This window comes from Ruegeria lacuscaerulensis, from assembly GCF_013033355.1.
Lineage (GTDB): Bacteria > Pseudomonadota > Alphaproteobacteria > Rhodobacterales > Rhodobacteraceae > Ruegeria > Ruegeria lacuscaerulensis_A.
Genome location: NZ_WQDY01000002.1, coordinates 1 through 113,129 on the forward strand (window position 1 = coordinate 1; position 113,129 = coordinate 113,129).

Annotated in this window: 109 protein-coding genes, 5 tRNA genes and 2 pseudogenes (1 of these 116 running past the window's edge); 59 read left to right on the forward strand and 57 right to left on the reverse strand. The window is 56.8% G+C overall.

The window, feature by feature from the left end:
• The first annotated feature begins 390 nt into the window (after positions 1-390).
• The 4 genes from GOW48_RS03360 (at position 391) to GOW48_RS03375 (ending at position 4,314) form a co-directional block, all read left to right on the forward strand.
• Complete coding sequence (locus GOW48_RS03360) at positions 391-1,146, forward strand: 5-oxoprolinase subunit B family protein (protein ID WP_170751402.1); 756 nt, start codon at positions 391-393, stop codon at positions 1,144-1,146.
• Positions 1,143-2,141 (forward strand): 5-oxoprolinase subunit C family protein, encoded by a 999-nt coding sequence (locus GOW48_RS03365; protein WP_170751404.1) that lies wholly within the window; start codon positions 1,143-1,145, stop codon positions 2,139-2,141. Before GOW48_RS03360 ends, GOW48_RS03365 begins: the two co-directional genes overlap by 4 nt.
• A 13-nt stretch (positions 2,142-2,154) precedes the next feature.
• Entirely contained in the window at positions 2,155-2,916 is a 762-nt protein-coding gene (locus tag GOW48_RS03370; protein ID WP_170751406.1) for a LamB/YcsF family protein, read from the forward strand.
• Between the two features lie 150 nt (positions 2,917-3,066).
• Complete coding sequence (locus tag GOW48_RS03375) at positions 3,067-4,314, forward strand: hypothetical protein (protein ID WP_170751408.1); 1,248 nt, start codon at positions 3,067-3,069, stop codon at positions 4,312-4,314.
• Positions 4,315-4,464: 150 nt separating this feature from the next.
• Here GOW48_RS03375 and GOW48_RS03380 read toward each other — a convergent pair whose 3' ends face one another.
• On the reverse strand, positions 4,465-5,841 hold the full coding sequence (locus tag GOW48_RS03380; RefSeq protein ID WP_170751409.1) for a D-alanyl-D-alanine carboxypeptidase family protein: 1,377 nt from the start codon (positions 5,839-5,841) through the stop codon (positions 4,465-4,467).
• Between the two features lie 281 nt (positions 5,842-6,122).
• Positions 6,123-6,824, reverse strand: coding sequence for an HAD family hydrolase (locus GOW48_RS03385; RefSeq protein ID WP_170751412.1), 702 nt, complete (start codon positions 6,822-6,824; stop codon positions 6,123-6,125).
• Between the two features lie 93 nt (positions 6,825-6,917).
• Between GOW48_RS03385 and clpS the strand changes: the two genes are divergently transcribed.
• From clpS to hemF, 4 genes are read left to right on the forward strand one after another with little or no spacing between them, the layout of a single operon-like run.
• Complete coding sequence (clpS, locus tag GOW48_RS03390; protein WP_170356801.1) at positions 6,918-7,259, forward strand: ATP-dependent Clp protease adapter ClpS; 342 nt, start codon at positions 6,918-6,920, stop codon at positions 7,257-7,259.
• A gap of 24 nt (positions 7,260-7,283) precedes the next feature.
• Positions 7,284-8,249 carry a class I SAM-dependent methyltransferase gene (locus GOW48_RS03395; protein ID WP_170751414.1) on the forward strand — a complete coding sequence of 322 codons (966 nt, stop codon included), beginning with the start codon at positions 7,284-7,286 and terminating at the stop codon, positions 8,247-8,249.
• Positions 8,250-8,286: 37 nt separating this feature from the next.
• Entirely contained in the window at positions 8,287-9,084 is a 798-nt protein-coding gene (locus tag GOW48_RS03400; protein ID WP_170356805.1) for an SDR family NAD(P)-dependent oxidoreductase, read from the forward strand.
• A 4-nt stretch (positions 9,085-9,088) separates the two neighbouring features.
• Positions 9,089-9,973, forward strand: a complete 885-nt coding sequence (gene hemF, locus GOW48_RS03405; RefSeq protein ID WP_170751416.1) for an oxygen-dependent coproporphyrinogen oxidase — start codon at positions 9,089-9,091, stop codon at positions 9,971-9,973.
• Here hemF and GOW48_RS03410 read toward each other — a convergent pair whose 3' ends face one another.
• From GOW48_RS03410 to modA, 5 genes are all read right to left on the reverse strand, one after another.
• Positions 9,974-10,387 carry a hypothetical protein gene (locus GOW48_RS03410; protein ID WP_331251862.1) on the reverse strand — a complete coding sequence of 138 codons (414 nt, stop codon included), beginning with the start codon at positions 10,385-10,387 and terminating at the stop codon, positions 9,974-9,976. It abuts the gene before it with no gap.
• Between the two features lie 140 nt (positions 10,388-10,527).
• Positions 10,528-10,935, reverse strand: a complete 408-nt coding sequence (locus tag GOW48_RS03415) for a hypothetical protein (RefSeq protein ID WP_170751418.1) — start codon at positions 10,933-10,935, stop codon at positions 10,528-10,530.
• Positions 10,936-11,019: 84 nt separating this feature from the next.
• Entirely contained in the window at positions 11,020-12,117 is a 1,098-nt protein-coding gene (modC, locus tag GOW48_RS03420; protein WP_170751420.1) for a molybdenum ABC transporter ATP-binding protein, read from the reverse strand.
• Positions 12,114-12,806 (reverse strand): molybdate ABC transporter permease subunit, encoded by a 693-nt coding sequence (modB, locus tag GOW48_RS03425; RefSeq protein ID WP_170751422.1) that lies wholly within the window; start codon positions 12,804-12,806, stop codon positions 12,114-12,116. The genes modC and modB overlap by 4 nt, the downstream gene beginning before the upstream one ends.
• Positions 12,807-12,809: 3 nt before the next feature.
• Positions 12,810-13,589, reverse strand: a complete 780-nt coding sequence (gene modA, locus GOW48_RS03430) for a molybdate ABC transporter substrate-binding protein (RefSeq protein WP_170751424.1) — start codon at positions 13,587-13,589, stop codon at positions 12,810-12,812.
• 225 nt (positions 13,590-13,814) lie between these two features.
• Here modA and GOW48_RS03435 point away from each other — a divergent pair, with 225 nt between their 5' ends.
• The 3 genes from GOW48_RS03435 to GOW48_RS22760 all read left to right on the forward strand — a co-directional run bounded on the left by GOW48_RS03435 (position 13,815) and on the right by GOW48_RS22760 (position 15,475).
• Entirely contained in the window at positions 13,815-15,068 is a 1,254-nt protein-coding gene (locus tag GOW48_RS03435; RefSeq protein ID WP_170751426.1) for an aminotransferase class V-fold PLP-dependent enzyme, read from the forward strand.
• A 62-nt stretch (positions 15,069-15,130) separates the two neighbouring features.
• Positions 15,131-15,206 (forward strand) — tRNA-Val (locus GOW48_RS03440).
• Between the two features lie 62 nt (positions 15,207-15,268).
• Positions 15,269-15,475: a DUF6538 domain-containing protein gene (locus tag GOW48_RS22760; RefSeq protein WP_414478908.1), complete on the forward strand. Its 207-nt coding sequence runs from the start codon at positions 15,269-15,271 to the stop codon at positions 15,473-15,475.
• A gap of 1,162 nt (positions 15,476-16,637) precedes the next feature.
• Here GOW48_RS22760 and GOW48_RS03450 read toward each other — a convergent pair.
• Genes GOW48_RS03450 through GOW48_RS03465 form a run of 4 tightly spaced genes read right to left on the reverse strand, consistent with a single transcriptional unit; the run spans position 16,638 to position 20,562 of the window.
• On the reverse strand, positions 16,638-17,387 hold the full coding sequence (locus GOW48_RS03450; RefSeq protein ID WP_170751430.1) for a proteasome-type protease: 750 nt from the start codon (positions 17,385-17,387) through the stop codon (positions 16,638-16,640).
• An 11-nt stretch (positions 17,388-17,398) separates the two neighbouring features.
• Positions 17,399-18,196, reverse strand: coding sequence for a transglutaminase family protein (locus tag GOW48_RS03455; RefSeq protein WP_170751432.1), 798 nt, complete (start codon positions 18,194-18,196; stop codon positions 17,399-17,401).
• A 3-nt stretch (positions 18,197-18,199) separates the two neighbouring features.
• Positions 18,200-19,141: an alpha-E domain-containing protein gene (locus GOW48_RS03460; protein ID WP_170751434.1), complete on the reverse strand. Its 942-nt coding sequence runs from the start codon at positions 19,139-19,141 to the stop codon at positions 18,200-18,202.
• A gap of 2 nt (positions 19,142-19,143) precedes the next feature.
• Positions 19,144-20,562: a circularly permuted type 2 ATP-grasp protein gene (locus GOW48_RS03465; protein ID WP_170751436.1), complete on the reverse strand. Its 1,419-nt coding sequence runs from the start codon at positions 20,560-20,562 to the stop codon at positions 19,144-19,146.
• Between the two features lie 312 nt (positions 20,563-20,874).
• On the opposite strand from GOW48_RS03465, the pseudogene GOW48_RS03470 reads away from it, so the two are divergent.
• The 3 genes and pseudogenes from GOW48_RS03470 (at position 20,875) to GOW48_RS22380 (ending at position 22,505) form a co-directional block, all read left to right on the forward strand.
• Positions 20,875-21,502 (forward strand): annotated as a pseudogene (locus GOW48_RS03470) (tyrosine-type recombinase/integrase).
• Between the two features lie 316 nt (positions 21,503-21,818).
• A complete protein-coding gene (locus GOW48_RS22765; protein WP_170751438.1) occupies positions 21,819-22,019 on the forward strand; it encodes a YbaY family lipoprotein in 201 nt (66 codons plus the stop codon).
• Positions 22,020-22,052: 33 nt separating this feature from the next.
• The gene (locus GOW48_RS22380; RefSeq protein ID WP_170751440.1) at positions 22,053-22,505 is read left to right on the forward strand and encodes an META domain-containing protein; all 453 of its coding nucleotides are present in this window, start codon (positions 22,053-22,055) and stop codon (positions 22,503-22,505) included.
• Positions 22,506-22,560: 55 nt separating this feature from the next.
• Here GOW48_RS22380 and GOW48_RS03485 read toward each other — a convergent pair whose 3' ends face one another.
• Positions 22,561-24,522 (reverse strand): amidohydrolase, encoded by a 1,962-nt coding sequence (locus tag GOW48_RS03485; protein ID WP_170751441.1) that lies wholly within the window; start codon positions 24,520-24,522, stop codon positions 22,561-22,563.
• Positions 24,523-24,951: 429 nt separating this feature from the next.
• On the opposite strand from GOW48_RS03485, the gene GOW48_RS03490 reads away from it, so the two are divergent.
• Positions 24,952-26,226, forward strand: coding sequence for a serine hydrolase domain-containing protein (locus tag GOW48_RS03490; RefSeq protein WP_170756369.1), 1,275 nt, complete (start codon positions 24,952-24,954; stop codon positions 26,224-26,226).
• 59 nt (positions 26,227-26,285) lie between these two features.
• Here the strand turns inward: GOW48_RS03490 and GOW48_RS03495 are convergent, their stop codons facing one another.
• Complete coding sequence (locus tag GOW48_RS03495) at positions 26,286-27,629, reverse strand: phospholipase D family protein (RefSeq protein ID WP_234899361.1); 1,344 nt, start codon at positions 27,627-27,629, stop codon at positions 26,286-26,288.
• 422 nt (positions 27,630-28,051) lie between these two features.
• On the opposite strand from GOW48_RS03495, the pseudogene GOW48_RS03500 reads away from it, so the two are divergent.
• Positions 28,052-28,248, forward strand: a pseudogene (locus GOW48_RS03500) (integrase); the annotation flags it as partial.
• Between the two features lie 881 nt (positions 28,249-29,129).
• On the opposite strand, the gene GOW48_RS03505 reads toward GOW48_RS03500, so the two are convergent.
• The gene (locus GOW48_RS03505) at positions 29,130-30,461 is read right to left on the reverse strand and encodes a tetratricopeptide repeat protein (protein WP_170751447.1); all 1,332 of its coding nucleotides are present in this window, start codon (positions 30,459-30,461) and stop codon (positions 29,130-29,132) included.
• 168 nt (positions 30,462-30,629) lie between these two features.
• Between GOW48_RS03505 and gntH the strand changes: the two genes are divergently transcribed.
• From gntH to GOW48_RS03525, 4 genes are all read left to right on the forward strand, one after another.
• Positions 30,630-31,961 carry a guanitoxin biosynthesis MBL fold metallo-hydrolase GntH gene (gntH, locus tag GOW48_RS03510; RefSeq protein ID WP_170751449.1) on the forward strand — a complete coding sequence of 444 codons (1,332 nt, stop codon included), beginning with the start codon at positions 30,630-30,632 and terminating at the stop codon, positions 31,959-31,961.
• 64 nt (positions 31,962-32,025) lie between these two features.
• Positions 32,026-32,835, forward strand: coding sequence for a hypothetical protein (locus tag GOW48_RS03515; RefSeq protein WP_170751451.1), 810 nt, complete (start codon positions 32,026-32,028; stop codon positions 32,833-32,835).
• Positions 32,786-34,555, forward strand: coding sequence for a hypothetical protein (locus GOW48_RS03520; protein WP_170756371.1), 1,770 nt, complete (start codon positions 32,786-32,788; stop codon positions 34,553-34,555). Before GOW48_RS03515 ends, GOW48_RS03520 begins: the two co-directional genes overlap by 50 nt.
• Positions 34,556-34,574: 19 nt before the next feature.
• A complete protein-coding gene (locus tag GOW48_RS03525; protein ID WP_170756372.1) occupies positions 34,575-35,819 on the forward strand; it encodes a HupE/UreJ family protein in 1,245 nt (414 codons plus the stop codon).
• 532 nt (positions 35,820-36,351) lie between these two features.
• Here the strand turns inward: GOW48_RS03525 and GOW48_RS03530 are convergent.
• From GOW48_RS03530 to GOW48_RS03555, 6 genes are all read right to left on the reverse strand, one after another.
• A tRNA-Phe gene (locus GOW48_RS03530) sits at positions 36,352-36,426 on the reverse strand.
• A 79-nt stretch (positions 36,427-36,505) separates the two neighbouring features.
• On the reverse strand, positions 36,506-36,688 hold the full coding sequence (locus tag GOW48_RS03535; protein WP_170751457.1) for a DNA gyrase inhibitor YacG: 183 nt from the start codon (positions 36,686-36,688) through the stop codon (positions 36,506-36,508).
• Positions 36,685-37,707, reverse strand: a complete 1,023-nt coding sequence (locus GOW48_RS03540) for a ribonuclease E/G (protein ID WP_170751459.1) — start codon at positions 37,705-37,707, stop codon at positions 36,685-36,687. Before GOW48_RS03540 ends, GOW48_RS03535 begins: the two co-directional genes overlap by 4 nt.
• The gene (locus tag GOW48_RS03545; protein WP_170751460.1) at positions 37,704-38,282 is read right to left on the reverse strand and encodes a Maf family protein; all 579 of its coding nucleotides are present in this window, start codon (positions 38,280-38,282) and stop codon (positions 37,704-37,706) included. The genes GOW48_RS03540 and GOW48_RS03545 overlap by 4 nt, the downstream gene beginning before the upstream one ends.
• Before the next feature lie 11 nt (positions 38,283-38,293).
• Positions 38,294-38,512 carry a translation initiation factor IF-1 gene (gene infA / locus GOW48_RS03550; RefSeq protein ID WP_005978431.1) on the reverse strand — a complete coding sequence of 73 codons (219 nt, stop codon included), beginning with the start codon at positions 38,510-38,512 and terminating at the stop codon, positions 38,294-38,296.
• A gap of 87 nt (positions 38,513-38,599) precedes the next feature.
• Positions 38,600-39,478, reverse strand: a complete 879-nt coding sequence (locus tag GOW48_RS03555) for a carbon-nitrogen hydrolase family protein (RefSeq protein ID WP_170751462.1) — start codon at positions 39,476-39,478, stop codon at positions 38,600-38,602.
• A 127-nt stretch (positions 39,479-39,605) separates the two neighbouring features.
• Here GOW48_RS03555 and GOW48_RS03560 point away from each other — a divergent pair, with 127 nt between their 5' ends.
• Complete coding sequence (locus GOW48_RS03560; RefSeq protein ID WP_170751465.1) at positions 39,606-39,821, forward strand: hypothetical protein; 216 nt, start codon at positions 39,606-39,608, stop codon at positions 39,819-39,821.
• A gap of 15 nt (positions 39,822-39,836) precedes the next feature.
• On the opposite strand, the gene GOW48_RS03565 is transcribed toward GOW48_RS03560, so the two are convergent.
• From GOW48_RS03565 to GOW48_RS03610, 10 genes are all read right to left on the reverse strand, one after another.
• On the reverse strand, positions 39,837-40,436 hold the full coding sequence (locus GOW48_RS03565; RefSeq protein ID WP_170751467.1) for a GNAT family N-acetyltransferase: 600 nt from the start codon (positions 40,434-40,436) through the stop codon (positions 39,837-39,839).
• The gene (locus tag GOW48_RS03570; RefSeq protein ID WP_170751469.1) at positions 40,429-40,827 is read right to left on the reverse strand and encodes a ketosteroid isomerase-related protein; all 399 of its coding nucleotides are present in this window, start codon (positions 40,825-40,827) and stop codon (positions 40,429-40,431) included. Before GOW48_RS03570 ends, GOW48_RS03565 begins: the two co-directional genes overlap by 8 nt.
• Positions 40,828-40,829: 2 nt before the next feature.
• Positions 40,830-41,282, reverse strand: coding sequence for an arsenate-mycothiol transferase ArsC (locus tag GOW48_RS03575; RefSeq protein WP_170353273.1), 453 nt, complete (start codon positions 41,280-41,282; stop codon positions 40,830-40,832).
• Positions 41,283-41,285: 3 nt separating this feature from the next.
• The gene (locus GOW48_RS03580) at positions 41,286-41,765 is read right to left on the reverse strand and encodes a UPF0262 family protein (RefSeq protein ID WP_170353926.1); all 480 of its coding nucleotides are present in this window, start codon (positions 41,763-41,765) and stop codon (positions 41,286-41,288) included.
• An 86-nt stretch (positions 41,766-41,851) separates the two neighbouring features.
• Entirely contained in the window at positions 41,852-42,649 is a 798-nt protein-coding gene (locus GOW48_RS03585; protein ID WP_170756373.1) for a hypothetical protein, read from the reverse strand.
• Positions 42,650-42,769: 120 nt separating this feature from the next.
• Positions 42,770-44,071, reverse strand: a complete 1,302-nt coding sequence (gene hisD, locus GOW48_RS03590) for a histidinol dehydrogenase (RefSeq protein ID WP_170751473.1) — start codon at positions 44,069-44,071, stop codon at positions 42,770-42,772.
• Between the two features lie 23 nt (positions 44,072-44,094).
• A complete protein-coding gene (locus GOW48_RS03595; protein ID WP_234899362.1) occupies positions 44,095-44,598 on the reverse strand; it encodes a GNAT family N-acetyltransferase in 504 nt (167 codons plus the stop codon).
• 46 nt (positions 44,599-44,644) lie between these two features.
• Positions 44,645-45,121: a DUF2948 family protein gene (locus GOW48_RS03600; protein ID WP_170751474.1), complete on the reverse strand. Its 477-nt coding sequence runs from the start codon at positions 45,119-45,121 to the stop codon at positions 44,645-44,647.
• Positions 45,121-46,389, reverse strand: coding sequence for a UDP-N-acetylglucosamine 1-carboxyvinyltransferase (murA, locus tag GOW48_RS03605; RefSeq protein ID WP_170751477.1), 1,269 nt, complete (start codon positions 46,387-46,389; stop codon positions 45,121-45,123). Before murA ends, GOW48_RS03600 begins: the two co-directional genes overlap by 1 nt.
• A gap of 6 nt (positions 46,390-46,395) precedes the next feature.
• The gene (locus tag GOW48_RS03610; protein WP_170751479.1) at positions 46,396-46,551 is read right to left on the reverse strand and encodes a hypothetical protein; all 156 of its coding nucleotides are present in this window, start codon (positions 46,549-46,551) and stop codon (positions 46,396-46,398) included.
• A gap of 83 nt (positions 46,552-46,634) precedes the next feature.
• On the opposite strand from GOW48_RS03610, the gene GOW48_RS03615 reads away from it, so the two are divergent.
• A tRNA-Thr gene (locus GOW48_RS03615) sits at positions 46,635-46,709 on the forward strand.
• Positions 46,710-46,827: 118 nt separating this feature from the next.
• On the opposite strand, the gene GOW48_RS03620 is transcribed toward GOW48_RS03615, so the two are convergent.
• The gene (locus GOW48_RS03620) at positions 46,828-47,334 is read right to left on the reverse strand and encodes a hypothetical protein (protein WP_170751481.1); all 507 of its coding nucleotides are present in this window, start codon (positions 47,332-47,334) and stop codon (positions 46,828-46,830) included.
• A 411-nt stretch (positions 47,335-47,745) separates the two neighbouring features.
• Complete coding sequence (locus GOW48_RS03625; RefSeq protein ID WP_170751483.1) at positions 47,746-48,696, reverse strand: GlxA family transcriptional regulator; 951 nt, start codon at positions 48,694-48,696, stop codon at positions 47,746-47,748.
• 121 nt (positions 48,697-48,817) lie between these two features.
• Between GOW48_RS03625 and GOW48_RS03630 the strand changes: the two genes are divergently transcribed.
• The 4 genes from GOW48_RS03630 to GOW48_RS03645 are packed head-to-tail and all read left to right on the forward strand — an operon-like array spanning position 48,818 to position 53,287.
• Entirely contained in the window at positions 48,818-49,525 is a 708-nt protein-coding gene (locus tag GOW48_RS03630) for a GntR family transcriptional regulator (protein WP_170751485.1), read from the forward strand.
• Between the two features lie 7 nt (positions 49,526-49,532).
• On the forward strand, positions 49,533-50,450 hold the full coding sequence (locus GOW48_RS03635; protein ID WP_170751487.1) for a dihydrodipicolinate synthase family protein: 918 nt from the start codon (positions 49,533-49,535) through the stop codon (positions 50,448-50,450).
• Positions 50,451-50,453: 3 nt separating this feature from the next.
• A complete protein-coding gene (locus tag GOW48_RS03640) occupies positions 50,454-51,950 on the forward strand; it encodes an aldehyde dehydrogenase (RefSeq protein WP_170751489.1) in 1,497 nt (498 codons plus the stop codon).
• The gene (locus tag GOW48_RS03645; RefSeq protein ID WP_170751491.1) at positions 51,947-53,287 is read left to right on the forward strand and encodes an NAD(P)/FAD-dependent oxidoreductase; all 1,341 of its coding nucleotides are present in this window, start codon (positions 51,947-51,949) and stop codon (positions 53,285-53,287) included. The genes GOW48_RS03640 and GOW48_RS03645 overlap by 4 nt, the downstream gene beginning before the upstream one ends.
• Here GOW48_RS03645 and GOW48_RS03650 read toward each other — a convergent pair whose 3' ends face one another.
• The 3 genes from GOW48_RS03650 to GOW48_RS03660 form a co-directional block, all read right to left on the reverse strand.
• Entirely contained in the window at positions 53,288-54,016 is a 729-nt protein-coding gene (locus tag GOW48_RS03650; protein ID WP_170751493.1) for an SDR family NAD(P)-dependent oxidoreductase, read from the reverse strand. It abuts the gene before it with no gap.
• Positions 54,013-54,744 carry an SDR family NAD(P)-dependent oxidoreductase gene (locus GOW48_RS03655; RefSeq protein WP_170751495.1) on the reverse strand — a complete coding sequence of 244 codons (732 nt, stop codon included), beginning with the start codon at positions 54,742-54,744 and terminating at the stop codon, positions 54,013-54,015. Before GOW48_RS03655 ends, GOW48_RS03650 begins: the two co-directional genes overlap by 4 nt.
• A gap of 64 nt (positions 54,745-54,808) precedes the next feature.
• Complete coding sequence (locus tag GOW48_RS03660) at positions 54,809-56,356, reverse strand: trimethylamine methyltransferase family protein (protein WP_170751497.1); 1,548 nt, start codon at positions 56,354-56,356, stop codon at positions 54,809-54,811.
• A gap of 264 nt (positions 56,357-56,620) precedes the next feature.
• Between GOW48_RS03660 and GOW48_RS03665 the strand changes: the two genes are divergently transcribed.
• The 7 genes from GOW48_RS03665 to GOW48_RS03695 all read left to right on the forward strand — a co-directional run bounded on the left by GOW48_RS03665 (position 56,621) and on the right by GOW48_RS03695 (position 64,316).
• Complete coding sequence (locus tag GOW48_RS03665) at positions 56,621-57,526, forward strand: LysR substrate-binding domain-containing protein (RefSeq protein ID WP_170752214.1); 906 nt, start codon at positions 56,621-56,623, stop codon at positions 57,524-57,526.
• Positions 57,527-57,626: 100 nt separating this feature from the next.
• Positions 57,627-58,781: an aromatic ring-hydroxylating oxygenase subunit alpha gene (locus GOW48_RS03670; protein ID WP_170751498.1), complete on the forward strand. Its 1,155-nt coding sequence runs from the start codon at positions 57,627-57,629 to the stop codon at positions 58,779-58,781.
• A 48-nt stretch (positions 58,782-58,829) separates the two neighbouring features.
• Entirely contained in the window at positions 58,830-59,069 is a 240-nt protein-coding gene (locus GOW48_RS03675) for a hypothetical protein (RefSeq protein ID WP_170751500.1), read from the forward strand.
• A gap of 112 nt (positions 59,070-59,181) precedes the next feature.
• Positions 59,182-61,602 (forward strand): GcvT family protein, encoded by a 2,421-nt coding sequence (locus tag GOW48_RS03680; protein WP_170751502.1) that lies wholly within the window; start codon positions 59,182-59,184, stop codon positions 61,600-61,602.
• Between the two features lie 104 nt (positions 61,603-61,706).
• Complete coding sequence (locus GOW48_RS03685; protein WP_170751504.1) at positions 61,707-63,179, forward strand: flavin-containing monooxygenase; 1,473 nt, start codon at positions 61,707-61,709, stop codon at positions 63,177-63,179.
• A gap of 1 nt (position 63,180) precedes the next feature.
• On the forward strand, positions 63,181-64,155 hold the full coding sequence (locus GOW48_RS03690; RefSeq protein WP_170751506.1) for an alpha/beta fold hydrolase: 975 nt from the start codon (positions 63,181-63,183) through the stop codon (positions 64,153-64,155).
• Positions 64,156-64,239: 84 nt separating this feature from the next.
• Positions 64,240-64,316: transfer RNA gene (locus GOW48_RS03695), tRNA-Met, on the forward strand.
• A gap of 16 nt (positions 64,317-64,332) precedes the next feature.
• Here GOW48_RS03695 and GOW48_RS03700 read toward each other — a convergent pair.
• On the reverse strand, positions 64,333-65,346 hold the full coding sequence (locus GOW48_RS03700) for a LacI family DNA-binding transcriptional regulator (protein WP_331251863.1): 1,014 nt from the start codon (positions 65,344-65,346) through the stop codon (positions 64,333-64,335).
• A 218-nt stretch (positions 65,347-65,564) separates the two neighbouring features.
• Here GOW48_RS03700 and GOW48_RS03705 point away from each other — a divergent pair, with 218 nt between their 5' ends.
• From GOW48_RS03705 to GOW48_RS03725, 5 genes are all read left to right on the forward strand, one after another.
• A complete protein-coding gene (locus GOW48_RS03705; RefSeq protein ID WP_170751510.1) occupies positions 65,565-66,869 on the forward strand; it encodes an extracellular solute-binding protein in 1,305 nt (434 codons plus the stop codon).
• Between the two features lie 74 nt (positions 66,870-66,943).
• Positions 66,944-67,825 (forward strand): ABC transporter permease subunit, encoded by an 882-nt coding sequence (locus tag GOW48_RS03710; RefSeq protein WP_170751512.1) that lies wholly within the window; start codon positions 66,944-66,946, stop codon positions 67,823-67,825.
• An 11-nt stretch (positions 67,826-67,836) separates the two neighbouring features.
• A complete protein-coding gene (locus GOW48_RS03715; protein ID WP_170751513.1) occupies positions 67,837-68,730 on the forward strand; it encodes an ABC transporter permease subunit in 894 nt (297 codons plus the stop codon).
• An 11-nt stretch (positions 68,731-68,741) separates the two neighbouring features.
• Positions 68,742-69,788: a sn-glycerol-3-phosphate ABC transporter ATP-binding protein UgpC gene (gene ugpC, locus GOW48_RS03720; protein WP_170751516.1), complete on the forward strand. Its 1,047-nt coding sequence runs from the start codon at positions 68,742-68,744 to the stop codon at positions 69,786-69,788.
• Complete coding sequence (locus GOW48_RS03725) at positions 69,785-70,792, forward strand: endonuclease/exonuclease/phosphatase family protein (RefSeq protein WP_331251763.1); 1,008 nt, start codon at positions 69,785-69,787, stop codon at positions 70,790-70,792. Before ugpC ends, GOW48_RS03725 begins: the two co-directional genes overlap by 4 nt.
• 42 nt (positions 70,793-70,834) lie before the next feature.
• Here GOW48_RS03725 and GOW48_RS03730 read toward each other — a convergent pair whose 3' ends face one another.
• Complete coding sequence (locus GOW48_RS03730) at positions 70,835-71,194, reverse strand: hypothetical protein (RefSeq protein ID WP_170751518.1); 360 nt, start codon at positions 71,192-71,194, stop codon at positions 70,835-70,837.
• A gap of 354 nt (positions 71,195-71,548) precedes the next feature.
• On the opposite strand from GOW48_RS03730, the gene GOW48_RS03735 reads away from it, so the two are divergent.
• From GOW48_RS03735 to speB, 10 genes are all read left to right on the forward strand, one after another.
• Positions 71,549-72,811: an imelysin family protein gene (locus tag GOW48_RS03735; protein ID WP_170751520.1), complete on the forward strand. Its 1,263-nt coding sequence runs from the start codon at positions 71,549-71,551 to the stop codon at positions 72,809-72,811.
• Between the two features lie 124 nt (positions 72,812-72,935).
• Positions 72,936-73,229 (forward strand): (2Fe-2S)-binding protein, encoded by a 294-nt coding sequence (locus GOW48_RS03740; RefSeq protein ID WP_170724151.1) that lies wholly within the window; start codon positions 72,936-72,938, stop codon positions 73,227-73,229.
• A complete protein-coding gene (gene bfr / locus GOW48_RS03745) occupies positions 73,177-73,662 on the forward strand; it encodes a bacterioferritin (protein ID WP_170751522.1) in 486 nt (161 codons plus the stop codon). Before GOW48_RS03740 ends, bfr begins: the two co-directional genes overlap by 53 nt.
• A complete protein-coding gene (locus GOW48_RS03750; protein ID WP_170751524.1) occupies positions 73,622-75,163 on the forward strand; it encodes a di-heme oxidoreductase family protein in 1,542 nt (513 codons plus the stop codon). The genes bfr and GOW48_RS03750 overlap by 41 nt, the downstream gene beginning before the upstream one ends.
• The gene (locus GOW48_RS03755) at positions 75,160-76,173 is read left to right on the forward strand and encodes an imelysin family protein (RefSeq protein WP_331251864.1); all 1,014 of its coding nucleotides are present in this window, start codon (positions 75,160-75,162) and stop codon (positions 76,171-76,173) included. The genes GOW48_RS03750 and GOW48_RS03755 overlap by 4 nt, the downstream gene beginning before the upstream one ends.
• Positions 76,174-76,176: 3 nt before the next feature.
• Positions 76,177-77,259: a DUF1513 domain-containing protein gene (locus tag GOW48_RS03760; protein ID WP_170751528.1), complete on the forward strand. Its 1,083-nt coding sequence runs from the start codon at positions 76,177-76,179 to the stop codon at positions 77,257-77,259.
• Positions 77,260-77,361: 102 nt separating this feature from the next.
• The gene (gene speA / locus GOW48_RS03765) at positions 77,362-79,251 is read left to right on the forward strand and encodes a biosynthetic arginine decarboxylase (RefSeq protein WP_170751530.1); all 1,890 of its coding nucleotides are present in this window, start codon (positions 77,362-77,364) and stop codon (positions 79,249-79,251) included.
• 23 nt (positions 79,252-79,274) lie between these two features.
• A complete protein-coding gene (locus GOW48_RS03770; RefSeq protein ID WP_170751532.1) occupies positions 79,275-80,498 on the forward strand; it encodes a saccharopine dehydrogenase family protein in 1,224 nt (407 codons plus the stop codon).
• Between the two features lie 107 nt (positions 80,499-80,605).
• Positions 80,606-81,775 carry a carboxynorspermidine decarboxylase gene (nspC, locus tag GOW48_RS03775; protein ID WP_170751535.1) on the forward strand — a complete coding sequence of 390 codons (1,170 nt, stop codon included), beginning with the start codon at positions 80,606-80,608 and terminating at the stop codon, positions 81,773-81,775.
• A complete protein-coding gene (gene speB / locus GOW48_RS03780) occupies positions 81,772-82,614 on the forward strand; it encodes an agmatinase (protein ID WP_170751537.1) in 843 nt (280 codons plus the stop codon). The genes nspC and speB overlap by 4 nt, the downstream gene beginning before the upstream one ends.
• Here speB and GOW48_RS03785 read toward each other — a convergent pair.
• A complete protein-coding gene (locus GOW48_RS03785; protein ID WP_170752218.1) occupies positions 82,611-83,201 on the reverse strand; it encodes an HD domain-containing protein in 591 nt (196 codons plus the stop codon). The two genes, speB and GOW48_RS03785, sit on opposite strands and share 4 nt — an antisense overlap.
• A 101-nt stretch (positions 83,202-83,302) precedes the next feature.
• Between GOW48_RS03785 and GOW48_RS03790 the strand changes: the two genes are divergently transcribed.
• The gene (locus GOW48_RS03790; protein ID WP_170751539.1) at positions 83,303-84,133 is read left to right on the forward strand and encodes a LysR family transcriptional regulator; all 831 of its coding nucleotides are present in this window, start codon (positions 83,303-83,305) and stop codon (positions 84,131-84,133) included.
• Here the strand turns inward: GOW48_RS03790 and lptF are convergent.
• From lptF to GOW48_RS03810, 4 genes are all read right to left on the reverse strand, one after another.
• Entirely contained in the window at positions 84,130-85,263 is a 1,134-nt protein-coding gene (gene lptF / locus GOW48_RS03795; RefSeq protein ID WP_170751540.1) for an LPS export ABC transporter permease LptF, read from the reverse strand. The genes GOW48_RS03790 and lptF overlap by 4 nt on opposite strands.
• A 141-nt stretch (positions 85,264-85,404) precedes the next feature.
• Positions 85,405-85,608 carry a hypothetical protein gene (locus GOW48_RS03800; RefSeq protein WP_170353358.1) on the reverse strand — a complete coding sequence of 68 codons (204 nt, stop codon included), beginning with the start codon at positions 85,606-85,608 and terminating at the stop codon, positions 85,405-85,407.
• Between the two features lie 636 nt (positions 85,609-86,244).
• The gene (locus tag GOW48_RS03805) at positions 86,245-87,477 is read right to left on the reverse strand and encodes a tetratricopeptide repeat protein (RefSeq protein WP_170751542.1); all 1,233 of its coding nucleotides are present in this window, start codon (positions 87,475-87,477) and stop codon (positions 86,245-86,247) included.
• A 34-nt stretch (positions 87,478-87,511) separates the two neighbouring features.
• Positions 87,512-88,426: a transferrin-binding protein-like solute binding protein gene (locus tag GOW48_RS03810; RefSeq protein WP_170746500.1), complete on the reverse strand. Its 915-nt coding sequence runs from the start codon at positions 88,424-88,426 to the stop codon at positions 87,512-87,514.
• Positions 88,427-88,828: 402 nt separating this feature from the next.
• Between GOW48_RS03810 and GOW48_RS03815 the strand changes: the two genes are divergently transcribed.
• The 3 genes from GOW48_RS03815 (at position 88,829) to GOW48_RS03825 (ending at position 90,228) form a co-directional block, all read left to right on the forward strand.
• Positions 88,829-89,242 (forward strand): thermonuclease family protein, encoded by a 414-nt coding sequence (locus GOW48_RS03815; protein ID WP_170746501.1) that lies wholly within the window; start codon positions 88,829-88,831, stop codon positions 89,240-89,242.
• A gap of 126 nt (positions 89,243-89,368) precedes the next feature.
• Positions 89,369-89,614 carry a hypothetical protein gene (locus GOW48_RS03820; protein WP_170746502.1) on the forward strand — a complete coding sequence of 82 codons (246 nt, stop codon included), beginning with the start codon at positions 89,369-89,371 and terminating at the stop codon, positions 89,612-89,614.
• Between the two features lie 47 nt (positions 89,615-89,661).
• A complete protein-coding gene (locus tag GOW48_RS03825; protein WP_170746503.1) occupies positions 89,662-90,228 on the forward strand; it encodes a transglutaminase-like cysteine peptidase in 567 nt (188 codons plus the stop codon).
• A 307-nt stretch (positions 90,229-90,535) separates the two neighbouring features.
• Here GOW48_RS03825 and GOW48_RS03830 read toward each other — a convergent pair whose 3' ends face one another.
• The 4 genes from GOW48_RS03830 to GOW48_RS03850 all read right to left on the reverse strand — a co-directional run bounded on the left by GOW48_RS03830 (position 90,536) and on the right by GOW48_RS03850 (position 95,360).
• On the reverse strand, positions 90,536-91,543 hold the full coding sequence (locus tag GOW48_RS03830) for a helix-turn-helix domain-containing protein (RefSeq protein ID WP_170746504.1): 1,008 nt from the start codon (positions 91,541-91,543) through the stop codon (positions 90,536-90,538).
• Positions 91,544-92,406: 863 nt separating this feature from the next.
• Entirely contained in the window at positions 92,407-93,720 is a 1,314-nt protein-coding gene (locus GOW48_RS03835; protein ID WP_170746505.1) for a primase-helicase family protein, read from the reverse strand.
• A gap of 187 nt (positions 93,721-93,907) precedes the next feature.
• Entirely contained in the window at positions 93,908-94,783 is an 876-nt protein-coding gene (locus tag GOW48_RS03840) for a bifunctional DNA primase/polymerase (RefSeq protein WP_170746506.1), read from the reverse strand.
• Between the two features lie 355 nt (positions 94,784-95,138).
• Positions 95,139-95,360, reverse strand: coding sequence for a helix-turn-helix domain-containing protein (locus GOW48_RS03850; protein WP_170746508.1), 222 nt, complete (start codon positions 95,358-95,360; stop codon positions 95,139-95,141).
• Between the two features lie 159 nt (positions 95,361-95,519).
• Here GOW48_RS03850 and GOW48_RS03855 point away from each other — a divergent pair, with 159 nt between their 5' ends.
• From GOW48_RS03855 to GOW48_RS03870, 4 genes are all read left to right on the forward strand, one after another.
• The gene (locus tag GOW48_RS03855) at positions 95,520-96,089 is read left to right on the forward strand and encodes a hypothetical protein (protein WP_170746509.1); all 570 of its coding nucleotides are present in this window, start codon (positions 95,520-95,522) and stop codon (positions 96,087-96,089) included.
• On the forward strand, positions 96,086-96,271 hold the full coding sequence (locus tag GOW48_RS03860; protein WP_170746510.1) for a hypothetical protein: 186 nt from the start codon (positions 96,086-96,088) through the stop codon (positions 96,269-96,271). The genes GOW48_RS03855 and GOW48_RS03860 overlap by 4 nt, the downstream gene beginning before the upstream one ends.
• A gap of 103 nt (positions 96,272-96,374) precedes the next feature.
• Positions 96,375-97,511 carry a tyrosine-type recombinase/integrase gene (locus tag GOW48_RS03865; protein WP_170746511.1) on the forward strand — a complete coding sequence of 379 codons (1,137 nt, stop codon included), beginning with the start codon at positions 96,375-96,377 and terminating at the stop codon, positions 97,509-97,511.
• A 41-nt stretch (positions 97,512-97,552) separates the two neighbouring features.
• Positions 97,553-97,747: a hypothetical protein gene (locus tag GOW48_RS03870; RefSeq protein WP_170746512.1), complete on the forward strand. Its 195-nt coding sequence runs from the start codon at positions 97,553-97,555 to the stop codon at positions 97,745-97,747.
• A 98-nt stretch (positions 97,748-97,845) separates the two neighbouring features.
• Here the strand turns inward: GOW48_RS03870 and GOW48_RS03875 are convergent, their stop codons facing one another.
• Together GOW48_RS03875 and GOW48_RS03880 are read right to left on the reverse strand one after the other, a co-directional pair.
• Complete coding sequence (locus GOW48_RS03875) at positions 97,846-97,998, reverse strand: hypothetical protein (RefSeq protein WP_174821805.1); 153 nt, start codon at positions 97,996-97,998, stop codon at positions 97,846-97,848.
• 198 nt (positions 97,999-98,196) lie between these two features.
• Positions 98,197-98,272 (reverse strand) — tRNA-Trp (locus tag GOW48_RS03880).
• 143 nt (positions 98,273-98,415) lie between these two features.
• Here GOW48_RS03880 and GOW48_RS03885 point away from each other — a divergent pair.
• On the forward strand, positions 98,416-99,120 hold the full coding sequence (locus tag GOW48_RS03885) for a lysophospholipid acyltransferase family protein (protein ID WP_170751546.1): 705 nt from the start codon (positions 98,416-98,418) through the stop codon (positions 99,118-99,120).
• On the opposite strand, the gene GOW48_RS03890 is transcribed toward GOW48_RS03885, so the two are convergent.
• The 5 genes from GOW48_RS03890 to GOW48_RS03910 form a co-directional block, all read right to left on the reverse strand.
• Positions 99,117-99,362: a MoaD/ThiS family protein gene (locus GOW48_RS03890; RefSeq protein WP_170353360.1), complete on the reverse strand. Its 246-nt coding sequence runs from the start codon at positions 99,360-99,362 to the stop codon at positions 99,117-99,119. The genes GOW48_RS03885 and GOW48_RS03890 overlap by 4 nt on opposite strands.
• The gene (locus tag GOW48_RS03895; protein ID WP_170751548.1) at positions 99,355-101,610 is read right to left on the reverse strand and encodes a xanthine dehydrogenase family protein molybdopterin-binding subunit; all 2,256 of its coding nucleotides are present in this window, start codon (positions 101,608-101,610) and stop codon (positions 99,355-99,357) included. Before GOW48_RS03895 ends, GOW48_RS03890 begins: the two co-directional genes overlap by 8 nt.
• Positions 101,610-102,089 carry a (2Fe-2S)-binding protein gene (locus GOW48_RS03900; RefSeq protein ID WP_170353362.1) on the reverse strand — a complete coding sequence of 160 codons (480 nt, stop codon included), beginning with the start codon at positions 102,087-102,089 and terminating at the stop codon, positions 101,610-101,612. The genes GOW48_RS03895 and GOW48_RS03900 overlap by 1 nt, the downstream gene beginning before the upstream one ends.
• On the reverse strand, positions 102,086-102,952 hold the full coding sequence (locus GOW48_RS03905) for an FAD binding domain-containing protein (RefSeq protein ID WP_170724104.1): 867 nt from the start codon (positions 102,950-102,952) through the stop codon (positions 102,086-102,088). Before GOW48_RS03905 ends, GOW48_RS03900 begins: the two co-directional genes overlap by 4 nt.
• 128 nt (positions 102,953-103,080) lie before the next feature.
• Positions 103,081-106,293: a reductive dehalogenase gene (locus GOW48_RS03910; RefSeq protein ID WP_170751550.1), complete on the reverse strand. Its 3,213-nt coding sequence runs from the start codon at positions 106,291-106,293 to the stop codon at positions 103,081-103,083.
• Positions 106,294-106,368: 75 nt separating this feature from the next.
• Between GOW48_RS03910 and GOW48_RS03915 the strand changes: the two genes are divergently transcribed.
• Positions 106,369-107,271, forward strand: a complete 903-nt coding sequence (locus GOW48_RS03915; RefSeq protein ID WP_170751552.1) for a LysR family transcriptional regulator — start codon at positions 106,369-106,371, stop codon at positions 107,269-107,271.
• Here the strand turns inward: GOW48_RS03915 and GOW48_RS03920 are convergent.
• The gene (locus GOW48_RS03920) at positions 107,262-108,113 is read right to left on the reverse strand and encodes a LysR substrate-binding domain-containing protein (protein ID WP_331251764.1); all 852 of its coding nucleotides are present in this window, start codon (positions 108,111-108,113) and stop codon (positions 107,262-107,264) included. The genes GOW48_RS03915 and GOW48_RS03920 overlap by 10 nt on opposite strands.
• A gap of 103 nt (positions 108,114-108,216) precedes the next feature.
• Here GOW48_RS03920 and GOW48_RS03925 point away from each other — a divergent pair, with 103 nt between their 5' ends.
• On the forward strand, positions 108,217-108,918 hold the full coding sequence (locus GOW48_RS03925) for an SDR family oxidoreductase (RefSeq protein WP_170353367.1): 702 nt from the start codon (positions 108,217-108,219) through the stop codon (positions 108,916-108,918).
• A 2-nt stretch (positions 108,919-108,920) separates the two neighbouring features.
• Here the strand turns inward: GOW48_RS03925 and GOW48_RS03930 are convergent, their stop codons facing one another.
• The 3 genes in view from GOW48_RS03930 to GOW48_RS03940 are tightly spaced (at most 39 nt apart) and all read right to left on the reverse strand, a layout consistent with a single transcriptional unit that may run on beyond the window.
• Positions 108,921-110,192, reverse strand: a complete 1,272-nt coding sequence (locus GOW48_RS03930; protein WP_170751557.1) for an NAD(P)/FAD-dependent oxidoreductase — start codon at positions 110,190-110,192, stop codon at positions 108,921-108,923.
• A gap of 39 nt (positions 110,193-110,231) precedes the next feature.
• Positions 110,232-111,266: an ACP S-malonyltransferase gene (locus GOW48_RS03935; protein ID WP_170751559.1), complete on the reverse strand. Its 1,035-nt coding sequence runs from the start codon at positions 111,264-111,266 to the stop codon at positions 110,232-110,234.
• A protein-coding gene (locus tag GOW48_RS03940) for a dehydrogenase E1 component subunit alpha/beta (RefSeq protein WP_170751560.1) crosses the window boundary here: on the reverse strand, positions 111,263-113,129 show its 3' portion. The gene runs 326 nt beyond the window's last position; the window shows 1,867 of its 2,193 coding nt (coding positions 327-2,193); its start codon lies beyond the right edge, outside the window — the gene reads right to left on this strand; it ends in the stop codon at positions 111,263-111,265. The genes GOW48_RS03935 and GOW48_RS03940 overlap by 4 nt, the downstream gene beginning before the upstream one ends.

Consider the following 113,129-nt stretch of genomic DNA (forward strand, 5'->3'; position numbering starts at 1 on the left):
AAGGGGGTTCTAAGGTCTACCCCACAAAGCCGCAAGCAGAAAATTTGAAAAATTCCATTTTTTTTGCATTCTTTTATTTTTTCCCTTTAAAACAACGATCTAATCACCACCCTTCGACGTCATTTCCCTCCAATTCAGCGTCGAACAACAGCCCAAGGTATGGGATTACAACAAGGCGGGTCGAACAACACCCTATATATAGTGAGCAGTAAGCCGACAGACACTAGAAGCTCTCGACTCGTGCGTCTCTTTGCGAGTCGAAACCTGCGGCGCAAAAGCGAGATTCCGGCAGCCACAGCGTGTCAAAAGTGGATCTACGCGCTCAAATGCTTGCGTATCAACTGCGGATGCGGTCAGGTCACGGCAACCAAGCTGAATTGACGAAATTCCATGACCCAAGTGCCCGATCATAAATTCCCGCGCGTGCGCACCGTCGGATACGACGGTTTGCTGGTTTCCTTTGGTGACACAATGGAAGAATCCTCGAACCGGGCAGCCTTGGCGTTTCGCGATCTCATCGACAGCGAAAACTGGGAAGGCGTACTTGAAACCTCGGCCACTTTGGCATCCGCTTATATACGGTTCGATACCAAACGTTTGTCACATGCCGACCTCGATGCCAGGGTACGCGGGGCTTTGGGCCACCAAGACTGGTACTCTGCGCCCATGCCCATGGGACGCAGGTTCTGGCGCGTTCCAACAGTATACGGTGGTGAGCTTGCACCCCAGCTTGGCGACGCGGCAAACGCAGCAGGGTTAAGCGTCGAGGAAGCTATCCGTCGCCTGTCGGAAACTCGCGTCCGCGTCCTGACGATTGGGTTCGCGCCGGGGCAGCCATATCTGGGCCCGCTTAGACCCGAGTTTAACATACCCCGACTTCAGGATTTAACCCCGATGGTGCCCGAGGGCGCGCTGGTTCTGGCAATATCGCAGTTCGTACTTTTTTCAGGACCAACTCCGACGGGATGGAGGCATGTCGGCCAAACCGCGTTCCGATGCTTTCGCCCCGAAGCAGAACACAGCTTTGCCCTGCGCCCCGGCGACGAAATGCAGTTCGTGCCGATTTCCCGAGACGCGTTGGAGGATATCCGCGCAAACAACGCCGACGGCACGGGCGGCGCAACTTGTCAGGAGATCAAGCAGTGACTCTGACCGTTCTGCGCATCGGCCCAGCCTGCACAATTCAGGACCAGGGACGTATTGGATATCTGGATCAAGGTTTGTCCAGATCCGGGGCTGCTGACATCCTTGCCCTGCACGAAGGGGCTGCGTTGTTGGACCAGAGCCCGGAACTTGCAGCGTTGGAAATGGCGGGCATGGGTGGAGAGTTCGAAGCGACCCAAAGCACATATTTTGCCCTCACTGGCGCACCGATGCAGGCCAGTATTGATGGAAGTCCCGTGCCGTGGAATGCCTCTCATCAGATCGAGGCCGGGCAACGATTGGTGATCGGAGCTGCGCTGCGTGGCAGCTATGGCTACCTTCATCTTGGTGGCGGTATAGACGTGCCAGAATTTTTGGGGTCCCGCTCAACGCATCTGACCGCGAAGATTGGGCGAGTTGTTCAGCAAGATGACATGCTGAATAGCCCCAAGGGCGCGGGGCGTGCTGGTTGGAAGTTAAGACCAAAGGACAGGTTCTCGGGCGGACTTTTGCATGTAGTCGCCAGTTTTCAGACATCCCTGTTTGATCAAAGTACTCTGGACCGGTTTGCCGCCACCAGCTTTACGCGCGGTGCAAGGGCCAACCGCATGGGGATGCAATTGGAAAGCCACGGACCCGGATTTGCGGCAAAAGGGCAGCTTAATATCCTATCCGAGATCATCACACCCGGCGACATCCAAATGACCGGCACTGGAAACCCGTTTATCCTGCTGCCGGAATGCCAGACCACTGGGGGTTACCCACGTATCGCCACGGTCTTGCCTTGCGACATCCCTCGGGCGGCACAAACGCCAGCTGGTGCTGAAATTCGGTTCGAATTCGTGACGCTTGAGGAGGCTGCGACGCTACAGGCCCGCCACTCTGCCGACCTGATCCGGCTAAACAGTCAGATCGAACCGCTGGTGCGCAATCCTCATGACATCCCGGACCTGTTGTCCTACCAATTGATCGACGGAATGATCTCTGCCACCGACTAAAGGAGTTTTGCCGATGCCCAGCGTCGATCTGAATGCCGATATGGGGGAAAGCTTTGGCCCCTGGAAGATGGGCGATGACGATAGTCTGCTGAGGATCATCACCTCGGCCAATATCGCTTGTGGCTTTCACGCGGGTGATTGGGATGTGATGGCGCAGACGATGAAACTGGCCGCTGAAAACGGCGTCGGTATCGGCGCACATCCCGGCTTTCCTGATCTGCAGGGCTTCGGCCGCAGAAATATGAAAATCCCCCATGCGTCCCTGCGCAATCTGGTGCGGTATCAATTGGGGGCGGCTTTAGGTATGGCCAAGGCCGTTGGAACGCAGGTCCGGCACCTGAAATTACACGGCGCGTTGGCCAACATGTGCTCGGTCGACGTGGATATGGCACGAGCGTGTTATCTGGGCGCGCTGGACGTGGATCCCGATATCATCATCATGGTGCTGGCCGTCACCAAACAGGAAGAAGCTGTACGCGACCTTGGCTGCAAATGGGTCGGAGAGATCTTTGCCGACCGCGCTTACAATGACGACGGAACGCTGGTGGATCGAAGCCTGCCCGGAGCAGTCATTCACGACCCTGAACTTGCCGGGCCACGCATCCTGAACATGGTGCGCGAAGGGGCCATCATCACCGAATCCGGCAAACGACTGGAAACCTCGATCGACACAATATGTCTGCACGGGGACGGCCCTACGGCGGTGCAAATCGCAGCTTCGGTGCGGGAAAACCTGATTGCAGGCGGGGTCGAGGTGACGAAATTCATCCGCTGATCAGATTGGCTTAAGACAGCACGCGTATACCGCCGATGTTGCCGGGGTGAGGTTCAGCCCCTAGCATGACCACAAGTTCATGTTCTGAGTGCCACAATCCCGGCAACACCCTGCACCACCTGCAATGCGCAGGAGCAAGGAGATAGCTTTATGTCTTTTGATCTGATGTCCTACGAACCCCGCGGCGACAAGAAAAACTCGGACTTCTTCAACGAGTATTTGCCAAAAATCTACGAACGCCGCGCCAGCTCGGGCGTTGCCGATCTGGTCGGGGCGATGAAGGCCATCGTGATACAGGTCGAATCCGATGCGCTGTTTGACACACTGGTCGAGCTTTACGTAATGACGCCCTATCGCCACACAGCCAGCTATCTGGGGCGCACGCATAAATTCTCGGTCCTGCATTCACATTCCGACTACCCTGCCCTGATCGTGATGGCACCGCTCAGCCCAGCTTTCGAAGACTTTATTCCCCGTATCAATCGCATGTATCCGCTGGCCCGAAAGACTCCGCAAACCCGATATGTCGGAGAGGTCTTCGGCGCGTCGGACCTAGCTGCGTTGACCCAAACGCTGGAGGATCAGAATATTCGGTTCGAGTATTCAGGCGACACCGAAAACCCGTTCTATACGCTGCTGGGTTTTCAGTTCACTACACCTTCGGATTTCACCTGCAATCGGGTTGGCTATTCCAATCTGGACTTCAACGACACGGATAGCCTCGGTCTGGGCGACCGTGTTCTATTGAGCGACAGTGAGCAAGCTCGTCTGAATCAGGCTGCCGCGTTTGGGGCTGACAGCAATATCGCACCGCTCATGCTAGGTATTGATCACCTCGCCACGCGTGTTCTTGCCGGAGAACGCGAGGACGCGATCCTCGAGTTCCTGACGATGGTGCCCTACTATTTCTGGGGCGCGTACAACATCTTCGACATGAATTCGTCCACCAATGTGAACCGAAACCCAAACGTAGATGACGACAAGAAATCACCTGCCAAAGTGTTCACCGCCAACAACACGCCGTCCTTCGTGAATTCCTTTGCCAAACTGCCAATGCCGACCGAGGATTTTGTCCGGAATTTCGGCCGTCGCCTACATCACATGGCGGTCGAGATTCAGGATGGCGATCATGGCGCGGGTGAAAAGAATGTGGATTTCGTGGTAAACACCCTCAAAGACAAAGGCGTGCCGTTTCTGGCCCATGTAGTAGGCGAGTGCAAAGACGATCCGAACCTCAAGCAGATATTCTCAAAACACTCAAAAAACACGCTGCTGATCACGGAATACATTGAACGCTGCCACAAATATGATGGCTTTTTCACCAAGGACAATGTCGCCGCGTTAACCGCCGCCGCCGGTCAGGATGAGCAGTACCAGCACGGTCATGTGTTCGACTAAAGCCTGCAAGCATCTCCGAAACGCTCTGGGACACGAATGTCCCGAAAATGGCAAACGCGTCGCGGGATGTTCTCACGTGAGCCAAACTCCGAAAAAAAGGCTGGGAGTTCCTTCGCAACCCCATCCAATCAGGAGAGAGAATGTCGGGTCTTATGACGGCCCAATCATGAAACACGTGACATTTCGGGCCTGCAACCTGCGGCAAGCCAGATCGGCCTGTTCGCGGGTCATGCCCTGGAACGTCGCATCGAAACCTCGTGAGCTTTGATTCACCTTGCGTAAGGTTCCTTCCAGAGTGGTCATTTCGGCCAAAGCGGTTTTCAGCAGCACCTTCTCGGCCTCGTATCGTGTAGTATAGCGACCTACATTGACACCCCAAAGATGCCCGCCCGAGGTAGAAAGACGGGTGACAATTTCCCTTTCCGGCTCTGGCTGAGCAGCTGGGTTGGTCGACGCCAGAACCAGATCATCAGGACGAGGTGCCGGGCGCACCGTTCCGTCATCCGGGGTCTGGATATCAGCCGCTGCGATTGCCGCTGCGATTCCATTCTGAATTCTGCTCTCGTCTTTTGCGGCTGCTGCGGCAACTGTTCCGGCGACTTGAACTGCAGCTGCGCGGCGCAACACGGGCCGCAGGCTGGCCGTTGGCGCAGTGGTTAGGCGCGCGACCTGCGCATTCAGGCCCACATTTCCAGCGTAAGCCGGACGGGCAGGTTTACGGATAGGCGCACGGGATGGAGCGCGACGGAAGCCCATATCCAGCAACTCAGCCACTTTGGCGTTGCGCGATGCACCAGATTTTCCGCCGAAGACGGTCGCGATGATCCGCTCATCCTTACGCTTGGCCGAGGCTACCAGATTGAAGCCCGCCGCTCGTGTGTATCCTGTCTTGATCCCATCGGCACCCTTATAGGCGGCCAAAAGGCGGCGGTTGGTGTTCGGAACCGTTTTGATCCCTGCATGAGTCGATTGACGTGAAAACAGGTTGTAATACTGCGGATAGTCATACAGGAGATGCCGCCCCAGCGTCGTCATGTCCCGCGCGGTCGACAAGTGGCCGGACTCGGTCAATCCATGCGCATTCTTGAAGGTTGTGCGGCTCATACCCATAGCTTTAGCGGTGCGCGTCATACGACGTGCAAACGCGGCCTCGGATCCACTAATGGCAATCCCGATAGCGGTCGCCGCGTCATTGGCGGATTTCACGGCGGCCGCGCGGATCAGGTACCTAAACGCAATCCGCTGACCCGAGCGCAACCCTAGCTTGGACGGAGGCTCTGCCGCAGCTGCTTTGGTGATACGTACCTGCGTATCCAACTCGATCTCACCATTCCGGACAGCCTCGAACGCTATATAGAGCGTCATCATCTTGGTCAGCGAAGCCGGGTGAAGTCGGGTATCCGCGTTGCGCGAATGCAAAACCTCACCCGTGCGCGCGTCAATCACCATCGCCGCATAGGGCGCGGCAACCGATTGCAACGGCGCAAAAGAAAGCAGCCACACGAATGCTAAAAGAAATAAGCCCATTCGGGCCGGAACTGTCCGCCGAACCTGCACGATCTTTGCCTCTGTCTACCTCGGGCCGCCGGGTTTTCCCGGTCAGCAATTAATTTATTTTATTACCCGTAAGGCTAACACAGAGAACGTCCGAAATAAACCGAAAGCTGGTAAATTCGATCTTTCTTTCGGCGCGCAGTCACCCACAACATATGGTCGACCTGCGCACCTCAACCACCAAATCGTCCTCCGATCTGGTGCCGCCGCACATAGCCTATTCAATTTTTTGTAACTGGGACCATTCGGCAACATCATGCAAGCGTGCGAACAAGGCTCGCCAACTCACCCAGATCCCGCAATTCCTTGTACCGGTTCGAACAGGTGGGGACTTCGGCTTTTTCGATCTCCCAGACCAGCCCATGGGGGACGTAGACCCCCCAGCAGCCAGCCTCGATCGGAGCCACGACGTCGGATCGCATCGAATTGCCAACCATCATCGCTTGGGTAGGGCCGGTTCCATGGCGCGCAAATATTTCATGATAGGTTTCAGCCGTTTTCTCCGAAACGATCTCGACCTCGTCAAAAAGCTCGCCCAAACCAGATTGCGCCAGCTTCCTTTCTTGATCAATCAGGTCGCCTTTGGTGATCAGCACAACCTTGTGAGTCGCCCCGACTGCTTCGACCGCTTCGCGGGCATGGGGCAGCAGTTCGATCGGATGGGCTAACATGTCTTGCCCCGCGTCGATCAACTGACGAATGACCGAAGCCGGTACACGATCTTCGGTGACCTCGATCGCGGTTTCGATCATCGACAGAATGAAGCCTTTGATTCCATACCCATAGTGTCGGATGTTGCGTCTTTCTGCAGCAAGCAGACGATCCATCAGATGATCCCGATCGGCATGGTCCGCCAGCAGATCGGCGAAATAGGCCTGCGTCAGTTGAAAGAACCGTTCGTTGTGCCACAACGTGTCATCAGCATCAAACCCAACGATGGTCAGCTTGTCTTCCATTGCGATTACGTCCTGCTGGCTCTTTTCTCTGGCCCCTAGGACGTTATATAACCGCTCAGATAAACCGAAGCCTGAATCGGACTTTTGCGCGCAATGTTTGAAAACCCTTGGATGATGTCTGACAATTCGGACGACGACGGCGACTCGTCCGTCCTAATTCAAACGCGCCCTAAAACCAAGCGCCCGCCGCTCTACAAGGTGCTGCTGCTGAATGACGACTACACCCCGATGGAGTTCGTTGTGCACGTGCTGGAGCGCTTTTTCGGCATGACCCACGCCGAAGCGTTCGAGATCATGCTGACCGTGCACAAGAAAGGCGTCGCCGTGGTTGGCGTATTCAGCCACGAGATCGCCGAGACCAAAGTGGGTCAGGTGATGGACTTTGCTCGCCGACACCAGCACCCCCTGCAATGCACAATGGAACGCGAAGAGTAGCGTCTGCTCTTCCAACGAACGCGTATGTCCCCTCGCCTTGATCTTGCCCTGAACAGCGGCCTTTCGCTGTCACAGCCGCTGACGGTGATCGGGCCGACACCAGCCCATGACCTGTCCCAACTGCCTCGCGATACGCAGGTGGTACAGCCCTTCAAACCGTTCCATGATCATTTCGCGGCACAAGGTTTTGACGTTATCCCCGAGACCCGTGATCCATGCCAGGATGCGGTGATATTCCTGCCCCGCGCAAAAGCTTTGGCCCGCAGCCTTGTTCAACAAGCCTGCCTGCGCGCCAAGGGTACGGTTGTGGTGGACGGGGCCAAAACCGATGGGGTGGACAGCCTGCTGAAGGACATCCGAAAGCGTGTGCCGGTCGAAGGGCCAATTTCCAAAGCGCATGGCAAAATCTTCTGGTTTGCCTCTGATCCAGAGGCTTTCGCCGACTGGGCCGCGCCCCATGGGCAAATGGTGGACGGGTTTACGACCGCGCCCGGTGTGTTTTCGGCGGACGGAGTGGACCCGGCCTCGGCCCTGTTGCTGGGCGTCCTGCCCGCAAAATTGGGCGCACGGGTGGCGGATCTGGGTGCGGGCTGGGGGTATCTGTCTGCCAACGTGTTGCAAAAACAGGGGTTACGCGCCCTATACTTGGTTGAGGCCGACCACATCGCCCTGACTTGTGCCAAGACCAATATCACCGATGACCGGGCGACTTTTCACTGGGCCGACGCGGTAACGTGGCGCGCACCCGAGGGGCTGGACGCGGTCGTTATGAACCCACCCTTTCACACTTCGCGCAGCGCAGACCCCGCGCTGGGTCAGGGCTTTATTCGATCCGCCGCACGTAACTTGGCAAAACATGGTGAGCTGTGGATGGTGGCCAACCGCCACCTGCCTTACGAAACCACGCTGAACGAAGCTTTCTCGCGCGTCGACGAAGTCACTGGCGACAACCGGTTCAAGGTGTTCCATGCCTCTCGCCCTCGGCGGTGATCCCGGTTAATCTGCGCGCAACTCAGGGAGACAACGCATGTCCTTTTCCATAGCAGGCAAGACCGCCATCGTCACCGGTGGCGCCAATGGCGTCGGGTTGGCCATTGGGCGGCACTTCGCGGATGCGGGTGCCAATGTGATGTTTGCCGACATGGATGAAAAGCGGCTGACCGACGAGTTGGGCGAGCAAGCCGACGACAGCAATATCCGCTTTTTCGCCGGCGATTTACGGGAAAAGCTAACCATCGCAAACCTGCTTTCCGCCACGATAGACGCCTTTGATCAGGTGGATATCCTGATCAACGGGTCGCGGCAGGTTATCCCGTCCGATCCGTTGGATACAGATGACGACTCGGTCAAGACCCTGCTGAATCAGAATTTGATGCCAGCCCTGCGTCTCAGCCAGGCTGTCGCCAAACGCATGATCAAACAATCCGGAGAAGGAGACGGCCCTGCCGGATCGATTATCAACCTGTCTTCGATAGCCGCACGTCGAACACATCCGGATCTGATGGCCTATTCCGTCTCGACCGCTGCGCTGGATCAGATGACGCGGTCACTGGCCGTGGCTTTCGCCCCGCACCGCATCCGCGTGAACTCGATCGCGCTGGGTTCGGTCATGAGCGCCTCGTTGCAGTCAACGCTCAAGGAAAACCGCGATTTCCGAGACGATATCGAAAAGCACACCCCGTTGGCCCGCATTGCCGCCCCCACCGAACTGACCGAGACGGCGCAGTTTCTGGCCTCGGACGCGGCAGGTTTCATCACCGGGCAAATCCTGACCATTGACGGAGGTCGCACCCTGCTGGACCCCGTCGCAGCACCGGCGCACTGACCCCATGTTTGACACCGAAAAATCCACCGCCTCCGCGTGGTTCCGCACCCTGCGCGACCAGATCGTAACTGCGTTCGAAGCCCTGGAAGACAGCCACGACACTGGGCCGTTTTCCGACGCCACCCCCGGCCGCTTCGAAGTGAAGGAAACCACCCGCCAATCAGACGACGGATCAGATGCGGGCGGCGGTTTGATGTCGGTGATGCGCGGCGGGCGCGTGTTTGAGAAAGTGGGCGTCAATATCTCGACCGTTTACGGCACGCTGGGCGATCGCGCGCAGCAGGCTATGGCTGCGCGCAAAGGCATTCCGGGCATGACCGAAGACCCGCGCTTCTGGGCCTCGGGCATTTCGCTTGTGGCGCATATGCAGAACCCGCACGTACCAGCGGTGCATATGAATACCCGTATGTTCTGGACGCCCCACGCCTGGTGGTTCGGCGGCGGGTCTGACCTGAACCCGTGTATCGAATATGACGACGACACCGCCCATTTCCACGCCACGCAAAAGGCGCATTTGGACCCGCATGGGCCGGCGCATTACCCGCGCCTCAAGGACTGGGCGGATGAGTATTTCTACATCCCGCACCGCAAACGCGCGCGCGGTGTGGGCGGCATCTTCATGGATGACTACTGTACCGGCGACTGGAGCGCCGATTTCGCACTGACGCAGGATATCGGCCGCGCCTTTTTGCCCGCCTTCCTGCCCTTGGTCGAAAAGCGCCGGGTGCATGGGTTTGATGATCCAGACAAAAACACTCAACTGGTGCATCGTGGTCTGTATGCCGAGTACAACCTTGTCTACGACCGAGGCACCAAGTTCGGACTGGAAACCGGCCACGACCCAGATGCCGTTTTGATGAGCCTGCCTCCACTGGCGAAATGGGTGTGATTACTTCTTCATCCTGATATCCAGAACAGCGTCGTAACAATAGCTTTCAGCCTTGGATGCCGAGTAATTTTCGCCCACATACTTCACGGTGATCGAATGTTTGGATGTCGTGTCGGGCTCAACTTGCGGGTCCAGGGAAAACTCTACGGTTCGAATACCGGGCTCATATGGCTTTGAAAGATAGATACGCCGGGTCGACTCAGTTCCCAGTGTCCTGATCGCATAGTCCCCAATCCCGCACCAATACGCCAACGCAACTGATGACCCGACCACATTAACTTCAAAATTGCCCGTTTGTAATGGCGTCACGTGAACTTGAAAGGTGGGGAATATACCAATACCCGGCTGATCCGCCTGAGCTTCCGCACAGAGAAGCAGCGCAAAAGCTAAAGGCATACATTTAAAGAGTTTCACGGTCGATTACCTCTGCGCAAGTCACAGCAGCCCTCATTGGCCGCATCCCTTGACTACGCAGCGTTGTTGAACCGCAAAGCGCTGGCAAAACACAAAAGCGTCATTCAGTCGTGATGAATCCCAGCAAAGCCTTTAGGGCCTCAGAATCCGAAATCGAGGAAATTGTCATAGCAATAGGTCTGCGCGGATCCCGCCGACAGGTTCTCGCCCACACGTTTGACCGTGACCGAGTATCCCGGAGTGGTATCGACCCCTTCTGGTGGGGTCAGTGAAAACTGAACCGTCCGGGTTTGTTTTTCATAGGCACGCGTGATGTAAATCCGCTGGGTCGCCTTGGTTCTGAGTGTTCGGATCGCATAATCCCCAATACCGCACCAATACGCGACCGGCGCCGTGGTCCCTCGGGTTGATACCTCGTAGATGCCATTGCCTTTGTCCGCCACTTCAACCCGAACCGCAGGATTAAGATTCACTCCGAAACCGATCGCCTGAGCAACCCCTGGCAACAATACAATCGCCGCAATGGCAGGCATTTTCCGAAACCGCATAATCCCTTACCCTTTCACACTAAACACCGCAGAACAAAGCATAGACAACATCACAGTCTAGTAAAGTTCCCGCACCACAACGTGCTATTCGCTAATCACACGCCCGCCCACATTCTGTGGTGCCAGCGCAACCGTCTTGATTACCGCATAGCAAAGCTGGCCCGGTTGCAGGCCCAGCGCGTCGACCGAACGGCGAGTGATGCGAGCAAGAACAGATCCCGCCGGAGTTTTCACTGAAACGATCGCCCCCGGACCTTCGCCTGCGCGAATGGTGTCAACCGTACCTTCCAGCATATTCAGCGCCGACAAACCCTCGGGCCGTTTGTTGGACAAGATGACCTCTTGGGCGGGGATACGGATTCGAAGGTCATCGCCAATCTGATGCGGAATACGCGGCAGGAACAGGCTTGTCCCGCCCGCGTTCAACTCGGTCAGACCATCGGAATGGTGCTTGGCAACCCGCACTTGCAGCACCGCCCCGACCGCGCGAATACCCGCAGGCGCAACCGATGGGTCGGCCAGCACTTCTGAGGCTGGCCCGTGTCGTACTGCTTTTCCGTCTTGTAACGCCACAACCGACGTCGCAAGGCGCGCCACCTCGGCGGCAGAGTGTGTGACGTACAGAATGGGCACCGAAACCTCATCCCTGAGGCGTTCGAAATAGGGCAGGATCTCGGCCTTGCGCGCATCGTCCAGCGCCGCCAGCGGCTCGTCTGCCAAAATCAGGCGCGAGCTGGCCAGTAAGGCCCGGCCAATCGCCACGCGCTGTTTCTCGCCCCCGGAAAGGCCAGCAGGACGGCGGTCCAGCAGATGGCCGATCCCCAACATCTCGATCACCTTGTCGGGGTTCTCGCGCGGCGCGCCCTTGGGCGCGAACCAACGGCCGTATGACAGGTTTTGGCGCACCGTCAGGTGGGGGAACAGCCGCCCCTCTTGAAAGACATAACCCAAACGCCGCTTATGCGGCGGAAGCCACAGATGTTTCTCGGTGTCGAACAGCTCCCATCCATCAACCGCGACACGGCCCGAAGTCGGTTTGAGCAATCCAGCGACGGCATTGACAACCGTCGTCTTGCCCGAGCCCGAGCGTCCGAACAAAACAGTCACGCCGGACGGTGCATCAAAATTGAGATCCAGTTTGATGTTGGGCAGATCATGCCGCAATCGGACAGAAAGGCTCATGACCCGGCCACCCTTGCTGCGACACGGCGGGCTATGAACTCTGACGCCAAAAGCGCGCTTAGAGCGATAACAACCGATATAACAACCAACCGCGTGGCGGCCGCTTCACCGCCGGGAACCTGAAGAAAGGCGTAGACCGCCGACGGCAGCGTTTGGGTCTGCCCGGGGATATTGGACACGAAGGTAATGGTGGCGCCGAATTCGCCCATCGCCTTGGCAAAGGCCAGAATAGCCCCGGCGATAACGCCCGGCAGGATCATCGGCAGAGTGACGGTCGCAAACACCATAATGCGCGAAGCCCCCAATGTAGCCCCAGCCTGCTCTAGCTTGGGGTCCACCGCTTCGATCGACAGCCGGATCGCGCGCACCATTAAAGGGAATGCCATGATCCCCGCCGCTAGCGCTGCACCGGTCCAACGGAATGCGAACACAATTCCGACTTCGGACAGGGCGCGACCCAACGGCCCCTGAATGCCAAAGGTCAGCAAGAGGAGGTAGCCAGTGACTACCGGCGGCAGGATCAACGGTAAGTGCACGAGCCCGTTCAAGACCTGTCGTCCCGGAAATCGCCAGCGGGCCAATGCATAAGCAGTGAAAACTCCAAAGGGCAAAGTTACCAGCGTGGCCCAAAAGGATACGCGCAATGACAGCCTCAGGGCCTCAAGCTCTTCGGGACCCAACCATCCCATCGCTTATTGCTCCGGCAGGGAAAAGCCCTGCCTTTCAAAGATTTCTTGCGCTTCGGGCGATTGCAGATGCTCCAAAAAAGCAAGTGCCTCTGGTCGGGCAGACGTTGTCACACCAGCCGGATAGATGATCGCAGGGTGCAAATCAGACGAAAACTCAGCGAGTACGCGAACGCGGTCTTCGACCACGGCGTCCGATCGGTATACAATGCCCAAGGGGGCTGCTCCTGCCGCAACCAGAGCAAGCGCTGCACGCACATTGTCGGTTTGCGCCACTTGCCCCTGAACACTATCCCACAGGTCCAGACTGCGCAGCGCCGCCTTGCCATAGATCCCAGCGGGTACAGCATCGACCAATGCCATGGCCAGATGCCCACCGGCCAAAGCCCCCGCCAGATCGGTTTCTGGGGTCACCTCGTGCATGTCGGGGGCCGAGGTGCCGCCAATGAGAACCAGCCCATTGCCCAACAGATCGACCCGCTTATTTGCTTCGATCAGGCCCTTGCCCTGCAGGACATCCATCCATTCGACATTCGCCGAAATGAATACATCCGCCGGTGCGCCCAGCTGAATCTGACGCGCCAGAACCGAGGAAGCCGCATAGGAAACCGTGATCTCTTGTCCGGTCTGTGCCTCAAACGCCGGAGCGATCTCGTCCAGAGCATTCTTCAGACTGGCTGCTGCAAAAACCAATATGCCGTCTGCCCCCGCGCGCAGCGGAGCCAGTGTAAACATAGCCAGAACGATGGCCGCAAGAAATACACGAAGCAGACGTGACAGGATCATCTCATTCCCGCCCCTCGGGGTTAAGGTCCTCTTGGGGATATCTGAGGCACCGGGGGGCGTGCAAGCGCCGATGCGCCTCAGGTTCACCCAAAGGGCAGAGATTGCTGGAAAATCCTTGCCCCAAGCCATTTTCGTCAACAGACTCAGCGACAATGTCGCAAACGATCTTGATCCTGATACGTGTCACGGGGATGCTGCGCGCGAGTCAGGAACAGGAAAGCCGACATGTTGCACACTATCCCAGGTTTGATCGACGCCGTACGCGCGCGTTTTGCCCATGTCGAAAGCTGTCCCTTTCAAGGGCCCCGGATTTTCTTTGAAAACGCAGGTGGGGCCCTGACGTTGAATTCCGTGGTCGAGACGTCGGCCAAGTTCGCCGCTATCCCTGACAACCAGGGGCGCGACAACGTCGCTAGCCATGCGCTTGTCGACACCATCAACACCGCCAAGGCTGATTTAGCTGTGTTCATGAATGCGCCTTCAGGTCAGTTTTTTGTCGGTGAAAGCGGGACCGAACTGCTGTTTCGTATGATCCGCACCGCCTGCGTGAACGCGCCCAAAGGCGGCAAGGTCATCGGCAGTTCCATCGAACATCCCGCCAGTCGTAGCGCCGCCCACCGCTGGGCTGCCGTTGCTGGGCTGGACTATGTGAACGTCCAGCACGACAACGATACAGGTCTCGTCACCGCCGAGGCATTCCGGGCTGCGATGACTCCGGATGTCTGTGTCGCCACGATCGTTCACGCCTCGCCGGTCACAGGTATGGGGATGGATGTGGCAGCCATCGCGCGGGCCATTCGTGAGGTCTCGCCCGAGTGTTTCATCATTGTGGACGGTATTCAGCACGCGGCTCACGGGCAGTTGGATATCAACAGCTACAATGTCGATGGTTATGCAATCTCACCCTACAAAGTGTTCTCGCGCCACGGGTATGGCATTGCATGGATATCGGACCGGCTGACCGCCCTTCCCCACGACCAATTGATCGACGCCCCGTCAGAAGGGTGGGAATTCGGAACCCGCGACACCGGTTCTTACGCGACCATGTCCGACGTGGTGGCTTATTTCGAGTGGCTGGGCGACCGGGTCTCGGACCACACGGACCGCCGCGCCCGGATCGAGGCTGCTGGCCGCGCCATCCATGCCTACGAATCGCATCTGACAGATGCAATGATCAACGGCATCGGCAATCTGCCAGGCCTGCGCGATATGGAGCACGTTTCAATTCTTGGCGGCGCAAACAACCCTGCCCGCGAAGGGTTGGTTTCAATTGTCGTGCGGGATATCCCCTCTGCCGATGTTGTGACACGCCTGAATGACCAGGGCATCCGTACCCACATCCGCAAAGCCGATCACTACAGCGGCAACGTTCTGACCCCGTTGGGGCTGAACGACTGCATCCGCATATCGCTTTGTCACTATAACACCGAACAAGAAGTCGCCCAATTGCTAGCCGCAGTGAACGAGATGACAGCTTGATCAAATAAATTCTTCCAGACCCTCTTGCACCCGGGCGCTGGCTTGGCTAAATGCACCGTCACGGGTGATTAGCTCAGTTGGTAGAGCGCTTCGTTTACACCGAAGATGTCGGGAGTTCGAGTCTCTCATCACCCACCATTCCCTTCATTTTCAATGGTTTACTCAGGGTCTTGTAACGAGAACTTGGAGACTATTTGAGGATGAATGTACGGGAATCGAAACCTCAACACCGTGTTGGACTACCCAGAGGATTGTTCCTCAGAGGCAAAGGGTACGCTCTCAGGGTGGCTGTACCGACTGAGTACCAAGACATTGATGGCAAACGAGAGATCGTCCGAGGGTTAGGAACTCAGGACCTAGCCGAAGCATTGAAGCGCCGTCCAAGAGTCTTTGAAGGAATCATTTAAGCGATCACCGAAGGACAAACAGCGTCTCAAGTTGTTGGCCCTAATAAACCGAAGCAGGGGAATACTGTGGGAGATACCGCCGACAGGTGGATGGCTGAAGCGGACGGGATAAGTAACAGCACGAGGGTCAGATACCGCCAAAATCTTAGGACATTTGAGGCGTACTCTGGAAACACACAGGTCACGGAAATAAACCGCTCTCTGGCACTGAGCTTCATTGAGAACCTTAAGGCCACTCCCTCAAAGCGAACTGGGCTAGCACTCTCAGGTCGCTCTCTTCGAACATGCCAATCATGCTTGGCTTCTTATTGGCGTGTGCTGAATCACGGGGGTTTGGTTGATCCCGATATGCGGAACCTATTTGGCTCTCTCATGAGGCGTGTGGCAGGAAAAAGAAAGAAGAAACACTTACGTGTTAAGAAACTGAGGCCTGTCACTAGAGATGAAACTCAAAAACTGCAGTACATCGCTGGCAACAATGGCCTCAAATATCAGTTCGGGATGTACGCCACAGTAAGACTGTTATAGGTCACTGGATGCAGGCTCAATGAAATCTGCTCGAGGTACATGAAGGACATTAAAGACAGAGGGGATCACATCAAAATCAGCATCCCTCAGAGCAAGACAGAAGCCGGAATAAGAGATGTAATGATCGTTGGCGCACAGGATTGTCAGCTACTCCGGGAAGCTACCAAAAGGGCAACGATTGTAGAGCCAAGTTGTCCAGAGAATATCGGTAGGTTGTTTCCTCGTATTGCTTTGGGTGGCTACGATAGACACCCCAATCATTATCTCGGGAAGGCGCTTGAGAAAGCCCGGAAGAACCTTGATGGCGATAATTCCAATTGGGATATGCATTCGTTCAGGAGAACGGCTGGATTTCTCGCCGCCCTGCAAAATCCAATTTGGAGCGTGTGCAGAAATATCTTTGCTGCAAGCGTGCGCAGCGAGAAAGTCAAATTCACAAGATGGGCTCAAAACAGACATCGGAGGTGGTGCAGGATAACGTGTGGGAGGCGATCTTCGGACCCCCACTCACGACCCATTGCCGACATTAAACCCATTGGCTGGATGCCGCAGTCGCAACCCGCACTGCTGCTATTCGTTGCACTTGCTCGGTTTTAGTTATCGCAGACGTCTGGACCGCGGACAAAGCGGACGCTCAATCGTTTGATCTTCGCCCCGATCTGTATTCTGGAAGTTTGGCCAAGGCCGATTTTAACGCGTCACCCCATCCATCGGAAACACTGCGAAAGTACTGATCGTCAGCTTCGAATCTTGACCGCGTACCGCCATCAAGGCTGTCTTCATCGTAGAGAAGCAGGTCGAGCGGCGCCCCGACAGACAGATTGGCCTTAATTGTGGAGTCAAAACTGACAAGCAAGAGTTTCACGGTTTCTGGAAAACTCATTTCCGGATCGTAGGCTCGCACCAGAATAGGACGGCCATATTTTGTCTCACCGATCTGAAAGAACGGGGTGTCGTCGCCGGCCTCGATAAAATTGCCTTCAGGGTAGATCAAAAACAGGCGAGACGGACCGCCCTTGATCTGGCCTCCAACAATGAGCGTCGCGTGAAAAGCGCTGTCAGCTTGCTGACCGGACCGGGCATGCTCCTCGATGACGTCGTTCAGCGTAGCCGCGACCAGTTGCGCAACTTGAAACATTGTCGGTGCTTCTAAGATCGATGGTGAACGATCTGCCGGCGCTTTTGTTCTTTCTTCTAGGAGACTTATCGTTGCCTGAGTAGTGGCCAGGTTTCCGGCCGTTAGGATTATGATCGACCGGTCACCTTCGACTGTCCAGTTGAACATCTTGTTGAAGGTTGAAACATTGTCGACGCCGGCATTCGTGCGCGTATCGGACATAAATACCAACCCGCGGTTCAACCGCATGCCGACAGCATAGGTCATTCATGTCTCCGTTATTGCTGTGCGACTTGCAACTGCACTGTCAATTGCTCGCCCGCTGTCCCAATTCTGTTCCCTATTACCGGGGCGGCTTGGGCATAGTCCAGACCGGTTGCGACGCGTACGTATCGATCATCTGGCGAAATCCCGTTTGAGACGTCAAATCCGACCCACCCAAGCCCGTCCAAATGAACTTCGGCCCAGGCATGGGTCGCGTCCTGCAGCTCCGTTTCGTTCATCATCAAGTAGCCCGAGACGTAGCGTGCTGGCACTCCGAGCTGTCGGGCGCAGGTAATGAAGATGTGCGCATGGTCCTGACACACGCCGCGCTCGGCTTTGAGGGCATCTTCTGCGCTCCAGCCCGGGTGTGAACTTCCAATTTCGTACGAGACCGTAGCTCGAATTCTTTCGGACAGTGTATGCATCTGCTCCAGCGGTTCGCCGTTGGGCAATGCGCTTATCAGCTCTGCAACTCTTTTCCCCGGCGATGTCTGCGGAGTGCTTCTTTTGAATAACCACAAGGGCGTCGACCCTTCGTGACGCCCCAGAACGCCGTGCGTGTCTTTCACTTCAACAATGCCTTCGGAGATCAACGAGATGCTTTGGGTGTTTGTTTCGAAACTGATCAATTCCACCGTGTTGCGGTGGTAGTCTTCAAATGTCAGCTCTTTATGCCCACCGGTGATCTGGGTGCTCCAACTCACAATGCTCTGGTTTCGAAATGACTTTGGTGTTTTCCGCAGCTGTTGCAGACCGAAGGGAACCGGCGCGTCGAAATCGTATCGTGTCTCGTGTCGAATGTGCAGTTTCATTGGCTACTCGTAGAACCTGTAATCAATCTCGATCTGACGGCTCAAATTGCCGAGATCGGTCAGAAAATCCTGAATGTACTCATGCAGACCGAATTCAAAAATATCGGAAATTTTCTGATCCAGGTATTTCTTGTAGAGAGCATTTGATGCCTCGCACGAAGGCCCAGCAAAGCCGTAGTCTTTCTTCAGGTAGGACAAGTTTTCCTGAATCTTTCTGCAGCAGAAGTGCAAACTGCGAGGCATCCGCTGATCCAGTATCAAAAACTGAGCAATATCAGACGGCCGAGTTTTCTCACCATGGGTCATCCGATACCCTCCACCAGCGCCGACGGAACGGAGAATGCTTTCCCATTGGATGTTGTCCAGTGATGAGCCGACCGAGAAGGCTGTGGGCAGAAGAACATAGTACTTCACGTCCAAAATGCGCCCAGTATTGTCCGCCCGTTCGACAAAAGTCCCGATGCGGGTGAAATCGAAAATGTCGTTACGCAGCATGGTCCCCAAAGTGGCACCACGGACCAGAGCCGCCTGTTGTCGAATGAGTTCCAACGTTGCAGGTAAGTCCCGCTCATTCACGCGTCGTTTCATCACCTCGTCGATCTGCATCCAGGTGGAGTTCACTGCGCTCCAGACATCATGGGTGAGCGCTGTCCGAACAAGGCGCGCGTTGTCTCGGGCTTGCTTGATAACCGACTTGATCGAGGATGGGTTATCAGCGTCACGCAGCACCCAATCGACCGCATTGTCCTTTGAAATCTCGTCATACTTAGCGTGGTACCCATCCAGAACACCGGCCGTTTTTAGAACCGAACCCCATTCCTCGGCAGAGTTTTTGGTACGGGTCAACGCCATTCTCTGACCTGTTTCAAGCAGCCTCGCCGTATTTTCCGCTCGCTCAAGATACCGGGACATCCAGAACAACCCACCAGCAGTTTTTCCCAGCATGGTCAGTCCTCCAGAACCCAGGTGTCTTTGGTCCCGCCACCCTGGCTTGAATTCACGACCAGCGACCCTTTCTTAAGAGCCACGCGGGTCAGGCCGCCGGGGGTGATCTTGACCCCTTCGGGTGAAACCAAAACGAAAGGACGCAGATCGACATGTCTGGGGGCCAGCCCAGAACGCGCGAAGATCGGCACCGTCGAAAGCGACAATGTCGGCTGAGCAATATAGTTCGCTGGCCTCGATATGAGCTTGTCGCGGAAAGCTGAAATCTCTTTCTTGTTGGCAGTCGGGCCGATCAGCATCCCGTAGCCGCCAGACCCGTGCACTTCTTTCACTACAAGCTCGGAAAGATTGTCCAGTACATAAGACAAAGAGTCGGGGTCGCTACACCGCCAGGTAGGAACATTCTGAAGCAGAGGCTTCTCGCCCGTGTAGAACTCAACGATCTCGGGCATGTAGGAATAAATAGCCTTGTCATCGGCTATGCCTGTTCCCGGCGCGTTGGCGATCGTGATGCCGCCAGCGCGGTATACGTCCAAAATGCCTGGCACGCCCAATGCGCTATCAGGGTTGAAGTTCAGCGGATCCAGGAAGTCGTCATCAACCCGGCGATAAAGCACGTCGATGGGTGTATAGCCTCTGGTGGTGCGCATGCAGACACGTCCGTCGACAACCCGCAGATCGTGACCTTCGACCAATTCCACGGCCATCTGATCTGCGAGGAACGCATGTTCGTAGTAAGCCGAGTTATAGATGCCCGGGGTTAATACCGCGACAGTGGGTTCCCCGTCTGCACAAGCCGGTGCACAGGCTGCCAGCGACCGTCTTAGATTGCGGGGGTAGTCAGAAACATTCCGAACGTTGGTCGCGCTAAAAAGCTCAGGGAACATCTTTAGCATCGTCTCCCGGTTCTCCAGCATATAGCTGACCCCGGATGGCGTTCGGGCGTTGTCTTCCAGAACGAAAAACTCGTCTGGGCCGGTTCGCACCAGATCGACGCCGACAATGTGCGTATAAACCTGACCGGGCGGTGAGACGCCAAGCATCTGCGGCAGGAACGCTTCGTTTCCGGCAATCATCTCAGCCGGCACACGCCCGGCCCGGACTATTTCCTGACGGTGATAAATGTCGTGGAGAAATGCGTTGATTGCCCGCACCCGCTGTTCGATACCGCGTTCCAGCCGCTGCCATTCGCGCGCTGAAATGACTCGTGGCACGATATCAAACGGTATAAGGCGTTCCTCAGCCTCGGCTTTGCCGTAGACGTTAAAAGTTATGCCCGTCAGCCTGAAAACCTCTTCGGCTTCGCGCTGTTTCGCCCTCAGTCGTGATACGTCTTCCGCGTTGAACCAGCGGCCGATCTCTTCGTATGGACCTCTGAGTGACCCATCGCCGTTGAACATTTCATCAAAATACACACTCATGCTTTGAGTTTTACGCATAGATCAGATTTTTCAAGTCATTCAGGCTTGGTTGGAAGCTGCCTTTAGAAGGAGCGTCTAATTTTCAGGCTAACTGGATAGTTTCGTGAACTTAACAACGTGGCGTTCTTCGTGTTTCCACTTGAAGTCACATACAGTGTTTTGAGTTCAACAGTATCTGGTTTTGTACTGCATCCGAACGTCCACATTGGGCTTATTCCAGACTTCGGAGGCAGCGCAGCATCATGTGATATGTTGGCGTGGTCAACGTCGGGTTGTCGTTGTGGGAAGGCATGGCGGATCGGAGAATCATTCATGCAAACGCCAAACTTACCAGCCATTCGCACCCTTTCGCCCTGCATGGAACAAAGGCCGCATCGTGGGTCAGAAACGACCGTTGAAACCAAAGCATCTTTGGGCGATCCGTGTTCGATTTGAATTGGCCGAGAATCACCGTGATCTCGCACTTTTCAATATGGCCATCGACGGCAAACTGGGCGGAAGTGACCTGGTGAAGATGAAAGTCGTGGACGTCATGGCGTCTGGTCAGATCAAAGAACGGGCTTCGGTTTTGCAAAGCAAAACGCAGAAACCGGTGCACTTCGAGATTTCTGAAGGCACACGTATGTCGGTTGAGAAATGGATGGAAGATAAACTCATGGTCGGCTCGAAATACCTGTGACCGGGTAGGTTCCATGAGTGCCTGTACATCTCGACCCGACAGTATGCACGGATTGTTCGTGACTGGGTTACGTCAATCAGGCTCAAGGCGAGTGCCCATGGCACCCATTCGATGCGCCGAACCAAGGTCACCCAGATATACAAGAAGACTGGCAACCTTCGAGCAGTTCAGCTTCTTCTCGGTCACCCCAAGGGGGACAGCACCGTCCGGTACTTGGGTGTTGAACTGGAGGATGCTTTGGCCATCGCGGAAGCCATTTAAATCTAGCGTATTTGGGTCGCCTTCATTGGCGGCCCAAAGGAGACATCCAGTGCATCCCTCGAATGCTGCGGCTGCTGCCCGTATTCCTGCCGTTCACCGCGCAAGTGAATTCCGGGGTTTAGTGATCTCACGGCAAGCGGACAAAGCGGGCACAAAGAGACATGTCCAAGAGTCTGTTCTTGCGTTTCTTAGATCCGCGTAGTCTGTTGGTTTCTGAACATTTTTCGGAGAACCTTTCTCAATGCTTAAACACATTCTGACTGCGATATTTTCAGCTGTCCTATTCTCAATCGCTTCGTCTGGAGGCGCCGAGACAATGCATGTGAAAACCACAGTGACCTACCAGGAACGCATCGCGCTGCCGCCTGACGCCGTTTTAGAAGTCGAACTACTCGACACTTCGCGTGCTGATGCCCCTTCGGTTAGCCTGTCTTCCCAGAGGTTCAAACTTGCGGGTGTCCCCAGAACAGTTGAAATTGCCTACGACACAGATCTCATCGATGAGCGCCATACCTAGACAGTGGCTGCCAGGATCATTTCAGACGGTCACGTGAAGTTTCGTTCTACGACGGCGACACCTGTGCTCACCCGTGGCGCACCAAATTCTGCTGAACTCGTTTTAGAGATGATGCCAAGGAGAGCGGGCGGCAACGACCCAGACCAATCGATCTACGATATCAATTGGGAAGTCTATGAGATCGCAGGGCGTATGCTGATAGTTGATAACCCTCCTTCCTTGACAGTTGAACAAGACGGCCAGTTTGGCCTTTACGGTGGGTGTAACCGGTTTACGGGAACCCTTGACGCAGCCAACGGTGAGTTCAGCATGCCGGGCAACTTCGCAGGAACGAAGATGGCGTGCCCGGAGGATCAAGAAAAGCTTGAACAAGATACGATCCAAGCCTTGTCCGAGGCAGTGGCCTACGTGATAAACGGAACAAACCTGGCGCTCAGGAATGCAGCGGGAGCGACGGTTCTGCGTCTGCGTAAATTGCCAGAATAGGTACCGCGCCTATTGGAGCGATCTGGGACAATCAGCCGACTTGTTCAAGCCAATATCAGCGGGAATCAAAGGTCGAAATCCCGAGCGGATCATAGACGTTGGACGGCTTTGATTGCGAGTGATCGTGATAGTGGGCCTTACTGCGTGCGTGGCGTAGTGACGCCATCAACACTCGTTCCGGATTATCGATCAACTGGCCTGCATCGGCTTCGTCATTGTCTTCTCCCGCTGCAGGAGGAGCGGGCTGTAGACGGCCTTCAAGTACAGTTCCCCACACATTGATATCGGCCAGCGTCAAAGGATCCACAGTTAGCGGATTTTCTTCAAGGATTGTGAAGTTGGCCAGTTTGCCGGGCTCGATGGAACCGATCTCATCCTCCAATTGCAGTGAATAGGCTGCGCCAATGGTGATACCTTCCAAAGCATCTTCAGCACTGATGCGCTGGTCCGGACCAACGACGCGACCACTCGTGGATATCCGATTGACAGCAGCCCACATGTACTTCAGCGGCTCCGCAGGAGCCATCGGCATGTCCGAGTGCATCGAAAAGGGGATACCTGCCCGAACGGCATCGCCTAAAGGCACCATGCGCTCTGTGCGATCACTACCAACGCTGCCTGCGGCGTACCGATCTGCGAGCGTCGGCGTATAAACGGAATTGCCGCTGACGATCGCGCCAAGACGTTTAATACGTGCGATCTGATCTGGTTGGGCGTAGCCAAAGTGTACAACGACAGTGCGATGGTCATATCGCGGGTTGCGCTGCATGGCGGCTTCAAGGGCATCAAGAAGGATGTCCAGACCGCCGTCTCCTAGAGTGTGAACATGGACCTGAAAACCTGCGTCCCAATAAAGGTCGAAAACCTGCTTGAAGAAATCGGGCGTCATGATCCACTGACCTTCATGCCCGTCCAGATAGCCGTCGCGCATTATCATTAGTTCACTGAAGATCGCACCATCCAAAAGCAGCTTGACTTGCTTAGGTAGGAACTGGGTTCGGCCTTCGCTCCACGCCAGCACAGCTTCGGTCTCGGCCAGTACTTTTTCGGGGCCCACTGTGTTCAGAAACATACTCCCAAGCGTTCGACCGTCGGGAATAAAATAAAAGTTGAATGGTGTGTCGTCTGGACCGAACGCTTCCGCCACCAGAGCTTGGGCGTTTTGATCCACAGGGCCAGCAGGCTCTGCAAGGGTCGTGATCCCGCTGCGGTGATAATAGTCCTCTGTGAACTCCAGCGCCTCCATGACCCTGTCGATAGACGCATAGGCCGGAGCAAACTTCTCAAAGAACACATGCTCCCAGAATGCAGCTTCAAGGAAGAGGCCTTTTTCAAGGTTGGCTTGAGACCGGGCCAACTCGCTTGACCAGCTGGCAATGTATTCTTCGGTGATATCCAGTTGTTCGAGGGCCACCGAGTTGAAGTACATCTCGTGGGTAGAGCGCTGCCATACAGCCAGCGGAATGTCGGGGGCCAGTTCGTCTAAAATCGTACGGCTCATGTCCCCGTGCCACGACGCGTGATACCCCCAGACCATCAACGGCCGCCCGCTGCTTGGATCATATGTGTTGATGACCTCGGACAGGCGTGCGCGAAACTCCTCCTCGCTATTGGCAAGAGGCGCAAATCCGGCCGGCGATTGCCAGTCCTCGATGGAAATGATGGCATCCGACATCATCGCAAGTGCGCCCAGAAGCGGGTGCAAATGCTGTTCAATAAACCCGGGCACCATGACCTTGTCTTCAAAGCTGCGGTCAATTGCATAGCTACCTTCGGGTAGGCGACCCTCGATTTCCTCCAGGGTGCCAACGTCAGTAATTCGACCGTTCCTGACCGCCACCGCTTCAGCCACCGGGGCGTCCGGATTCATGGTGAGAACTTTTCCACCGACGTAGACCGTTGTGCCGGGAAACTCAGGGAAACGCTCGAAGGCGTCTTGCAATGAGGGGGACTGTGCAGCGCTATGAAGCGGCAGGAAAGCGAAAGCGAATACTGTGAGAGACTTAAAGAACTTCATTGATGCCTCCGAATGGGATTACGGACGTAAATAAATTGCTTCGATCAGAGCAGGCTGATCTGCCATGTGTCAACCTAAGCCCTCAGTCACTCAATACTGACTGAGCAACCCAAACTTGAAAGCCACTTTTGTTGCCCGCTGTGGGCTCACAGCAGTAATTCGCCCAAATTCGCAGAATGACTGCATTGGAAACAACGTTGGAATTTCACCAGGCAGCGTAGAACGGCAGTAATTCTCGAATACCCGAGAAAACGGACTATGCTTTGCCTCGTAAAACTACGTTGTTCAGTTCTTTGAAAACCAGATTTTCACCAGCCGACTGCGGCCGTACTTCAGCTACAACTCATTTGGAGCGATACTGCGATGCCAAACACTTCGTTACTTTCAAAGTCCAATTTTCCAGTTTTTGCGCTTATTGGAGGTTTGATTATGCAAAACCTTGGAACTTCTCCTGTCCATGCTGAAGACGACCCATACGCGACGCCGCGAGAAGACTTTTCCATCCGCGACTTGAGGAATGGTTACACAGCCAAGCAAGCCTACGACCTGAGCTCTGAATGGAATTTGCAGAAGTTCCTCGACATTACCGAAGCCGGGGCGTTTTCGTACATGAACCTCGCCGAGTTCCTGCCAAGTTCGGTTATTCGCCGCGACGGGGCCGTTGCGATGCTTGCGACAAACCTTAACGATGCCATAGGCGCCACGAGCGTCCCGGGCGCTGATGGCAATGCTGTCTCGCTCGACGAGATGATTAATGCCGATAATTCCACGGTGCAGGGCGTTATGGTTCTTCACAACGGCGAAATCGCTTACGAGGTTTACCCGGGAATGCGTCGGACGGACAACCACGTCTGGATGTCCAATGCAAAGATCCTTTCGAGCTTGCTGATTGGTCAATTGGAAGATGAGGGTAAGATCGACGTTCAGAAAACGGTTGGCGACTATGTCGAGGGCACCAAGGGAACAGCCTGGGAGAGCATAAAAGTCATCGACGTCCTGAACATGCAGTCTGGTTTGGATCTGGAAGAGAACCCCCTCTCGCGCAAAGGCGATACGCCATATGGGCGTTTTGTCAGAGCTGAGGTTGGTGTTCCGAACGAAGCAGGCCTCCTGCAAACGCATAACGAAGCCCTGTTTGCCATACCCAAGCTGCGGGAACCGGCTGAGGCCTTCGAGTACTCCTCTGCAAATACACAAATGCTTGGCCTCGTCATCGAAGCCGTTACCAACCAGCGACTTGGTGAAGCGATCACGGAGCGGGTTTGGAGCAAAGCGGGAATGACTGGCGACGCCACCCTTGCGCTGTCACCTCAAGGAAACGGTATCATACACGGTCTGATCAGCAGCCGCTTGATCGACATGGCAAAGATTGGTCTGCTCTACACGCCAAGCTGGGACAAGACAGCGGCGGACCGCATTGTATCTGAAAAGATGATCGACACGATCCAAAAAGCGGGTATCGTCGAAAACTACATCAAGGGAACACTCGGCCCACACCTTTCCGAAGCATTCCGTGAACAACCGATGGCAAACGCATACCAATGGGATGCCGTTTTTGCCGATGGCGATTTCTACAAAAGTGGGATGAATGGCCAAGGCATCTATGTCTCGCCAGGAAAAGACGCAGTCGTCGTTTGGTACGCAACCGGAGGTGCGAGTATCGACATGGAAGCTTACGCCAGGGCCATTGTGAATTCCCTGTAGGTCAGATCACGCACTGGCGTCTCTGGCCGCAGGCCAATGTATAGTCGGTCGTTTGGTGACTAGAGCATCCATTCGACCGGCAGCCACCTGACCACGGCCGTCAGGGCACGCTGTAAACCAGTGGTTTCCGGGTCTGCGGTATGAATGGTGACTGTCCCATCCTGCTCTTCTTGCAGCCATATCATCTCGCCGCTGTCGTTAAGTTCGACTCGATAAGAAAACTCACGCCGGTTCATTTGCTCCGCGAGCGATGCAGCAATCTTTGGGCTTTCGATCATAAGGCCCATTTCTGTATTCAGCCGCGCGGATCTGGGGTCGAGGTTGTAAGAGCCTATGAAGATCCGTTCTCCATCCGATCCAAAGACTTTTGCGTGTAGACCGGAGGCCGATCCGGCCAGCATCTCGGGCAAGCTGCGCTCACGATGTTCACGCCGCAAAGCTCGAAGCTCTAGCAACTCTACACCGCTGTTCAACAAGTCTTCCCTGTAACGCATATAGGCCGCGTGAACGGGCATAACATCCGTGGCATCCAATGAGTTGGTCAGAATGCGGACCTTCACTCCGGACTCTGCCAACCCCTCCAAAACCTCCGCGCCTCTTTCGCCCGGAATGAAATAGGCTGAGACAAGGTCTAGCGAGGTCTCAGAGGTTTTGGCGAATTCGATAAGTTGCTCGACAATCAGATCTTCACTCTCGACTTCGCCCAGCCCTTTTGACGGATCGTCGACGAAAAGAGTGACTTCGCTCCATTCGAATTTCAGATCGCGCGCCGATATCCGGTCGGCCAGTTCATTTTCCTGAATAGCCCTTTGATAACCTGCGCCAACCGCAGTCTGGCGCGCGGCGTCTGCCTTCGTTTTCAGACTTTTTCCCGACGGAGGCTCCAAAAATAACTCCGCGTCGTACGCGGAAGCACTGTTCCAATATGCGTCGAATGATTGCGACACCTCATCTACAATCGGGCCAATAGCTATCGCGTCCACATCAAGATAATGCGTTCCTGCACCGTAGTCGAAATAGATGTCACCAATGTTGCGCCCTCCAACAATCGTGGCGACTCCGTCCACAGTCATTGATTTATTGTGCATCCGCCGGTTCAGGCGCCCAAAGTCAAATGCATAGGACAGAAGTTTTGGGTTTCTCAAAGTGAACGGATTGAAAATGCGAACATTTGCATTTGGCAGAGCGTTCAGTTCGGCGAGCAATTCATCCAATCCGGGAATGCCGTTGTCATCGACCAATAATCTGACACGGACACCGCGCTCTGCTGCTGCCCTAAGCTCTTCCAGAAGCATGAGGCCGGTCACGTCATCTTGCCAGATATAGTACTGAGCATCGATTGAGGATGTCGCTTCTCTTGCAAGGATCGCCCGGGCCGCAAAGGCTGCGCGTCCATTTCCCAACGGCCTTACACCGTCTAGCCCGGGATTGCGTTCAAGTGCATTTTTTATTGTTGCACCTAATGGTCCGTCCCAATCGGCATCTTGCTTAAACGTTGGCTCAGAAAAGTTTTCCTCAGGAAGCGGAAATGTCAGTCGTAACCCCATAATGATCACTGCGATCACCGCTACCAAAATCAAACATGTTCTGATCAGCCGCATTCAGGGTTCCACAAATGGCAAGTTGGATTTGCCTTATAGTTGAGATTGACCTATCGACAGACAGTTTTTCAAGAGTTTAGGTCCAAACAACAGACAGAGAACTGAGCTTTGTCCACTTTGGGCTCGGAGCTGACCTCGGAGGCAGCGCAGCATGACGTGATAGGCTGGACCGGTCAACGTCGTGTTGTCGTTGTGGGAGGGCATGGCTGATCGGAGGATCAGTCATGGAAACACCAAACCTACCAGCCATTCGCGCTCTGCGCCCTGCATGGAGCAAGGGCCGCATCGTCGGTCAAAAACGACCGCTGATACCAAAGCACGTCTGGGCCGACTTGAGCTGGCTGAGAACCATCGCGATCTCGCTCTGCTCAACTTAGCGATCGACAGCAAACTGCTTGGATGTGACTTGGCAAAAAGCAAGGACGTCGAGAGCGTGCGAGGTTTCATTGATCATCGTATTCCCACCCTCGCAATGGAAGATCGAAGCGGCAAACTTATCTGGTTTTTGTTCATGGCGCTTGCGCTCAACATTCGTATCACCGGAGGGGTGCTCACCCCTCTCTTTCATGTTGAAGATCCGATGTGTGCCCTCCTCATAAGTCAGGCCGCCGATCGAGGTTTGGTACGTGGTCCCATCGATCAAGCCGTTTGGAACCAATCAATAAGCGGCGCCGGTTTAGAAAGTACGGCGTGGCCCTATGCAGGTCCGCGACTGGGCATCATCCCAGGGGCTACGCTTGATCATATCGAGAACCATCCGTATTTCTCAATTCTTCACCAGCGCAATATCAGATTTTTCTCATTGGATGCGAGTATCGAAGCTATCGACAGCGCAATGTCGCGACGGCGCGTGGACAGTCTCCATGCGATGAGACTTCGCGCAGAATTTGCGGAGTTCGGCGACCCACCGGCTATCGACGATAGGGATGTCGGTGATGAAGATGAGCATTTCGAAGAATTTGATGATGAGGCGATTTACTGACTGGCAGCTTGGGAACTAGGTGAAGCCTTATCTGTTCGAAATTCGAGCTGGTGACAGGGCTGGCCATCTTGTCTTTGTTGGTGCAGCTCAAAAAACTTCGGCGACTTATTGCATTTTGCGATCTCAAATGTCCGCTTCGACAAGAACGCCTTTCAAACGCTGTTCTGCGGCGAAAGTCAGGTTCCCAAGCAAAGGCCCCTTTTCTGGCTTTCCGATATCGATCCCGACACCGCGCTGGTGAGACTATTTTTGACTGGAGTACCGGCGCCGGTGAAGATTGTTTCGACCTTCGCCTTGTACCTCTTTGTTGTACACAATTCCTATTGGACAGGGCTTACCCAGCCTTGTTTACGTAACTCGCGCAGTACGGCTTCTGCATGCTCGACATCTTTGTGGATACTTTTGAGCATCGCGCCGATTGGTGCGTCCGGCCAAGCACGCTCAAGTTCAGCTAGTTTGGCTTTAGCCGCATGGTCTTGCCCCATAGCTGACAGCGCCGCCGTTACATATGCAAGTGAAGGTGCGCTGAGTGGATCGCCAAGTTGCTTTGCCTCTTCAAAGCGTTCTACCGTTGTTTGATATTCACCCAGATGAAAATGCGTCGCGCCGGAAATGTTTCGATTTGCAAACCTTTGGTTTCTGGAATCTAGCAGAGAAAGCCTGTCGGCCGTTTCAATAGCTTCGCCAAACTCGCCAGTAAACATCGCCACGGCACCGAGAAAGTCGAGAACGGCGCCATCGTTAGGATCAAGTTTTGAGGCCCGCCTACCGAGTTGCAGCGCGGCGTCATAATCGCGATTGGCGAAACTGGCCCAGCTTTTTGCGGACTGGCTCCAGGCTTGGTCTGGGGCAAGGCTAACCGCTTGGCTCGCCATCTTCATGGCGGCATCCGCATAGTCGTTCTTGGTGTCTGACGGCGGAGTTATCACCGCAAGGGACGCGAGGGCCTGCGCTGCACCGGCATATCCGCCGAAATATTCTGGATCGATCTCGATCACGCCTTCGAAAACGGACAGAACCAGCAACTGGCGCTGTCGGTCGAAGACCGGAAATATCATTGTCCGTGCTTGTTGCGCCAAATTGAATGCTTGTAATGCAGCAGGGGATTTTTCGTAAATTGCTGCGCGCTGCAAGTGCGTGTTGGGATCAGTTGCAGATAAACCAATCACTTCGGCAGCAACAGTTTCTTGTCCATCTTGGGCAAGACCAACTGCAACCAACGCACCGACGACGGCCCCAATGGTGAACGCCCCTACGGGCAGTCCAAAGCGTAGGGCCTTTTTTGAGATTGATACAGCGGTTGTTTCTGAAACACTTTCGAACCGCGGCCGATATCCACCGCTATCGATACACAGCCGTACCGGATCATCTTTTCCGATGCCCTCGTAATGCAGTTCCAAGAACTGGCGAAGTCGCCGCGCGTCGACTCGAACGATGTTTTCCGGATCGGTCCCCTCCGAGGTATCGCGGTCATAGACATCTTGAGCGATAGTCTTGCTGCGAATTTGGTCTCCTCGACCAGCAAGTTCTTCTTCGACGATGTACGTCAGGAACGCCTGAAGTCTATCGGATCCATCCAGATGAGCGTCAACAAGCAACCTGCCAAGGGCGGCGCGCTTTTCACGGTCCGAAATGTCTTTGGAATACCTCATCACATTCTTATTTTTGCAATTAATGACGCGTGAGTCACGCCGATATTCACCGTGAGTCACTTACGTGAATGTTTCCTAAGCCTCAGACTTGTAACCAAAACAGCGAGCCGGAGCGCGAAAATCCGCATTCCCAGCATGCCAATCTACTAAGCGACGGGAGGATTACACATGACACAACGTATGAATTACGAGAGGCTTAGCAAGCACTTCGCAATCGGCGTGATATTTGGCGCTTGGGCTATTTCTCCACAATCGGTCACTGAAGCAGTCATCGATTTAATTGCCCCTTCGGCAGCATACGCGCAGGAAACAGAAGAAGTTTCTCCTACGATGGTGCGTGATCGCCCTCGCGATGTGTACTACCCCAATACTGAAGATCTCGCCGAAGACGAGATGCGGGTCATCGCGTGTGGAACCGGAATGCCTACTACGCGGGCTGCTCAGGCTGCAGCGTGTTTCCTTGTGGAACTGGGCAACGGAGACAAGTTCTTGTTCGACATTGGCTCGGGATCGGCCGAGCGAATTTCTTCCCTGCAAATCCCGTACAATTATTTGAACAAGGTCTTCATCGGCCATCTTCATACTGACCATTTCGGCGCGTTGCATGACTTGTTCATCGGTGGCGCATTGATGGGGCGGAATATTCCGTTGCGGGTTTGGGGACCAAGCGGTCCCGTGGAAGAGTTAGGGACAGCCTATGCGCTTGAAAACATGCGACGGATGTTGACCTGGGACCTCGCCGCGCGTGCTGGCAATACTGATTTTCGCGGATACAGCTTGGAAATCAACGAATTCGACTACAAAGGTGAAAACCAGGTGGTCTACGAGAACAATGGCGTAACGATCCGCTCCTTCCCAGCAATCCACGCGATTGATGGTTCGGTTAGCTATGCTTTGGAGTGGAATGGGCTGAAGTTTGTCTTCAGCTCGGACACCTATCCGAACAAATGGTTCAAGGAATACGCAAAGAACGCAGATCTCGCGATTCACGAGTGTTTCATCGCCGTACCTGAACTGGTCACCAAGATGAAGTTTACACCTGAGTCGGCACTGCTGGTTGGAACCCAAGTCCACACAGCGCCTGAAGCCTTTGGAAAGGTGATGAGTGACATCCAACCACGAATGGCTGTTGCGTATCACTTCTTCAACGATTTCGACACGGTCAACTCGGTCTACCAGCGTATTCGGTCAACTTACGACGGCCCGCTCAGTCTCGCAGACGATTTTATGGTTTGGAACGTCACCAAGGACGACATAACCATCCGCATGGCCGCAACTGAAGAAAGAACTTGGGCACCGCCATTGGCTGCTCCGGCGCAGGCACCCGACATGCGGGATCGGGTTAATTTTTCTGAAAAAGCTGGTGTGCCGCAAGATGTTCTCACGTTCTCAGAGTTCACACTCGGGGGTGTTGACGATGTAGATGACGTCTTGCGTCCGATCTACGAGGAGGCGTCAGAAGTGTTGGGCCAAGAGTTCCCGTATCCGGGCGATGAATAAAGTTTAATTTGACCGGCGCGTCTTCATAACGCGCCGGTTCCTTCAATTCTGATCGGAACTCTCTATGCGACATACCTCATTGATTTTTCGCTATTTGGTCTGCGTTGGATGGCTGCTTGCCGCCATATCCCACGCAGCAAACGCCCAGTCACTTGCACGTTCTGAAGAGGATGAAGGCGGTTGGCGACACTCAATCACGCCCTATTTGTTCCTTCCGCTCCGCACGACGGGCACGTCAACTATAGATGGAACAAGCGTCGATTTCGACTTGAACCTCAGCGAGGTGCTGGACGTGCTGCAAGGCGCTGCTTCAGTACGTTACGAGGGCTGGAACGGCGACTTCGGGATCATTTCTGAAGTTTACTACGTAAAGCTTGGCGGAGATGGAACTCTACCCGGTGGAAGGGTGGACGTTGATGTTGATGTCCGGCAGACCTTCGCCAACGTGCAGGGCGCTTACCGGTTTGCGAACGGAGTAAATGCCTCGGGCCAACGCTATGCAGCGGATGCCGCAATTGGGGTTCAGTGGAACCGGATCAAACAGGAAATCGACTTTGCGGGCCCCGGCCCAGGTATGACGTTGGGTGGGACAGAAGAATGGCTCGAACCAATGATCGCACTTCGATATATCACGGAAATCAACGACAAATGGAGTTTCGCCAGCCGGGCTGAACTGAGTGGTTTCGGTGTGAATGGTGATGACCTGCAATACCTGGTTCTGGCTGGGTTTGATTGGAAAGGCTGGGAAAACACGTCCCTGCGGTTTGGCTATCAGTTCTATGGAATCGACTTTTCCACCGACCGTTCGGATGGGGAGTTTGCCTATGATGTGGACCAGAATGGTATCTATGCTGCCGTCGCGTTTCATTTCTAAGATTGGCGAATACAGTAAAACATGGGTTCGGTTGGGCTCAGTACTTGCGAGTCTTGCGTTTGGGGCAAGCCAATCGATTGCGGACCTCGTGTCCCCCTACGGCGGAGAAACCGCGCCGAACTTTGTTGAGCTTTCGGTGCAGCCTGATCATGTGCGGGTTCTCCTTGAGGTCGATTTGAACGACTATCCCCTATTCGTCATTCCAGATGATGGTTCGGGAACGTCACTGGCTGGGCGTACGGGGCAAAACCTTCAGATCTGGGCAGACGAAGAGAAACTGATCAGCACAACGAATACGATTGATGTGCGCCCCAGAATTTCCCGGCAAACAGCAGCGAGCACTCTGTATCGACCGCGACCGCGTAGCGAAAATGTCGTCTACGTGGACATGGAGTTTCCGTTCAATGGCAAGCCGGAACAGATCACGTTCATTCCCCCCCTAAGTCCACACGGGATTCCCTTGGCTTCACTTGGCGTTGTGGCCGAGCATATGGGCGTTCCAGTAACAGATTATCGCTATTTGTCGCAGGCTGAAACAATGCTGCCGGACTGGGAAGACCCTTGGTTTAGCAAGTTTGAGAATCCAAACCTCACTCGCCACCACAAATCTCCGATGATGTCTTTTCTTGCGATGGAACCGCGTGTCGTCCGGCACGAGGTCATACTGCGTTTGAAAGACCTTGAGACTTGGGTGAACTTGGGCTTTGGCGATGCTGACCGACTGACCACAGATGATGTCGCCCGGATCAAGTCTAGCGTGTCGGACTTTTTTGAGACGAGAAACCCTCTCGCCGTCGACGGCAAGCCGATGAAACCGGAAACGGTGCAGGTCTCGCGTATCAAAGTTGGTGCCGAAGGTTTGCGTGTTCTTCCGGATCAAGCCGAGGCAAACCGAAAGACGATGTTACTGGGCGTCGTCCTTTCTTATCCGGTTTCGACTTTGCCGAACCGAGTTGATCTGGCATGGGAGCTTTTCCCAGTTGGTTTGGATGTTGTTCCGATCACCCTTTCAGATCCGGCAGGGGCGGTCCCCTCGCAGATTTATGCATCCGATCCTGTTGTAAGTTGGAACAATCACCTGACAACTTGGACCAACCCAAAGACCAGCCCGGTTATCGTCAACGTCGCTGGCGTAACTCAGGTTCCATCGTTTGCGCTCGCCTTAGTGTTCTTATGTTTGATATGCGCATATTTTTCGTGGCATCGTGCAAACGGTCAGCGTCTGGTCTTGCTTGGCCTGACCGGGGCATTCGGTGCCGCTGCGATTGTCACGTATTTCCTAGGCAACCCGTCGACGGCGCCCAAGCCGGATGAAATCGCGACGCGTCAAATCGTGGAAGGGCTGTTAACCAACATCGGGACCACGATGCTTGAGACGCAAGATGATAATTCCGTGGCGGCGATGGAGCCTTATGTCGAAGCAATCAATCGCGACAAGGTTCAAGCAGAAATGCGTCGTGGTTTATCAGTTACCTTGCCCTCCGGCGCCATGGCTCGCGTCGAAGCAATTTCCGAACTGAGTGTCGAAAGTTTCACGCCCGGCGAAGAAAGAAACCAGCATCAGGCCCTCGCCAGTTGGACAGCCCGCGTAAGCGGAGGCCATTGGGGGCACCTGCATAGGCAAGCGGTTTCTTATCGTGGCTTGCTCGACGTTTCGCGGCATGGCGACCATTGGATGCTTGATGACCTGACGATTATCAGCGCCAAGACAGGAGGGTAATTCTGTGGTTGCGGTAAGGTTGTTTTTTGCCACGTTCTTGTTTGCCACGATCCTTTTGTGCGCAGGCAGAGCAGAGTCCCATTTCAATCTCAACCAAAATGTACGTATTCATCATGTGGCTCACTCAGAAGATGGGTTAGATATCTATTTACGCCTTCCGATGCCCTATTTGGTCGCGGAACTGGTCGGTCCCGAAGGTTCGGACGGTTTGCCCGATCCCGCTCCGTACACATACAATCAGATCGAAGATGGTGTGCTCATGCACTACCTGGATCAGGCCGCATTTCACAAAGACCCGTCCGGTTTGGCTCGTATTGCTGAAAACGGCTTTTCGCTATCTATCGGCGGTCGCCGACAAATAGCAGAAATAGTTTCGATAATACTACGCCCGTTGGGGCAAGAATCTGGATTTGCCACGCTTAGTGAGGCCCGTTCGGCACTTGCGCAAAGAGACAATTTCCCAACGCCTGAAGAAATTTATGTAGGCGAGGTGATGGTGGACGTACATCTGCGCTTTCCTACGGGAGAGGTAGGTGCCTACAGTATGTCTTACACTTCTGATCCGGGGCTTCCTGGACAAGAAGAAACGGCAAACCTGATCCTCGACTACAATGGGCAAGATGTTCGGACGTTTCGCGCACGGGGTCTAATGCATTCCCCGGTTGATGTCTCCGGATCAGCGACCGCAGCCGCTTCGACCTTTTTTGTTGAGGGAATTCGGCATATTTTGGAAGGTCCCGATCACGTTCTTTTTGTGCTTTGCATGATCATCGGTGCCTTGAATTTGCACAGCCTTCTCGCCCGCGTCACAGGCTTTACCTTGGGCCACACGGTGACTCTGATTTTGGGATTTTTTGGCTTCGCGCCGAGCGGAGCATGGTTCATCCCAACTGTCGAATTGGCAATAGCACTTTCGATAATCTACGCCGCTGCAATGGCTGTTTGGCCGCCAGAGAAAGGACATGGCGATCTGAAGGCATTTGCCATCACGTCGGGCATTGGGTTGCTACACGGGTTTGGGTTCTCTTTCATGTTGCACCAAATTCTACGTGTTGATGCGCCGAACGTTTGGCACAGCTTGTTGGCCTTCAACGTTGGAGTAGAGGCGGGACAAGTCATGATCGTTCTATTGGTCTGGCCATTGGTGCTGTTGTTGCGCAAACAACCAGGCCGTATCTGGGTCGGATCTCGCGCGATAGTTGCCGCATGTGCAAGTCTGGTAGCTATGGTTTGGGTAGTGGAGCGGGCAGAGTTTTTTCTCTGATACTTGTTAGGTTAATCTTGCGCTGATTTGTACAGTAAGCAAATCTTCAATTAGACTTGTTGAACGTCAACTTTATCCGCAGAGTGGTTGTTCGACGTGAGCCAAGCGAATGTCCACTTTGTTAAGCTAAGCAATATCAAAACTCACAATTCAGAAATTCCTTTCGGTGCCTACGGACAACCTCATAAAGAGGCTTGGCTCAGGTCGAACGACTGCCATGCGGACTTTGCGGGCATCCGCATCATTACTCCGAAGGACCGCAATAAGCCTTAAGCGGACATTCACAACTAGACTTTGCAGGTTCTGGAAGAAACCCGAGCGCAATCTGCCCGCATCTTCACGCTGGAAGAAAAAGGAATTTGCGCTCCAGCACGCGGCGACGAAGCGCGTGCTGCAGTCCATCAATGTCCGCTTACAAGAAAATCAGGTGCAAAACGCGTCAGCTGTCACCCAAATTGTCACCCAAACGCAAAAACGCGCTTCGCGTTGAACGCGTGAAATACGATAAGCATCTGTTTTTTTGTAATTTAAGTGGTGCCCGGGGGCGGAATCGAACCACCGACACGAGGATTTTCAATCCACTGCTCTACCCCTGAGCTACCCGGGCACGGGAACGGCTGCTGCCGTTGGGTGGAGGCGTTCTATGACTTGCCACTGGCAGTGTCCAGAGCCTTTTTTACATTTTTTCAATGCGGACGCGAATGAGCGGTTTCTTCGCCCTCAACATCGGCCTCAACGTCTTCCTCCCTCTGAGACGGGACCGCATATGAACCGTTCAACCACTTGGCAAGGTCCAGATCGGCACAACGTTTTGAGCAAAACGGGCGGTACGCCTGAACAGTGTCTTCAGCACAAATCGGACAGGTCATTTCAGCACCTCGCTCAGCGGCAACCGAGCCCGTCTGCGCTGCAATTCAAAATGCCCTAGCGGCGTCCAGCCTGCCAGTGTGGTTTCGATCGGGTCGGTCTTGAAGGCCGAGCGTAGCGCGGATTCGAATCCTCTGCGGTCCTTCTTGGGCATCGGCGCCAGGTCAAGCGTGATCTGCCCTCCTAAACCCCGCACACGCAAGGCGCGGGCAAGCGCTTTGGCGCAGGCAAAGTTGGCCTTCGTACCCGCCGCCAGAGATGTATCGGCACCAGTGTTAACATCGACGGCGACCAATGCGCGTGTAGGCTGAATGTAGAGGCGCCCTCCGCCAGACAAAGGCTCAGAGATACCGCGGGCCGTGTCCAATGCCTCCAGCACGCCATGGGTGCCGAAACTACCTGCGCGGGTTTCGACCTCGGCCGGGTCGGTCCAGTCACGCCAGGCCAGAACATGAGGCCCGTCGCCTTCAAGCAGCAGTTCCGGCTCGGTTCCGGGGTCATTCACGACAGCGTCCGCGTGGGCCAGCATGGTGCTGATATCTTCAGCAATCTCACCCGCATCCTCACCCGCGCAGCACGAGCGCAGGATCAGGCCGTAATCGCTGCCTTCCATCACCTCGTGCGCGACCTCAAGCAGGCGGTCACGCTCATCCTCATCGCGGATCGAGCGCGAGATGTTCAGGCCCGGCGCGTCGGGGGTGACAATCGCATAACGGCTTTTGAACAGGACACGATCGGTCACGGGCAGGGCTTTGCCCGGCTCGGCATAGCCAGTCACCTGCACCAGCAGCAGCGCACCGGGGGCAAGCCCCTTGACCTGCCGCAGAAACGCGGGGCCGTCGGGCGTGGACAGGAACATGCCGCCCTGCCCTTTTACGGGCCGATCTGCGCGAGCACGGTAGATTGTGCCCGGTGCAGGCGCATCGGCGGCGATCAGGAAATCATCCAACTTGCCGTCGACCATCAACGCGGCCGCCTCGCGATCGTTGATGTGATCCAGAACGATAGTGCGACCCTTCATGAGACCTCACGATATAGGGGATAGCCGATGCCTTGCAAAAGGGCGGCGGTTTCAGACAGGGGCAGACCCACGATACCGGTGAACGAGCCCGAAATCCACGGGATGAACGCGCCAGCGGGGCCTTGGATAGCGTATGCGCCCGCCTTTCCTTGCCAGTCTCCTGTCGCCAGATAGGCGTTGATCTCAACATCCGATAGACGTTTGACCTTGACCTGTGAGACCACGTCGCGTTGCAGCACCCGATCCCCGCGTCGCACCGCGACCGAGGTAATTACCCGGTGGCGACGCCCGGACAGGGCGTGCAGAAACTCGGCCGCTTGGCCTGCATTTTCGGGCTTGCCCAGAATACGACGACCCAGCGCCACGGTGGTATCCGCACACAGCGTGATATCGTCGCCATCCGCTTGCACCGCCTGCACTTTTTCGCGCGTGATGCGGCTGCAATATGGAACCGGAAGTTCGCCCTTCAGGGGCGTTTCGTCGATGTCAGGGGGGCGGATCGCATCGGGCTGCACGCCAAGCTGGGCCAACAGGTCCAGCCGCCTAGGGCTGCCCGATCCGAGGATAAACGCCATGAGAAAAGGCGTTACTTGAAACGGTAGTTGATCCGACCCTTGGTCAGATCATAGGGGGTCATCTCGACCTGAACTTTGTCGCCAGCCAGAACACGGATGCGGTTCTTGCGCATCTTGCCTGCCGTATGTGCGATGATCTCATGGCCGTTTTCCAGCTCGACCCGAAACGTCGCATTAGGCAGGAGTTCCTTCACGACACCGGGAAATTCGAGCGTATCTTCCTTGGCCATGTTGTCTCCACATTTACGTTGCACTCGCAGAATCTGCGAGGATGTGCGCTTAAATGAGCCTATTTCGGGCTTATTTCAAGGCCGGAATCACGAAAGAGCAGAGATTGTGACCGATTCGACTCGGGGCGTTTGCTCATCCCAATGGGTTCGGTTCAGCACATGGCCATCAGCGCGGACCTCGGCAATAGCCGACAGGTCGATATCGGCGTAGGTCCAGCCGGGTTGGTTCAACTGTCCTTCGGCCAATACGCCGGTGCCGGGAAACCCTTTATCGGGCGGGCAGAAGATGCCGCCAGTGCCAGTGTTCATATCCACGGCCTCGGACCACCCGTTGCTGCCGACCAGCGACGCCATAACCGTCACGCATTGGTTTTCCAGCGCGCGCGCCATCGCGCCGATCCGCACCCGCCAATAGCCCGAGAGTGCCTCGGTGCATGAAGGTACAAGGATCAGGTCCGCGTCACTCAGCGCGCGACCCAGCAAGGGGAATTCGCTGTCATAGCAGATCAGAACACCGATCTTGCCCAGCTTGGTGTCGAACAGTTTCAACGGGCCGCCGGGGGCGATATCCCAAGCCTCACGCTCGAACCGGGTCATGATTTGCTTGTCTTGGTGATCCTGCTGGCCATCGGGCGCATAAAGCGCCGCTCGGTTCACCGGGCGGCCCTGCCCATCCACAACCGGAGCGGACGCGCCCAGGATACAAGTGCCATATTCCCGCGCCAGCCGTTGATGTAGGGCCTGCGCATCGACCATCCGATCCGACACGGCGCGGATCGAACGTTCCAGATCGCCTGCCACATCGGTCCCTTCCAACGTCGACAGCTCCATCGCGCCATATTCGGGAAAGACCAGCAACTCGGCCCCCTGCCCGGCGGCCTCGGCCACCCAGCGGTTCAGCTTGTCCTCATACTGCGCCCAACTGTCGAGCCAGTCGAGGTCATAGGCGGCGGTTGCGACTTTCATGGGCTGCGTCCTTCAGCATTGGATTGGCGTGACCCTAGGACAGGATCGCGCGATATGTATAGACCAGACGGGAAAGTGAATTGGCTTACCGATCCAGACTTGGTTCAATAGGGTCAGGAGGATCACCATGCAAAACCCCGAAAGCTTCGAAAAGTTCTATTTCGCCAAGGTCGGTATGGGCGAGGCCTGCGGCTGCGCCGAGCGTGTAATTGACGTGTTCGAATTCAATCGCAAAGGCGGGGCACAGACAAAATCCGAGGTTAGACTGGAAAAACCCAAACGCCGGTCCTTTCGCGGATGGGCGGTGAAGTACGGCCTTCTCAGCCGCAAAAAGACACACTGACACCGAAAGGCGCAGCTACGCGTTCAGATCCCTGATCCAGAACTGCAACGGTTTCTGCGTCTCACCGTCTTCTCCGATATCCTTCCACGAAAACTGTGCCACGACACCGGGTAAGGGTTCATACCCGCGTGCCCGCCAGAACGCATCCAAAGGCCTATAGCTTTCTGGTCGCATCGGATGGTCGACAGGGCGCTGCACACTGCAAAAGGCGCATTTCGTAAAGCCCAAAGCGCGCGCATGGGCTTCGCGTTGATCGAAGAATTTATGACCAACACCCTGCCCCCGGTAGTCCGGCAGCAGAACAGATTCGGCGCAATAGAAAACATCCGACAAACCCACACCTGACCCGTCAAAGGCCGCAGCAAAATCTTCGGCATGATCGGCCAGCGGCGCGCCGGTCGAGGCCCCGATCAGACGGTCGCCGTCAAAGGCCCCTACCACGATGGATCGGGCACTGTCGCGGTAGGCTTGCAGGTATTTCCGCTCATAGCCCAGATCCCCATCATAGAGATAGGGCCAAGCGTGAAACACCTTGATGCGCAACCGGGCCACATCGTCCAGCGCGGCCTCAAGCGCCGCTCCGGTCAGGGGGTGGACCGCTGAGACCTTAGCCATTCGAGACCTGCTTGGTCCAGTCAGCCAGATTGTAGAAGGTAGTGACCCGGGTGATTTTCCCGTCCTTCAGGTCAAAGAACGACCCGGCGGGCAGACGGTAGGTTTGACCATGCGCCTCGGGCAGGCCTTCGTCTGTTTCAAGATAGGTGCCGTTCACGATGAACTCGGCCGCAGCACGGGTTCCACCTTCGGCGTCGAACACCACGATATCGGTCAGGTTCTCGCGGTAGCAGCGGTTCATATGGGCGCAGAAGGCGGAAAATTTCTCTTTGCCCACACGAATCTGCCCTTCATTCACGTGATGGGCAATGTCATCGGACAGGCAGGCCAACATGCCATCGACATCGCCTGCATTGAAGGCATCGAAATAGGTTTTCACGGTCTGGTTCATGGTCACTCCGTCGGTTCGCCCCAGCGGTCCTTCAGATGTTTGATGATCTGATCGCGGGTCTGTCGGTAGTGAGTTAGCTTGTCTTCGCGACTTTCGCCCAGCCCAGTAGGGTCCATTATTGGCCAATAATCGACATCCAGATGAAAAATACGGGTCAAATCCAACGCTCGCCTTTGGCTGGCGGGTGACAACGCGACGATCAGGTCGAACGAGCTGAGGTCATCGCCCCATTCCTGCATCTCGTCGAAGGAACGCGACCTGTGTCGCGAAAGCTCAACGCCGATTTCCTGGCAGACGGCGACGCAGAAACCGTCGATCTCCAGATCGTTATGGACACCGGCAGATTGCACATAGGTACCGGTGCCGTAGAACTTTTTCATGATGCCTTCGGCCATCGGGGACCGAACCGAGTTGTGGTCGCAACAGAACAGAATGGACTGCGGCAGAGACGTCACCCGTCAGCCCCCAAAGTGCAATACGCAAATCAGCGTGAACAGGCGGCGGGCTGTATCGGTGTCCACTTCGGCCTTGCCATCAAGCCTTTCCTGCAGGACCCGGCTGCCTTCGTTATGTATGCCGCGCCGCGCCATGTCGATGGTTTCGATCTGACTGGGCGGCAACGACTTCACCGCATCAAAATAGCTTTCGCAAATCTGGAAATAGTCTTTGACCACTTGCTTGAAGGGCCCCAGCGAAAGGTGAAACTCGGCCGCCTTTTCTTCGGCCTCAGTGGCAACGTCAAAAACCAACCGTTTGTCGCGGATCGACAACTGCAGGTGGTAGGGGCCATCAGGCACGACACGGTCATCGCGTTTGGGCAGCGCGAAGCTGTTGTCCTCAAGCAGATCATAGATCGCGACCTTGCGCTCCTGTTCGATCTCAGGCGTCGGCGGAGGCAGGTTTCGGTCGTCCAGTTCGATATGCGAAATACGGGTCATGGGTGTCTGGTCCATAAGGGTTGAGACAGCCATATCGTAAGAAAAGTGAATGGGCAACGCGCAGAAAATCGGTCTATGCCAATTCGTCACAAAGGATGTTTGGCGGGGTCAATCCCGTGCTTTGACAGGAGGGTATCGACCAAAGACCCCCGGTTGATCTCCATTTCACGAAACATCTTTCGGAACCACGAACCAAAGAAATGGATCGACATTTTGTTTTGCCACTCCAAAAAATCGAGCTTTGACATATCCGGTTCATTCCACAACCTGCGATGCCTTAAAGGCACGGCGTACAGCTCGGTTCGGGCCGAATTCATCTCGTGTTCTGGCGAGCCATAAAGGCAATGGAAAAAAAGTGGTGGTCCCAGGGTCGACAATGGGAGGCTCCAATATGAGGAACGGCCGTAGAGTTCGCGATACACCCTCTGATGATCCTCCGACCACCAGAATGGAACAAGATCGCTTTCAAAGGCAAACCGACACATCTTTTGCAGCGCAGAACTGTCGCGTGGCAACGCGACAACGCCGTTCATCATGCGCTGCCGCGCCAAATTCGCTTTTGGAAAAAGATATCCTGTGTTGGTTTCGAATGGCCGAAGGGCATAGGCATCCGCATCGACCCAGATATAGTCGGTCTGTTGCATGAGCTTTAGACGAAAAAGATCGGCATGAACGGCAACTGATCGCGTGATCGGGTCACGGTAGATTTCAGAAACATCAAAGATTTCCCGCGCATCACGCGCTTCGACGTAGTCTGGAATGTCTTCAAGCTCGCCATAGTGGTAAACAATGGGCGTCTGGTCGACATCCGCAAAGGACTTCAGGCAAAGGTGCTCCAGATAGCTGAACCGCTTGCCTATCCACAGTGTTGCTACACGTTCCAAACTTACTTCTTCCGACGTTGTCACGTCAGCAAGACGCCTCCGTTCCGCGAGTAAGATCAAGACCTTTTGTTTAATGAATGGGAATGGCGCAGGGCGTTGTGACCCTCAAACCATAGCCACTTAGTCGTTCAAACGTTTCAATCTTGCAGCGACCGACAAGCCATGTGCCTCAAGGCTTTCCGATTTCGCAAGTTGTTCGGCCGCAGGGCCTATGGCCCGCAGCGCAGCAGGTGTCATCTGGCTGAGTGTCGTGCGTTTCAGAAAGTCCATCACGCTCAGCCCCGAAGAAAACCGCGCCGAGCGCGCCGTGGGCAGAACATGGTTGGGACCCCCTACATAATCGCCGATGGCCTCAGGAGTGTATTGACCCAGAAAAATTGCGCCCGCGTGAACGGTTTTCTTGCTAAGCGCCACAGGGTCGCCCACGCAAAGCTCAAGATGTTCCGGAGCGATCCGGTTGGACAGGGCTGCTGCCTCGTCCAGATCACGCACAGTGATCACCGCACCAAAATCACGCCAGCTGGGGCCGGCTATTGCGCGGCGTTGTAATGTCTCAAGCCGCTTGTCCACGGCCTCGGCCACCGCCTGCCCGAACGCCGCATCGTCGGTGATCAGGATCGACTGTGCACTTTCGTCATGTTCGGCCTGACTCAGCAAATCCAGCGCGATCCAGTCTGGGTCGTTGTCCTTGTCGGCGATGACCAGAATCTCGGACGGGCCCGCAATCATGTCGATGCCCACCTTGCCGAACACCCGCCGCTTTGCCGCCGCGACAAAGGCGTTGCCGGGACCTGTAATCTTGTCCACCGGCGCGACGGAATCAGTACCGTAAGCCAGCGCTGCAATCGCCTGAGCACCACCGATACGATAGATCGTATCCACACCTGAAAGCTGCGCCGCCAGCAGGACAAGCGGGTTCACCACCCCGTCGGGCGTCGGCACCGTGATGGCTAGGCTTTCGACCCCTGCCACCTTGGCCGGAATCGCATTCATCAAAACCGAGGACGGGTAAGACGCCAGCCCGCCGGGCACATAAAGCCCCGCAGCAGACACCGCCGACCAGCGCCAGCCCAAAGTCGCCCCGGCTTCATCCGTCCATTCGTGATCCTCGGGCAACTGCTTTTCGTGATAGGCGCGGATACGCGCGGCGGCCAGCTCCAGCGCGGCGCGATCCTCATCCGAGACCTTCGCCACCGCAGCTGCGACTTCTTCGGCAGAAAAGGCCAGAGTGTCAGGCGTCAACTCAAGCCGGTCGAATTTCGCGGTCAGCTCGATCACCGCAGCATCACCCCGATTGCGAACATCTTCGATGATCTCAGCCACAATCACGTCTACATCCGGGCTGTCCTCGCGTTTTGCTGACAACAACGCCTGAAAGGCGAGCTCGAACTCGGGCGAGGTCGTATCAAGGAAAACGGGCATGAGCAGGCACTCCGAACGGGATTTTACCGGGACATATCGCCCGCAGCAGATGGTCTCAACCCTTCGTCGGGTGGGTGCAACGATTTGCGCATAGGATAATGTCGCATTCCGCACCAATGTTCGGGCGCAGCCGCATCCTGCCAACCATATCGGCGATAGAATGCACGCGCTGTTGCGGTGGCGTTCAGATGCGCAATTGTGCAGCCTTGCTGCGCAAGCTCGTGCTCCATTCGAACCAGCAGGGCCAACCCGACACCGCGCCGAACATAGGCCGGATCGACATACAACGACGCGATTTCCGACCCGAAGCGCAGAGCCCCGACGCCCGAGACTTGGCCGTCCATTTCGGCCAACCAAAGTTCGGTTCCCGATTGCAACCAGCGTCGGATCGTCTGGGGGTCTTTGTTTGCACTCCACGCCGCCAGCAGATCGGGATCTTTCCGATGATCTGCTGCACCAAGGTACGTAATCGACCGGATCAAAACCTGACTGATCTGAAAAACGTCGAACACGGTCGCCGGACGCAAAACCAGACCCGTTGAGGGTCCGGCAAAGGCTTGTGCTATGCCCCGTTTATTCCGGATGATGCGGAGCCTGACCAGAAGGCGCCTGATAGGGCCGGGTCACATCCTTGAGGGTGACGTCCAGAGCCTCGACCGTCAAACGGATCGCTCCGTCCCCGGCCAGCGTCAAAACAATATGACCGGCGCCTTCTTCGCCGGGCTCGAAATCAACCGACAGCAGGGACATAACCATATCCTTGTCGCTGCGGTCCACCCCCTGGCTGGCAACCGACAGGACGGAATCGAAAACAAGCAGCGCTTGGACCCGTTCAAACGGACGGTCGCGTTGGCTCGCAGCATCTTTGTCTTCCCAGCGGAACCGGTTCAGCAAAAGACCAAATCGACGCTCCGACGGACGCCATGTCATCTCGGTGATGGGGAACACCGCGTCCTGCGTCAGGGTCGAAATCACCTGAAGGTCATCCGCATCCTCTGCCCCCAGGTTCAGCGGGGCCTCACGACCGTCGTGGAAACTTGCATCTGTCATTACTGGCCCTTGATCCGTTCAATCTTTGCACCCACGCCTTCCAGCTTGCGCACCACATGTTCATATCCCCGGTCCAAATGATAGACCCGGCTTACAGTCGTCTCACCTTCGGCCGCCAAACCGGCCAGAATCAACGAGACCGAGGCGCGAAGATCCGTCGCCATCACCGGTGCACCTTTCAGACGCCCGACACCCGTAACCGTAGCGGTACCGCCATGGACCTCGATATTGGCCCCCATACGTACCAGTTCAGGAGCGTGCATAAACCGATTCTCGAAAATCCGCTCTTCAAGAACGGACACGCCTTCGGCAGTGCACATCAGCGCCATCATCTGCGCCTGCAAATCGGTCGGAAATCCGGGGAAGGGTTCGGTGACAACATCGACAGACCGTACGCGTCCGTTCTTGCGCGCAACTTTCAGCCCGTTTGCGGTTTCAGTGACCTCAATGCCTGCGGCATTCAGCTTAGCGGCGAAAGAGTCGACAAGAGACATCCGGCCGCCCAGTAGTTCAACCTCGCCGCCACAGATCGCCGGTGCCAACATATAAGTGCCCAGTTCGATCCGATCCGTTACAACCTGATGGGTCGCACCGTGCAACCGGTCGACGCCTTGAATTTCGATTGTCGAAGTCCCTTCGCCCGAGATCTGCGCACCCATCTTCCGCAGGCACTCTACCAGATCGACGATCTCGGGCTCACGCGCGGCGTTTTTCAGCACGGTGGTGCCTTTGGCCAGCGTGGCAGCCATGACGATGTTCTCGGTCGCGCCGACAGAGGCAAACCGCATCTCATGCACGGCCCCTTTCAACCCACCCGACGTTTTGGCGTGCAGATACCCGTCCTTCAACTCGATCTCAGCGCCCAGCGCCTCAAGTCCCTCGACATGCAGATCCATAGGTCGCGCACCAATCGCGCAGCCGCCGGGCAACGAGACCACGGCCTCACCAAAGCGCGCCAGCAGCGGACCAAGCACCAGATTCGAGGCGCGCATCTTGCGCACTATCTCGTAATCAGCGGTATGGCTGGTCAGGTTGTGGCTGGACATGGCCAGCACTTGTCCGTCCTGCAGCGCCGACACTTCGGCCCCCAGCGATTGCAGCAAAGCAGTCATCGTCTTGATGTCGCTCAGCCGGGGTGCGTTTGTCAGCGTCAGCGGCTCTTCGCTTAGCAGCGTCGCTGGCATAAGCGTCAGACATGCGTTCTTGGCCCCCGCAATCGGTATCTGACCGTTCAACGGACCATTGCCCGTAACCAGAATCGAATCCATGTGCTCTTATCCCTCGTCCTTGTCGGTCTTCTCTCCGGATATCGCCCGCGCCTTGGCTTGCGCCTTACGTCGCGCCATGTTCGCCTTAAGCGCAGCCTTCAGTCGCTCCTCGCGCGGATCGCCGGATTTGCCGTGTTTTTTTGGTGTATCTTTGTCTGCCATGATCTTTCTCTACAGGAGGCGAAAAAAACCGTCCAGACACCCTTGCGCCGCGTTTCGTTTGAGTCTAATCACCCGCCCACAGCGCTGCTGTAGCTCAGAGGTAGAGCACTCCCTTGGTAAGGGAGAGGTCGAGAGTTCAATTCTCTCCAGCAGCACCACCTTACAGTACAATATGTAGATGTGCGGATACTAAGCCTAATGTCTCTGCGCCGACAAAGCGTTATTGCGCAGCATCACCGCCATTTGCCGCGCAATTGAACACCTCAGAGCTATGAATTAGTTCAGACGGCGGGATGCTGCCAACGCCCCTGCCAGAGCATTTTCAATCTCGCCCGGAAAGCTCCGGCCTTTTTCGTGCAGCCCAGCGGCGACCCATCCCACAGTATGTCCGCGCGCACCGATGTCGTTGGCCCTGACCACCATCGGAGAAGTCTTTTCAACCCGAACCAGCGCCATCGACTCTTCCACATCGCTTTCGGACAGGATCATTTTGACCGCGCTGCATATATCCATAGATACCTGCAGGGTCTGATGCTCAAGCCGATGGACGGATTCGGACAACAACCGGGTGCAGAAGGCAGACAAGAAATACCACCGAAAAATTTTGAAAACCCGCTTCTGGAAATCACCACTCGCCTCCATGTTGCAGGATGCGCTTTGGGAAATCTGTTCGAATGCTGTTTGGGCTGACCGTGCCGCTTCACAAATCTGCGCCTCGCGCTGTTCGACAGGCAAGCCGTGCAAACCCGAGAAAATTGCAGTTTCTTGAGTTTCTAAATTCATTTCGGTCCTCCAGCTTTAACTCCTGAGAAGGACATGGGAAACTTCAAGGCCATTCGAATGTGATTTTCTGCCATAAATTAACAAGTCAGTCTGATTTCTGACTTTACAAAAGTGCCACAACCTCGCACTTAAGGCAAACATGCCTAAGATTAACTTATCTTTAAGGGCCAAACTGTGGCCCATAAGAGGCATTTGAAATGAGGCAGGATGATCGTTTCCGCGCCAAAAAACAGCGCGGAGTTGACATGTTCTGGCAATAGTTACGCCCATATTACGGTTTAAACACAGTCAATCTCGCGGAATTGTTGACCAGTTGGATTTTAACGAGGGGGTACAAGCGGGAACACGGGGGTGAGCGCATGTCCAGCCCACCTCGCCAATTGACAGAGCGGCTCCCCCCGTCACCACAAATCAATCGATCTTGCTTTTCTGCGCATGAGGCGTGACCCCGAAACTTGAGCGATACACCCGCGAAAAATGACCGGGGCTTTCGAAACCACATGCCATGGCAACTTCTGTGACCGAGGCTTCGGTCTGCAGCAACAGCCTTTGCGCCTTTTCCAGCCGCAGTTCCATGAAATACTTCTTAGGTGAGGTGTTTAGGTATTTGCCGAACAAACGCTCCAACTGTCGGGTTGAAATGCCTAGCCCATCGGCGATCTGCGAAGGAGAAATCGGAGACTCGATACAATCGCGCATTATGTGGATCGCCTTGGCCAGATGGGCATTGCGCATCCCGTTGCGCGATTGCAGCGATACGCGTTGTTTAGCGGTCGCATTTCGCACGGCGTTGTAAACCATCTGGTCGGCCACAGCGACAGCCAGCTCTTCGCCGTGATCCCGCTCAATCAGGTGCAGCATCAGGTCCGCAGTCGCTGTGCCTCCGGATGCGGTTATGTGCTTTTCATCCGCCACAAAGACACTACGAACAAGATTCACCTCGGGGAATGCTTCCATAAAGGCGTCATGGTACTCCCAATGGATCGCGGCCTGCATTCCGTCTAGAAACCCCGCCTCGGCCAGCAGCCACGCGCCGGAACACAAGGCACCAATGGCGGTTCCCCTCGCCCGTTCCCGGCGAAGAGTAGCCAAAAGCGAACGGGTGACGTGGTTGCGCATATGAATGCCGGACAAAACGAACAACTGATCCGTCTTTGGCAGATCGCCCAAACCACCATGCACCAGCGTCACAAGTTCGTTCGAGCAAACAGCCCTCTCTCCATCTTCTGAAATTAACGTCCAATCATAAAGCGTCTGCTCACTCACCAGGTTGGCGATCCGCAAGGGTTCGACCGCGCAGGAGAATGCGAGGTGCGAGAATTCCTCGATCAAGATGAAGGTGAGGTGCCGCGTTTTGCGCATGAACAGATCCGGTTTCTATGGGGCGCTATGCTGCACGATTCTTTTCTGTATACAACTTGTATTTTTATAGAATACAGAATGAAAGACCAGACACGAATCGATCAAGAATGGGGCGGACCAGGTGAAAGACGACAGCAAATCCCGCAAAGCGGACCTGACCGAACATCTGAAGGTCGGTATTTTGACCCTGCGCCTGCAGCCTGGAACCGATTTGGATGAGGCACATCTGTCTGATGCGTTCGGCCTGTCCCGCACGCCCCTGCGCGAGGTGTTCCGGCAACTGGCCGGTGAGGGTTATCTGGACCTGCGCACCAACCGATCCGCGCGCGTGTCCGAGATGTCATATACCACCCTACGCGATTTCTTTCTGGCCGCACCGATGGTTTACGGCGCCATCCTGCGGCTGGCTGCGCAGAACGCCACAGGAACGCAGATCGACGCCCTGAAGGATGCGCAGCAGGCGTTCAAGGCGGCTTTGCGTGCTGGGTCCGCCGAAGATCGCGCGCTGGCCAACAACCGGTTCCATGACGTGACCGGCGAGATGTCGGGCAATGTCTACTTGTTGCCCTCGTTCAATCGGCTTTTGATTGACCACGCCCGTATCGGGATGACGTTTTACCGGCCTCAAACAGCCAAAATGACCGAGAACCTGTCCCAGGCCAGCAACCAGCACGACGCCATCATCGCCGCCATCGAGGCGGGCGATGAGGCGGCTGCTGCGCAGCTGGCCGAGGACCACTGGAACCTGTCACGCGATCAGATTGAGCTGTTCGTGATGCCTGACGCGCTGGATGTGCCCATGGGCGCGCCCCTGTCGAAACCTGCATGAGGACGCAATGAACCCGATTTTCAAGTTTGAGGGGATCTATACCCCCGTAGTCACGCCCTACCACGCCGATGGGTCCGTGAATTGGGATGCTCTGGCGCAGGTGATCGAGTTTCTGATCAACCATGGCGTGCATGGGCTGATCTCGGGCGGATCAACGGGTGAGAACTATGCCCAAACGGTCGAAGAACGGCTGGAGCTGGCACGTTTCACGCATCAGCAGTTGAAGGGCCGTCTGCCCTTGGTGGTCGGCACCGGTGCGATGTTGACGGCGGATTCGATTGCGTTGGCCTCGGGCGCGCGAGAGATCGGCGCGGACGCGATCCTGCTGGCCAGCCCACCCTATGCGGTGCCCACCGACCGGGAAAACGCGCTGAACGCGCTGGCCATAGACAAAGCCGCCGACCTGCCCGTCATGCTGTATAACTATCCACACCGCACCGGTACGATGATGGGAGAGGAGTTCCTTGATCGCGTTGGACGCAGCCGCAATTTCTGCGGCATCAAGGAAAGCTCGGGCGATATCAACCGGGTTCATCTGCTGGCGCGCGACTACCCTCATATCCAGCTGGGCTGCGGCATGGATGACCAGGCACTGGAATTCTTCGCCTGGGGTGCGCCCTTCTGGGTCTGCGGCGGATCGAATTTTCTGCCTGCCGAGCATGTGGCTCTGTATCAAGCCTGCGTGGTCGAAGGCGATTTCGCCAAAGGTCGCCGGATAATGTCAGCGATGATGCCCCTGATGCGGGTGCTGGAACAGGGCGGCAAGTTCATCCAGACAATCAAGCACGGCGTCACAATGAACGGGATTGATGCGGGGGGGATGCGGCCTCCGCTGAAAGGTTTGAACAAGGATGACAAGCGCGCGCTGGAACAGGTGACGCGCGTTTTGAAAAAGACAATCGCTGACATTGTGGCGGAGGGATAAAGCATGGAACTGCTGACACAGGACGAATACACATCCATCGCCGCAGGGCTGGACCTGCCCACCGGTGCGTTCATCGACGGCAGCTATCGCCCCGCGATCTCGGGCCAGACGTTTGAGACGGTGAACCCCGCGACCGGCGCGAAACTGACAGATATCGCCGCCTGTGGTCCGGCGGATGTGGACTTTGCCGTCGAAAAGGCGCGTGAGGCGTTTGACGATGGCCGTTGGTCGAAACTCCACCCGTCCGAACGCAAGGACGTGCTGATCCGCCTGTGCAAGCTGATGACCCGAAATGCCCGCGAGCTGGCGGTGATGGAGAGCATCGACAGCGGTAAGACCATCTATGACTGCGAAACCGTGGACTTGCCCGAGACGATCCACTGCCTGAAATGGCACGCCGAAGCAATCGACAAGATTTACGATCAGGTCTCACCCGCCAGCGACGATCACATCGCCATGGTGGTGCGTGAACCGATTGGCGTCGTGGGTCTGGTGCTGCCGTGGAACTTCCCCTTGCTGATGCTGGCGTGGAAGATCGGGCCTGCCTTGGCGGCGGGTTGTTCAGTGGTGGTGAAACCGGCGGCTGAAACAACGCTGACCGCCCTGCGTCTGGCCGAACTTGCGATGGAGGCCGGTCTGCCGCGCGGTGTGCTGAACATCGTTCCGGGTGGCGGCGCGGAAGTGGGAGAGCCCATCGGGCGGCATATGGATATCGACATGGTGTCTTTCACCGGCTCCACCGTTACTGGCAAGCGGTTCCTGACCTATTCGGCGGAAAGCAACGCCAAAGAAGTCGTGCTTGAGATGGGCGGCAAGAACCCCGCCATCGTGATGGATGATGCCGAGAATCTCGACCGTGTGGCCGCGCATATCGTCAATGGCGCGTTCTGGAATATGGGCGAGAATTGCTCGGCCTCGTCCCGCCTGATCGTGCATAAGGACGTGAAAGCCGAGTTGCTGGAACGGATCGCCCATCACGCGAAACAGTGGAATATCGGCGACCCTCTTAACCCGGAGACCCGCATGGGCGCGCTGGTCAGCGAGGCGCATTTCACCAAGGTCTGCGGTTATCTGGAACAGGCCGAGAATATCGTGATCGGCGGAACCGCCAAAGACGGGTTTGTTGAGGCCACGGTGGTCGAGGTTCCCGGCAACGACGCGGTGCTGGCGCGCGAAGAGATCTTCGGCCCGATTCTATCCGTGATCGAGGTGTCCAGTTTCGATGAGGCCATCAAGATCGCCAATGACACCGAGTATGGTCTGTGCGCCTCGATCTTTACGGCCAATGTCAAACGCGCCATTCGCGGCGCACGGGCCATCCGGGCCGGTACGGTCACGGTGAACAGCTTTGGCGAGGGCGACATCACCACGCCTTTCGGCGGCCACAAGCAATCGGGCTTTGGCGGGCGCGACAATTCCGTTCACGCGCATGATCAATACACCCAGCTGAAAACCATATGGATTGATCTGGCAGACGACGCGGATGAGGCGGTGGATTGAGCAGCTACACCGCCCGCACCCTGCCCCGGCACCGTGGGCCTGCGGCGTGGAGCGTCCTTCTGGGCGATCCTCCACCCGCGCGGGAACTGGACACCCAAATTACCGCCGATTTCACCATCATCGGCGCCGGGTTTGCCGGGTTGTCAGCGGCGCGGCGGCTGACCCAATTGCAGCCCGACGCCAAGATCGTGGTGCTGGAAGCCGGGCGTGTCGCCGAGGGGGCTGCGGGGCGGAACTCGGGCTTTATGATCGACCTGCCGCATGATCTGGCCTCGGATGATTATGCGGGCGCGGGCGATGACCGGACGATGATCGCGCTGAACCGGCAGGCCATCGGTTTTGCGCGTGAGGCCGTCGCGCAATACCAAATCGACCCGAACTATTTCGACCCGGCGGGCAAGGTAAACGGCGCGGTCAGCGCAGCTGGTAACGCGCACAATGAAAGCTACGCGCAGCATCTGGCCTCACTAGGCGAGACCAGTGAAATGCTGGACCCACAGCAGATGCATGAGTTGACCGGGTCTCGCCACTATCGCTCGGGGCTGTACACGCCGGGGACGGCGATGCTGCAACCGGCGGGCTATGTGCGCGGCTTGGCGGCGGGGCTGGTCGGAGATGGGGTCGCGGTGTTTGAAAACTCAGCCGTCACCGGGTTCGCGAAGCAGGGCAGCGCGTGGCAGGTGCAAACGGCCCGCGGGTCGGTCAGCACGGGCACGGTGATCCTGACGGTGAACGGGCATCTGGAAAGCTTCGGGATCGAGACCGACCGGCTGATGCAACTGTTCCTGTTTGCCGCCATGACGCCCGAGTTGGACGCCGAGCAGATGGCCCATATCGGCGGGCAGTCACGCTGGGGTGTAACACCGTCCGACCCGATGGGAACGACGATGCGTAGGATTGATAGCGGTCAGGGCGGCAACCGGATCGTTACCCGCACCTGCGCCGCGCTGCGCCCCGGTATGGCGGTGAAAGCGCGCGATCTTAACCGGGCCGCCCGCGTCATGCAACGCAAGTTCGATCAGCGCTTTCCGCAGTTGGCGGGTCTGCAAATGCAATACCAATGGGCGGGCCATCTGTGCTTGAGCCTGAACGGCGTCTCGGTCGCGCGGCAGATCGAACCCGGTGTCTTCTCGGGCTGCGTTCAGAACGGGCTGGGCACCGCGCGCGGCACGTTGACGGGTATCGCTGCGGCGGAACGTGCTTGCGGACATCAATCCGACATCACCCGCCATTTTGAGGAGGAACAACCGCCAAAACGCCTGCCTCCACAGCCTTTTCGCGAGCTTGGAGCGAATGTGGTACTGCGCTGGAAGGAGTGGCGGGCGCGGGATGAATAATCAGGGCAAGCTGAGCTTGGCCATACGCCCGCCGTCAACCGTATAGACCTGCCCGGTGATGAAACTGGCCTCGTCCGACGCCAGAAACGCGACCAAAGCCGCCACCTCGGCGGGTTGGCCGGTACGGGCGACGGGATGGATGCGTTTGATATCCTCGGAAAACCCCTCGGGGTCCGGCATCGAGGCGATGAATTCCACGTTCAGTTCTGTGTCGATCCAACCGGGTGCAACTGCATTACAGCGAATGCCCTCGGCCCCGTGATCCACGGCAACGGCGCGGGTCAAACCATGCAGCCCGGCCTTGGAGGCGCCATAGGCGGCGTGGCCAGGATTGCTGCCCAAACCCTCGATCGAGCCGATATTGACGATGCTGCCCCCTTCCTTTCGCAAATGCGGCAGCGCGGCTTTGATCAGCAGAAACGGCGCGGTCAGATTGACGGTCAGAGTGCGCTGCCAATCCTCAAGGCTCATTTCGTCAACGCGGGCCTCCTGCATCATGCCTGCATTGTTGATCAGGATATCCAGCCGCCCCGCCCTGTCGACGACCTGATCGACCACGGCTTTCGGGCCGTTGGGATCGCTGAAATCGACCTCGATCCCATTGGCATCCGCACCGCGCTGCGCGGTGAACACCTGCGCGCCCTCATCCCGCAAACGCTGAGCAATGGCACGCCCGATCCCGCTGCGCCCGCCTGTCACCAAGGCGGTTTTTCCTTCAAATCGGGTCATGCGACGGGTTTGCCTCCGTTCACTTCCAACAAGGCCCCGCAGATATACCGCGCCGCGTCCGAGACCAGAAACATCACCACATCCGCAATGTCCTCGGGTTCGGCAATTCGACCGAGCGGGACGGTCTGGCCCAACTCGGCAACTGCGCTGTCGGGATCGAATCCGCGTTTTTCAAAGCCCGAGCGCAACATAGGCGTGTTCACCTCATTCGGACAAACTGCGTTGATACGTATACCCTGATGGGCGTGATCCATCCCCATACATTGCGTCAGCGAGGCAATGGCGGCCTTGGTCATGCAATAAACGGCATGTTTCGGGCCGGGGCGCAGGCCCCAGCAAGACGCAGTGTTTACGATGGCCCCGCCCCCCGCTGCAGCCATGATCGGAATGGCAGCACGGCAGATGCGGAACGGGGCCTCGACATTCACGCCCAGCGACAGCACCCAGTCCGGGTCCGTCGTCTCGGTCACGGCCCCGCGCGTGATGACACCTGCGTTATTGATCACGATGTCCAACCCGCCCAGCGCATCCGAGGCGGCGTGCGGCAGCGTGTCGGCATAAGATTCGTCAAGCAGGTCTCCGGGCAAGTGGGCGTCGGCAGCGATCCCGGCCACGTCGCGGTCAGCCACGGCAACCTGTGCCCCGGCGGCGCGCAAGCGTTGCACGATGGCGGCTCCGATCCCGCCTGCGGCCCCGGTCACAAGGGCGGTTTTTCCTGTCAGGTCCATAGTACCTCTGGTTTGAAAAAGCCCGCCCGAGGGGACGGGCGGGCAAGTTTCGGGAGAGATGATTTCAGTAGCTTTGATTCAACTCGTCAGCGGCCGGGATTTCGCGTTCGCGCCGGGCGATATAGTCCAACAGGGCCTCATCCTTCGCCTCGTCCAGTTTCGGTTCCTGATATTCGTCCAGCAGAGTTTTGGCGCGATTCAGGGCGCGTTCCGTAACCTCGATGCTGCCTTCGGCCTGCCACTGCTCGATCGAGTTGTTGTCGAACAGTTCGGGCATGAAAAAGGCGCTTTGAAAATTGTCCTGCGTGTGCGGGTGGCCGAGGTAATGCCCGCCGGGGCCAACATCCGGCACAGCCGCCAAAGCCTGATCGAAATCACCCCATTTCGGCCCCTCGGCCATACGATAGGCCATGGCGCATTGTTCGGCATCGACGATGAACTTGGCCACGGAACAGTGCATCCCGGCCTCATTCCAGCCCGCCGAATGCCAGATATAGTTGGCCCCCGCATGGATCACCGCCTGCAAGGTAGTGGCGGATTCGTATCCGGCCTGCGCGTCAAAGGTCTTGGCCCCGCCCAGTGTGTTCGAGGTCCGCCACGGCACCCCGTAATGCCGCGCCATCTGGCCGATCATGAAATTCATCAGGCTGATCTCGGGTGTGCCCGCCATCGGCGCGCCGGATTTCATCGAAACGGTTGACAGGTAATGCCCGTAGATCGCGGGTGCGCCCTTGCGAATGACCTGCGTATAAGCCAGCGCGCTTAACGCCTCGGCGTTCAACTGCGCCACAGTGGCGGGAACGCTGGCAGGCGTGTTTGCGCCGCCCAAGACGAAGGGCGAACACAGAACCGGCTGATTGCGACGGCAAAACGCCCGCATCGCGCCCAGCATCGTCTCATCCCAGACCAGTGGCGAGTTGCCGTTGCAATTACCGGTCGTGACGGGGTGATCCTCTAGGTAGTCTTCGCCGAACAGAATGGCGCACATCTCCATCACGTCCTCGGCGTTTTTGGGGCTGGTGGTCATGCCCATGAAAGTCTTGTCGGAATGTTTCATCGACGAATAGGTGATCCGCAGATGGCGCTGGCTGATCGGGTGGTCATAGGGTTCGACGATGTGGTGCGCGCTGGAATGCAACGCAGGCAGCATATGCGACAACTTGTGAAACATCGCCAGATCATCCAGCGTCGGATTGCGGCGCACATCATCGAGATCGCGCAAAAACGGCGCCCCGGTCATTGGCACAAAGATCGAATGCGGTCCGCCCAAGCGCACATTCTTTTGCGGATCGCGCGCGTGATAGGTGAAATCGCTTGGGATCGAGGAAATCAGTTGACGCACCAACCCGCGGTCCAGATAGACCAGCTCTCCTTCGACCTTGGCCCCAACCCGTTTCCAATCCTCTAACGCGATAGGGTCTCGAAACTGAACACCCACATTTTCCAGAATGTCCATCGAGGCCGCATCGATACGGTCTACTTGCGCACCATCCATAACTTCGCACAAAGGAATGCCTCGGGTCAGGCCAGGCAGCATGTCAAAGTTCGGCGCGGTGCGCAGGGCGCGGCGGGCCTGACGGCCTCCGGCGCGGGTTGCGGTGCGAATGTTCATTGGGCAGTCCTCCGATCTTGTGGTCCAGATTGAGGGATTCGGAGGCGTCCTACGTCACTGATTGCGAAACCTGTTTGCAGGAAACGACACAGATGCCTGCTTTGAATACCGTCACCCCGGGCGTCCGTGCGGGGCCGCAAGCCGGTTGATCTCTTTGTCCAATCGCTTTCAAAAAACCTGAGAACACTGGTTTTCTTGCACGGATACCCCGATATTGACATGAACCAAACTCATGCGAATGCATCACCCAAGGTCCCTGCGATTATGTCCAGACGTCACTACAACCTACCCCCGCTGACAACGCTTGCCGCATTCGAAGCCGCCGCGCGGCATCTGAGTTTCAAGAATGCGGCCGAAGAGTTATCGGTGACGCCCGGTGCTGTCAGTCACCAGATCAAGGCGTTGGAAGGCGATTTGGAAACGGCCCTTTTCCAACGCAAGCATCGCGGGGTTGAACTGACAGAAGACGGAAAAGCCTTGTTCGAGGCACTGTCATCTTCATTTTCCAACATCTCAAAGACTCTGGCCACAATTCGTGGTCGCGTGTCGGTGGGTAAGGTCACTGTCGGATCCACGACCGCCGTAGCAGCCCTGTGGCTGTCGCCGGCTGTGATCCGATTCTGGCGCGAGATGCCCGAGGTCAACGTAGATCAAATTGCGCAGGACAGACCATTCCGTGACCGGCCGGATATCGACTTTTTCATACGCTATGGTCGCGATAGTGACCCGAGCCTATCGCATACACCATTGTTTCGCGACCACTTGACCCCCGTGGCAAGCCCTGAACTGGCCCGGCAACTGATCGGCGCCGATCTGCAACAGCTTGCTGCGCAGCGCCTGATTCATCTTGAATCGGATGACCGCAGTTGGACCACGTGGCCCGAATGGTTCCAGCAGCTTGGCTACCCCGGTAAGATCCCGATCGTATCCCGCGTGAACAGCTATTCGGTCGCGTTGCAGCTGGCGCGCAAAGGGGCGGGCCTGGTGCTTGGTTGGCAGCGCCTTATTCAACCCATGCTGCAATCGGGAAAACTGGTGACCCTTGGGCCGCATCAACTGACCGCGCCTAACCAATTCTACCTTGTAGGGCGGCCGGATGACGAACTGTCTGAAAGCGCGCGCGCGTTGAAAAACTGGATCCTTCAAGAGGTACGGGATGGTTCGGTTTAGGTGAAGTCACCCAGTGATGAGGTTTTCTGGTATTGAGAAAAGGCAGCCCCTTCCGCCAAAACGGATGAAACGCATCCAGCAATACCCTCAGGAGAGCCCGATGAATAAATATAGCCCGCTGTCCTCGGTTCTGGCCGATGTGAATGTGGCCAACGGTCTGCCGAACGAGCATTACATCGACCCGGTCGTCTTTGCCGAGGAACGTAAGTCCGTCTTATATGCGAACTGGTCAGGGATCGGGTTCGGCAAGGACGTTCCCGAGGAAGGCGATGCCAAACCGGTCGATTTTCTGGGCATGCCCCTGTTAATCGTGCGCGACCGGGATGGTGAAATCGGTGTATTCCAGAACACATGTCGCCACAGGGGCATGATACTGGTCGACACCCCCCGCAAGATCGGCGGCGCGATCCGCTGCCCCTACCACAGCTGGTGCTACAGCCTGAAAGGTGAGCTACGCGCGACCCCTCATGTGGGCGGCCCCGGCCACAACACACACAAGGATGTTGACCGCAAAGATCTGGGTCTTGTCCGGGTCCGCTCGTATGTCTGGCGCGACGTGATTTTTGTAAACGTGGACGGCAACGCCCCCGCATTCGAGGACGCCCACGCCGCGCTAATGGACCGTTGGAAAGAGTTCGACAAACCGGTGCATCACGGTGGCGAGACCTCTTCGTTCAAGCTTGAGGTCAAGACCAACTGGAAGCTGGCAGTCGAAAACTATTGCGAAAGCTATCACCTGCCTTGGGTCCACCCCGGCCTGAATAGCTATTCCCGATTGGAAGACCATTACAGTATCGAAGAGCGCGGGCATTACTCGGGTCAGGGCACATTGGTCTATCGACAGCTGACCGACCAAGACGGCGCTACCTTTGATGATTTTGACGGCCTGAGCGACAAATGGAATGAGGGCGCGGAATATGTGGCGCTGTACCCGAATGTCCTGCTGGGCGTGCAGCGAGACCACGCCTTCGCAATTGTGCTGGAGCCGGTTGACCAGGAAAACACGGTCGAACACATCGAGCTTTACTATGCGAAAAGCATCGACGAGACACCGCAGCACGACGGCTTGCGCGCCTCGAATGCGCAGCTGTGGAAGACCGTATTCGAAGAAGACGTCTTTGTAGTCGAAGGGATGCAGAAAGGCCGCCACGGAGTGTTGTTCGACGGCGGTCGTTTTTCGCCCGCGATGGACGGCCCGACCCATAACTTCCACCATTGGGTTGCCTCGCAGATCGAAAATGGTCGCGCAGAGTAAGATAGCGGGCTGGTCGGCTTTTTGCTGATCGGCCCTGACGGAGACCCGATGGACAAGACCGATCTGGATCGCCTGCTGCTTGAGGCCCATGATCACAACGATCATGGCGCCCTCATTCGCTATTACACGATGGCCGCAGACGAACGCGAAGCGGTGCAGGATATCGACGCGGCCTGTTTCTATCTGACCCATGCCTTTGTGTTCGCTCTGGAATCCGGCGCGCCTGAGGCAGAGCCCTTGAACGCACGACTGGCCGCCTACGGGCGCGCTCATCGGTTGGAATTCTGAGATTAGCGTCAGGTTAAACTCGCTCAACTCAACTTGAAATTTATGTCCGTTGTCCGCGCAACACCCTTGGTGACACAAAGCGCGAAGAACCCAACTTGGATATGGCAGGCTCATGAAAACGAATGCACAGGCGGTGGTAATTGGCGGCGGGGTGATCGGGTGTTCTATCCTGTATCATCTGACCAAATTGGGGTGGTCAGATGTGGTGCTGCTGGAACGGGACGAGTTGACCTCGGGCTCAACCTGGCACGCGGCGGCGAATATCCACGGGCTGCATGACAGCACCAATATCAGCCGCATTCAGCACTATACCATGACCCTGTACAAAGAGCTTGAGGCCGAAACAGGCCAGAGCTGCGGCGTGTTCCAGCCCGGCTCGCTCTATCTGGCGCAGACCCAAGAGCGCGAGCATCAGCTTCGCCTGCAGGCGGCCAAGGCCAAGCTCTATGGCATGAATTTCTATGAGATAAGTATTGAAGAGGCCCAACGCCTGAACCCTCTGGTCAACTATGACGGCATCCGCTGCGTGATGTTCGAACCCGATGGCGGCAATGTGGACCCGTCGGGCGTGACCAATGCCTATGCGGTGGGCGCGCGCCAGCGCGGGGCCGAGATTCATCGTTTCACTCCGGTTACGGCAACCGATCAGCAAGAGGATGGCAGCTGGATCGTGCGCACCCCCAAGGGTGACATCAAAACGCCCTGGGTGGTGAATGCCGCCGGTCTGTGGGGCCGCGAAGTGGCGCGGCTGGCGGGAATCGAGCTGCCTCTGCAGCCCACCGAACACCAGTATTTTGTGACCGAGGCAATGGCAGATGTGCAGGCGCATGGCACCCGCCTGCCCTCGGTCAGTGACCGGGACGGCGAATATTACCTGCGGCAAGAGGGCAACGGCCTGTTGGTCGGGGCCTATGAGAAAGACATGAAGTTCTGGGCCGAGGACGGCACGCCGCTGGATTTTGCCCATGACCTGTTCCCCGACGATCTTGAGCGGATCGAAGAGAACATGATGAACGCCATCGAGCGCCTACCTGCCGTAGGTGAGGCCGGGATCAAGCGTGTCATCAACGGCCCGATGATCTGGTCGCCGGATTCGAATGTCTTGATGGGGCCGGCGCCCGAGGTGGACGGTTATTTCTGCTGCAACGGCATCATCCCCGGCTTTTCTCAATCCGGTGGCATGGGCTTGATGGCGGCACAGTGGATCATCGAAGGCGAAACCCAATACGACATGTTCGCCTGGGATATGGCCCGCTTTGACACCTGGGCCACAAAGGAATTCACCAAAGCCAAGGTGCAGGACCAATACGCCCACCGCTTTGCGATTCACTTCCCGAACGAGGAGCGCGGCGCTGGCCGCCCTGCCCGCGTGCGCCCGATCTATGAGACCCAAAAAGCCATGGGTGCGGTCTTTGGCCTGAACGTCGGCTGGGAGCATCCGCTGTGGTTCGCGGATGAGTCGGGCACGGTGGATACCAACGGCTTTACCCGCCAGAACTGGTGGGCCCCTGTGGGCGAAGAATGCAAGATGTTACGCGACCGAGCAGGCATTATCGACATCTCGAACTTTGCCAAATACGTCTGCAAAGGGCCGGGTGCCGAGGACTGGTTGAATGCGGTCTTCGCCAACACCATGCCCAAGGCGGTTGGCCGGTCTTGCTTGACGCCGCTGATCTCGAAACGCGGCGGCATTGCCGGGGACTTTACTATCACCCGCGTGGCCGAGGATGAATTCTGGATCATCGGCTCGGGCATGGCCGAGCGGTATCACAAACGCTTCTTCAAGCAGGTTCCGCTGCCCGAAGGCACCACATTCGAAAGCCACACCGAAGCCATGTGCGGCTTCAACGTCGCCGGTCCGAAATCGCGTGAGATCCTGCAACGCCTGACCAACACGTCGCTGGCAACCGAGGACTTCCCGTTCATGCGGTCCGCGATGATCGAGCTTGCAGGCGTCGAAGTTCTGGCCCTCCGCGTGTCCTTCACCGGCGATCTGGGGTGGGAGTTGCATTGCAAGACCGAAGATCAGGCGCAGCTATATGAGGCACTGCTGGAAGCTGGCAAAGAATTCGGTGCAGGCCCCGTGGGCAGTCGCGCACTGATGTCGCTGCGGGTCGAAAAAGGCTATGGGTCATGGAGCCGCGAATACAGCCCCGAATACTGGCCGCACGAAGTTGGGCTGGATCGTTTGTGCAAGTTCGACAAAGACTTCCTGAACAAAGAGGCCGCGCAAAAGGTTCTTGAAAACCCTGCCCGAGAGCAGCTGGTCCTGCTGCATCTGGGTGAGGCCGAAGTGACCGCGTCCAACGCCGACGCGACCGGCGGTGAGCCGATCTTCAAAGACGGTGAAGGCATCGGTCGTGTAACGTCGGGCACCTATGGGTACACGGTCGGCATGTCACTGGCGCTTGGGTATGTCAAAAACGCTCAACCCGGTGATGAGGTCGAAGTGATGGTGCTGGGCCACCCGCACAAGGCCACCATCCTGCAAGAACCTCCGTTCGATGCAAAAGGTGAAAAACTGCGCGCCTGATCGAACCGTGATCTACCTCTGACCCTACGAGACCCTATCCACGCGCCCTGCCCTGCCTATATCCTTCACATACCATCTGGATCGTTTTGGGAGGGGCGGGGCGCGTGGAACACAAGACCGACATGCTGATTATTGGTGCCGGGTTCTCGGGGCTGATCATGGCGATTGAGGCCCGTAAGCGTGGGATTACCGATATCGCGATCCTTGAAAAAGCGGGCGATATCGGCGGCACGTGGCGTGAAAACACCTATCCCGGCGTTGCCTGCGATGTGCCTTCGCATCTTTATTCAATGGCCACTCATCTGAACCCCGACTGGAGCCGCGCGTATGCAGGCGGGGCGGAAATCCAGGCTTATCTGCGTAAAGTCGCACAAGACGAAAGCTTGTACGATCTGTGCCATTTTCATCAACAGCTTAAGTCCGCGCGGTGGGACGGAGCCCAATGGCAGGTTGAAACCGAAGACGGGCAGCATTGGTCGTCGCGGATACTGGTTTCCGCCATAGGCGCACTGCACGTGCCCAGCATTCCAGGCATCCCCGGCGCGGACAGTTTTACCGGGCCAAGTTTCCACTCTGCCCAGTGGAATCACGACGTCTCTTTGTCGGGTAAACGTATCGCGGTGATCGGCACCGGAGCCTCCGCAGTCCAATTCGTCCCCGAGATCGCGAAAATGGCGGGGCATGTCACAATCTACCAACGCAGCGCCCCATATGTTCTGCCGCGCCCGGATGGCCCAATCGCGCCGTGGGTCCGCAGGCTGTACCAGCGTGTTCCCATGTTACCGAAATTGCGCCGAAAGCTGATCTACATGGTATTCGAATACCGCCACCGGGTTTTTCGCGGAGAAAAAGGCGCTGTGAACTTTGCCATGAAGATGTGGCGCTCTGCCATGGAAAAGGCGATCAGTGACCCGGACGAGCGCGCCAAGCTTACGCCCGATTACCAAATTGGCTGCAAGCGTATCCTCAGCTCGAACGACTGGTATCCAACTCTTGCGCGTTCCAACGTGTCTGTTGTGCCGCAGGGCGTGACCTCAATCGAGGGCGATCAGATCACAGCTGCGGATGGGTCCCAATCACAGGCCGATATACTGATCTGGGGCACCGGATTTCACGTCACCGATATGATCGAGTACCTGAATATCTCGGGCGACGACGGTGTAAGCCTACGCGACGCATGGGCTGACGGAATGAAAGCCAATCTGGGTACTGCGATTGCAGGCTTCCCGAACTTCTTCATTCTGCTTGGGCCCCATACGGGATTGGGGCACAATTCTGTGGTGCTGATGATAGAAGCGCAGGTTCGCCATATCGGCCGTGTTTTGGACGAAATGCAGCGCGACGGTCTGCAGGTTGTAACGCCCGACCCCAAAAAACAGGCGGCCTTCACCCAAGAAATGCATGACCGGCACACGGACAGCGTTTGGCAGGCTGGCGGATGTACGTCATGGTATCAGGACGCCCAAGGCCGCAACACCACGCTATGGCCCGGCACTGTATCCGAATTTGAAAAGCGTATGGCGCGCTCGGGGTTAGAACATTACCAACCCCTTCCTTCCCAACACGCGGAGAATTGAGATGAACGTAATTCTGATCCTTGTCCTTCTGATCGCCGTATTTTTCGTGGTCATGAATGTCTGGACCCGAAAACTGACCCGCGACGGGCTTGTCCGTGTTCCTCAACTGGGTCAGATCACTCCTGTGCGTGGGGGCAATATCCACTATGTCGAAAAAGGCGACCCCTCCAAACAGACGCTTGTGCTGATTCATGGCCTCGGTGGGCAGCTGCAACACTATACCTATGCGATGGTCGACCTGCTGGCCGATGATTACCACGTCCTCGCTGTGGACCGCCCCGGCTGCGGCTACTCGACCCGCGATACTGCTGAACTGGGCCGGCTACCAGAACAGGGCCGCATGATACAGGAGTTTCTGGACACCAAAGGCGTGTCTGATGCAATCCTTGTCGGGCATTCGCTCGGGGGGGCGGTCTCATTGGCCATGGCATTGGACTATCCTGAAAAAACAAAAGCATTGGCCCTGCTGGCCCCGCTGACACAGGTGATGCCCGGGCCGCCCGCCGTGTTTAAACCGCTAGAGATCCGCACCCAATGGCTGCGCACCTTTATCGGCAACACCATTGCCGTTCCAATTGCCGCAAAAACTGCCCCACATACACTTAGCGCGGTGTTTGATCCCGAACCGGCGCCCAGTGATTTTCTCGACCGCGCTGGTGGGGCTTTGGGCCTGCGCGCTTCGGCATTCATAACCGCCTCGCAGGACATTGTCGGCATTGACGAAAGCCTTGAGGGACAAGTGGCCCGCTACGGTGACCTCAAAACCCCCGGAGGCATCCTGTATGGCGCACAGGACGCGATCCTTTCACCCGAGGCACATGGCGCCCCGATGGCTCAATTCGGCCTGTCCGAAGAGCGGCTTGAGGGGCTGGGTCACATGATCCCGATAACCGCACCCGACACCTGCGCCGACTTCATTCGTCGCATCGCCAAAAGCACAGTAGAGGTTGATAACTCCGATACCGGAACGACGTGAGACTGGGTTAAAAAAGAATCTCGCACCGGGGCCATTTCCCTCTTGACCCTCTTGGGCCCCTCGCTTAAATCGCCTCTCACCCATGGCGGAGTAGCTCAGTTGGTTAGAGCAGCGGAATCATAATCCGCGTGTCGGGGGTTCAAGTCCCTCCTCCGCTACCATTTCTTCCCACACGTTTCAGTGTGTCCCGCGCGGAACGAAGAAGGGGTCAATCAACACTGTCTCACTTTCTTTTGCCGGGTCGGCGAGACGCCGCTCTAGCAGCCAGATGACCTGCTCGACAGCCTCGTCAATTGGATTGTTTACTGTGCTGAGGTTAAACATAGGCCAGCCCGCCATTTCAATGTCATCGAAGCCTACAATCGATAAAGATCCCGGAACATCCAAGCCAAGTTCTCGCGCCGCTGTCAGGGCACCGATGGCGCTTGCGTCATTGGCACAAATCAACGTGTCCAGCTGGTGGGCTTCAAGCATCCTCATCGCTGAACGGTATCCTGCTTCAACTGTGAACTCCCCGACCTCTTCTGCCACCAAAGAAAGACCGGCATCCCCTAGCGCTTGCATCACGCCAGCTTTGCGGTCAGCGGAGGACCCAAACCCTGTTGCGCCCGCTATATAGCCAAATCGTTGACGACCGCGATCAACCAAAACCCGAGTCGCTATCTGCATACCTCGCGCGTTTCTGCAGCATACATTGTCTACGCCCAATGCATCTACGATGCGCCCTGATGAGATCATTGGGACGCCGAATTTACTGCATTGCGTCACTACCGACTCAGGCATACTGCCGCCGCGCAGAATCAAAGCGTCCAGCGGGTAGCGGAGCACCTGGTCGATGGCGGAGCCGGCCCGATCATCTTCGCCATCAATCAGGACCGGCCACTTGTTCAAAGCATTCAATCGACCGACCAAGCGATGCACGAATTCCGAGTCATACGCGCTGCGCATATTGCCAATAAACACCGCCACAAGATGCGAGCGTCCGCCCTTCAACCCTGCGGCCAACGCATTTGGTTGATACCCCATATGTGTCGCAATTTCTTGAATTTTCCGCCGCTTACCCGCATCAAGATACGCGCCCGGAGTAAACGCGCGCGACACGGCAGACCGCGAAACCCCGGCAGCGTCAGCGACGGTTTGCGCCGTTACACGGCGGGGCCTTTCGGCAGGTTTACTGTTGTCGTCAGCCACCCCCAAGCTGTCCTCCGTTTCCATATAATTTGTCAATATTGCAATAAATCTTTCACCGAACTGTCACAGGAACTGCGTATGTGACCACGTGTGCACACACTGTGCATTCGCAAGCGGACCGTGTCCGTTTGCTCTGCTTTTTTATGCTGCAAGGGGCACCAGCCCCGCGAACTGGTGTGTTGGCCGCAAGCGCGGGAACCACCAAACCGGAGAGAGACATGACCAACCTGACATTCTGCGCAACCGCTGCGGCTGTCGCGTTTTCCGCGACCGCGGCCTTTGCCGAAACCGAGATCACATGGTGGCACGCCATGGGCGGCCAGCTGGGCGAAACCGTCAATAAACTGGCCGAGGATTTCAACGCCTCGCAAGACGAATACAAGATCACTCCGGTCTATAAAGGCAGCTACGAAGAAACCCTGACTACAGGTATCGCCGCCTTCCGCGCGGGCGAACAGCCCAACGTCATGCAGGTTTTTGACGCCGGTGCCGCGACCGTAATCGGAGCCAAGGGCGCAACCATCCCGGTTCAGGACCTTCTGGCCAACAATGGCGTCGACTTCGACATCAACGACTATATCGCCGGTGTGCGTTATTTCTATGCCGACAGCGACGGCAAGATGATCGGGATGCCCTTCAACTCTTCCACGCCGATCCTGTACTACAACGTGGACGCGCTGGAAGCGGCAGGCGTTACCCCGCCGAAAACCTGGGAAGAGTTCCAGGCGACAACCGCCCCCGCGCTGAAAGACGCAGGCTACATCGCGCTAAGCCAGTCGCACCTGCCCTGGATCTTCACCGAAAACTTCATGTCGCGCCACAACCTGCCGTTTGCGACCAATAACAACGGCTATGACGGCACCGACACGCAGATTTTGGTGAACAATGACGCGATCAAAGCGCATTTCACCGCTGTGTCCGAGTGGAAAGACGACGGTCTGTTCGAATGGTACGGCACCGGCTGGGGCGACAACGCCAAGCCGTTCGAGGAAGGCAAAGTCGCCATGTGGCTGGGTTCTTCGGGCTCGTTCGGCGGCCTGCTGCAGAAAGATCTGCCGTTCGAATTCAGCGCGACCGAGTTGCCCTATTGGGAAGCAGTGACCGCCGAGCCCACACAGACCTTCATCGGTGGTGCCGCTCTGTTTGCCATGTCCGGCCAATCGGACGAGGAGAACAAAGCCACGGCCGAATTCTTCCGCTTCCTGACCGCGCCTGAAACCCAGTATTTCTGGCATCAGGAAACCGGCTATGTGCCGATCACCGAGGCCGCTTATGAAGTTGCCAAGAAAGACGGCCACTATGACCGTTACCCGGCTGCCGAAGTTGGCGTCAACCAGCTGCAAGACAAGGCCGGCGACAACACCAAGGGTTACCGCATGGGCTTTTACGTTCAGATCCGCGACATCATGAACCGCGAATATGGCCGTATCCTGACAGGTGAGACTGACGTGGAAACCGCGTTCAAAACCATCGAAGAGGAAGCCAACGAACTGCTGGCCCGCTTCGCCAAGACCCAGGGCTAAGCACGCGTATCACCCCCCGGGATGGTCGCGCTGTCACGGCGCGGCCATCGCTCTTTTTCTTACTGGACCACTCAATGAAACGTGCGGGCTTCGACAATATCTGGCTGCCTGTGGCGCTACTGCTGCCACAGCTGATGATCATCGCCATCTTTTTTTACTGGCCTGCGGGCTGGGCACTGCAATCCTCATTCTATCTGCAGGACCCTTTCGGGTTTGGCTCGACCTTTGTGGGTGGCGAGAACTACACGTCGCTTGTGGGCAACGACCAGTACAAGCGTGTCGCCGGATTTACGATCATCTACTCGGTTCTGGTGACGTTCTTCTCATTGGCCATTGCGCTGCTGCTGGCGGTCAAGGCCGACAAGGTAATCCGAGGCGCCAAAACATATCGCACGCTGCTGATGTGGGTTTATGCCATCGCGCCGCCGGTCGCCGGCTTCATGGGTATCCTGTTCTTTGATCAAAGCACCGGACCGCTGACCAAGTTCTTTCAGATGTTCGGGTGGGATTTCAAACTGGGCGTGGACTACAACGCAACTGCAACCGCCATGGTCATCGTGGCCGTGTGGAAGCAGATCCCGGTGAACTTCATCTTCTTCCTCTCGGGCCTGCAATCCATCCCCCGATCGGTGCGCGAGGCCACGATGATCGACAACCGATCCGCCACCGGACGGTTCTGGCAGGTGACCTTCCCGCTGCTGGCCCCAACCGCATTTTTCTTGCTGATCATCAACATCACCTACGCCCTGTTCGACACGTTCGGCATCATCGATGCATTGATGAAGGGCGAGCCGGGCAACAACCCGATGACGCTGGTCTACAAGGTTTATCTGGACGGCTTTCGAGGCAACGACCTGGGCGGATCATCGGCGCAATCGGTCATCCTGATGGTGCTGGTTCTTTTGCTGACCGTGTTTCAGTTCCGCCTGGTGGAACGCCGGATACACTATACGTAAGGGCTTTGGACATGGCTGAGACAACACTCGAAACTCCCGTTGAAACCCATCGTCCCCGCCGCATCAAATGGGGCGCGATCGGCGATCACACCGTCCTGATCCTAGGCGCTTTGCTGATGATGATACCACCGCTGCTGGCGCTGACCACGGCCAGCCATGACGCGGTGACGATCCACCGCGAGGGGTTGCAGCTGACGCTGGGCGACAATCTGGGCAAGAACTTCCATGCCGCCATGTTCGAAAAGGGTGGGTTCACCCAGACGGTGGATGGCACGCTGATGCTGATGAATTCCTTCATCCTTGGTATCGGCTTTGCGATGGGCAAGATTATCATCTCGATGATGGCGGCCTATGCCATCGTCTATTTTCGCCTGCGCTTTGCCACGCTGGCCTTCTGGGTGATCTTCACCACCCTGTTACTGCCGCTGGAGGTGCGCATCCTGCCCTCATACGAGGCGATCCAGAAACTGGGCCTGACAAACACCTATACCGGTCTGATCGTACCGCTGATCGCATCCGCAACCGGCACGTTCTTTTTCCGTCAGTTCTTCATGTCCGTCCCTGAGGAGCTGGCCGAGGCCGCCCGGATTGACGGCGCAGGCCCATGGAAGTTCTTTGTCGATATCCTTGTACCGCTTAGCCGGACGATGATCGCTGCGATCTTCATCATCATGTTTGTCTTTGGCTGGAACCAATATCTGTGGCCGACACTGATCACGACGGATGAGAGCTTTTTCACCCTGGTCCGGGGCATCAAACAGATCGTGCTGTCCTACACAGATAGTCAGATCCCAGAACACGGGCAGGCATTGGCACTAGCCATTGTCGCGATGATCCCACCCGTGGCGATCGTCGTCTTTTTCCAAAACTGGTTCGTTAAGGGCCTCACAGAATCCGACAAATAAGGAATACGCGCATGGCTCAGGTTTCATTAGAGGGCATCCGCAAGGTCTATCCCAACGGCTTTCAGGCGGTTCAGACCACAAGCTTCACCATTCAGGACGGCGAGTTTGTCGTGCTGGTCGGCCCCTCGGGTTGTGGCAAATCCACCCTGCTGCGGATGATTGCGGGGTTGGAGGAGATCACCGAAGGTGAACTGAAGATCGGCGACCGGGTGGTCAATGACGTGGATCCGGCGGACCGGGACATCGCGATGGTGTTCCAGAACTATGCGCTATATCCGCATATGACGGTGCGCAAGAATATCGGCTATGGCCTCAAGAATCGCGGCACCCCGGCCTCCGAGATCGCGGCCAAGGTCGAAGACGCAGCCCGGATGCTGAACCTGACCGAGTATCTGGACCGCAAACCAGCGCAGCTGTCGGGCGGTCAGCGTCAGCGCGTCGCCATGGGCCGTGCCGTAGTGCGTGACCCGGCGCTGTTCTTGTTTGATGAACCGTTGTCGAACCTCGACGCTAAGCTGCGCAACCAGATGCGGATCGAGATTAAGGCCCTGCAACGCCGCCTTGGCACCACAGCCGTCTACGTGACCCATGATCAGGTCGAGGCGATGACGATGGCCGACCGGATCATCGTCCTGAACGCGGGCCGGATCGAACAGATCGGCACGCCGTCGGAAATCTACCACAACCCCGCCTCGACCTTCGTGGCCTCGTTCATGGGGGCACCACCGATGAACCTGATCCGGGCTGAAGTCGATCAGAAACAGGTCAAAATAAATGGGTATGACGCGTTAATGGTCGCCTCTGAGGCGTTTAGCGGCCCGATCACAATGGGAATACGCCCCGAAGATGTAGAGCTAGACGCCCAAGGCCAGGTGAAGTTTCACGTCGATATCCTTGAGGAATTGGGCGCTCATCGCCTGCTGCACGGGCGGATCGATGACCAGCCGTTCTCGGTCATGATTGGTAAAGAAGATACAGCCCATACAGGTGAAACACGGATCAAGTTGAAGCCCGAAGCACTGCGCCTGTTCGACAAGGATACGGGGCTGCGACTGTGATTACTCAAACCCTTGCGACGCTACCTGCGGTTTCACCGAACCAGCGGGCCGCAATCCTGTCGGCAGATCGCACGGCGCAAACACACCGTCATTTGCTTGGTGATCTTCCGGCATTGAATGCTGTCCAGGTGGGTGGAACACCTAAGGCAGACCAGTTGCCGTCAGAATTCACGGCCGCCGCCTGGAACGTTGAGCGCTGTTTGTTTCCGGAAGAGACGGCCGCGCATCTGCAAAGTGTCTCTCCTGATGTCGTTCTGTTGTCCGAAGTAGACCACGGCATGGCCCGCACGGCGCAACGGCACACGACCGAGGCAATGGCGAGCGCACTTGGCATGACCTATGCTTTCGGGGTCGAGTTTCACGAGCTTGGTTTGGGCGGAGCAACCGAACGCGCCTATTGCACGGACGCTACCAATTCTCTCGGTTGGCATGGCAACGCGATCTTGTCCTCGGTTCCGTTCGAACGTACGGCGCTTATCCGGCTGGACGATCACGGACACTGGTTCTGCACCGATTCCGGTGCCGCTGACCCAGAGCAGCCAAGAATCGGAGGTCGCATGGCGATCGCTGCGGTGGTTCCATACGGCCGCGGGCTTGTATGCCTGGTGTCCACACATCTGGAAAGCAATGCTGATGCTGCGCATCGTTTCGGTCAATTCCAGAAGCTGTTGCGAGCTATAGACGAATTCGCGCCCGGTCTGCCCGTTCTGATCGGAGGAGACCTGAACACCGGCAATCATATACCCCCCGCCTTTGATTGGAGGGACGAAACCCTGTTCGGATTGGCCGAATCTCAGGGCTATGATTGGGGTTTCACCGCGCCAGGTTTCACCACACGCCCCAGCCTTATCACGCCGCATCCCGAACGTCAGATGAAACTGGACTGGCTGGCTGGTCGGAAACTGACCCCGTTAGAGACAGGTATCGTGACGTCCATATCAAAAGATGGAAAGCCACTCTCGGATCATGACTGCGTCTGGAGTCGCATTACCTTTAAAAACTGAGCCGGGCGAAGTAATTCCTGACGCCCAGCTTGGCCCCGCACTTCAGGAGCTTTGCAAGGATAGACCCGCATCTGCCATATGGATGCTGAAACCTTTAGCGTTGGCAAAAGGGGTAAGAGTTTCCCCAAGGCGCTTCAACACAGCTGCATCCTGACACGCAACTTCATATTTCGCTTCGAACTTCAAATCCAAAACATCACCGGCCACCAAGGTCCCGCGACCTAGCCCGTGACCCGAAAGAACCACACGCGCAGACGTTACTGAACACTCGGCCTCGACCGGAAGGCCCAAAAATCCATGAGGGTCTGACAAATCCGAGATCGCCCGAGCGATCAGCGCGTTGTCGTCTGCAACCCCACTGGCGGAGACGTCCCCTAGCACATCAAAAGTGGCGACTGTCATGGATATCAGAAGGCGGGAACCAGAGTGAACTGCTTCACCACTCGGCTCTCTATCGCGCCACGCTGTTGCCGGACCAGCCTGGCTGAAAAATAAAAACGACAGTGCCGCTAAAACAGTCGAAAAACAAATCCTACGCACAAAAAAACCAATCAACTAACTTTAACTTAAACTGGTAGTACCTCCTACAGGGGCGGCCTTGAAGGTGGAAGCCCACTATATTTGGGGAAGTCTCCACACCCAAATACCTGACAGTAAAACTCAGGTTGACATAGTCGACTAATTCACTCAGTTATCAGGCAGCCGACGCTTTCGTGGCGCCGGATCTGAATTTCTGAGATGAAAGACCTGCCCCCAATGACCAGATTGATTGCAACCACAAGCGCCCTGACACTTTGCGCCGTTTCTGCGGTCGCTGCCCCGGCGAAAACTGATGTTCTGACCACTTACGCCAATATTGCCGAAGCCAAGTATCAAGACAGCCTGATTGCAGCCCAGACGTTGCAATCTGCAGTGAACGCGCTGATTGCCAACCCGTCAGATGCAACCCTGAACACTGCCCGCGCGGTATGGATCGCCGCCCGTGTTCCCTATCAACAGACCGAGGTCTACCGCTTTGGCAACGCGATTGTTGATGACTGGGAAGGCAAGGTGAACGCGTGGCCTCTGGACGAAGGTCTGATCGACTATGTCGATGCCGCCTACGGCGGGCCGTCGGATGAAAACGAGCTTGCAGCACTGAACGTCATCGCCAATCCAAGCTTTACGCTGTCGGGCGAAACAATCGACGCATCGGAAATCACACCTGAATTGCTGGCAGAAACCCTGCACGAAGCAGACGGGATCGAGGCAAACGTGGCCACTGGCTACCACGCGATCGAGTTTCTTTTGTGGGGTCAGGACCTGAACGGCCATGATGCTGGCGCAGGTGACCGTCCGTGGACCGATTATGCCCAAGGTGACGACTGCACCGGCGGACATTGCGACCGACGCGGTCAATACCTAAGCGCAGCCACCGACCTGTTGGTCAGCGATCTGGAGTGGATGGCAACCCAGTGGGCCGAAGGTGGTGATGCGCGCGTTGCTTTGACCGAAAACGAAGCTGCAGGTGTCGGCGCAATTCTAACTGGTATGGGTTCGCTGTCTTATGGCGAACAGGCGGGCGAGCGGATGCGTCTTGGCCTGATGCTGAATGACCCGGAAGAAGAGCATGATTGTTTTTCTGACAACACCCATAACAGCCACTATTACGACGGCTTGGGCATCCAGAACGTTTATCTGGGCAGCTACACCCGGATCGATGGAACTCCGATTTCAGGGGCATCACTGTCCGATCTGGTCACCGCGACCGACCCGGCGCTGGACGCTGAGATGAAGGTTAAGCTGGCCAACACCATGCAGGCATTGGGCCTAATCAAATCGACTGCTGAAGCCGGTTTTGCATATGACCAGATGCTGGAACGCGGCAACGAAGGTGGCGAAGCCTTGATCATGGGCGGCGTGAACGGTCTGGTCGACCAGACCAAAACGATCGAACGGATCGTTACGACGCTGGAGCTGGATCAGATCAGCATCGAAGGTTCGGACAGTCTGGATAACCCGAACGCAGTATTTCAGTGACCTTGGCCGAGAGGCGGCTCACCGCCGCCTCTCGGGCTTTTGAGAGCTGAATGACAGTATGACGCAGGACTTCCGTCAATTAACCTACCATTATAGTCAGATTAGCAGCCTAAGGCATCTTGCCATGATCGTTTGCCATTGCACGAACATCTCGGACACCGAAATCCATGCCGCGATCGACTGGATGCGCGCGTCGGACCCCCATGCAGTGATCACCCCGGGCAAAATCTATCATGCCCTTGGAAAATCAGCGGATTGTGGCGGATGCATGCCACTTTTCCTAGACACGATGCGTTCCAGCGATAAGCTGGAAGTCCCCATGCAACTTCGCGCGTTGCGCAGCGAAGTATCACAGGAGAGTGCAGATGAAGGGCGACCCCAAAGTAATCGAATACCTCAACAAATCCCTGCGGCATGAGCTGACAGCGGTCAGCCAGTATTGGTTGCACTACCGTTTGCAGGAAGATTGGGGTCTTGGCCATATGGCCAAGAAAAGCCGCGAGGAAAGCATCGAAGAGATGGGCCACGCAGACAAGCTGATCGAACGGATCATCTTTCTGGAAGGCCACCCCAACCTACAAAAGCTGGACCCTCTCCGGATCGGACAAACGCCCAAAGAAACGCTGGAATGCGATCTGGCCGCCGAACACGACGCGCGCGCTTTGTATGTTGAGGCCCGCGAATACTGCCGCGAAGCCGGGGACTACGTAACCATGTCCCTGTTTGAAGAATTGATCAGCGACGAAGAGGGTCACATCGACTTCCTCGAAACGCAGCTTGATCTGTATGAAAGGATTGGCGAAGCCAATTATGCGCATCTCAACGCATCGAAAATGGACGAAGGCGAGTAAACTTTCGATCTTGGCGGTGGCGGCTTTGGCGGCCACCCCCTCACTGTCCGGCGAATTGCAGGACCTTCACCTCAACTTTCTGCCGAGAACCGACGACGAGGCCGCGCGGATCGCCAAAGTGACCGCCCCGCCTGAAGATTTCAGCGCACCGCAACAGTTCGAAGAGTTGCCCGCAGGGGCGGCGACTGTTCGTTTGCGCACGGATGCGGACGCGTTTTCGCAACCGTCAGGCAATCTGGAGTTCGAACAGGAGCTGGACTTCAAGGTCGGCAATGGGCTTTTTAAAAAGCTCTGGGTCTCTTCTCCGTCATCGACATTGGCGTCAGATGGGCTGGGCCCGCTCTATAATGCGCGGTCGTGCCAGCGATGCCACATCAAAGACGGGCGCGGTCATACGCCAAATGGGCTGAATGACAGTGCCGTGTCGATGTTCCTGCGCATATCGATCCCCGGCGGGGCCAACCCTACCGAGATCGAAGATTACATCGCCACGCAACCTGAACCAAACTATGGCGGGCAGATGCAGGATCTGGCACTGCCCGGCCATCCGGCAGAATACCGGCTGGACATCACCTATGAGGACGTCCCCGTTACGCTTGCAGATGGCGAAACTGTCACGCTGCGCAAGCCGACATATGTCGCCGCAGATTTGGGTTACGGGCCGTTACACCCTCAGGCCATGCTTAGCCCGCGGGTCGCGCCACAAATGATCGGCTTGGGATTGCTGGAAGCGATTCCGGTCGAAGACCTACTGGCCAAGGCCGATCCCGACGACGCAGACGGAGACGGCATTTCCGGACGACCCAATATCGTTTGGGCCATAGAATATGCAAAGCCCATGATGGGCCGCTTTGGCCACAAAGCCGGAATGCCCACGATCATGGAGCAATCGGCAGCGGCCTTCGCCGGAGATATCGGAATTTCAAGCCCGCTTTATCCTGCTGGCCACGGCGATTGCACTGAATTGCAGGTGAATTGCGTGAAGGCGCCGCATGGCGATGGCTACGACCGCACTTTCGAGATCGACCAGCAAGGCATGGACCTGATCACCTTTTACAGCAGGAATCTGGGGGTGCCCGAGCGTCGCAACTTGGGCGATCCACAAGTTCTCCGCGGAAAACAGGAGTTCCACGAAACGGGATGCACGTTGTGCCACACCCCGTCATATGTGACTCACCGCTTGGAGGACCGCCCCGAGCACAGTTTCCAATTGATCTGGCCCTACACCGATCTGTTGCTGCACGATATGGGCGAAGGTTTGGCCGACAACCGCCCCGAAGCGCGGGCCACAGGCCGGGAATGGCGCACTGCTCCTCTGTGGGGAGTGGGCCTGACACAACAGGTTTCGGGTCATACCCAGTTTCTGCATGACGGGCGCGCCCGCTCGCTGCTCGAAGCGATTTTGTGGCACGGAGGGGAAGCACAGACCGCTCGTGACACAGTTGTTGCCATGCCAAAACCCGATCGCGACGCCCTGATCCGCTTTCTAGAGAGTCTATGATGCGTAAATTCGCTTTGGCCCTATCAATATGTCTGCCTGCAGTGGTGTCGGCACAGGATCGTGGGCAAGTTCTTGCGGATGTGACTGAAGAACACATACTGCCCAGATTTTCTGAATTGTCAGAGGCGACCTTTGTGCTCTCCGCAACAGCAAAGGCCGATTGTACACCTGAATCGTCTGAACTGCGCGCCGCTTATCACGCTGCTTTCGACAAATGGATTTCCGCCAGCCACCTTAGGTTTGGTCCATCCGAAGTGGACGATCGTGCGTTTGCTCAGGCTTTCTGGCCCGACACCAAGGGGTTCACAGCCAAAGCGTTGTCCGGGTTGATTGCTTCGGAGGACACCGCTGTCGAAACCCCTGAACTCTTCGCTGAAACCTCGATCGCCGGTCGCGGATTTTTTGCTTTGGAACAGATGATGTTCGAACCTCAGTTTTCGGACCAGGGTACCGAGGTTTATCGTTGCGCGCTCATTCGTGCCATCACGACTGACATCAACAGCAATGCCAACGCCATGTCGGAAGAATGGAAAGTCTATGCGCCATCGTTGTCCCAGCCAGGTGCCGACAGCCCTTACCGCTCGGATGACGAAGCCCTGCAAGAGTTATATAAATCGCTGGTCACAGGGCTGGAATTCACCGCCCAAACACGTTTGGGGCGTCCGATGGGGACTTTCGATCGACCCCGTCCCAAGCGCGCCGAGGCACGTCGCTCTGGCCGCTCGCTGAGGCACGTAGAGCTATCTTTGATCGCACTGAGAGACCTGGCAACACATCTATCCGCAAACCACCCCGAAATTTCGGCCGATCTCAATCGTGCATTGGAAAAAGCAATCCTCCGCGCACAATCCTTGGATGATCCGACACTTGACGGAGTGTCGTCACCGCAAGGACGGCTTCGTATCGAGGCTCTGCAGCAGTCAGTCGAAGATGCCCGTCAGATTGCCGCAACTCGGCTAGGCCCGACTTTGGGTATCAGCGCCGGGTTCAACTCATTGGACGGGGATTGACGGATGACCAACCGACGTCATTTTCTGGCCGGCCTGGTGGCTACAGGTCTCGTCCCGATGCGCGGTTGGGCAGCGGTCGGCGCGCCTGATTTTCTAGCCGCTGCGCTCTTTCCAGACGACTCCTACCGGCTTGTCGGGCTAGCAGTAGACGGTGACATTCAGTTTTCCCTTCCGCTGCCAGCTCGTGGCCATGCTGCAGCTGCCCACCCATCCCGCGCGCAGGCCGTCGCGTTTGCCCGACGACCAGGTACTTTCGCTGTGGTCATCGACTGCGCGGCAGGTGCTGAGATGGCTCGGCTGAAAGCACCCGAAGATCGCCATTTCTATGGCCACGGCGTGTTTTCAGCGGATGGCTCGCAACTCTTCACCACCGAAAACGACTATGAGGCGGGCACGGGTGTGATCGGCGTCTGGGACACGGCGACATATTCCCGACAAGGCGAGTTTCCCTCGGGCGGGGTTGGTCCGCATGACGTGCGTCTGATGCCTGATGGCAAGACGCTGGTCGTGGCAAATGGCGGGATCGAAACCCACCCCGAGACGGGGCGCAGCAAGCTGAACTTACCCGTGATGCAGCCAAGCCTGGCCTATCTGGACTTGGCGGGCACGGTGCTAGAGCAGGTCACGCTGCCAAGAGCGCTGCACAAGAATTCGATCCGCCATCTGGCGGTGCGGTCTGACGGGCTGGTGGCGTTTGCGATGCAATGGCAGGGGGACAGCACGCAGCATCCTCCGCTACTGGGTCTGCACCAGCGCGGCGAGCCCCCCCGCTTGTTGGCCGCCTCAGAAGCCGACCAGAACACGCTTCAGGGCTACGCCGGCAGCATCGCCTTTACTAAAGACGGCCAAAGCGTCGCCATCACATGCCCGCGCGGCAATGCGTTGCATCAATTCGACGTCACTACCGGCGCGCTGACCGCCGCTCTCACTCTCGAGGATGTCTGCGGCATCGGCCCCGGCCCCACGGGATTTGTCTTTACCACCGGAACCGGGCAGATCGGAGCCTTCACCTCGTCAGTCCGCATCTCAGCCCACCCAGACTGCCAGTGGGACAATCACTTGATCCCGGTCGGCACTTGCGCGTAACTTCGTCAGTTCCCGTCACATAGATTACACTTGGACGAATCAAACTGCTGCCGTATGGGCAAGCGCAAAACCGCACCCCCACGGATCAAAGGACTGACTTGATTGAAACAGACGCCCGACGCACCGCATTCCATCTACGGGGTTGAGAAATGGGGCAAGGGCCTTGTCGAGGTGACAGAGCAGGGCGAAATCGGCCTGCGCAATCCGCTGGCCCCTGACGCGGCGGCGATCAGCCTGCCCGGCATTCTGGCCGATCTGAATGACCGGGGGATCAAGGCGCCGATGGTGTTGCGGGTCAGTTCCTATCTGGAACATGAGATCGCGCATCTGAACGAGAGCTTTGCCGACGCCATCGCGCGGGTGGGCTACAAAGGCCCCTATCGCGGCGTGTTTCCGATCAAGGTCAACCAGCAGGCACAGGTGGTCGACCGCATCGTCGAGTTCGGCAAGAAATACAACTATGGCCTTGAGGCCGGATCGAAACCCGAACTGGTCGTGGCGCTGGCCCATCGTCTGGCCCCCGAGGCGCTGATCGTCTGCAACGGCGTCAAGGATGCCGAGTTCATCCAATTGGCCATCCTCTCCCGCAAGATCGGTTTCAACACCGTCATCGTTCTGGAAAGCCCGAAAGAGGCGGACACGGTGATCGAGGTCTATAACGAGCTGGGCATCGAACCCCTGATCGGCGTGCGGGTGAAACTGACCAACCAGATCAGCGGCAAATGGGAAGAAAGCTCCGGCGATCGCTCGGCCTTTGGCATGAACACCGACCAACTGGTCGCCACCGTGGACAAGCTGAAGGCGGCAGGGCTGCTGCACTGCCTGAAGCTACAGCACTCGCATCTGGGATCGCAGGTGCAGGACGTCAACGACGTGCGCCGCGCCGTGGGCGAGGCGTGCCGGTATTACACCGAACTCACGCGCGAGGGCGTACCGCTGACCCACCTGGACCTCGGCGGTGGTATGGGCGTGGACTATACCGGTGAGAAAAAGGCCGCCGAAAATTCGATCAACTACACGGTTGAGGAATACTGCGCCAACGTGGTCGAAACCGTTGCCTATGCCATGGATGAGGCCGAAATTGCGCACCCTACGCTGGTCACCGAAAGCGGGCGCGCCGTGGTGGCGACCTCGTCTATGCTGGTCTTCAACGTGCTTGAGAGCACCCTCTACGATGCACCGACCGGCCCCGAAGTTGAACCCGACGATCACCATTTGGTCGCCGACCTTGCCGCCGTTCACGGGTACCTCAGCCAAGACCGTCTGCAGGAATGCTGGAACGACGCCACCTTTTACCGCAACGAATTGCGCGCCCTGTTCCGCCGGGGCTATGTCGACCTGCGCCAGATGGCCCGCGCCGAGCGTATCTACCTGTCGCTGATGGCCCGCCTCAAGGCGCTGGCGGCCAGTGAGGAACTGGACACGGATGTGGACGACCAGCTTGAGAAAGTGGCTGATATCTACCACTGCAACTTCTCGCTGTTCCAATCCCTGCCCGATGTCTGGGCCATCGACCAGCTTCACCCAATCGTCCCGCTGCAAGGGCTGAACGAAACGCCGGACCGCCGCGCGGTGCTGAGCGACATCACCTGCGACAGTGACGGCAAGATCGACCGGTTCATTCTGGCCGACGGCGTCTCGCCCAGCCTGCCGGTGCATTCCCTGCCCGAGGACGGTGAGTACTTCATGGGCGTCTTCTTCGTCGGTGCCTATCAGGAAACGCTGGGCGATCTGCACAACCTGTTTGGCGACACCAACGTCGTCACAATCGACTTGCGCGCCGATGGTGGCTTCGACCTGCTGCATGAACAAGAGGGCGATACGATCAGTCAGGTCCTGTCCTATGTCGAGTTCGACCCCCAAGACTGTGTCGCCGCCTTCCGCAAAATGGTGGACGAGGCGATCTCGACCGGTACTCTGATGGCCAAAGACCGCAAAACCCTGATGAGCGCGTATCGCGACTCCATCAACGGCTACACCTATTACGAATAACCCCCTGAGAGGAGACGACCCCCATGGGAACTTTGAGTGGCAAAACACTGGTTGTCGGCGCAGGCGGCGTATCCCACGCCGCCGTGCACAAGATGGCGATGAACTCGGACATCTTCACCGAGATCACTCTCGCCAGCCGCACGAAATCGAAATGCGATGCCATCGCCGCAGCCGTGAAAGAACGCGTTGGGGTCGAGATCAAGACCGCCAAACTGGACGCCTACAAGGTCGAAGACACGGTCAAACTGATCAAGGAAACCGGGGCCGAGATCCTTGTAAACCTCGCCCTGCCCTATCAGGATCTGGTGCTGATGGATGCCTGCCTTGAGGCCGGTATCCACTACATCGACACCGCGAACTATGAGCCAGAGGACGAGGCCAAGTTCGAATACCACTGGCAATGGGCCTATCAGGAGCGCTTCAAAGCGGCCGGCCTGACCGCCATTCTCGGGTCTGGCTTCGATCCGGGTGTGACCAGCGTATTCGCCAAATGGCTGAAGAAACACAAGCTCGACACGATCCGCCAGATCGACGTTCTGGACGCCAATGGCGGCAGCAACGATCAGGAATTCGCCACCAACTTCAACCCGGAAATCAACCTGCGCGAAGTGCTGGCCGAAGTCCGCCACTGGGAAGGTGGTGAGTGGAAACACTCCCCCGCCATGACCCATAAGGTCGAGTTCGACTTCCCCGCCATCGGCCCAAAGAACATGTACCTGATGTATCACGAGGAACTGGAGAGCCTCAGCACCCACTTCCCCGAGATCGAGCGCGCCCGATTCTGGATGACGTTCGGCGACGCCTACATCATGCACGCCAAAGTGCTGGAAAACGTCGGCATGACTCGCATCGATCCGGTGATGCATGACGGCAAGGAAATCATCCCGATCCAGTTCCTGAAAACCTTGCTGCCCGATCCCGGCGATCTGGGCGCGGAAACCAAGGGCAAAGCCTGCATCGGCGACATCGCCACAGGTCAGGCCAAGGATGGCTCAGGCGAAAAGACCTTCTACATCTACAACATCTGCGACCACGAGGAGTGCTACGCCGAGGTCGGCAGCCAGGCCGTTAGCTACACCACCGGCGTTCCAGCAATGATCGGCGCGGCCCAGGTGCTGAAAGGCAACTGGACCGAGCCCGGCGTCTGGAACATGGAACAGCTCGATCCCGATGACTTCATGGACATGCTGAACACCCACGGCTTGCCGTGGCAGGTCCACGAACTCGACGGCCCGGTCACCTTCTGATCCGCGCGGGCGGCCCCCACGGCCGCCCTGCTTCATCTGGCTAAAAATACCTCGGGGGGGACCGGGGGGCTGGCCCCCCGGCCTCTCCACAATCGGAGACGCCTGACATGTCCGACATGATGACCACCCAAGCCGGCGACGCCGGTGCCTTTCGCAATTTCGACCTCAGCCGCGTCCCCACTCCCTGCTTCGTGGTCGACGAAAAGGCGATCGAGCGAAACCTGCGCATCCTCTCCGATATCGGCACACAATCTGGCGCGCATGTCCTGAGCGCGCTCAAGGCCTTCTCCATGTTCTCGCTCGCCCCGCTGGTGCGCCAGCACCTCGGCGGCACCTGCGCCAGTGGCATCCACGAGGCCCGCCTCGGCCGCGAGGAATATGGCGGTGAAGTCGCTACCTTCTGCGCTGGTTACAAAGACGCAGATATAGAAGAAATCCTGTCGCTGTCGGACCACATCATCTTCAATTCGCCCGCGCAAAAGGACCGGTTTCTCACGAAAGCCCAAGCCGCAAACGTTCAGGTCGGACTGCGCATCAACCCGGAGCATTCCGAAGGCGAGATCCCCAAATACGACCCCTGCGCGCCCTGCTCGCGCCTAGGAACGCCCGTCAGCCAGCTGACCGAAGATACGTTGACCGGTGTAGACGGGCTGCACATGCACACGCTCTGCGAACAGGGATTCGAGCCGCTTCAACGCACATGGAAAGCCGTAGAACCGAAACTCAAACCCTTCCTCGGCCAACTCAAATGGCTAAATTTCGGCGGCGGACATCACATCACCCGCGATGACTACGACCGCCAAGGGCTGATCGCATTCATCAAGACCATCCGCGAAACGTACAACGTCGATATCTACCTCGAACCCGGCGAAGCCGTCGCTTTGGACGCGGGCATTCTGATCGGTGAAATCCTCGACCTGCCCATCAATGGCATGAATCTCGCCATCACCGATATCTCGGCCACCTGCCACATGCCCGACGTGATCGAGGCCCCCTATCGCCCTGCCCTGATGGACGAGGCAGATGCAGGCCATACCTACCGCCTCGGCGGCCCCTCCTGTCTGGCAGGCGACGTTATCGGCGACTACACATGGGACAAACCGCTGGAGATAGGTCAGCGCTTTGCCTTCCTAGATCAGGCGCATTATTCGATGGTCAAGACCAACACGTTCAATGGGGTGCCCCTGCCGACCATCGCCCTGTGGAACAGCGAAACGGACACGCTTAAGATCATCAAAGAGTTCGGCTATGACGACTTTAAGGACCGCCTCTCATGAGCATTTTCCTCGACAGTGAACTGACCACGTCCGAGCGCACCGAAGACGCGCGGTTCCGCGTGATCCCGGTGCCGCTGGAGCGCACCGTATCCTACGGTTCGGGCACCGCCAAAGGCCCCGAAGCCATCATCGAAGCCAGCAACGAACTGGAGCGTATCACCGGCCATACCGAGCCCTGCGTCGAGGGCATTTTCACCGAAAACCCGCTGGATTGCGAAGGCGCCCTCCCTGACGTCATGGAACGCCTTGCCCAACGCACCGAGGCTGCCATTCGTGCAGGCAAAGTGCCAGTAACGCTGGGCGGAGAGCATTCCCTCAGCTACGGCGCAGTGATGGGCGTGGCACGTGCGCTGAACCAACCCGTCGGCATCGTCCAGATCGACGCCCATGCGGATCTGCGCAATGCCTATCAGGGCGAGAAGCATTCGCACGCGTCAGTTATGCATCTGCTGGCTGAAGAAGGCATCAAACTGGCCCAATTCGGCGTCCGCGCGTTTTCCACCGAAGAGGCGCAAAGCCGTCTGAAAAACCACGTGTTCCACGTCGACGCCGAGGAACTGGTCACCGGCAACATCCACGCCGTCGACCTGCCCGAGGACTTCCCCGAGCTGGTCTATGTCAGCTTTGACGTGGACGGTCTAGACCCCTCGCTGATGCCCGCCACCGGAACTCCCGTACCGGGCGGTTTGGGATACTATCAGGCGCTGCGGCTGGTCGAACACGCCCTCAAAGGCCGTAAATGCGTGGGCTTTGACGTGGTCGAACTGGCCCCAGACGGCAATGCCGCCTGGGACTTCACTGCAGCTCAGATCGTCTATCGCCTGATGGCGGCCTGCTAGCTTTCCGAGGTTTCGTTCAATTCCATGTGCCCCTCGCCCTTGTTCAATACGCGGCGCAACATGGGCTCGAAGAACTCCAACGGTTTGGTCGGGTAGTCCGGGTCGAACGCCTTCTGATCGTATTCATGGCAGAAATAGCGGCAGTCCTCCCAATAAGGACTGTCGCGGTACTTGTCGCGGGCGTTGCGATCGCCGCCAAGGTGGTGGTTATAGTAGTAGCCCTGAAACACACAGTGATGTTTCAAAATCCAATAGGTCTTCTCGCTGACATAGGGCTTCATCATCGCCGCTGACAGCTCACCGTGATTGTAGGGCGACAGGATATCGCCGGTGTCATGGATCAGAGCAGCGACCACCAGTTCCTCATCAGCCCCATCTTCGTAAGCGCGGGTCGCGGCCTGCAAACTATGCTGATAGCGGTTGACCGGGTATGGCGTCCACTCCTCGTCCAGCGACCGGATCGCGTCCAGAATACGGTCGGGCAAAGCGGCATTGTACGCCTCTTCATACTCCATGACCGCATCCCAATCGGCTTTCGTCGCCTCTTCGAAACTAGTCCAGGTGGGTTTGTGGCTTTTGTCCAGCATGACACGGTCCTTATGCACATCGTTCACCACAGAGTAGCGCGGAACCATGACTCCAAAAAAATGATTTGATTTTATCAATTTGATGAAAAAATACTTTCAACATGCAAATCACAGCGCTCGAGACTTTCCTATGCGTGGCCGAAACCGGAGGGTTCCACGCCGCCGCCCGCAAGCTGAACGTGACACAGACCGCAGTCAGTGCCCGTATCCGGTCGATCGAGGAATCGACCGGAAAATCACTGTTTAACCGCGGTGCAGGTGGCACCACCCTGACTGATTTTGGTCGACAATTCCGCCCCTATGCCGAGCAGATGCTGTCTCTGTGGTCTTTTGCTTCGCGGGACTTGCCTGCCCAATCGACAAACCGGATAGCTCTGCGTCTTGGAGCGCAACTCAGCATCTGGGATCCATTGCTTGTCGATCTTGCTGTTCGATTTGAGCAGAAACTGGGCCAGTTGCTACTGACCCTTAACTACGACCACGATCTGGACATGATCGACGCGGTCGCCACACATGTATTGGACGCGGCCCTTACCTACGAAAAACCGTCAAACACACGGATCATTTCTGACGAACTAGCCCCAGAGCGCTTGCGGCTCGTCAAATCCGCAGGCTCGGGCGGCGACCCGGTGTTCGTCAACCTGGAACTGGGTGAGGTCTATCAGGACCATGTTCGCTCAACCGCGCGCAGTGCATCGGGACAAACAGTGTTTCTGGGCAATTGCATGATGGCGCTTCGCTATATCCTGCGGCGGGGCGGGATCGGCTATTTTCCAGACTACGTTGTCGCCGACCATCTGGCATCTGGCGAATTGACGGCTGTGCCCGACGCGCGCGATCTGATGTTGCCACTCTATCTGGTCACGCGCCGTTCCGGCCCCGCGTTTGACAACATTCGGGATTGCCTGACTGATCTGAGAAAACCTGTCTAAGCCGCAGACGCCTGCCGCAGTCTGGACCGTCCTCTTACCAACGGCCTCCCTGCGATTAGCAGGAACAGACATGATATCAGGATACCGATAATTGCTGGCAAATACAGCACGATCCACAACCCCGGATCGGCAACGACAATGGGCGAAACAAAACCGCGCACACCCTCTAAAAGCACCAAAATCGTAAAGGCACCGAAAATCTGCGGCCATAGGCCAAATCGCGAAAAACTACCCAGCATCAGGGTTGCGTATCCGGCCATTGAAACGGCGACGCAAATGGCAATCCACGAGAACCTCTGATGCAGCTCCTCGATCAATTCACCCTCAGTGAACCCTTCCGCCGCTGCTATTTCCGCCCGGTTTTGAAAAAGCTCATTGGTCGGGATCGCCTCGAGGCTTCGTTCTGTCATCCGATTGGTGTTCGTTAACCCTGAGATGTCGTACGAGGCGTCCTCGAACAGTGTCGAAGAAAGCGTTTTGCCCTCTTGATCCAGGCGCAAAGCAACACCGTCCACCATAACCAGATGGATACCCGAACCGCCATTGACCAGATAGGCCGTTTTACTGGAGTAGCTCACGGGAGTTGCCTCATCCCTGCGGTCGGACACAAAGACCTCGCGCAAAGTCCCATCCAGGTCAATCCGACCGATATATACCGTGACGCCAGTGGTCGGGTGCAGAAACTCACCTTCGTTCAACAGTTGAGCGGTCACGTCGCCTGCGACTTCGGCCTGACGCAGTTCCAGCTGTTCGACCGAGGCAGGGCGCAGGAAAATACTGATCGACGCCATCATGGCGCCAGACACAAGACCAAACAGGAAAACCGCGCGCGCAAGGCGCCACGGGCTGGACCCGGTCGCCAGCATTACGGTCAATTCACTTTCACGACTCAGCCGGTTGGTTGCGTAGACGGCCGCAGCAAATACAGCCATTGGCATCACGGTTCGGATTAGCGTAGGCAGAGTCAGAGCGGTAAATTCCAGAAACACAAGCGCCGACTGCCCGCCACTGATTACCCGGTCAAACAGGCTGACCGAGCGAGTGATCCAGAAGACCCCCACCAGAATTAGAGTGAAAAAGCCGAACAGAATCAGCAATTGTCGCAGGAAATATCCATCGAAACGCGACATGTATCCTCATCCGGCCCTTGGGTGTTTCACCGGACAATATGCCAATCGCTGGGCCGAGGAAACCAGAATGCGAAGGAATAGCCCAAATTGACCGTCCGTCGTCAGGGATTTTGGAGCAAATTACATTATCTTCGCGTACGGTCAGGCCGTCGGTCGCCCTGGTGCGTCACCCAATGCAAGCAACAACAGGATCGCCAATAAGGGTGATGCGACAAGACCTATCAGAAACCAGATGAGACCGGATCGGTTGCGGCGCCCCGCCATCGTGATTGGCAGAATGTAGAGCCAGATCACGAAAATCAATAACAAGAGCAAAAGAACAAGTTGGATAATAGGTGCGTCCATATCTGAGCCTCGTAATTTTATTACGAACCTGCCCGTTCTACGCGCAGTGTCAACACCGGCCGTTAGTTGTGTATTGACACAAAAAGCCCCGGATCCCGTGATCCGATCTCTCGACATACTGATACAAAGTGTAATTTGGCAGGGGCAGCAGGGTTCGAACCCGCGACCTACGGTTTTGGAGTGCGCCATTCATAATGGATACAGTGTCTATAGTGCATTATGTACGCTAAATTCGGCGCTAAAGGACGGTTTGTATGTCCTGTTTTTAGCACATGTGTTGACCGGATTGTTGACACACAACCGGTCCATAGCGAAAAAAGCCCCGCTCAGAGGCGGGGCTGGCACTCGTTACCCCCTCTCACTAAGCCCCCCCAAAAAAACCGCGCTGTTCGGAGGTAAACCAATTGAACAACGCGGGTAGCAGTTTGGGGTAAACTAGTTACGAGACTGATCACAGGTTGGATCAAACTTCCCCGCGCTGCCCAATTCTGGGATGACAGGCAACGCGGGGATTTAGTCTGACCATGGGATTGCCCAGACTAAATGGGGCAAGATAGGTAAATTGACTGGACAGCGGTGGAGTACCTGGCAACTAGGGAGCGAGCGTCGAGTCTGCACAATGGGATTGAAGCCGCATCAGAAAGCATTTGTGAAGCCAACGTTGAACAGTGTTTCGTTGTAGCTAAAGGCGTCAATTCCGCTGTTCACTCGATTGTATTCCAGCTCTGCAAATGGAACGAAGCCATTCCCAACAATGTAATTTCGTTTTTCGACCCTTAGCATTGCACCGTATTGATCTTCGTCGGGGTTACCAACAAACAGGGGGTTAATGTCTTGGAATACCTTCTTGGCCAAATACACCCTCGGCTCAACTACGTATCCCCGCCCCACATCAAACGATCCAAATGCCTCCAAGCCAGCGATGGTATAAGTATCAATATCTCGTTCAGTGGATTTAGTTTCGCCGTACAGGGCGACCCCGATTGTGCTTTTGCCGCCGAACGAGCGACGCATGCCCAAACGAGCAATCGCCGAATTGCCGCTAAAAGTTTCGTCGAGTTTATTGTCCACTCTATATCCCGAGATTGACCCAAAAATCGAGTAAGCATTGAGGTTTCGTCTCTCGAACGCGACTTCCATTCCCAATCTGTCTTCAAAACTCTCATCAGCCAAGTATCGCGTTGTCAAAACTGGGCTAATGACAGCGGTACTTTCGGGAAAAACAAACCTCGCGCCCCCACGAACGCCAATAGTAACATCGCGATATGTTTTCTCTTCGGATAGATCGCCAAATGAGAAGACTTCACCGAACGCTACAACGAGTCGTTCTTTGCTCGAGATGCTGTCTAAACTCGTTCGCCATAGAGCCGAACCAGAGTATCCAATGCCATAAGAACTTTCATCGGAGCGATCCAAAGTCGCCGGCAACGTTATGCCAGAAAAATCAAGATCGATTTCGTCGGTGTCATAATTGCGAGTTGAACCGAGTCTCTTAACGCCGATTTCAAAGTCCCATTCGAACCCTCGCCTCGCGTCGATTGCTCGAATAAAACCAAGCACTTTTTGCCTTACTGGCTCAGGTATATCCCCTGAGAGAACCTTGAAAAACTCTGACCTGGATCGGTTCCATTGCTCATCCAGAAAGTAAGCCCGCGCTAACTCCAGCCTAACCCGCGTAAGACTTGGGTCACTTGCTAGAATGCTTTGAAAAATGGCGATCGCACTTCTGTAATCGCCACTAGACACAGCGGTTAATCCTGAAAGAAACTGGCTCTCTGTGGCCTGCATATTGTCTGTTGACGCAGAAACTGCGCCAATTTGGGAAAACACCGCCAACGCACAAGTTACCACCAGTCGAGCCAACTTCATCGTCCCGCCTTTCACAGATTTTTGGTTTTAGCCTTTAGCGTTTGGCACCAAAAGCAGCACCGTACTTAAACTCGGCACCATCAAGAGAACCTGAGGTTCCCCATTCGCCTCCAACCTCCTCGGCATTCGGCCCATAGAACGCAACTGATGCAGTTCCGGATTGGGTAGGTGTCGAAATTGTCCCTACGCCAAATCCATCTTCTACGTCGTTTATTGTTGTCGAGAAGTCCAAGCCAGCCGCAGAATTTGAAACTCCAGTTGCCGCATCCGTGATGAAGGTGTCACTGCTAGACAATGTGGCTGATTTAAAGTCTGTAGAGACGGTTACATTACTATCAGTCAGCCCGGAGGCTCCAGTTTCAGTTGCGAAAATCCCAACTGAGTTTCCTGAATAGGTCGCTGATGTACCGGTTGGTACATTTGACGCCGCCGTACGCTGACCAAACGAACCGGCATTTGCCCAACCTGATCGGCCATCTGGGGTATTCAACCAAGCACCATAGGTTTGGTACTCATGATTGATTTGGTCCGGGTCCGCAATTACCGCTAAACCGGTTCCGTCCGGCTTTGTTACCAATAAGGAGCCGTTATAGAAGGAAAAAGTAGCGTCGTTCGGCCCGAAAGAAATGTCAGGCTGCCCCTCTTGCTTAAAGACAATTGTACGGTCGCCGTTACTTTGTGGTGTCAAGTCTGCCGAGGTGACAGCAAATTGCGTCCCTTCGAAACTTAGTGTTCCATCCGCATTTTGGGAAAATGGGATTACTCGGACACCACCGCCCGATGTTAAACGCGTCGTTTTACCGTTTTGCAGTTTCGAGAAACCGTCAAAGGGCAAAGGATTGGATGGAGTGCCTGGTGCCGGTGCAGATTCTGAAGACCCGCCTCCACCGCCTCCGCACGCTGCTAGCGATAGTGCTAAAGTCGTTGCTACAGTTGCTCTTAAGATCATTTCGTTCCCCTTCATCAACTCAACACTCGAGTGATTCACTTTTTCGTGAGCCTTGCCGGGGACTTATGATTTGAAAAAAGCAATGACTTGTTATCTTCAGCCAAAGTGTTGTTGCTTAGTGCCAAATTTGCATTCAGGTCTTTACTCTTGTTTAGCTTACATGCGCCTTCAGAGCCGTCTAGCAAACAGTCAAGAAACCGAGAAACCGTTTTGCCCAATTTTGAGAACCCCGCCCTCATACTTGCGGCTGTCATCGGTCTTATTCTGGTCATTTCCCTGATCGGCTCCACAAGGCACTATTTTTCTGGCCACCGTTACAAAGGCAACGTCATTCCATTTCGTCGCAGACCGCGCCTTAATTTGCCGCGTCCAGTAACACCGAGACGGTCGGTAATAGTATGGATGGCCGCTCTAATCGGTTTCGCGGTCTTTCTGACTAACTTCGGTCCAAACCAAACCGACCGGCGCACTGTGGAAGGTATCGCCAGAGTCCGAGACGTGGACACCATCGTCGTTCAGGGCGTTCCAGTGAGGTTGAACGGTGTAGATGGACCGGAATTGGCTACAAAACCGGGGATGGCCGCAAAGCACTGGATGACTGGTCGCCTGCGCGGCAAGACCGTCATCTGCAAACTGAACGGAGAACGCACTTACGACCGCTGGGTGGGCGTTTGCTACCTAGATGGGGAGGACATAGGCGCGGCCTCAATCGCTGCCGGACATGCGCTGGACTGCCACCGGTACTCAGGTGGCCGGTACCGCCGCTTGGAAACGCCAGAAGCCAGGGCGAGGATAGTGCGGGCCGGGTATTGTTAGGTTCTGGATTCGCATCTCTAAAATGCGAGTTGCGCAGATAAAGTCTGGAGCACTGGACCGAGGCTCGCCTTGTACCAGATACGCATTCATGGCAACGCTAGGCTAAAACCAGAACCGGAGACTTTAATGCTTAGGATAATGGCCTTACTTGCCCTGTTTCTGCTTGCCGCTTGTTCTAGTAGAACCGAACGTTTGACACGGGAATATCAGGTCGGAGAGGAGCTGATGATTGACTGTCAAGAAAATGGCAAACGCTGCTCTGAGTATATTGATTTCAAAAACCGCTTTGAAGCAAATTATGGAAACATAACGACGTTTGAGCAAAGCCTTGCAACCCACAAAGCACGGGTGGCGAGAGGCGGCGCTATTTGATGGCCGGACATAATCTGGTTTGGATAATCTGAGGATGATTTGTCAAAATGACTTTGAGGTTAGGTTTTTTAATTGGTCTTTGTGGTATCCTTTGCACCCTGGCACCTGCATCTAATGCGGACACCATCATGCACTTGGGCCGGGAATGGCCAGCGCCCAAGGGTTTTGAAGGTGTCTGCCAGAGTTATCCGCCAATTTGTCAAAAATCACCGCACCCTCATCAGATTACCGATGCTGACTGGAAGAAGATTAAAAAGGTTAATCAAAGCGTTAACCAAAAAACTCCAGAGGTTACCGACGAGAGCCAATATCACGTTCTTGAAAAGTGGGCGCTGCCCTCGCACCTAGGCGGAGATTGCGAAGACATCGCGATGCTCAAGAAAGTTGAACTTCAAAAAATGGGTATCTCTCCGGATCACTTGCTTCTCGTAACAGTGCTGGACCTTCACCACGAAGGGCATGCTGTGTTAGTCGTTAGGACATCGAAGGGAGATTACGTGTTGGACAACCTGACCAACCGGGTGCTTCCTTGGAACAAAACCCACTACGCATTCATCGAGGCACAAGACCCCAACAACCCAGCGCGATGGGATATTGTCCTGCAGGATCGATGACCTGCAGACTGCGGTGTGTCAAAGCTATCGGCTCAAAGAATTCGCAATGAGTTTCAGGCTTCAGACACAATACAGAAACGAGAGACATGATCCGTGTTCTTACACGCGCTATCAATGCGGGCATTCCAGCGCGTCAGGGACAAATAAATTCTGCCGACCACGACGCCAAGCCGTATCGCAAACGCCATCGTGTCGGAAACCTGTTTGCCCGGCCAAAAGACTGGCGGCGCACAACGACCCATTATGGCCGATGCGATGAACTGCCCTCGTCGGCAAAATTTGCATCGCCGCTACCGTCATCTTTTGGTTATGAGTCCTGACCATTAATAGATGCTGAGGGTGGTGAACCAGACCACCTTTTGAAAGCTGTCGAGAACGCCGCTTGGTCAGCGTAACCTATTGAAAAAGCTACTTCAGTCATGCTCATACCGTCTTTGATAAGAGTTTTCGCTAGGTCGTACCGCAAGTCGTCAACAATTGTTCTGTAACGGAGGCCACTTTCTGTCAGTCGTCTTCCAAAAGTGCGAGTACTCAACCCCAAATTTCCTGCAACCTCCTCTGCAGAAGGCACTTTGCCAGGAAGCACCGCGATAATTTGACTTTCAATTATTGCGCGGAGGTTTTGTGTGGGTTTGTCGACTTCTGATAGAAGCCTATTTCCATAAGCAATTAGGTGATCCCGCAGCTTCGGATCGAAGGACGGAATTGGAAGTTCGAGCGTTGTGTGGCCCAAAACAATTTCTGGTTTTTCCGCCTCAAAAACAACTGGGAATCCTCCGATTTTGGAAAATGAACTAGCGGACTTCCCGGCTTGGTGATCAAAGCGGATTTCCAAAGGATAGAAACCTGTCTTGGCCAAGTGACGCATCCGAGATAGAGCGAGGAAAAGCAAGTACTCGGTGTGGCGGTGAAACTTCCCGAAACTGGCGTCTTTCCAACTGATTTCGATCGAGGCTACATTGCTTGATACTCGTAAGTTAAAGGCAAGGGCCGGATCGATAAGATCATGAAAACGGGCTGTATTCTCAATAGCGTCGCCCAAATTTCGAGAGTATTTGCCGATGTATCCAGTAATGGTCGTACTTTCACGGAAAGAGAGTGCTGACGCAGCAGCAAACGTCACATCGTCGACGGCATCGCAAGCCGCGCGAACCAATTCCGCCTCTTCCAGGTAAGTGATTTTCTCCGGGACGGGCCAGACAGATTTTTTTGGAATTCCGCAGCGCGTCAAGATGCCAGTGACGTCATGTTCACTTAATCCTTGCTCTTGAAGGCATTTGACTAAGTGTGCAGCTCTCGAAGCGTCAATATCCATTGGTACCTCACAGTCCTTCCCAGTTTTCCTTTATGACAGAAAGTAACAAGCAAGAAACGGTTAGAAACCGGAAACCTCTGCCTCGGCAACTCATTGAGTTCTGCCCAAGTGTTTCTGCGCTTTTTGTGCTCAGGTGAGCGGGAAGGTCAAAATGAACCTGTTGCAAGCGAACCCCTTAAACTCCACTTTAACGCTTTGATGCGAACCGCCGGTTCGGCAACGGATAGTTTTTCAGCTCACGTAGCGAACGAGAACGTTAGACTACGGTTTGACCAGCTTTTTAATTTCTCTTGTAGGTAAAGTCCGAAGGTTCGCAGCCATAGACCGGCACGACCAAGGACACGCGCCGGGCCGCGTGCGCAAGACCCATTATAGCTAAAATTTATGAGAAATCTATAATTTTGAAATAAAATACTATCATAAGTAGATGAACCATTGAGTCAGATACTTGAGCGATTTTTAGTCGTTTCTGTTTTTACGATCACCCCTGCGCGGTGACGGCCCCCGAGCAAATCTTTTTGACTCATCCCCCCACCTTTCTAAGCAGCCCACCGGACCAACGCGGACCGCAAAAGACGCAACGGCCAACGTGTTTCGTGTGAGTGTCAACGTGAGCAAACGTGTTGTGTGTGCTGGGTGGTGGTGCTGACCGTCTGTCACGCAACGGCTTAAATTATTCTATCATTTATCATAGCATAACACACGCCACACTCGGTCCACTCTACGTTGGTGACGGTATCCAAGGTAACCAGCTTTAGGCACCCACTTCTTTTAATACGAAACGCACATACTTTTTTTAAAACAGTATACAAATCTCACGTATATATTCTTAGGGGGTTACTTTGGATACCTTGGATACCGGGTTAATATTCAGTCAACCAACGCTCAAAAGCACCCTGTAACATCTCCCAATGTGGGTCAGTGCCGTTGGCGGGTAACGTCACCACGCGTAATTGTTCGCCACGTTGGCCGGGTCTGGCTTGCTCAACGACACCGTTGGTCATTGCGTAGAAGTCTTTCCAGAACTGAGCGACACCAACAGCACGTGACGCTTTGTGTTCGTGCTGCCTATGCCAGTGCTTATACGCAGCGTAGAGAACCTTTTTTTCTACCTCAAAGTAGTGACTGGGTACTTGCATAGGCGGGCTACCTGCGTACACATCGCTAGGTGCTGGGTGAAGCATGTCCAATGCGTCATATCCAAACGTCTCGTTCTGGATGGTTTCGTGCCACCAATGATGCACTTCACGCAGGCTGGCTTTACGACTGTCCATATAGATCGGCGTCAGTGGTCGGTCATCGACCGGATGCCAGCCCGTCAGGTCGCGGCTCATCAGGTAATTTTGAACAAAGAACTTCCCACCTTGCTCTAACCATCTGTGCAGATCGTCCCAATAAGCACGGGCCTGTTTTTGGTCCAAGACTTCAAACATCGCATAGCGACGATCCGAATATTCCACCTGTGCCGCAAACCGGTGATTGGTCGCCATCAGGATCGAAAGGCGATTATCCATTTGAATCGCATCGACCCCTTTTGGTTCGATGAAAAGGTACGGCTCGGTCACAATCGATTTCAGCGCGTCAGCGGCGCGTAAATCACCCGCGAACAATGCCTCGTCTGCAAAGACAAACAGAGCGTCGGCAAGGTGTTTATTGAAGTCACCCACCAGACCTTTCGCCTTGTAGATGGCGCGACCGTGCTGTCCGAATATTGTTAATAAAAGGTTACCAAGGGTGCCTTTACCTGTCCCTTGCCGTGGGCTGATGAGACAAAGCGCGACGTTTATCCGTTTACCGGGATTCTGAACCACCCAAGCCAGCCAGTTTAGGATGTACTCGGCCCATGCGGTCTGACCGCACGCAAGGATGATTTGGACATAATCGACAAACGGCTGTGCGTCACCGGGAATAGGGGCAATACCAAAACCCGTCCACAGGTTAAGTTTTCCGTCCACCACAGAAGGTTTTTCCGGGTCTGTCGTGAGGCCGTCATACATTCGCCGTTGTGGATTTTTCAGCCACAATTCTGCCTCTGGCTTGTGTTCGTTCCATGCCAGAAAATCGGCCCGCGTCATCATGTGCAAAACACGCCTGCCGTGACCGTTGACCTGTTCGTATGAGAAGTAGCAGAACCGGACCTTGCCCCCCATGTTGACCACAAAGTAGGTATCCAGCATTGCGTCAGCGGCTGACTCTACAAGTTCCTGCATCGGTGCATTTACCAGGTGGCTTACAAGTTCTCTGAGTTTCGGTTTGCGTTGCGCGTACCCTTCGGCCTTGCACCTGTCCCAAAGGTCTGCAATGGCCGGTTCGCGTTCAATCTCGGGCATTGCCGCGATTGTCTGTACTTCGGTCGCCAGTTGTTCAGCGTCCATGGAAAACCTCCAACATCTTGGCGGTCATCAACCGCTTCGCCTCGGTCGCTCTTGCGGCCTCACGTTTGATTTGTCTGACTGTGATCCGGTTCAACCCATCACGTGCCACGACGCCGTGCGGGTACTGCGTGGCAAGCAACCAATAGACTTCGCTGTAATTGAAACCGGCGATACCCAGCAGCTTGGCCGCGCTCATATCGAAACCGGACCGGGACGTGTCGAGTAGGCCGGTCGGATCGCCGTACCATCGTCGCCTGAGTTTGACAGGTCCGACCGTCAGGGCCACGTGCAACCGTCTCAGCACTGCATCGGCATCCACTGGCGCAACGGGCTGTAATTTGACGTCTTGCGCCGCTGTCGCCTTTGTCAGTTCTAGACAGACCGCATCCGGCAAGACGGTAGGCCACGCATTGACCGCTACGCTGTACCCTTCACCAAATGCGATCCAACCTCCTGCGCCTCGTGTGTCCAGCCCCGGCACCACGTTTTGCCGGGTTTGCAAGTTGGTCCATTCACCCAAGGTACGATAAATCAGATGCAACCCACCTGAGACGGTCCGGTGTGTCCGCGTCTGGGTCGGCACCTGCCACTGTGTCAACCATTGGGCCGCCGCACAGCCTTGCTTGTACTCGTCCAGATCAAGCGCATACCAACCGCTACCCATGGCGATACCGTAGCCGTTCGCACCACGCCAATTGTGTCCGCGCACGTCATAGCTTGCGTTGAGATGTCCATTGCGGGTGAGCGGGTACTTTTCCCATTTGCCTTTGCGCGTGTTCCACTCAATTCGGATCGGGAAAACAGGTGCTTGAGCCTGCGCAGCGGCAACTTGCCAGTTGGACTCTGTCGGGATACTACCTGTCACAAGCCGTTCCTTTATTGGCGTATTGGCGCGGGTTCACTTTCTCATGATTCAACCGGTCTGCATCGCACGTGCAGCCGGGATTATTTTTATTCAGCGCATATGCGCACACGACATCCAGCACGCCATGTGTTATGGCAGCGACGTATGCCGGGTGATTGCCTTCCCGGAACGCACCTCTGGTCTCATACTCAGAAGCAGCGGCCCTCAGACGCTCAGGGGGCAGAGGATTGATCCATTGGATACTGTCGGTCATTTTTGGGCTTACCTTTACGCAGACCGCACGTCCCGGTATGGTCCCACTGTCAGTCAGGAGATACCAAGCCATGCAGGGCGGTCTCAGGACCGCTCTGTTTCGTTAGGCGGCACTCTGCGGCACGTGCGCACCGTCGAGCGTGCCATTTGCCACCCGCAACACATCCTCACCTTTGATGCGAAACGTGCGCTGACCGGGCTGCTTGAAGCCCGGCAGGATACCGGCCCGGATCATCCGACGGATGGACCAGACCGGTTCGCCCGTTGCCTCGGATGCTTGATTGACGCTGTAGGTTTTGGCCGGGTCGACGTCGCTCAGTTTCATATCTTTCCCTCCTGATGCTGTCTGTTCGTCTAGGCTGTGTTGAACACATTGTTACCGTCAATATAATTTTTTACCGTAACATTTCTCTACCTACGGTCTTGTGACTCACCTAACCGTTCTATACGTTGTATACGTACAGTACGAGCCATGGGGGACGACATGGACCATTTGGAAACATGGCTGGACGACCGGATACCCGGTCTGTTCGCCCGAATCGCAACAATACGAGACGCCAGTGACACCACAGACGACGTCGTGTCTGACGCCTTGACCGCAGTGTGGAACCTACCAGGTAGCAACCGGATCGATCCGTCCGCGACGCCACCACACATACCCGGCTTCAACACATGGGATGAGGTTGTCGGCATATGCAGGCGGGTGGCTATCTCGTGGCCCGATCTGGCCGCGTCTGGTGGTGTGAGCGATGCAAAGACCGTGCGGACCTATCATGCAGCAGCAGAACGCCTGCTGCCCGATCTGGTTGATAGCGTCATAGCAGCCGGTGAATTACGCATCTCGGTCGATGCGTCCGACCTTCTATTCAGAGCCGATGCGCTGACCGTTCGCGCCCATTTGGCCAATGAAATGCTGGCGGCGCTGCGTGACGGCTGGCGTTGGATGCAATGCAGCTACTGCGGAGGATGGCACCGGATTCAGCGTGCCAGAGACACCAGCTATTGCAGCAACCGGTGCAAGACCGCCGCGCACCGGGAAAGGCAGACGGTATGACTGTCAGCTACACACGCAAGGTCGGTGCCAATAACAATCGGGCCAGACTTTGGCTTGAGGGTCGGCATTTGGACGCGGCTGGACTGTCACACGGTATCACGTGGTCACTGCTGCGGACCGAGACGGGCCTGATCATCCAAGCGGAGCCTGACGGTAAGCGCAGGATCGCGGGCAACCCATAACGCCCAATTATCGACGTCGCCGGTCAATCGGTCCCTTGGGAATCCGGCACTATCGTCATCGTTAACTACACGCCCGTTTCGGGCCGTATGGAGATTAACTGACATGGCTACAGTAACCCAACGAAAGCCGGGTGTGTATAAGGCTCAGTACCGCGCTCCGGACCCATCCAAAGCGGGTAAGCTGGTCCAACGATCCTTTACGATCCATGCGTCCACCAAACGTGAGGCTCAGGCGTTAGCAGATGAGCGGGAATTGGATGAACGCCGGGTTCATGTCGCGCCGGACCAATACGCCACGGTTGGTGACTATCTCGTCCACTGGTCCGACAATCGTCCTGACACCAGCAAGGGGCGTCCACCAGCACCCAAAACGGTCGCGCGGGACAAGCAGTACGTCAACGTCATCAAACGCCATGTCGGCAGCGTCCGTATGCGGGATGCCGGTAAAGGCACCTTTGATACGCTGGTTGCTGGATTGCGTGCTGATGGCTACTCGGACCGAACGGTTAAAAACACATGGTCCTGTCTCAAGAAGGCACTGCGGGAAGCATGGCGCAATGACCTGATAAGGGACGATCCAAGCGCTAAGGCCCGTGCGCCCCATGTCGCCAAGACTGAGGCGGCATACGCCACCCTTGAGGACGTGACCGAGTGCGCCGGGTACCTGACCGGGCATATGGGCCGTCCCGACTTGGCGGTATTTGTCCGGCTTCTATTCACGACCGGTTGTCGTCCGGCGGAACTGCTTGCGATTACGTGGTCCGACATCGACTATGACGCAAACACGATCCAGATCGACAAGACGGTTACTGAGGCTGGTGGGTTTCAAGTCCGCCGGGAAACAAAGACAGACGACAGCACTGGCACCGTTGACTATGCACCCAGCATCGATGCGGCGTTGGACGACCTACACACGACCCACCTACGGACCAAAGCAGATCGCGGGCTTCACTGGAACCCGGAAGGGTATGTGTGGCCGGGTGTCGATGGTCTATTGCCCGTGCGCCCGACCAGCCTCGGACGCCGGGTGCGCGATGCTCTGCGAGCCATTGGCGCGGATCACCTGACCCTCTACAGTTTCCGGCACGGATCGGCCACGTACATGCTTGAGGCAGGCGCATCGGTCAAAGAGGTGCAGGACCATCTGCGGCACTCAACGGCCCAACTGACCGCCGATACCTATCTGCACGTCACGGAACGGCTGCGTGAGCGTAAGCGGTCCGTGTTCGATGGCGTGTGAGCGCCATTGACAGCCATAAGAACAAAATTAGAACATGCGGTATGACCAAATGGCCGCGAACGATCCCATACGATTTACGATGCAAGCTGGAAGGGTTGCGGGAATACCGTAGCGCACCGTCGTTGCAGGACGATTGGGGCGCGATCTTTGAGTGGCTGCACAAGCACGACATCCAGCCACCAGACCACGACTTACCGACTGAGCCGGAAATAGGCGGTCCGGTCGGGCTTAGTTAGGCGTCACTTCTTAGGGCGTAAAAGCGCTCGAAAGACTAAAACGACGATGGCTAACACTGCCACTATTATGGCTAACGTGAGAGTTTTGATGATCATAGCTAGGCCGTCGGTTGCTCTGGTGCGTCACCCAAAGCGAGCAACAATAGGATGGCCAGCAAGGGTGACCCAACAAGCCCGATCAGAAACCAAATCAGGCCGGATCGGTTGCGCCGTCCCGCCATAGTGATCGGCAGGATGTAGAGCCAGATCACGAACACCGCTAAGACAAGTAAACGACAAGTTGAATGATTGGCGCATTCATAATTGACCCTCACGTTTTTTGACGAATCTGCCCGTCCTGCTTGCTCTGTCAACACCGTACACAGTGTACGTGTTGACCGATGTGTTGACCTTTGCCGGACAGAACGCACGACCCAAACGCCTAACTTCTTACGATATATGAGAGATTTTGGCAGGGGCAGCAGGGTTCGAACCCGCGACCTACGGTTTTGGAGACCGTCGCTCTACCAACTGAGCTATACCCCTAAGGTGCGCATCAGATATGCCAGCCGCGCGGCGGACTCAAGAGGCTTTTTCAGATTCTGTTGCTCTAAACCTATGCGACAAACAAGTTGCGCATGGCGTTGAGTTCTATAAGACACAATTTGCTTGGCAGAAGGACCCCGCCCGTGAGTATCCGCAAGAAGATCGCTGATAGTGAAGCCCTGTTGAACTGGGCCGCGCGGCGCATTGCGTGGTATATCCGACTGGTCCATCGCAACACCGAATGGCAGCGTATTGGCTATGAGGAACTGGACCAGTTGGCCGAACAGGGCGAACCGGTCATCGTGGTGCTGTGGCACCAAAGGCTGGCGCAATCGCCCTATTTCTATCCGCTAGACAAGGGGCCCATCTGCTCCATCACCTCGTCTGCGCGCGCGGGCAGCATGGTTGGTCGAGTGCAGAAATTGTTCGGCATGGACACGATCGCCATGACCAGCAAGAAATCGAACAACATTGCTGTGTCGCGCGAAGTGATCGGCAAAATGAAGCAAGGCATTTCCATCGGCATCGCCGCCGACGGTCCACGTGGGCCGGAAAGGGTGTTGTCCACGGTGCCTTTAGTCTGGGCAAGGACCTCGGGCAAGCGGGTGTTCGGGATTACTTTTTCCGCGGAACATGGTCGCGAGGCAGGCACATGGGACCGGTTGCTGATGCCGCGCCCCTGGCGCAACAAGGGCGTGTTTATTTGCCGGGAATGGACGGAAACCGTGCCGCGCAAAGCCTCGGACGAGCAGATCGAGGGCCTGCGCCTCAGCCTTGAACAACATATGAATGACATCACGGCCGAGGCCGACCGCATAGTCGGGCGCGAGCCTTGGTCGCCGTCCTAACCGCCGCGCAAACGCTGCATTAGGTAAACTTCACTGCCTTCCGGGATCGGTTCGGTCAGACCGGTTGCGATGACGCGTCCGTCGATGGCGATGGACACGCCCGCCTCAATTGGGCCTTCCAGTTGCGGATGCGTCCTGACCAGTTCCCGTAGCAGATCGCCGGTGGTTTTGGCCTCGACCTCCACCACCTGCTGACCCCCGGTCAAAGACCGGAGGCCGGACCAGAGGTGGACCTCAACCATTGTCCTTGAGCGCCGCCAGAATGCGCGGCGGGGACATTGGCAGTTGCTTCATCCGCACGCCAGCTGCGTTGGACACAGCATTGGCGATGGCGGCCAAGGGCGGCACGATGCCCGTCTCACCCACACCGCGCACACCGAACGGATGGCCGGGGTTGGGCACTTCGACGATCACCGTGTCGATCATGGGCAGGTCGCTGGCAACGGGGATGCGATAGTCAAGGAAGATCGAGTTCTGCAACCGACCATCCTCGCCATAGATATATTCCTCGTTCAACGCCCAGCCGATACCTTGCGCGGCACCGCCCTGGAACTGGCCCTCGACATAGGTCGGGTGGATCGCCTTACCGGCGTCCTGAATGACCGTATAGCGGGTGATCGTGGTCTTGCCGGTTTCCGGATCGACCTCGGCGTCAACAATGTGGGTGCCAAAGGACACGCCTGCGCCTTCGGGCGTCGCCTCGAAATGGCCCGAGATCGGACCTCCGGTGCGTCCCATTTTGGCAGTGATATCTGCCAGCGGCATCGGGTCAAAGTCGCCCGCGTTCGGGCCCGAAGGCACGGCGCAACCGTTTTCCCACTTCACGGCTTCAACCGGGATATCCCATTTGGCCGCTGCACGTTCGCACAGTTTTTCGACAGCATGGCGCGCAGCCTTGATCGTCGCCAGACCCGAAGCATAGGTCACCCGGCTACCGTGGCTGACGTCGTTATACCCCAGCGTTGCGGTGTCTGCGACGGTGACACGGATGTTCTCATATGGAATGCCCAGCACCTCGGCCGCCATCAGCGCCATCGACGCGCGCGAGCCGCCGATGTCGGGCGTGCCCACCATCAACTGGGCTGAGCCGTCTTCGGACAACGCCAAGGTTACCGACGTTTCACCCCCGTGGTTGAACCAGAAACCGCAGGAGACGCCGCGTCCCTGCCCCGGCTTCAACGGCGCCGAATAATGCGGATGCGCCTTGGCGGCCTCGAGCGTTTCCACCAGACCGATGCGTTCATAACGCGGGCCATAGCTGGCCTTGGTGCCCTCATGCGCGGCGTTCTTTAGACGCACCTCGATCGGGTCGAGACCCAGCTTGTTGCACATCTCATCAATGACCGACTCGACCGCAAAAGCCCCCATCGGCGCGCCCGGCGCGCGATAAGCGGCTTGCTTGGGGCGGTTGGCCATCACGTCATAGCCGATCTGTTTGACGTTTGTCAGGTTATAGGCCGCAAAGGCACACATGGCGGTCATATCGCCCGGCGCACCGGGGAACGCGCCGCCTTGCAGACGGAACTCACCCCGCGCGGCGGTGATCGTGCCGTCCTTCTTCATGCCGATCTTGATATCCATCGAGGCCGAGGCGGTCGGCCCTGTCGCCCGGAACACTTCGGATCGGGTCATGACCAGCTTGACCGGGCGGTTCGCCTTGCGGCTCAGCGCCAGCGCGACCGGTTCGATGAAGACCGTGGTCTTACCGCCAAAACCGCCGCCAATCTCGGACGCGGTAACGCGCAGCTGCGAGGTTTCGATGCCCAGCAATGCCGCACATGTCTTTTGCGCAATCCAGTGGCCTTGGGTAGTGCACCAAAGCTCACCTTTGCCGTCATTGCCCAACAGGCCAAGACAGGCGTGCGGCTCGATATAGCCCTGATGGGTCGCCTCGGTGACAAAGCTATCTTCGAGGACCAAATCTGCCTCGGCAAAGCCTGCGTCGACATCGCCATGACCGCTTTCGTGATACCGCACAACGTTGGGGTGCATCCCTTCGGGCACGGAATAATCCGCCGCACCTTCGCGAATGACCGGTGCATCCGGGGCCATCGCTTTGTCAACGTCGGTCACATGAGGCAATACCTCATATTCGACCTCGATCAGCTTCAGCGCATCCCGCGCGGCCAGCGCCGAAGTTGCCGCCACCGCAGCCACCGCATGACCATCATAGAGAGCCTTCTCACCGGCCATGACGTTTTCCAGCACGTTCCAGAATTCGCCAGCCAAACCCGGCTTGAACGGCACGTCGGCGAAATCAGCGCGTGTGACCACGGCTTTGACGTCTTTCAGCGCCTCGGCCTTCGATGTGTCGATTTTCACGATCCGCGCATGGGCGTGGGGTGAGCGCAGGATCGCGCCATGCAGCATGCCGGGCGCAGACATATCCGCGCCGAACTTGGCGCGGCCCGTCACCTTGTCCAACCCGTCAGGGCGGTTCGGACGGGTGCCGACAAAAGTGAAATCCGTTTTACGATCGTCCAGAGCCATTACGAAGCCTCCCGCAATTCTTCTGCCGTTTCCATGACGGCGCGAATGATCTTGTCATAGCCGGTGCAGCGGCACAGGTTACCCGCCAGCCAGTACCGGGTTTCTTCCTCGGTCGGGTTGGGGTTTTTCTCCAGCAGCGATTTGGCCGCCACCAGAATGCCCGGCGTGCAGATGCCACATTGCAGGGCTGCATGTTCGATGAATTTCTGCTGCAGCGGATGCAGCACGTCACCGTCCGCGATACCTTCGACGGTTTCGATGGTCTTACCCTCGGCCTCAGCGCCCAGCATCAGGCAGGAACAGACCAGACGGCCATCAACCGTGACCGAGCACGCGCCGCAATCGCCAGTACCGCAACCCTCTTTCGCGCCGGTCAGGTTCAGCTTGTCGCGCAGACAATCCAGCAGGGTTTCGCGCGGGTCGCACAGAAAATCGACCTCATCGCCGTTCACTGTGGTCGTTACGTGGAGCTTGCTCATGCTTTCTCTCCCTTCGCGCGGGCATAGGCGATTTTCGCGGCGCGCTTGGCCAGAACGCCTGCGACCTCGGTGCGGAATTCGATCGTGCCGCGTTTGTCGTCGATTGGGTTACAGGCGGCCGATGCCGCAGCCGCCAGCGCGTCCAACGCAGCATCGTCCAGAGTGCTACCGATGATGGCCTTGGCGCAGTCTTCAACCAGCAGGACAGTTGGTGCAACAGCCCCCAGCGAGACGCGTGCCTCGGTCACGGTATCACCGTCCAGACGCAGGCTGACACCCACGCCAACAACGGCGATGTCCATCTCGGTGCGCGGGATGAACCGCAGATACGCGTCACCCGCATTGTTCCCGCGCGCAGGGATGTTTACGGCCGAGATCACCTCACCCTTGGACAGCGAGGTCTTGCCGGGTCCGGTTGGGATATCCTCGACAGCCACCTCACGCGTTCCATCCGGGCCAGTGACAGAAACGGTCACACCAGCGGCAACCATCGCAGGCACCGAATCCGCCGCCGGAGAGCCATTACACAGGTTTCCGGTCAGCGTTGCCCGCCCCTGCACCTGCGTCGAACCGATCAGGTCCATCGCCTCAACCACGCCGGGCCAGTCGCGGCTCAGTTCAGCATGTTCGCTCATCTCGGCACCGGTTGCGGCAACGCCAAGGGTCCAACTGCCGTCTGCATTACGGGTGATGTCGCTGACACCGTCGATCTTCTTGATGTCGATCAGCGTATCGGGCGTGACCAGTTCCGAGCGCAACTGCACCAGAACATCCGTTCCACCGGCCAGAAAGCGGGTGACGCCCGTTGCGTTTGCAGCCAGAGCCGACGCCTCGGCAAAACTGGCGGGGCTGTGATAATCCATGAAAATACCTCGCACCTGTTAATCAGGGTTCACTAGGGTTCGGCAGGGACGTTAGTGCAGCGGCGCCCCAACGTCCATGGTTGGAGCGACCAATTTTTGAGATAAAAAAGTCGTTTCCTGACCTTGGCTCAGAGGTCAATCTCGATCACACCATCCGGCTGTGTCGCCCGGCTTTGGCACAGGATGATAGCGCTCTCACGTTGTTTCTTGGACAAAACGAAATCGCGGTGTTCGACCTCACCCGAAATCACGCCGCATTTGCAGACCCCGCAGATGCCATCGGCGCATTTCACATCCACGTGAATGCCAGCCTCGTTCAGCACCTGCGCTGCATCTTTGTCGGCGGGTACAGTCAGATCTCGACCCGATTTTGCCAGCCGCAAAGTGAAGGCGTGATTCTCATAGTCCGGCTGCTCGGGGACCGAGAAATACTCCAGATGCCGCGCTTCTTCGGGAAAGCCCTGACGCTCAGCCGCTTGCATAACTCCGTCCATGAAGCGATCAGGGCCACAGGTATAGACGTGCCAACCGTCTTGATATCCCGACAGGACGGCTTCTAGATCGGCCCGCGTGCCTTCGTCCGAGAAATGATAGTGCACGTGATCCGCCCAAGGCATCGCTGCCAGATCCTTCAGATACCCCGCCCCGGCACGGGTACTGGCCGAATAGTGCAGCTGGAACGGTTTGCCCATGGCATACAGACGGTGAGCAAAGGCGATCATCGGAGTGATGCCGATCCCGCCGCCCATCAGGAAGGTCTTGGTTGCGCCCTCGTCCAGTTCGAAATGGTTGATGGGTTTCGAGATGAAGACCTTGCGCCCCTCGTTGAAAATGCGGTGCAGCAGAGCTGAGCCACCGCGTCCCTCATCCTCACGCAGCACGCCGATCTGATAGGTGGCGCGGTCTGCTGGATCGCCGGACATAGAGTACTGCCGCAGGAATTCCGGCGCGACCAGCACGTCCAGATGCGCGCCCGCCGTCCATTCGGGCAGTGGTGAACCGTCCAGCGTCGAGAATTCGTACTTGGTCACATCCGCAGTCATCTTGTCGACCTTGGTCAGTGCGACGCGCATAACCGGGGCATCGCCCGCGCTGGTATAGCGGTGGATCACCGACAGATCACCCGCCGCTTTGCGCGCCTTGTATTCCTCGGCCGTGACCATGGCCTCATAGGCTGCGATCCCAGCCTCACGGTCCATGGCGAACGGATAGGGCCAGGGATGCGGGGCCAGATAGGCGGGGTAGACGGCCAGAGTCTGATCTTCGTATTTCAGGTCTAGGTCGGTTTGCAGATCGCGCCGGTTCAGCGGGTGGTCGGTCGGGCGATAGGCGCCGTCCGGTTGCAGCTCCAGATCCCACCACCATTTCTTGACGTCGTTCAGCCCGCCATTGCCCACGGCATCATCCAACCGCGCCAGCGCGGGCGCGGCCTTAGGAATATTCATCGCGGCCCAGCGGAAGGGACGTTCCTTGAATATGCCTTCCAAATTCCACGGGCAGGTTTTCATACATCGCCCGCACATCGCGCCGCCCGGCGTGGTCACCCTGTAGGTGGCGCATTTTTGGCTGTCGGACTTCCAGATCTCATAGCCGTTGAACATCAGCTTCGGCCCGGCCGTGATCGCACCCGAGGGGCATTCGCGGGCGCATTTGTTGCAGCTTTCGCAGAAGGTCTGCAGACCGTAATCGATCGGCTTGTCATGCGCCATCGGCATATCCGTCGTCACCGCGCCGGATTTTAGGCGGGGCCCCAGATAGGGGTTAAGGATCACCTCTCCGATCCGGCTAACCTCTCCCAGCCCAGACAACAACAGCAGTGGCGGCTGTAACACCTCGCCATCCATTACGGTATGCGCGCGGGCCTTATAGCCCAGATTGCGGATCTGTTGCGCGATCACTCCACCCAGTAACGAAAACCGCAGATAAGCGCGCATCGACTGCGCGACACTGATCCAGTCATCGCCGCTGGCGCCCTCCATAGTCTCATAACCCTGGTCGATGATCATGCTGATGGCCTGGTCGTGGGGCGGCGTGATCTCCTCGCCCGTTGCATCATGCGAGTACCACGCCCAGTCCGGGCACCGGCTGAGGCCCACCGCATCGACCCCCAGAAAATACGTGGCCGCCTTGATATTCGCGGCATTGCGCGCGGCGTCCGTAGGCGGCGCGGTATCGGCGCTTTCCCCATCCTGCAACAGAACAAACGCGCCCAGCGCGCGGCGTTGCGCGGTACTGGGCGCGGCCTTGCGCACGTAATACCCGCCCTTGGCCCCGTCTTGCAGATGCTTGCCCATATCCCCGAACTGCGCGCGAGCGAACATGTCGGCGCGCTTGGGGACGCGGGCGACGTTTTCCTCGTCGATATAGGTTGTAGGTTTTTCCACCCGCTTGAGGGTCTCAAACGGATGCGCCCCGTCCACATAGCGCCGTTTGGCATAAGGGTCGCGGTTCAGCGCGTTCTTGGCAAAACCCGCGCCCAGCCACCACGCCGGGCCTTGGGTTCGAAACCACGGCTGTTGCGCCATGGGGCGCAGGGGCTGATCGTGGGCGATCTCCATCTCGGTCGTGACCGCAGCCAGTCCGAACCGTTTACCCAGCCACGGCGCGACCAGCTCTCCGTCTTCGACCGAACACAGCCCCGCCGCGACGGCCAGCTTACCCAGATCAACCTCGGAAGACATGACCGTATGCGCCCGGGCGTCAAAGCCCAGAATGCGGATGTAGTTGGCGATGACCACGGCGTTTTCGGTCGCCAGAAGACAAGCGCGGTGGTCTTGCGCATCCATGATCCAATCTGCGCCGGGCTCGTTGGGGTCCGGGTCGCGGTTGTGTTCGTACAGAAAGACAATCGCATGGCGATGGGTATCCATGGGGCGCGGTTTGGCCTCCATGCTTTCTTTCAGATCGGCCATGATCAAGTCGATCCCCGAAGCCAATGTCTTGGTCTGCCGTGTCTTCAGCGCATGGGCCAGACGGTCGATATCGGGGTTGCGGCGGGGTTCGGTCAGCAATGCCTCGGGCGGCAGAGGACCACACCCCATCATTGAGGCATCATTGAAATAGCCGAACGCTTTTAGATGGTTGGCACGACCGGTCAGATCGGCAGGCACCTCGGACTCCACCGGATTCACGAACCCATCCCGGATCGTATCCAGCATCGCTTGAAACTCACCCATCGCATTGACAATGCTCTCAGGGCGCTCAGGGCGATGAAAGCTAAGCGTTGGCATGGGCATCACCTCGGAAAGATCAGGCAAATCCGACTGCCGTGCCAACCGTTCTAGCGGGTATTGCCCCATATGAACCGGGCGGTTCTTGTCCGAGAAAAAGCGGATTCCCATCGCGCACCTCCTGATGATGACAGTCACCTATTGCGCACTGGACTGCAAATCCATTCATGAATAATCATACACGTCATGAGGAAAACTGATTTTACTGATCTGGACGGTAAGGTCTTGCGCGTGTTTCTGACCATTCTCGAAGAAAGTTCGGTATCGAAAGCGGCCGACCGGTTGGGCGTGACGCAATCAGCGATCAGCCATACGCTGGCCAAATTGCGACAGGTTCTGGGCGATCCGCTGTTTGTCCGCTCGGGTCAGGGGCTGACCCCGACCGAACGGGCTTTGTCGCTGAAAGACCCAGCGCAAAACGTGCTGGATGCAATGCGGGCGCTGACCGAAAACCGCCCGTTTGATCCGATGCTCGAGGAAATGCAATTTCAGATCGCCACCAACGACATGCCGCGCGAACTGATCTTTCCCGAACTGCTACGCGCCACACGGGCCGAGGGCGTCCGGTTGCGGCTAGGGTTCATACCTTCGGGTGTTCCCGATCCGGACTTGTTGCGTAGCGACCGGTGCCAGCTGATGCTGACGCCCCTGCCGCCTGATGGGCCGGACATCTTTCAGAAACGTATTCTCAGCAGCCCATTGATGATCTTTTACGATGCAGAACGACGCTGTCCGCCGGACAGTTGGCACGCCTACTGTGCGACTGAACATGTTGACGTTCGGTTTCCCGATGGCCGCAGTTCGCGAGCCGTGATGCGGGGCGTAGACCAAAGCCAGATCAGACCACCCACCGTCACCTTGCCTCATTTCAACGCCATCCCGTCCTTTGTGAAAGGCAGCGACCTGATCTCGACCGACACCGCGTTGATGAAACGCGGGCCACTGGCTGCGCTGGACTGCGCGCCCTTGCCGTTTAAATGCGAGCCGGTCTCGATCTACATGGTCTGGCATCAAAGGTCGGCAAACGATCCTGCTCATCGCTGGGTACGTAACAGGATCGAGTCCACCGCGCGCGCCCTTCAAACCTGAGATAAAAGCCATTTTTGCACCACCTCAACCAGTTCCGGTTGTCGGGGGCGTTTTGGCACGACGATGTGAAAACCGAGATCCTCGACCAATACGTCAGGCAGAGGTTGAACAAGGCGTCCTGACGCCAGTTCGGCCGCGACCAATGGCGCATTGGCCAGCGCTATCCCTTGCCCGGACACAGCCGCGTCAATGGCAAGGCTTGTCTGGCTAAAGTTCATCATTCGTGGCTTGCCGACGACTCCGGCCCGATCAAGGAACAAAGGCCAAAGACCGTGGGTGTCGTTCAAAAGGATTGCGCCTGACAGGTTCTGCGGCGCTTTGACTTTGTTGGCCATCGAAGGGCTACAGACCACAATGAATTCAGTGGAAAACAGAGGCACCGATGATAAGTCGCTGCCAAATGGGGATCGACCCTGTCGCACGGCGATATCGACCCCGTCGCCTTTGAAATCTGCCAACCGCTCGCGCGCGTCGATCTGAACGGCGATATCCGGATAACGCGAGGAAAAGTCCTTTAGCCGTGGCACCAACCATTTCGACGCGAAACTGGGCGTGACCGAAATCGTAACATGTCTGTCGCCGGACAGATCGGTGACCGCCTCTTCGATCAAACGAAAAGCGCGGCGCAGAGGGGCATGAAACCTGCGTCCGGCTTCGGTCAACACAAGGCCACGTGGCAGGCGATCAAACAGCTTCTCGGCCAATCGCGCTTCTAGTCTGCGCACCTGTTGGGCAACCGCCCCTTGCGTCACGCCCAACTCTTCTGCTGCCAGTCGAAAGTTGAGATGTCGCGCCGAGGCTTCAAACGCGCGTAGGGCATTGAGCGGGGGTAATGCGGTCACATAACCATCCTGTAGATTTTCTACAACATAGAAACAGAAGAACTGATTAGTCAAATGCGCCGACGAGGCGCATTTTCGGGTCATCAACAAACGGAGAGATCACATGACCAAAGTGGCGCTTATCACAGCCGGTGGCAGCGGCATGGGTGCGGATTCTGCCCGGCGGCTGGCTGCAGACGGGTTCAAGGTCGGTATCCTGTCCTCTTCGGGCAAAGGCGAGGCACTGGCGCATGAATTGGGCGGTGTTGGCGTGACCGGTTCAAACCAATCTACAGAAGATCTGCAAAAGCTGGTCGACGCCGCGATGACCCATTGGGGGCGGGTCGACGTTCTGGTCAACTCGGCCGGGCATGGACCCCGCGCATCGGTACTGGAGCTGACGGACGAGGATTGGCACACAGGCATGGACGTCTATTTCATGAACGCCGTTCGCCCAACCCGCCTTGTCACGCCGATCATGCAATCGCAAGGGGGCGGGTCGATCATCAACATCTCGACTTTCGCCGCCTTCGAACCGGACCCGGTCTTCCCTACGTCGGGCGTGTTCCGCGCCGGACTGGCCGCCTTTACCAAGTTGTTTTCCGACCAATACGCCGCCGACAATATCCGCATGAACAATGTCCTGCCCGGCTTTATCGACAGCCTGCCCGAGAAAGAAGAGTTCCGCGCCCGTATCCCGCTGGGCCGCTATGGGCGCAGCTATGATGAGATCGCCTCGGTCGTGGCAATGCTGGCGTCCGAAGGCGGAGGCTACATCACAGGGCAAAACATACGCGTAGACGGTGGCATCACGCGATCCGTCTAGGATCAGAACCGCGCCTTAATCAGATGCGTAAGCGCCGCGCCTGTCTCGAAATAGGCGCGCCGCAGGCCGGTCCAATTTTCCGAGTACTCAGCAACTGCCGGGACAGGCAGCAGACCCGGATCATTGCGCAACAGGCTTTTGGCCATTTGACGGCCAAAAACCGTACCCGGGCCGATACCACGGCCCGAGAACCCATGCGCTGCCAAGGCATTCGGGCCAATCTGCGTGATTTTGGGAATATGGTCCGACGTCATCGCAATGCGACCATGCCAACCTTGGGTCAGGGGCTGGTCGGACAGCTGCGGATAAAGCTCGGCCTTCTTGCGTCTGATCCACGCGCTGTGGGCCCCGCTACCTGCATGCCCCAGATCGCCCATCGCCCCGATGATAAAGCGTCCCTCGTGATCCAACCGGAACGAGGTCATGATCAGGCCAGTATCCCAGGCACCCTCGCCTTGGTGCAGAATACTGGCGCGCAGGTTGTCCGAAAGCGGGGCTGTCGCGAACTGAAAATAGTAAACCGGTACATATGCAGGCGCCGTTCCGGGCAAACCCCGGTGATAAGCATTTGTGGCCTGGATCAACGCTTTGGCCCGAACAGTACCTTCTGCTGTGGTCAACACCCACACATCGCCGTCACGCGACAGCGATTGAACCGGGCTTTGCGTAAAGACCTGCGCCCCCGCCTCAACTGCCGCACGCGCAAGCCCGCGGACATAGTCCAACGGCTGGATCGTCCCCGCACGCGGATCAAAAACCGCACCGTGAAAAGCCGCACTACCGGTGCGCTGGCGGGTTTCGTCGGCTGACAAAAGCTCAATCGGGGCACCGGTCGCACTGAGTTGTGCATGCCGGTTTTTCAGGTCCTTAAGCCCGGCAGGCGAATGCGCACAGTGCAGGGTACCGTTGCGCACGGGCGAACAGTCGATCCCATGTTGCTGGATCAGGTCAAACACATCGCCCGGCGCAGCCCCTAGCAGGTCGATAAGGCGGTTGCCTGCCGCCTCTCCCAAAAACGCACGAATTTTGTCCGGTGGCAGCCACAGACCTGCATTGGCAAAGCCGACATTTCGGCCCGATCCACCATGCCCGATTTCCTGCGCCTCAAGCAGAGCAACCGATGCGCCGGACTGCGTCGCCGTCAAAGCCGCCGAGCAGCCAGTATACCCACCACCGATCACAGCCAGATCAACCGCCAGATCACTGGTCAAAAGGCTACTGGCCACATGCTCCTTACTGGTATTCAGCCAGAGGGACTGGTCATGGTCGCTCACGTCGGGCTCCTTGCGAATAAGCAGATCATCAAGACTGTGTCAGCCGGTTGCAAGTGCGCGCTGATCATCGCGGCCCATGGCAATCAGGAAGGGTTGCGCATCCTGCCGCGCCTGAAACGCGGGTTTGTTCGCCAAGCCGCGCCAATCCGCCAATACCAGAGACTGTGCCACTGCGCCCCCAAGGGTTGCCCCGGGTCCAGCAACGATAAACAGGTCCGGTGCAAATTCGCGCGCTGCGGTTTGGACGGCGCGGGTGAAGTCATAGGGTTCGGTGACTTGGTGACCTAAAGTGTAGTTCCACAACGCTTGCGTATCCGTCGCTGCAGGCCACCAGATTTTGCCGCGTCCGTCGATCAGAGGGCGCTCGGGCTGGCCAAACAGGTCGGCCCCCAACCGCGCGCGGCCCTCGGCGGCGACCGGGGCTTGCAGCGCCGTGTGAAACGCGGCGTGATTGGCCAGACGCATCGGGAACCGGTCCTGCTGGCCGGGCTGAGACGCCTCGAACGCAGCCAGCCCGGCCTCATCCCCGGCCAGAACCAGCATTCCGCCCAGATCAATCGACAGGCCAAGCGTGTGGCCGTCCTGCGCATTGATCCGCGCGACCTCGGCCAGCAACTCCTCCTTCCGAGCAGGGTCGTTTACCCAGTCGTCACCGATGAATGGATAGACCAGTTGCCCGCCGATCAGGTGATCCTGCATCAGCGTGCCCATGGTGTTCACCACCCGAAACCCGTCCTGCGGCGACAACGCCCCGCCCGCAGCAAGCGCGCTGTACCAGCCCATCGAGTTCCCCGTGACCGCGACAACCTCGATATAATCAGCCATGGCCTGCGCATCCGCCAAAGACGCCGCATAGATCAGAGCCGAAGCCACATCCCCGCGCGAATAGGTACTGACCGTGAACCGGTCGGCCCCATCTAACGCAGTCACAGCCTGCTGCCCCGCCTCGGCACGCAGGGCGTCGAAGCTGTGAAACAGGTCCATCCGCTGCGCGTGGTGACGGTGCAGATAGCCCAGCTCGGGCTTGTTATAGGTGCCTCGACCGGGGCAGATCAGAACAGCGGTACGGGTCATGCGCGGCCTCCGGTCAGGTTTAATGCAGCGGCAACGATCCCGTCTTTTGACGGCAAAGGGGCTGCATAGGCGGGGCCGGTTGCGATGAAACTGTCCTCGGCCACGACGCGTGCGATTGGGGTGGCCGGACTTTCTTCGGCGAAGAAAGTCATCAGCGCCTCGGATTGACTGCCTGTCCGGCGGCATTCGTCGACGATCAACACATGTGCGCAGCCCTCGGTGGCCTCGCACAACGCCTGAACAGGCAGTGGCGCCAACCAGCGCAGGTCGATGATCCGCACGTTCAACCCCGCCGCCTGCAACTCGGGCAGCGCCTGTTTCGACAGGTAATGCCCGTTGCCATAGGTCACGATGGCAAGATCGGTGCCGTCGCCATGCACCCCCACCTCACCCAGCGCGATCCGTCGATCCGGCGCGGGATAAGTCGTCATCCAGCCCCCATCCTGCGCCTCATGCAGATCACGCATGGGATAGAGCGCGATGGGCTCCAGAAACACTACCACCCGCTGTTCTTCCCGCGCCAGCCGGAGGCATTCGCGCAGCATCTGCGCCGCATCCTCGCCGGTCGAGGGGCAGGCGATGATCACTCCGGGAATATCGCGCAGCACGGCCAGCGAGTTATCATTGTGGAAATGCCCGCCGAACCCTTTCTGATAGCCCAAGCCAGCAATCCGAACGACCATAGGGTTGGTGAATTGCCCGTTCGAGAAAAACGGCAGCGTCGCGGCCTCGCCCCTGATCTGATCTTCGGCATTGTGCAGATAGGCGAGGAACTGGATTTCGGGGATCGGCACAAACCCGTTATGACCCATGCCAATCGCCAACCCCAAAATCGACTGCTCGTCCAGCAGCGTGTCGATTACCCGGTCCGGCCCGAACCTCTGTTGCAGCTTTTGCGTGACGCCGTAGACGCCCCCCTTGCGGCCCACATCCTCGCCCATGCAGACGATTTCGCCATGTTCCAGCATCAAATCAGTCAGCGCCCAATTGATCAGGCGACTCATGGGCTGAGGGTCATTCATTGCTCGCATATCCCCGCCAAACGCATCTGCGCGCGCCTCGGCGCCGGGTCCGTTGGTGGGTTTGCAATCGCGTTTGGGCGGGATCAGGCTGGCCATCACCTCGGCAGCGCCGCCCAGATGAGGGCGCGTGGCAGCCTCGGCAGCGACGCGATCGGTACGGGCGCAAGTGTCCTGGTATATCTTCAGCGCCTGATCAGGTGACAGTGCCCCGGCCTGATCCAGCAGGCGCACGGAATGCAGCAAGGGATCGTTGGCCTCGTCCGCCTCGACCTCGGATTTGGGCATATATGTCGTCGGCACATCCGCCCCCGCATGGCCGTAAAGGCGCACGGTTTTCAGATGCAGGAAGGCAGGTTTCCGGCGGGTACGCACATAATCGGCGGCCTCTTGCGCGACGGCATAGGTCTCGTAGATATCCAGCCCGTTGGCCTGAAAATACGTGATGCCCGGGCGATGCTCCATCGACGCCTGTATCCAGCCCTTTGGCGTTTTGACCGAGATGCCAATCCCATTATCCTCACACACAAATAACAAGGGCAGAGGGGTCGATTGAACGCTGGTCCAGCCCGCCGTGTTGATCGCCCCCTGCGCGGTCGAGTGGTTGGCCGAGGCGTCGCCGAACGAGCACATGGCGATCCCGTCCTCGGGCAGTTCGCGATGCTCAGGTGCGTGACGCCGCGCCGCGCCCAGAGAATAAGCCGCGCCGACCGCCTTGGGCAGATGACTGGCAATGGTCGAGGTCTGTGGCGGGATGGTCAGCGCTTTGGACCCCAGCACCTTGTGCCGTCCGCCCGAGGTGGGGTCGTCGGAAGAACAGGCAAAACTCAGCAGCATGTCCCAG

What these genes read in the sequence shown, in the direction of transcription:
- GOW48_RS03360 (WP_170751402.1), top strand. Translation starts at nt 391, where the DNA reads ATGACCCAAGTGCCCGATCATAAATTCCCGCGCGTGCGCACCGTCGGA.
- GOW48_RS03370 (WP_170751406.1), top strand. Translation starts at nt 2,155, where the DNA reads ATGCCCAGCGTCGATCTGAATGCCGATATGGGGGAAAGCTTTGGCCCC.
- GOW48_RS03375 (WP_170751408.1), top strand. Translation starts at nt 3,067, where the DNA reads ATGTCTTTTGATCTGATGTCCTACGAACCCCGCGGCGACAAGAAAAAC.
- GOW48_RS03380 (WP_170751409.1), bottom strand. Translation starts at nt 5,841, where the DNA reads ATGGGCTTATTTCTTTTAGCATTCGTGTGGCTGCTTTCTTTTGCGCCG.
- GOW48_RS03385 (WP_170751412.1), bottom strand. Translation starts at nt 6,824, where the DNA reads ATGGAAGACAAGCTGACCATCGTTGGGTTTGATGCTGATGACACGTTG.
- clpS (WP_170356801.1), top strand. Translation starts at nt 6,918, where the DNA reads ATGTTTGAAAACCCTTGGATGATGTCTGACAATTCGGACGACGACGGC.
- GOW48_RS03395 (WP_170751414.1), top strand. Translation starts at nt 7,284, where the DNA reads ATGTCCCCTCGCCTTGATCTTGCCCTGAACAGCGGCCTTTCGCTGTCA.
- GOW48_RS03400 (WP_170356805.1), top strand. Translation starts at nt 8,287, where the DNA reads ATGTCCTTTTCCATAGCAGGCAAGACCGCCATCGTCACCGGTGGCGCC.
- hemF (WP_170751416.1), top strand. Translation starts at nt 9,089, where the DNA reads ATGTTTGACACCGAAAAATCCACCGCCTCCGCGTGGTTCCGCACCCTG.
- GOW48_RS03415 (WP_170751418.1), bottom strand. Translation starts at nt 10,935, where the DNA reads ATGCGGTTTCGGAAAATGCCTGCCATTGCGGCGATTGTATTGTTGCCA.
- modC (WP_170751420.1), bottom strand. Translation starts at nt 12,117, where the DNA reads ATGAGCCTTTCTGTCCGATTGCGGCATGATCTGCCCAACATCAAACTG.
- modB (WP_170751422.1), bottom strand. Translation starts at nt 12,806, where the DNA reads ATGGGATGGTTGGGTCCCGAAGAGCTTGAGGCCCTGAGGCTGTCATTG.
- modA (WP_170751424.1), bottom strand. Translation starts at nt 13,589, where the DNA reads ATGATCCTGTCACGTCTGCTTCGTGTATTTCTTGCGGCCATCGTTCTG.
- GOW48_RS03435 (WP_170751426.1), top strand. Translation starts at nt 13,815, where the DNA reads ATGTTGCACACTATCCCAGGTTTGATCGACGCCGTACGCGCGCGTTTT.
- GOW48_RS22760 (WP_414478908.1), top strand. Translation starts at nt 15,269, where the DNA reads ATGAATGTACGGGAATCGAAACCTCAACACCGTGTTGGACTACCCAGA.
- GOW48_RS03450 (WP_170751430.1), bottom strand. Translation starts at nt 17,387, where the DNA reads ATGACCTATGCTGTCGGCATGCGGTTGAACCGCGGGTTGGTATTTATG.
- GOW48_RS03455 (WP_170751432.1), bottom strand. Translation starts at nt 18,196, where the DNA reads ATGAAACTGCACATTCGACACGAGACACGATACGATTTCGACGCGCCG.
- GOW48_RS03460 (WP_170751434.1), bottom strand. Translation starts at nt 19,141, where the DNA reads ATGCTGGGAAAAACTGCTGGTGGGTTGTTCTGGATGTCCCGGTATCTT.
- GOW48_RS03465 (WP_170751436.1), bottom strand. Translation starts at nt 20,562, where the DNA reads ATGAGTGTGTATTTTGATGAAATGTTCAACGGCGATGGGTCACTCAGA.
- GOW48_RS22765 (WP_170751438.1), top strand. Translation starts at nt 21,819, where the DNA reads ATGCATGTGAAAACCACAGTGACCTACCAGGAACGCATCGCGCTGCCG.
- GOW48_RS03485 (WP_170751441.1), bottom strand. Translation starts at nt 24,522, where the DNA reads ATGAAGTTCTTTAAGTCTCTCACAGTATTCGCTTTCGCTTTCCTGCCG.
- GOW48_RS03490 (WP_170756369.1), top strand. Translation starts at nt 24,952, where the DNA reads ATGCAAAACCTTGGAACTTCTCCTGTCCATGCTGAAGACGACCCATAC.
- GOW48_RS03505 (WP_170751447.1), bottom strand. Translation starts at nt 30,461, where the DNA reads ATGAGGTATTCCAAAGACATTTCGGACCGTGAAAAGCGCGCCGCCCTT.
- gntH (WP_170751449.1), top strand. Translation starts at nt 30,630, where the DNA reads ATGACACAACGTATGAATTACGAGAGGCTTAGCAAGCACTTCGCAATC.
- GOW48_RS03515 (WP_170751451.1), top strand. Translation starts at nt 32,026, where the DNA reads ATGCGACATACCTCATTGATTTTTCGCTATTTGGTCTGCGTTGGATGG.
- GOW48_RS03520 (WP_170756371.1), top strand. Translation starts at nt 32,786, where the DNA reads ATGATGTGGACCAGAATGGTATCTATGCTGCCGTCGCGTTTCATTTCT.
- GOW48_RS03535 (WP_170751457.1), bottom strand. Translation starts at nt 36,688, where the DNA reads ATGACCTGTCCGATTTGTGCTGAAGACACTGTTCAGGCGTACCGCCCG.
- GOW48_RS03540 (WP_170751459.1), bottom strand. Translation starts at nt 37,707, where the DNA reads ATGAAGGGTCGCACTATCGTTCTGGATCACATCAACGATCGCGAGGCG.
- GOW48_RS03545 (WP_170751460.1), bottom strand. Translation starts at nt 38,282, where the DNA reads ATGGCGTTTATCCTCGGATCGGGCAGCCCTAGGCGGCTGGACCTGTTG.
- infA (WP_005978431.1), bottom strand. Translation starts at nt 38,512, where the DNA reads ATGGCCAAGGAAGATACGCTCGAATTTCCCGGTGTCGTGAAGGAACTC.
- GOW48_RS03555 (WP_170751462.1), bottom strand. Translation starts at nt 39,478, where the DNA reads ATGAAAGTCGCAACCGCCGCCTATGACCTCGACTGGCTCGACAGTTGG.
- GOW48_RS03560 (WP_170751465.1), top strand. Translation starts at nt 39,606, where the DNA reads ATGCAAAACCCCGAAAGCTTCGAAAAGTTCTATTTCGCCAAGGTCGGT.
- GOW48_RS03565 (WP_170751467.1), bottom strand. Translation starts at nt 40,436, where the DNA reads ATGGCTAAGGTCTCAGCGGTCCACCCCCTGACCGGAGCGGCGCTTGAG.
- GOW48_RS03570 (WP_170751469.1), bottom strand. Translation starts at nt 40,827, where the DNA reads ATGAACCAGACCGTGAAAACCTATTTCGATGCCTTCAATGCAGGCGAT.
- GOW48_RS03580 (WP_170353926.1), bottom strand. Translation starts at nt 41,765, where the DNA reads ATGACCCGTATTTCGCATATCGAACTGGACGACCGAAACCTGCCTCCG.
- hisD (WP_170751473.1), bottom strand. Translation starts at nt 44,071, where the DNA reads ATGCCCGTTTTCCTTGATACGACCTCGCCCGAGTTCGAGCTCGCCTTT.
- GOW48_RS03600 (WP_170751474.1), bottom strand. Translation starts at nt 45,121, where the DNA reads ATGACAGATGCAAGTTTCCACGACGGTCGTGAGGCCCCGCTGAACCTG.
- murA (WP_170751477.1), bottom strand. Translation starts at nt 46,389, where the DNA reads ATGGATTCGATTCTGGTTACGGGCAATGGTCCGTTGAACGGTCAGATA.
- GOW48_RS03610 (WP_170751479.1), bottom strand. Translation starts at nt 46,551, where the DNA reads ATGGCAGACAAAGATACACCAAAAAAACACGGCAAATCCGGCGATCCG.
- GOW48_RS03620 (WP_170751481.1), bottom strand. Translation starts at nt 47,334, where the DNA reads ATGAATTTAGAAACTCAAGAAACTGCAATTTTCTCGGGTTTGCACGGC.
- GOW48_RS03625 (WP_170751483.1), bottom strand. Translation starts at nt 48,696, where the DNA reads ATGCGCAAAACGCGGCACCTCACCTTCATCTTGATCGAGGAATTCTCG.
- GOW48_RS03635 (WP_170751487.1), top strand. Translation starts at nt 49,533, where the DNA reads ATGAACCCGATTTTCAAGTTTGAGGGGATCTATACCCCCGTAGTCACG.
- GOW48_RS03640 (WP_170751489.1), top strand. Translation starts at nt 50,454, where the DNA reads ATGGAACTGCTGACACAGGACGAATACACATCCATCGCCGCAGGGCTG.
- GOW48_RS03650 (WP_170751493.1), bottom strand. Translation starts at nt 54,016, where the DNA reads ATGACCCGATTTGAAGGAAAAACCGCCTTGGTGACAGGCGGGCGCAGC.
- GOW48_RS03655 (WP_170751495.1), bottom strand. Translation starts at nt 54,744, where the DNA reads ATGGACCTGACAGGAAAAACCGCCCTTGTGACCGGGGCCGCAGGCGGG.
- GOW48_RS03660 (WP_170751497.1), bottom strand. Translation starts at nt 56,356, where the DNA reads ATGAACATTCGCACCGCAACCCGCGCCGGAGGCCGTCAGGCCCGCCGC.
- GOW48_RS03665 (WP_170752214.1), top strand. Translation starts at nt 56,621, where the DNA reads ATGTCCAGACGTCACTACAACCTACCCCCGCTGACAACGCTTGCCGCA.
- GOW48_RS03670 (WP_170751498.1), top strand. Translation starts at nt 57,627, where the DNA reads ATGAATAAATATAGCCCGCTGTCCTCGGTTCTGGCCGATGTGAATGTG.
- GOW48_RS03675 (WP_170751500.1), top strand. Translation starts at nt 58,830, where the DNA reads ATGGACAAGACCGATCTGGATCGCCTGCTGCTTGAGGCCCATGATCAC.
- GOW48_RS03680 (WP_170751502.1), top strand. Translation starts at nt 59,182, where the DNA reads ATGAAAACGAATGCACAGGCGGTGGTAATTGGCGGCGGGGTGATCGGG.
- GOW48_RS03690 (WP_170751506.1), top strand. Translation starts at nt 63,181, where the DNA reads ATGAACGTAATTCTGATCCTTGTCCTTCTGATCGCCGTATTTTTCGTG.
- GOW48_RS03705 (WP_170751510.1), top strand. Translation starts at nt 65,565, where the DNA reads ATGACCAACCTGACATTCTGCGCAACCGCTGCGGCTGTCGCGTTTTCC.
- GOW48_RS03710 (WP_170751512.1), top strand. Translation starts at nt 66,944, where the DNA reads ATGAAACGTGCGGGCTTCGACAATATCTGGCTGCCTGTGGCGCTACTG.
- GOW48_RS03715 (WP_170751513.1), top strand. Translation starts at nt 67,837, where the DNA reads ATGGCTGAGACAACACTCGAAACTCCCGTTGAAACCCATCGTCCCCGC.
- ugpC (WP_170751516.1), top strand. Translation starts at nt 68,742, where the DNA reads ATGGCTCAGGTTTCATTAGAGGGCATCCGCAAGGTCTATCCCAACGGC.
- GOW48_RS03730 (WP_170751518.1), bottom strand. Translation starts at nt 71,194, where the DNA reads ATGACAGTCGCCACTTTTGATGTGCTAGGGGACGTCTCCGCCAGTGGG.
- GOW48_RS03735 (WP_170751520.1), top strand. Translation starts at nt 71,549, where the DNA reads ATGACCAGATTGATTGCAACCACAAGCGCCCTGACACTTTGCGCCGTT.
- GOW48_RS03740 (WP_170724151.1), top strand. Translation starts at nt 72,936, where the DNA reads ATGATCGTTTGCCATTGCACGAACATCTCGGACACCGAAATCCATGCC.
- bfr (WP_170751522.1), top strand. Translation starts at nt 73,177, where the DNA reads ATGAAGGGCGACCCCAAAGTAATCGAATACCTCAACAAATCCCTGCGG.
- GOW48_RS03750 (WP_170751524.1), top strand. Translation starts at nt 73,622, where the DNA reads ATGCGCATCTCAACGCATCGAAAATGGACGAAGGCGAGTAAACTTTCG.
- GOW48_RS03755 (WP_331251864.1), top strand. Translation starts at nt 75,160, where the DNA reads ATGATGCGTAAATTCGCTTTGGCCCTATCAATATGTCTGCCTGCAGTG.
- GOW48_RS03760 (WP_170751528.1), top strand. Translation starts at nt 76,177, where the DNA reads ATGACCAACCGACGTCATTTTCTGGCCGGCCTGGTGGCTACAGGTCTC.
- GOW48_RS03770 (WP_170751532.1), top strand. Translation starts at nt 79,275, where the DNA reads ATGGGAACTTTGAGTGGCAAAACACTGGTTGTCGGCGCAGGCGGCGTA.
- nspC (WP_170751535.1), top strand. Translation starts at nt 80,606, where the DNA reads ATGTCCGACATGATGACCACCCAAGCCGGCGACGCCGGTGCCTTTCGC.
- speB (WP_170751537.1), top strand. Translation starts at nt 81,772, where the DNA reads ATGAGCATTTTCCTCGACAGTGAACTGACCACGTCCGAGCGCACCGAA.
- GOW48_RS03785 (WP_170752218.1), bottom strand. Translation starts at nt 83,201, where the DNA reads ATGCTGGACAAAAGCCACAAACCCACCTGGACTAGTTTCGAAGAGGCG.
- GOW48_RS03790 (WP_170751539.1), top strand. Translation starts at nt 83,303, where the DNA reads ATGCAAATCACAGCGCTCGAGACTTTCCTATGCGTGGCCGAAACCGGA.
- lptF (WP_170751540.1), bottom strand. Translation starts at nt 85,263, where the DNA reads ATGTCGCGTTTCGATGGATATTTCCTGCGACAATTGCTGATTCTGTTC.
- GOW48_RS03800 (WP_170353358.1), bottom strand. Translation starts at nt 85,608, where the DNA reads ATGGACGCACCTATTATCCAACTTGTTCTTTTGCTCTTGTTATTGATT.
- GOW48_RS03805 (WP_170751542.1), bottom strand. Translation starts at nt 87,477, where the DNA reads ATGAAGTTGGCTCGACTGGTGGTAACTTGTGCGTTGGCGGTGTTTTCC.
- GOW48_RS03810 (WP_170746500.1), bottom strand. Translation starts at nt 88,426, where the DNA reads ATGATCTTAAGAGCAACTGTAGCAACGACTTTAGCACTATCGCTAGCA.
- GOW48_RS03815 (WP_170746501.1), top strand. Translation starts at nt 88,829, where the DNA reads ATGGCCGCTCTAATCGGTTTCGCGGTCTTTCTGACTAACTTCGGTCCA.
- GOW48_RS03820 (WP_170746502.1), top strand. Translation starts at nt 89,369, where the DNA reads ATGCTTAGGATAATGGCCTTACTTGCCCTGTTTCTGCTTGCCGCTTGT.
- GOW48_RS03825 (WP_170746503.1), top strand. Translation starts at nt 89,662, where the DNA reads ATGACTTTGAGGTTAGGTTTTTTAATTGGTCTTTGTGGTATCCTTTGC.
- GOW48_RS03830 (WP_170746504.1), bottom strand. Translation starts at nt 91,543, where the DNA reads ATGGATATTGACGCTTCGAGAGCTGCACACTTAGTCAAATGCCTTCAA.
- GOW48_RS03835 (WP_170746505.1), bottom strand. Translation starts at nt 93,720, where the DNA reads ATGCTGGATACCTACTTTGTGGTCAACATGGGGGGCAAGGTCCGGTTC.
- GOW48_RS03850 (WP_170746508.1), bottom strand. Translation starts at nt 95,360, where the DNA reads ATGAAACTGAGCGACGTCGACCCGGCCAAAACCTACAGCGTCAATCAA.
- GOW48_RS03855 (WP_170746509.1), top strand. Translation starts at nt 95,520, where the DNA reads ATGGACCATTTGGAAACATGGCTGGACGACCGGATACCCGGTCTGTTC.
- GOW48_RS03860 (WP_170746510.1), top strand. Translation starts at nt 96,086, where the DNA reads ATGACTGTCAGCTACACACGCAAGGTCGGTGCCAATAACAATCGGGCC.
- GOW48_RS03865 (WP_170746511.1), top strand. Translation starts at nt 96,375, where the DNA reads ATGGCTACAGTAACCCAACGAAAGCCGGGTGTGTATAAGGCTCAGTAC.
- GOW48_RS03870 (WP_170746512.1), top strand. Translation starts at nt 97,553, where the DNA reads ATGACCAAATGGCCGCGAACGATCCCATACGATTTACGATGCAAGCTG.
- GOW48_RS03890 (WP_170353360.1), bottom strand. Translation starts at nt 99,362, where the DNA reads ATGGTTGAGGTCCACCTCTGGTCCGGCCTCCGGTCTTTGACCGGGGGT.
- GOW48_RS03895 (WP_170751548.1), bottom strand. Translation starts at nt 101,610, where the DNA reads ATGGCTCTGGACGATCGTAAAACGGATTTCACTTTTGTCGGCACCCGT.
- GOW48_RS03900 (WP_170353362.1), bottom strand. Translation starts at nt 102,089, where the DNA reads ATGAGCAAGCTCCACGTAACGACCACAGTGAACGGCGATGAGGTCGAT.
- GOW48_RS03905 (WP_170724104.1), bottom strand. Translation starts at nt 102,952, where the DNA reads ATGGATTATCACAGCCCCGCCAGTTTTGCCGAGGCGTCGGCTCTGGCT.
- GOW48_RS03910 (WP_170751550.1), bottom strand. Translation starts at nt 106,293, where the DNA reads ATGGGAATCCGCTTTTTCTCGGACAAGAACCGCCCGGTTCATATGGGG.
- GOW48_RS03915 (WP_170751552.1), top strand. Translation starts at nt 106,369, where the DNA reads ATGAGGAAAACTGATTTTACTGATCTGGACGGTAAGGTCTTGCGCGTG.
- GOW48_RS03925 (WP_170353367.1), top strand. Translation starts at nt 108,217, where the DNA reads ATGACCAAAGTGGCGCTTATCACAGCCGGTGGCAGCGGCATGGGTGCG.
- GOW48_RS03935 (WP_170751559.1), bottom strand. Translation starts at nt 111,266, where the DNA reads ATGACCCGTACCGCTGTTCTGATCTGCCCCGGTCGAGGCACCTATAAC.